Source organism: Liberiplasma polymorphum (assembly GCF_043951795.1).
Lineage (GTDB): Bacteria > Bacillota_I > Bacilli_A > Izemoplasmatales > Izemoplasmataceae > Liberiplasma > Liberiplasma polymorphum.
In genome coordinates this window covers 1-92,933 of the sequence record NZ_JBIOAG010000001.1, presented here as the reverse complement: position 1 = coordinate 92,933, position 92,933 = coordinate 1, and the positions used below count along the sequence as shown (strand labels likewise).

Below are 92,933 nucleotides of genomic sequence, written 5' to 3'. Positions count from 1 at the left end.
AGATTGTACACAATGTACAATCTAATCTTCTTCAAACGTACCTTCAATATAATTGAATATTTGATTAAAACTTTCAGTCCCATCAAAATCAATAATGTTTTGTAAGTTATTTTGGATGGTTTGGAAATTAGGAAACTGTGAAAATGATCCTAAATAATAATAGTTAACACCTTCGTGAATGGTTGAAGCTTTATAAAATGTGTTATTACTTGAAGGGGTAATGTTATTGATTGGATTTGTGGAAACAAAATAATAATTTGAACCTGTTAACGCCCCTTGATTTTGGTTTGTTGCAGTTAAAGTAATATTAACATTGCCTAATACAAAGATATAAACATTGTTAATTTCAAGACCGATTTGATGGGTAGTAATATTAAAATCACCTTTTACGATAATAATCCCTGGGACCCCTACTAATGAACTTCTTATTTCTGAAACATCATTTAAAGTAAAGTCATTATTAATAATCATTGCCGATCCTCTTAAATCGAGGTAACTGGCTTGATTTGGATTGTTTGAAGGATCAATAGAAAGCGACTCTTCTAGTTTGATGACACTACGATCATCTAAAACACCACGATTACGGTTTGCTTCTATAAAATACGTTTCGTAAAAGTGTGTTTGGCAATCCCCTGTACAATCAAGTGGGGTTGCGTTATCAAAATCATCTGTTGCAATAAAGTCAAATAAATCAGTGAAATCTGAAATTGGATTAATGATTACAGGTTCAGAATCTGGATCGTTTTTAAGTTCAACCAACAATTCTTTTGATATCGTACGTCCATTTAAACGGGTATACGTTAATCTATAGGTTCTAGTAAAAGAAGTAGAATCTTCAGTAAACTCTTCATCCCCTATAATAATCCAAACAAGTCTATCTTCAGTTATGACTTCATTAAAGGCACTTAAATAATATTCTACAATTAATTCATTATATAAAGTACTAATACGTTCTAGTTCTTCTTGATCTTCATTAAAAAATGTTGTGTATTCGGTTAACGGCGAATTAATGAACATTTTCAGTTCATGCATCGCACTACGAACAATGGTTCTTGCGAACAAGTCCTCATCATTTTTTTCTACAATTGTACTTGTTCTTTGTGCAACATTTGCAGTATAAACACTCGTTGTTGTAATCGCAAAAGAAAGCACAAAAATAATTACAATGGCAATACTTAAAACACTACCTTTTTCATTTCTCATATGACTATGCCTCCTTAATAGAGTAAAGTCGAATTATATTCTTTTTGTGGTAAAATACCACCTGTACTTAAACGATAACTAACGACTAAGTTAAATTCTAAAAAAGCGCTTGAACAGTTTGATACAAGTTTTTCTATACCATAACCTATTGATAAACGATCTTCTTGATAACCTCTTAAACAATGTTGCCCCGCCTCATCAGTTTTAAAACGAATAACAGATCCTTCATGTAATACTAAATTTGGATTAGAAATTGGATTAGACGGGCTATTAACAAACAAACTAACATAAGAATTTATTTGGTTTAAAAAAGTATCGATTTGCTCATCATAGGTTGGTCCAGTATAAGTTAAGTCTGTTTCATCATAGATATCAACTTCAAACAAAACATCAAAGTAAATTGTATCTGTTTCAACATCCATAAACAAAATGTACACTTTAAAGACATCGCGTTTTAAAGAAATTTGAGTGGTATCTGCAACGGTTTCAAATACGGGTCTAAATTCGTTCGTAAGTAAAAAAACGAATTGTGTTTGTGTTTCTTCATTATTAGTTGATAAATCATATTCCATGATTGATTTATAACCCAAACGTTGAAATCTATAATTTAAGAAATCATTAATATCATAAACTTCATCATCTAATCGGTTGGTATAATCAATTACATTCTTTGTAATTAACGTTGTTGTTAAAATACTGAATAACATAACTAGTACCATACTTCCGATAGATATTGTGATTAACATCTCGAAAATGGTAACCCCTTTATTATTTTGAACTGGCTTCATGATTATTCTACCTCCACTTCAACTTCAGGAGATAAAAGACCGGTTCTTATAACATTACTACCAGAGGTTTCACCATATTGAATCCAAACGATTGTGCGCAAAATTCGTAAAGACGACCCACTTGTAACAGTTAATAGTCTATCACGAACTTCAATAGGGATTTCCCCATCCGTATAAGCTTGATTTACTGAAGCGATATACGCTGTATATTCATCTTCAGGGACTCTAAAAGGATACACGATCACCATAAATTGATCGTCACTGAAACTACGGTTAATGGCTTGCATTTCAAATACATATTCACAAACTCTTTGATTACTATAATATAATGTAAAAGAATTAATAGGGGCTGTTGAATAGTCTCTTAATAAATCGCACCCTTCATTTTCAGTAAACTTCAAAAAGGGTCTATCATGATTATTCAATGCAATTTCAACATCTTGGTAATACATGTTTTGAAAAGAAAGTAACGCCTCTGTTGTAAGCGAAGTCGCAACACTTTTATTAATCATGCGGACGTTTACTTGAAAGTTTCCACTAAGGGAAACTAATAAAGGCACTAGAATACTAGTTGTGATTAGGATAACCGCTAAAATTTCTATTAACGAAAACCCTTTTTCATTATTCATAGTAATCACCCTTTCCCTATTCTTTATTACATTATACCATATTAGCCATATATCGCTACTGATTTTAACTAAGAGAAAATAACATACAAATTTTAACTCTAATATACGTATTATGAAGAAAAAATAGATAAAACTTTCAATTTTACACATGATACCTTTGTTAAATAAAAAAAATATTGTATAATAAAGTAAATATGTGTAAATGTGGTGATAAAATGGCTTCTCAGTTTAGAAATAGTAACTTAGGATATTACCTTTATACTGCAGTGATTATACTCATTGGTGCAGCAAGTGTATTTGCATTTTGGTATATGATTACAGGCTTTAATATAGGGAAATATCCAGAAAACACATTTATTGGAAGTGTCTATGTAGGGGGCTTAACAGAGCAGGAAGCGGAAGAAAAGTTAAGGGATAGAGTCAATGCATGGCTAAATGATGAACGTGTTGTATTTGAAGTGAACTATCAGGGGTTCGTTTATGAACTAGATCGTGAACTTCTCTTTTTTGATATTAATAGAAGTTTAAACAATATTCAAGCAGGAAGGTCGAATGAACTCTTCGTGTCTTTTTCTGATCAAGTAAGGGCAGAAATTCTTTTCGAACTTGAACAACAGCCATTTATGGCGACCCTTCAAGATCAATTTGATTTAGAACAATTACTTGATGATTTTATTGAAGATGGCGCACGTATGAAGACTTTTTCAAGTAAAAATTTGAACCAATATATATTAAATGTAGAAAATCTTTATGAGATATTGGTATTATCTTCAATAGAAGTGCCAAGTAATATTAATCAGGCTAACTTTTATTCCAAATTGACCGATCAATATCCAGATGGTGTTATTCCAATTGGCGCTAGAACTGAATTTAGTATGCTAAGCAATTTTGGGAACGCCTTTACAAATGCCGAGTTAAGTTTTTTAGGGATACTATTCTTAGATACTATTAGTGAAACCCATATGACAATATTTGAAAGAAACTATATTCCTCAAATTGACGGGAATCATACGATTAACGATTTTCCTAATTTTGGTAGAAATGTTTTAGTCCATCGTTCACAAGGACTTGACTTTAGTTTTGAAAATAATAGTCTTAGTGGCTATAATATTGAATTTGAATTAAGCGGTGGGTTCTTAATATTCAGATTAATTGGCGCACCATTCCTTAATGAAGTTGTTGTTACAAAAGCAATTACTTATGTCGATTTCCCAACCCAAACCACATCAAATCCAAGTTTAGTTCAAGATGGTACGCAAGGGGTAATCGTCCAAGTCATTCGTCATATACATAATTTAAACGGGGAAAAAATTAAAGAAGTTGTAATTATTACAGAATATTATCCACCAGTTGCAGAAATTATTCTTTCTTAAAGAGGATGTGAGTCTATGGCTAAGACCATACCAAAACGTTTAGGGGACGTTTTGATACGCGAAAATGTTGTTACAGAAGAAGAAATCAATGAGGCCCTAAGACGCCGTGATAAAGGCGAAAAAATTGGGGAAGCATTAATTAGATTTGGTTACTGTACCGATTCGCAAATTGTTGATGCATTAAGTGATTCCTTAGGAATTAAACGTGTTAACTTAGGGTTAATTTACGTTGATGATGCGGTATTAAAACTTTTAGATGAAGATTTTGTATCTAAATCTAAAATCATGCCGATAAACATTAGTGGGCGTCGTATTGTTATTGCAACAAACGATCCGCTCGATTTTCCAACCCTAGAAAACGTGCGTTTAAAAACAGGAATGAATGTTGAAACAGTTATTGCAACAAAAAATGACATTGATACAGCAATTGCGCGTTATTACGGGTTCTCTAAAACATTAAAATCACTTGGAATTGTGGTTGATTCTGAAAAGAAAACAACTGAAAAATTCTATGATGAACTTGTAAAAGAACCAGAACAAGAAGCGGCAGAAAGCCCAATCATTCAGCTAGTAAACCAAATATTACTGACAGCTGTTAAATCAGAAGCCAGTGATATTCATATTGACCCTACGGATATCGAGTTTAAAATAAGATACCGAATTGACGGGGTTTTAAGTACTGAAAAATCATTACCGAAAGTTATTTTACCAAAACTTGTCTCACGTATTAAAGTTATGTCTCATATGGACATTACCGATAATAGAACACCTCAAGATGGGCGTATTAAAACGGTTATTGAAGGCCGTCCAATTGATTTACGTATTTCAACTTTACCTACTGTACGTGGGGAAAAAGTCGTTATGCGTGTGCTTGACTTATCACGTGATTCACAAGGGATTGATCGTTTAGGGTTATCAGAGGCTGATCGTAAAATCTTTATGCGCATGATTAGCCGACCAAATGGAATTGTACTCGTATCAGGACCAACGGGTTCTGGGAAAACAACCTCACTATATGCTTGTTTAGATCAATTAAATGATCCTGATGTGAATATCATTACGGTAGAAGATCCCGTCGAGATTGAACTTGAAGGGGTTAACCAGGTAAATATTAATCCAGATATTAATTTTACCTTCGCAAGTGCACTGCGTTCTATATTACGACAAGATCCAAACATCATTATGATTGGTGAGATTCGTGACGTTGAAACAGCACAAATCGCAGTTAAAGCAGCATTAACAGGGCATTTAGTACTGTCTACAATCCATACTAATAGTGCGGTTAAAACCATTGGGCGTTTAATTGATATGGGGATTGACCCGTTCTTAGTTGCCTCATCTATGAGTGGGATTGTTGCACAGCGTTTAGTTAGACGTGTATGTAATGTTTGTGCTAAAGCAGAAGCCCCAACCGAAAACGAAAAAGAAATCTTCGCACGTAATGGGTATGATGACATTAAACGTGTAAGAAGAGCTGTTGGTTGCTCAAGTTGTAACAATAAAGGCTATAAAGGCCGTGTTGCTGTATTTGAAATGCTTGATGTTAACGAAAAAATTATCCGCATGATATCAAATCATGAAAAAGAATATGATATTTTAGAACAAGCCCGTAAAGACGGTACGAAATTACTCGTTGAAGCAGGTCTTGAAAAAGTTAAAGAAGGCATTACAACCGTTGAAGAAATCTTGAAACTAGGACTCGATTAGGAGGATAGCCATGAAAATTAATGATTATCGTTATAAAGCGAAACGCATGAAGGACGGGAAAATCGTTAAAGGGATGGCAGAAGGGCCTTCTAAGGCGATTGTAGATCAATTTTTATTTGAAAACGGCATGCGTGCAATTGAGATAGAAATGCATAAAAGTCTTATGGCACAGCTTAACCGTATTACGCTTGGTAAAATTATTAAAGATAAGGATTTAATCTTTTATTTAAAACAATTATCCTCACTCCTTCGTTCTGGGGTGAAGTTAAATGAAGCATGTGAAATCTTAGCGACACAGCAAACCAATAAAGCGGTACGTAGAATTTATTATGGGATTTATTATGAAGTAAACGGCGGACAGTTGTTTTCTGAATCTATGAAAGAATACCCTAAAGAATTCCCTAAGATTTTAGTTTCAATGATTGCTGTTGGAGAAAAAACAGGCGATTTAGAAGATGTACTGACCGAAATTGTCGATTACTTTGAAAAACAATACCGACTCAAATCATCAATTAGATCAACTTTAATGCTTCCAATTATTTATATGACAGTTGCCATCGGTGTTGCCATATTCTTAATGGTAGGGGTACTCCCTCAGTTTGAAGGGATGTATGACCAATTAGGGGGAGAATTACCTGGTGTCACCGTGTTTTTCATGGATATTGGTAAATTCTTACGCGCTAATGGAATCTATCTATTAATAGGCTTTATAGCGTTTATTATATTGTTTAGAACTTTAAAGAAAAAAAGTTATAAATTACAGTATGCATTAAGCTATATTGCAATTAGGATGCCTATATTTGGGGCATTAACAGTCTTAAATAATCTTTCACGTATTGCATCAACCTTAGCACAGCTCATGAAAAACCATGTCCCATTACAAGATTCACTAAAGACTACGTATGACACACTTGATAATAAAGTTTACCGTGCATTACTTGTAGAAGCACAAAAAAATGTTAATGGTGGAGAACTCATGAGTACTGCATTTGAACATCACTTTGCCTCAGAAGTCGTATTCACACGTATGATGAGTGTTGGTGAACGAACAGGTGAACTCGGTAAGATGATGTCAGGACTTGCACAATTTTATGATGAAGACAGTGAAATAAAAGTAGAACGTATGAAAAAAGCATTAGAACCATTACTATTAATCTTCATTTATGTCATGATTGTAATAATGATTTTAGCCGTTATGATGCCATCACTTGCACTATCAGATCAGTTAGGCTAAATAACGCTTAAACATAAAACATATTAAATAATACACAAATTACTATATTTAGTTGACTACGAACTAATATATGTGGTATATTTAAAACAACTTAAGGCTTGTTAGAGGGGTTCTTAATAAGCTTAAATAATAAAAAAATAGGAGGAAATAAAATGATTAAAAATAATAAAGGGGTAACGTTAGTTGAGTTACTAATCGTTATCGTAATTTTAGGAATTATCGCAGCAATCTCTATTCCAGCTGTTGGTGGAATAGTTACAAATGCACAAAAAGATGCAGTTATTGCAGATGCAGTATCAATTAGAAATGCAGCTAACTTATACTGTACTTCTGCTAATGCTACTGAGAGAGCTCAGTACTGTGCCGCTTCATCAACTGAAAATGATAACTTAACTGAAACTCAATTATCAGAGTTTATAAGCGGATTAGCTGCAAATGTAACCTACGTAGTTAATTACTATGATGGTGTCTATCTTGTTGCTGTCGTTACTCCAAGTTATACATTCATTGGAAATCCAAGTACAGCTACAAGAGGTATGGTATTAGACCAACCCGACACATTATTTACTATAGCGGAAGCAGATTTCACTCTAGAACCACCTGCGTTTGTACCTGCTGGTTAATAATTTAACTTAAAGCAATATCTTCGGATATTGCTTTTTTAAAATAACAAGGAGCTAATTTATGATATACATATTTGTATTCTTGTTTTCAAGTCTATTTACATCATTTTATACCGTTGTTGGAACACGATTACCAAAGAAGCAATCTATTCTAGGGCATAGTCAATGCGATAACTGTAACCAACCTATTCCGTGGTATGGTATCATACCACTTTTGGGCTGGTTTTTAGTAAAAGGTAAATGTAGTAATTGTAAAAATAAAGTTAGTATAAAATATCCAATATATGAACTACTAGGTGGTTTATTGATTACTTATGTCTACTATATTTATCAAGATAACTTAGTTGAGTTTGTTATAGCGGCAATATTCATTTCATTAATGATCATTGTTACCGTATCTGATATAGAATATCAAATTGTTCCTGATAAAATACTCATTATATTCTTACCAACCGTTTTTATTTTAAGAATGATTTATCCCATGCATACATGGATTGATGCGCTTTTTGGTGGTATTTTAGCATTTACTTTTATGTACTTTTTGGCTTGGTATGGTAAATATCGCTTTAAACAAGATGCCCTTGGTGGTGGAGATATTAAACTCTATTTTATTATCGGTTTATTTTTAGGATTAAGATTAGTATTTATGAGTTTGTTTTTTGCTTCATTACTTGGTATAATACTAGGTAGAAGCATACTAAGGAAGAATAATCCTATTCCATTTGTACCATTTATATTTTTAGGGGTTCTTATAACGTATTTCTTTGGGGTAAGAATACTAGAGTGGTATGCATCTTTGTTATAGGAAAGGGTTGGTTGTATGGCACGTAGCGTACTGAATGTTTTTTTCACAGATAGAGAAGTATCATTTATTGAAAAGCCAGATGGCTATAACATGAAAAAACTAAAATATAGTTCAGTAGAACTTGAACCCGGTATTATAGAAAACGGGGTTATTTACCGAGAAGAGCGTCTTTTAAAAATATTAAAAGACACTTTTAAAATGTTTAAAATTAGAGCAAGACGTGTAAACTTAATTGTTCATGAAGAACTTTTTACTTTTAGAAAAATAGAAGTGCCTATCATTTATAAACCAAATGAAATTGGTGATTATATTCGCCAACAAATGGAAAAGATGATAATGGTACCATTTAAAGACATGAAAATGGATTATGTGATTCACCGTAAAAATGAAGATCATTATGAAGTTATTATGTTTTACGCACCACAAAATGAACTAAAATCTTATGTCTCTCTTTTTTATAATATGAATATGCAAGTGGTTAGAACTGACATTCCACCACTTAGTTTACATCGCTTATTTTATTATAGAAAAAATGAAGATAGTGATTTAAGATTTGAAAAAGACGTTATGTTTATGGCGGTATTTGATCAAACTTATTCACTTTACATATTTGATGAAGAAATTCCATTATTTTCTTTAGTCCAAAATATTCAAGCTAAAACATTAACTGATAACAAATATTTAGAACTATTAGATAGTGAAATAGGGAAAATAGCTAACTATTATAAATATAATTTAAATGCTGGTGAACGTGAAATTAACCGCGTTATTGTCTTTAACATGACTAGTAGATATACCAATGAATTTCTCACTGAATATTTCCATGATGAAGAAATGATTCGCATATTTGACATGAAAAAAGCAAGTAAAATTGTTGATACGCTTATTGATAGGGAGTGTTATATTCCATTAGCGGCCTCACTAGTAACTCAAAGGGGGCTTTGGTAATATGGCAAATCGTAAATTCCAAGCAAAAGCCCAACAAATGGCTAATGAATTTATCTATATAGATTTACTTCCTGATATGAAACGTCCTAGACAGTTCAATGTTAATATTTTACTGATTGTCTTATTTGCAGTTATACTTAGTTGGATTTTTATATATTTTCCGCTATCAGCTAGGCAAGCGCGTTTAGATAATGCGCTTGAGGTAAATAGTGACTTACAATTTCAATTGTTACTTGTTAGTGAAGAAATGATTGGGTATAATATTGAGCAAAATCGTTTAAACTTCTTAAGAGTTGTTGAAAGAGTTGAGCATCATCAAATCGATTATCAAGATCATTATGCATTGATTGAAGATTTAATCTTGGCTTATGACGGAAGAGTACGTTTTGTTCGTTATAGTGCCGTCAATCAACAGTTTGATATTGTTGTTGAGCTAAATACAGCTATTGAGTTTAGAAGTTTAAACTGGGATTTTATTGATTTACCATTTGTCAGAACATCAAATAACTCCACACCTGCTATAACCTCCAACTTTACCTATACTGCGGTATATACGATTGAGGTGACATTAGATGCTGAATAAACGTTCAAGTGATATTTTATTTATTTTGTTATTATTTATTGTCATCGTAGGTGTTTTTGGCTTTAGATTTTTAATACTTAGTCAAATGGATAGTCGTATTGAATCAACTGAAAGAAATAATCAACAACTTCAAGCCCAAATCAATAGTATAGAGCGATTAGTAAGTGAAAATCGAAATGAGCAATTACCAAGTATGATTGAAATGCATCAAATAGTGCCTGCTAAATATGATAGAGATCAATTACTTCTTTATATTCAAGCACAGCTAGAACTTTCAGGAATACCAAATAATGCGCAAACACAAAGAAATGTTATTATAGGAAATAATCCAACCACATTCCCACAAGGGACACCATTAAGAGAATTATCTGATGATGTGGATTTATATACCGTCTTAATTACATTTAGAGCAGATGATTTAACTGAACTTCAACTGTTTATTGATAATTTATTCAATAGTAATCAAACCTTTTTAATTCAAAGTGTTGAGTATGATTTAACTAGTACAGGTCAAATTCCTGTAACCATTGCAATCGCTGCAGTATACGCTAAATAAATATAAAGCGCCGATTATTAATCGGCGTTTTCTTTTTGAAATAATGTAATTTCTTCAATAAATGCATCAAATAATGCTTCTTGGCTTACTTTTCTTTTAATCTTTCCTTTTACAAAAATTAAGCCTTCATTTTTACCCCCAGCAATACCTATATCAGCTTCTTTAGCCTCACCAGGTCCATTAACTGCACACCCCATCACAGCAACCGTTAAGTTAATCTGATTAGTGTTTAAATAATCTTCCACTTTAGCTAGAAATGGTTTCATATCATAACTTAGTCTTCCGCAGGTTGGACAACTTATAATTTTAGGGGCTGTATATAAATTAAATGATGCAAGTAGGGTTTTACAAGCTTTTAACTCATCTAGTCTATCGGCTGTTAAACTGATGCGAATGGTATCGCCAATCCCGTGATATAAAAGCGACCCAAGCCCTGCACTGCTTGCAATAATGCCTTGATATAAAGGACCAGCTTCAGTAATCCCTATGTGAAGGGGATAATCAAAGGTTTTAGAGGCTAGTAAATAGGCATCTATAGTTAGGGTGACATCACTTGCCTTTAAACTAATGATGGTATCATAAAAGTCTAAATTTTCTAATAAGGCAATATGGCGTTTAGCACTTTCAATCATGGCTTGTGCGGTGCGTCCATAAGTTTCAAGTAAATCTTTTTCTAAACTGCCAGCATTTACTCCGATTCTTATTGGAATCTTTTTTTCTTTACAGGCTTTAACAACGGCTTCAACTTTATCAATTGAACCAATATTACCTGGGTTAATTCTAATTTTATCTATCCCATTTTCAATCGCTTTAAGTGCAAGTCTATAATCAAAATGAATATCTGCAACAAGCAATGCATTGGTCTGTTTTCTAATTTCTTTTAAGGCTTCTGCATCTTCCATATCTAAAATGGCTAAACGAATTAAATCCGCACCATTAGTAGCATAAGTGTTAATCTCATTAACAACTTTTTCTATATTAGAAGTCTTATTTTGCGTCATCGTTTGGATCACGACTTTATTTTGTCCACCGATTTGTAAGTGTTTAACAAATACTTTTTTAGTTTGGGTTCTTTTTATCATATTATCACCGCTATTATTATACCTAAGTAATGATAAAAATACTATGTTTAGTCTTGATTTTTTCAAAAATTAAGTGTATTATAATGTAGAGTTTTTTATGAGGAGGAAAGTATATGAGAGTACAATTTGTTTTAAAGTGTACGGAGTGTAATGATGAAAACTACATTCTTACTAAAAATAAAAAAACGCATCCAAGCCGCATGGAAGTACAAAAGTTCTGTAAAAAATGTAATAAAAAAACATTACATAGAGAAAAAAAATAAAAACTTCTTTTTCATGGAAGTTTTTTTTGGATAGGAGGTTAGTATGGCAGAATTTATATATGGCATCGATATTGGTGGGACCAGTATTAAATTTGGGCTATTCACGTTAAAAGGAACCTTACTCAGAAAATGGGCAATTGATACGAATTTAGAAGATAGTGGCAGCCATATTCTAAAAGAAATCGCTCAAGAAATCAAACAACAACCAGAAGGCATTGATAAAATACATGGTGTAGGATTCGGCGTTCCAGGTCCTGTTAAAGAGGATATAGTCTATAGAGCAGTTAATTTAGGTTGGGAAGTTTTTGATGTGAAAAAAGAGTTCTTATCTTATTTTAAAACTCCATTTATTGTAAAAGTTCATAATGATGCAAACGTAGCCGCACTTGGTGAACAAGCGTTTGGTGCGGGTAAAGCCTATCCTCATATGGTTTTATATACACTTGGAACTGGTGTTGGGGGTGGCGTGATTTATGACGGGACTATCATTGAAGGTGCTTTTGGTGCTGGTGGTGAAGTGGGTCATATGTTTATCAAAGATTTCCCCATTGTTTGTGGGTGTGGCAATACAGGATGTCTTGAAACCTTAGCAAGCGCAACCGCTGTTAAAAATCTTGTAAGCTATTATATAAAAACAACCCCGTTAGAATCTAAACTAAGAAATGAAGATTCATATAGTGCTAAACATATATTTGACTTAGCTAAATCAGGCGATCTGATTGCTTTAAAAGTCGTCGATACAGTCGCAGAAGCCTTAGCTAAAGCTTCTCAAATCATTAGTGTTATTGTTAACCCAAATGCCTTTGTATTTGGGGGAGGAGTATCTTTAGCTGGTGATTTTTTAATCCATAAAATCGAACGTAGATTTAAAGAAATAGCCTTTAAAGCAGTAAAAAATGATACCGTATTTACCCTTGCAAAACTCGGTAATGATGCAGGGATATATGGGTGTTATCAGGCGGTGAAAAACCATGGTTAAAGCGATTTTTAACGATTTCGCAGAAAACTGTTATATCATTCATGAAGCCAATGAAGCCTATATCATCGACCCAGGGTCAAACTACCAAGAAATGAAACGCATTTTAACCGAAGAAAATCTGACATTAAAAGCGGTTTTATTAACCCACGGTCATTATGATCATATTGGTGGATTAAATCACTTACTAGAAGATTTTGACGCACCAATTTATATTCATACTTTGGAGCGAGACTTTTTATTTGATCCTAACTTAAATCTTTCTACTTATATGTCAGATCGTTTTAAAATCTCTAGTAAACATAAAGTGCATACATTTGATGAAGTAGAATCATTCAAATTAGGGGAAGACCACATTACAGTACATCATACACCTGGACATACAAGAGGAAGTGTCAGTTTTCATTACAAAAATCTTTTATTTTCAGGCGATTGTTTGTTTAGAGAAACCATTGGTAGAACCGATCTTCCAACCGGTGATCCTGATACAATAATTGAGACAGTAAACAACTTAGTCAAAGTGTTTGAACCCAATACATTAGTCTATCCAGGGCATGGCCATTTCACAACCATCGCCCATGAAATGAATTTCAATCCATATATTAAATCCGCATAACCTTGCGGATTTTTATTTTTTAGCACTCATCTCTTGACAGTGCTAAAAATATCGTTTATAATACCAATAGCAATCCGGTAATGTGAGTGCTAAAGAGGTGATTTCATGCTTACTGATCGTCAAAAAGTAATCTTAAAACTTATTGTAGAAGAGTTCGTTAAAACCGCAGAACCAGTTGGATCTAGAACCTTATCCAAATTACTTGATTTTAGTTCTGCGACCATCCGTAATGATATGGCAGATTTAGAAGAGTTTGGGTTTATTGAAAAAACACATTCTTCAAGCGGACGTGTCCCATCTGAGACAGGGTATCATTACTATGTAGAAACACTCTTAAAGGATGATGATGATTTTGATCTTGATTTAACCCTCATTGATGATTTATTCAAGAATGAAGAGTTAGCCGGTGATGAAACCATTGAACAAGCGATGAATTTACTAAGCCAATTAACCAATTATACCACCATTGCATTAGGGCCAAACGCTAGAAATTCACGCGTTAAGAAAATCGAACTTGTTCCGATTTACGATCAATTATGTGTCTTACTTGTTATTACAAACTTAGGCCATGTTGAAAGTAAAAATATCACCCTTCCAAAAGGAACCTCACCTGAAGAACTCACAAAAATTATGGAAATATTTAATGACATACTTTATGATGTTCCCATTGGACAAGTGAGTGAAAAAATTCATTATGAAATCAATCACAAACACATTAAAGATTTACTCGTTTATAATCGTAAAATCATTGAAGCTTTTCTTGATGCTTTTACACGATTCACACAAAGTAAATACTATTTATCTGGACAAAGCAATATGTTATATCAACCAGAATTCAGTGATGTAGAACGTGTAAGAGAATTAATGAACTTCTTTGAAAAAAACGATATCTTAAAACTTATTGAACATGGTGAATCTAACGGATTAACCGTCAGAATCGGTAGAGAAAATCAAATCACTGCAATGAATAACTGTAGTGTCGTCATGGTGCCTTACGAAGTGCGTGATGGTGAAAAAGGAACCATAGCAGTAGTTGGCCCAACACGCATGGAATATCAAAAAGTTATTCCACTACTAAAATATTTAGCAGCACACATGTCAAAACTTTACAAAGAATAGGAGGCGCTTATGAGTAAGAAGAAAGCTGAAGATAAAGATCTTCAAAAAGAAGAAATAGTTGAAGAAATAATTGAAGAAACACAAGATGAAACGGTTACTGAAGTTGAAACAACTTCTAATGAGGAAGCCCTTAAAGAAGAAATACAATCACTTAAAGATCAATTGTTAAGAAATCAAGCAGAACTACAAAACTTTAAACGTCGTATGAATGAAGAACGTATTAAAGACAGAATATTTGCAAATGTGGATTTGGTAAAAAAATTAATGACCCCACTAGATAACTTAGAAATTGGTTTAATGAACGAATCAGATAACGGAGAAATAAAACCTTATGCAAAAGGGTTTGAAATGATTCGTAGAGACTTAATGGAAACATTAAAAGAAGAAGGATTAAATGAAATTGATGCATTAAACAAACCATTTGATCCAACCCTCCATCAAGCGGTCGCAAAAGAAAAACGTGATGGGGTAGAAAGCAACTTAGTAATTGAGGTATACCAAAAAGGGTATACATTTAAAGATAGACTCATTAGACCTTCAATGGTCAAAGTAAGCGAATAATAAAAGGAGAGATAAATCATGGGAAAAATTATAGGAATTGACTTAGGAACAACCAACTCTTGCGTTGCCGTTATGGAAGGCGGAGAAGCAAAAGTTATTGCTAACTTAGAAGGTGGCCGCACAACACCAAGTGTTGTTGCATTTAAAGATGGTGAGATTCAAGTAGGGGAAGTTGCAAAACGTCAAGTCGTAACAAACCCTGAAACAGTATCATCAATTAAACGTAAAATGGGTACTAACGAAAAAGTAAAAGTAAACAGTAAAGAATATTCACCACAAGAAATTTCAGCAATGATTTTACAAAACTTAAAAGCAACTGCTGAGAGCTATTTAGGTGAAAAAGTCACAGAAGCAGTTATTACAGTTCCGGCATATTTTAATGATGCAGAACGTCAAGCAACAAAAGATGCAGGTAAAATTGCAGGGTTAGAAGTTAAACGTATCATCAACGAACCAACCGCAGCTGCACTAGCTTATGGAATTGATAAAACAGATAAACATCAAACCATTTTAGTTTACGATTTAGGTGGTGGAACATTCGATGTTTCTATCTTAGATTTAGCTGAAGGTACATTCGAAGTAATCTCAACTGCAGGAGATAACCGTTTAGGTGGGGATGACTTCGACCAAAGAATTATTGACTATCTAGTAAGTGAATTTAGAAAAGAAAACGGTGTAGACCTACGTAATGATAAAATGGCATTACAACGTGTTAAAGACGCGGCTGAAAAAGCTAAAAAAGATCTTTCAGGCGTTTCAAAAACTACGATTTCACTCCCTTATATTACCGTAGGGTCAAGTGGACCACTTCATATGGATATGACTTTATCTCGTGCGAAATTTAACGAGTTAACTGAAGACTTAGTTGAAAAAACTATGGGACCAGTTCGCCGTTCATTAAAAGATGCAGGGATGACTAAAAACGACATTCATCAAGTATTACTTGTTGGGGGTTCAACGAGAATTCCAGCCGTTCAAGACGCTATTCGTAATGAATTAGGAAAAGAACCAAATAAAGGTGTAAACCCAGACGAAGTCGTTGCAATGGGAGCAGCCATTCAAGCAGGTGTATTAGCTGGTGATGTTAAGGATGTCTTATTATTAGATGTTACACCATTATCACTTGGTATTGAAACCTTAGGTGGTGTATTCACTAAATTGATTGAAAGAAATACCACCATTCCAACGAGTAAATCACAAGTATTCTCAACAGCTGCAGATAACCAACCAGCGGTTGATATCCATGTTTTACAAGGTGAACGCCCAATGGCAAACCAAAATAAAACATTAGGACGCTTCCAACTTGCAGATATTCCACCAGCACCACGTGGTGTCCCACAAATTGAAGTATCATTTGATATTGATGCGAACGGGATTGTCAATGTTAATGCTAAAGACTTAGGTACTGGAAAATCACAAAAAATTACCATCAAAAACAATGAAGGTCTAACAGAAGAAGACATTCAACGTATGGTTAAAGAAGCAGAAGAAAATGCTGATAAAGATAAAGCATTAAAAGAAGAAGCTGAACTTAAAAATGAAGCAGATCAACTCATATTTGCAACCACTAAAGCATTAAAAGATTTAAGTGATGTTTCTGAAGAAGAAAAACAAGAAGCTGAAGATAAAATCTCTAAATTACGTAAGGCTTTAGATGACAACAATGTTGATGCAATTAAAAAAGAAAAAGAAAGCTTAGAAGAAATCGCTCAAAAACTATCTGCTAAAGCTTATGAACAAGCTCAAAAAGCACAACAAGCCCAACAAGAAGCTGACACAGATGTAAACGGTAAAGGTAAAGATGCATCAAAAGATGACAACGATGATGTCATGGACGCAGAATTTGAAGAAGTAAACTAATTATTAAAGAGTTTTGAAGCAGCTTTTGCTGCTTCATCCCCTTTTTAAAAGAGGTGAATTATGAGCAAAAGAGATTACTACGAAGTATTAGGTATAGATAAAAACGCGTCTGATGCAGAAATCAAGTCCGCTTACCGTAAACTCGCAAGGAAATACCACCCAGACGTAAGTAAAGAAGACAATGCAGAAGCACAGTTTAAAGAAGTTCAAGAAGCTTACGAAGTATTAAGTGATTCTAATAAACGTGCGCAATACGACCGATTCGGTCACCAAGCAAGCCAAGCTGGCTTTGGTGGTGAAGGATTTGGTGGCTTTGATTTTGATATTAATGACATATTTTCTTCATTCTTTGGCGGAGGCGCACAAAGAAGAGGACAAGCGACCAACGCCCCAAGAAAAGGTCAAGATATTCATAAACGCATGAAAGTTTCATTTAGTGAAGCCGTTCATGGCGGTAAAAAAAATATACGTACGATGGTGTATGAAGAATGTAGTAGCTGTCACGGAAGTGGCGCACATTCTAAAAATGACATTCATACCTGTTCTAAATGTGGCGGATCCGGCTCTGTAATTATGGAACAACAAACATTATTTGGTCGTACACGTACACAAACAACTTGTCCAAGTTGTAACGGTTCAGGTAAAACCATCTCTAAAAAGTGTGAAAGCTGTGCTGGTGATGGGGTTGTCGGTAAAGAAAAAACCGTTAGTGTTAATGTCCCTGAAGGCGTTGATAACAATAACCAACTCCGCATGCCTGGTTTTGGCCATAAAGGCGTAAACGGTGGCCCAGCAGGAGACTTATATATTGTATTTGAAGTTGAAGAAGATCCTTTATACGAACGTCATGGAGATGATTTAGTAGTAGAAATGCCAATTACGTTCACCCAAGCGGCTTTAGGGGATGAAATCATTGTCCCAACCCCTTATGGAGATGTAAAACTAAAAGTACCCGCCGGGACTCAATCCCATAAAACATTCAGACTTAAAGGCAAAGGAATGCCAAACTTAAGAAGTAAACGTAAAGGTGATGAGCATGTAATTATAAAAGTCATCACGCCGACTAAACTTTCTAAGAAGCAGCAACAACTCTTTGAACAACTCTCAAAAACAGATCTAACCCAAGATGAAAACGTCTGGGATAAAATAAAATCTAAAATAAAAGTGTAAAATTTAAACTGTAAAACAGATAATGTTTTACAGTTTTTTATTTACAAAATAGCTTTTTGTAGCATTGACCACTTAATTAGAAATAAAAGGATAATTCTGGCCTTTTAATAAAAATAAATATAGAATAGCCATGATAAAACTTCATCATTTATTCATAATTAACTAATATAATACATAATAATTATAGGAGGAATCTACATGAAAAGAATTTTTGTTTTAAGTTTAATGAGTTTATTTATTTTTGTGATTACAGCATGTAAGGCAACGACCGATTATTCTGGGACTTATACGGGATATTCATGGGCTGGAGAAGCAAATGGTGTTTCGTTTGATGAGGCAACACAATATATTGAGACAACTTTAACACTTGGTGCAGATGGCACCATTTTAGACGCATCAATTGATTTTATGGTTTTTAGAAATGGTACATGGGTATCGCGCTTAAACACTGATGCAACGGTTAGTATTGATTATAGCATTGATCCAACTCAAGCAATTGTAGGAGAAAATGCTGCAAACGGTGAGAGTATGTTTACCATAGAAACCGTTGATTTAATGTCGTTTTATGCTTATGGGGTCGATGCAGATGGCACCATTGCAATTGGCATTGTTTGTCCCGTTACTAGGTACTTATTTGAAATGAAACTTCCTGCAGACTTTGACTTTACAACACCAGTAGAAGCTTTAACCATCGCAAATGGTCATTTAGTGCCAACGATTCTTACTTCAAACTTTGGATTAGCGAAAGTTTCAGATTGGGACCGTTATGAAAACCGTTCAATATTTACCATTCATCATTGGTCACATGTTGTAAACGATTTTGGGGTATTTGAAGGCATTGATAATGATTCTACAACTGCTGAATTACTAGTTGCGTTAGGGATAACCTTTACTAATGACCAAGCGAATCCACTTGAGGCTGAATACGGATTCTTCGGTATTGGAGGATGGGCTGGAAACTATGCCGCAATTGAAAACTTCCTTATTGGTAAAAATGCTACAGAACTTACTTCACTTATTGATTGGAGTATAGAGGAATACGCTTTAAATATAGATGAAAACAACTTCTTCGGTAGAGATACCATTACAGGAGCTACAAGAACTGTACAAAATAGTGTCGATACGATTGCTGGTGCAACCGTACGTATCTCACGTGAGGCGACATCGTTTCAGCGTGCATTAGTTGAGGCCGGTATCATAGATGAAAGTGATGTAATTATTGGAAGATTTTAAAAGGGCATTAGCCCTTTTTTTATCGAGAATGTTTTGAAAAATAAGTGAAATTTTGTTTTTTATAATGAATTTAGTGCATTTTATTCAACTAGTTCTATTCAATAATCACTTTTAACCCCTCTATATAAACGTTTCTTACATATTAAGAACATTTGACATTTTTACTTAATTCATATAATATTAATGAAGAAACTATGAAAGAAGGCTAACCATGAAAAAACTGTTACTACTAACTGTGTTAATGCTTTTAACACTTACTTTGAGCGCTTGCTCTAATTCAGAATTACAATCAACTTTAAGAAAAATTAACCGCGCACAAAATTATAGTGTTGTTACGAACTTAGAAATGCCTGGTGCAACTTACGGTAGTGTTGTTAAAAAAGACAATGACTTTTTAGCATTTAGTAGTGATTTTGAACAATTCATTATGGCTAAACTTGATAATAAATATTATGTTTATACACCCATTACAACAAATGCTTGGACACGCACTCAAATTGATGAAGAAGATTTTATAAATGATACAAATTTTGTCGCACCAATTAATCATTTAAAAGCATCATGGTTCACTGAAGATGATGGTGTATGGCGATTAAAAGAAAATCGTTATGATAATTTCTTAGATCATGAGTTTTTTTCTAATTATCAAGTCGATGAAATCCATTCATTTGTCATTGAAGTTTCAGATAGTGGTATTTACTGGTTCTTAAATTATACTTTAAATAATGAACTCATTTCAATGAGCGCAATATTTTATGATTTTGATCAAACAAGTATATCTGTACCAAATGTTTCATAAAGATGCTTGAAAAAGTGTCTTTTTTCATTCGTTAAAGTAAAAAGGTGGTGTTATAATGCAACGTTATTTTATCAACGAAGTAATTACGGATCAGTTGATTATTAAAGATTCAAATCAAGTCCATCATATGAGACATGTAATGCGCATGAAAAAAGGTGATAGGATTGTTGTTTGTGATCATGAAGGGACTTGTTACTATATGAGTATAGAACAAATTGCTACTGATGAAGTGGCTTTAAATAAAGTCCAAGCACTTCCTAAAATCAAAAAATCATTTCATGTTACTTTAGCTCAATCTTTAATTAGAAAAGATCATTTTGAACTCGTTTTTCAAAAGGCAACTGAACTTGGTGCAGACACCATCATTCCGATTGAAACAGAACGAACGATTATCAAATATAAAGATAAAGCCATTGATCAAAAACAAAAACGATGGGAAACGATTATTCAAGAAGCAAGTGAGCAATCTCATCGAAATAAATTATGCCATTTAGAGACAATAATGCCGCTTAAAACGCTAGATTTTAAGCCGTATGATCATGTGTTTGTGGCTTACGAACAAGAAAAAAATATCTCCTTTAAAAGCATGCTAGCCACTGTTAAATCCGATGCCCATATTATGATTATTATTGGCCCTGAAGGTGGATTTAGCGAAGGAGAAATTAAGTTTTTAAAAGATAAAGGTGTTGTTAGTATTTCACTTGGTCCTAGAATTTTAAGAAGTGAAACTGCTGCAATGTTTGCCTTAAGTGCTATTAGCTTAATGTTAGAAATGAGTGATTAGATGAAAGTTGCATTTTATACACTTGGATGCAAAGTGAACACGTATGAATCAGAAGCCTTACAAAACCTTTTTGAAGCCGATGGATTCAGTATTGTAAACTATAAAGAATATAGTGATGTATATGTTATTAATACATGCACAGTAACCAATCAAAGTGATTCAAAAAGTCGTAAGAGTATTCGTCAAGCCATCAAACGAAATCCAGATGCGATTGTGGCAGTGATTGGGTGTTATAGCCAAGTTGCCAATGAAGAAGTATCTAGAATTGAAGGCGTTGATATTATTATGGGTACTGCGCGAAGAGAAAGGCTTTTAGAACTTGTTAAACAATATATGAGAGAGCGCAGTCAAATAAACTCCGTACAAGATATTAGTAAGTATAAAACATTTGATGAACTTAATGTTACAAGCTTTTCAGAAAACACCCGTGCTTTTATAAAGATTCAAGATGGGTGTAATCAATACTGTAGTTATTGTATTATTCCATTTGCCCGCGGGCCAATAAGAAGTAGAGATAAAGATGAAATTATTCGTGAAGCACGTTCACTCATTGCATCAGGTTATCAAGAAATTGTCTTAACCGGAATTCATACTGGTGGTTATGGTAGTGATTTAAAAGACATTTCATTTTATGATTTATTAAAAGCATTAAGTGAACTTGAAGGGCTTAAACGCTTGAGAATTTCATCAATTGAAATTAATCAACTTACAGAAGAAATCCTTGATTTGTTAGAAAATTACCCAGTTTTTGCAAGTCATCTCCATATTCCGATTCAAAGTGGATCTGATGAGATTTTAAGCAAAATGCGTAGACGTTATGATTTAAATACCTACCTTAGTAAAATTACTGAAATTAAAAGGCGAATGCCAAATATCGCCATTACAACCGATGTAATCGTAGGCTATCCAGAAGAAACCGATGCCCATTTTGAAGAGATTAAAAACACATTAAAAACCATTGGGTTTTCTGAACTACACGTCTTTCCTTATTCAAAAAGAAGTGGCACTAAAGCCGCAATCGTTAAAGATCACGTCCACGGAACCATTAAATCCATGCGCGTTAATGCGTTGATTTTACTTAATGAGCAGCTGGCTAACCAGTATATTGATAAGGTTAAAACCGATGCCCAAAATGTTTTATTTGAACGATGTGATGGCCAATATTGTTATGGGCATACATCAAATTACTTATTTGTCAAGGTCGCAACCAAAGAGAATTTGATAAATACTATGCATAATGTTATAATAAAGACAGCTTCTTATCCAGAATCAATAGCCGAATTCATAAAGCAGTAGGCTGTTAAAGTGGTGTTTTCTTTAAAATAGCTATGTTTAGGAAAACATTTTGTGAAATAACTTTACAACCGCTTTATTATTTGGTATTATAATTACGGTGAAATTTAAGAGTGGAAGGAGGGAAACCTCATGGCAAAAACAGTAGTTAGAGATAACGAAACGTTAGAAGACGCGTTAAGAAGATTTAAACGCGATGTTTCACGTTCAGGTACCCTTGCTGAAGCTCGTAAGAGAGAATATTATGTAAAGCCAAGTGTTTCTAAAAAAATTAAGCAAAGACAGAATAAAGCAAACAAAAAATAATGACTCAAATATAACGGTGAAACCATTTCACCGTTTATTTTTTTCTATCAAGAATTGCCTTATATTATGATATAATATAACTAACTTGAAAAGGGAGATTGATTGCTTGAAATTTAACCAGTTAAAGACCTCATTTAAGAACATTCATACATTTAGTGAGGTGATCGGGGTTAACGATCGCCATTTAAACGTATTAAATAGTTTATTTAACGTTACCATCTTCACAAAAGGCGATGGTATTTTTGTCGATACCGATAAAATCGAAGTTATTACGCGATTAGAAGATACATTTGAAACACTTATAAGGTTAGTTAATGCACAAATAAACATTAATGAACGTGATGTTATTTATGTCGCGAAATTAATAGAAACTATGGATAAAGACACCATTTTAGACCACTACATTAAACGCGTAGAAATTACAAAAACATTTACAGGCAAGCCAATTTATCCAAAAACAATTAACCAACAAGTCTACATAGATGCCATAGAAAAAAATGATTTAGTCTTTGGGGTAGGACCAGCTGGAACAGGAAAAACTTATGTTGCAGTAGTCCATGCTTTAAGTAAACTTAAAAACGGAGATATTAGAAAGATTATTCTTACACGTCCTGCTGTTGAAGCAGGTGAAAAATTAGGATTTTTACCTGGAGATTTAAAAGAAAAAATCGATCCATATTTACGTCCTTTATATGATGCTTTATATGAAGTCTTAGGCAATAAACAAACCGATGAACTGCTAGAAAAAGGTGTAATTGAAATTGCCCCACTTGCTTACATGCGCGGAAGAACTTTAGAAAACGCTTATGTTATTTTAGATGAGGCACAAAACACCACTAAGGGCCAAATGAAGCTTTTCTTAACAAGATTAGGTTTTAATTCTAAAATGGTTGTTACAGGTGATATTACCCAAATAGATTTACCTTCTGATACATTAAGTGGGTTAATTCATGCGACCCAACTATTAAAACAAGTCCCAGGCATACAAGTCGTAAAATTCGAACGTATTGATGTTGTAAGACATCCACTCGTTCAGAAAATATTGGAGCGTTATGATGATCAATACCATTAATCAAGCAAATAGTGAATCTTATGAACTACTCGTAGAACGCGTATTAAAAAAAGCGTATAAAATAACGAAAACCAAACGCAATAAAACAATTAATATTATCTTTGTAAGCAACGATAAAATTAAAGAACTCAATATGTCATACCGTAATAAATCAAGTATTACAGACGTTCTAACTTTTCCAAGTGACATTGAATCTGAACTTGGAGATGTATTTATTGCACTTTATGTAGCGATGGAGCAAGCCAAAGAATATGGCCACTCAATTGATAGAGAAATTGGATTTTTATGTGTTCATGGTTTCTTACATGCCATTGGTTATGATCATGAAACTGAAAGTGAAGCAGACGTTATGTTTGCTTTACAAAATAAAATTTTAGATAAAGTTAAATTATACCGATAGGAGAATTACGATGGATAAAAAATTATTTGAAGCCGCACAAAGTGTATTACCACGTGCTTATGTTAAATATTCTAATTTTAGAGTTGGCGCTGCGCTAAAATTGAAAGATGGGACCATCATTACAGGCGTTAATATTGAAAATGCATCATTTGGTCTTACTAACTGTGCCGAACGTACAGCGATTTATACAGCGTATGCACAAGGTTATAAAAAAGAAGATATTGAAGCGATTTTAATTACAACTGAACAAGACCATTTAGTCAGTCCATGTGGGGCCTGCAGACAAGTCATGAGAGAACTCATCCCTTTAGATGCGCCAGTTTACTTAAGTGATAAGTTCGGTAATACGACAACCATAAAAAATGAAGAACTCTTACCCCTTGGGTTTACTGAGGCAGATTTATAATGCATAAATCTGGATTCGTTACTATTGTCGGAAAGCCCAATGTTGGGAAGTCGACATTTTTAAATCATATGATGGGTCAAAAAATCGCGATCACATCAAATAAGCCACAAACCACAAGAAACACAATTCGTGGGATTTATAACGATAAAGATACTCAAATTATTTTTATTGATACACCTGGTGTTCATAAACCAAAACACGCACTTGGCAAAATGATGACTGATACGGCCTTACGTACACTCAATACCGTTGATTTAATTTTATATATGATTAGCGGCATTGAAAAAATGGATGAAATTGATGCAACGATTTTAGAACATCTAAAAGTGGTTAAAACGCCTGTATTTCTAGTGGTTAATAAAATTGATGTTGCCAAAGACATTAAACGATTAACTGAGTTAATCGAATCATACAAAAGTAAATACAATTTTAAAGGGGTATTCGCTATTAGTGCTTTAGAAGGAAAACATACAGATTTTCTAATGAAAGATATTAAATCGATGTTAGAAGAAGGACCGAAATATTACCCTGAAGATCAAATTACAGACCATCCTGAAAAATTCCTTATTAGCGAACTTATTCGTGAAAAGGTACTTCAATATACACAAGAAGAAGTTCCACATAGTGTAATGGTATTAATTGAATCCATGAAACAAGATGAGGAACTAGAACATTTACTAAATATTCACGCAACAATTATTGTAGAACGCGATAGCCAAAAAGGCATTATTATTGGTAAAGGCGGCTCCATGATTAAACGCATTGGCGTTGCGGCACGTAAAGACATATTAGCTTTACTTGGCGTAAAAATATATTTAGACTTACACTGTAAAGTAGTAAAAGATTGGAGAAACAAAGAACTTCATTTAAGAAACTTTGGGTTTAGGGATGAATATTAATGGAAAATGTTACATTAGCCTATATTTTAAAAACTGTTGATTATCAAGAATATAGTAAATTAGTTTATTTTTATACTGATACCGGGCTTCATAGTGCATTAGCACGTGGTATAAAAAAATTTACAAGTCCATTTAGACACTTGATTCAACCTGGAAATATCGTAAAATTAACACTTACTAAAGGCAAATTGCCGACTTTAAAAGACGCTGAAAAAACAGTGTATTATCCAAAAATTAAAGAAGATTTAGTTAAATCTACGATCACTTCAGTCATAAATGAACTCATCTACTATAATCTTTCTAAAGATGACAATCATCAAAAATTGTTTCCGTTTATTTTAAAAACGATTCCTATAATAAATGAATCAGAATCACCTTTAGAAATATTAATGATATTTGAGATGAAAATGTTACACTTTTTAGGCTATGGAATTGATTTTAATCAATGTCATGTATGTCAAAGTAAAGAAAATTTATTCTTTAACAGCCATACAAGCATGGTTACTTGTCATGCGCATACAACCAATAGCGATCATCACTTAAACGAAAACGACTTTATGCCATTAAAATATTTTTTACATGTTGATATTTCACAGCATAAAAAGTTAGAATTATCTATAGAGGAAACACTTCAATATATGAAGATTATCGATAGTTTATATACGCACCACTTAGGCAATACACTTAAAAGCAAGCAAATACTGTATACATTACTTTAAGAAGGTGAAGACATGAAAATAACGATGGAACAATTAACGAACTATGCAAAAAATTATGGATTTGTGTTTCAAGGAAGCGAGATTTATGGTGGGTTAGCGAACACTTGGGATTACGGACCACTTGGTGTTAGCTTAAAAAACAACATTAAAAAGCTATGGTGGCAACGTTTTGTTCAAGAAGACTTAAATAACGTTGGCCTTGATTCAGGTATTTTACTTAATCCTTTAGTATGGAAAGCAAGCGGTCATATTGACGGCTTTAATGATCCGCTTACAGATTGTAAAGCGTGTCAAACGCGTCACCGTGCAGACCATTTAATTGAATCATTTGATAAAACCATTCATGCAGATGCTTTAAGCATTGCTGAGTTAGAAGCATTTATAAAAGAACATAAAATAAAGTGTCCTAATTGTGGTAAACACGATTTTACCTCGATTCGACAATTTAACTTAATGTTTAAAACAAGTCAAGGCGTTTTAGACGATCAAAGTCAAGCAATATATTTACGTCCTGAAACCGCACAAGGGATATTTTTAAACTTTAAAAACGTTCAACGCGCTTTAAGAAAGAAAATTCCTTTTGGGATTTGTCAAATTGGAAAAAGTTTTAGAAATGAGATTACACCAGGTAACTTTATTTTTAGAACCCGTGAATTTGAACAAATGGAATTAGAGTTTTTCTGTAAACCAGGAGAAGAAATGGGTTGGTTTGCGTATTATAAAGAAGCCAGCAAACAATTTTTACTGGATTTACAGATTGAAGAAACTCATATACGTTTAAGAGATCATGACGCAGAACAATTATCTCATTATTCAAATGCCACAACAGATATTGATTACTTATATCCTTGGGGCTTTGATGAATTATGGGGGATTGCCTCTAGAACAGACTATGACCTTCGTCAACATCAAGATTTTTCAAAACAAAGTTTAGAGTATTTAGACCCAGATACTAACGAGAAATATTTGCCTTACGTCATTGAACCATCGTTAGGGGTTGAACGTTTATTCTTAGCATTATTATTTGAAGCGTATAATGATGAAACACTAGAAGACGGTGAAACCCGTATTAACTTAAAACTTCATCCGGCCTTAGCCCCGTTTAAAATTGCAGTCCTTCCTTTAATTAAAAAATATCATCAAGAAAAGGCAACGAAACTTTATGCCTCATTATCTAAATACTTTGAATGTGTCTATGATGATACAGGAAAAATAGGGAAACGTTATCGTAGACAAGATGCGATTGGAACCCCGTTTGCTGTGACAATTGATGATGAATCATTAAACGAAGGAACTTATACAGTACGTAACCGTGATACGATGGAACAAATTCGCTTAACAGAAAAAGAACTTATAAGATATATCGAAGATAAAATTAGATTTTAGGTGATATTGTGTCTTCAGTCAACGATTCTTCATTGCTTGATGAAATTTTATATAAAACAGATATCATTGAGCTCATAAACGAAGTGACACCACTTGAAAAACGCGGGAAAAACCATTTTGGTTTATGCCCGTTTCATCATGAAAAAACCCCTTCGTTTTCAGTTGATGAAGAAAAAGGGTTGTACCATTGCTTTTCATGTAAAGCAAGCGGAAATGCGTTAACCTTTGTTAAAGAAACAAAAGGGTTAGCTAGCGGTGATGCGATTAAGTTTTTAGCTGAAAGATTAAACATCACAATCGATACCAAACGCTTTGATAAACCCAATCAAAAATATTTCAATATTAACCAAGAAGCTTTAAACTTTTATCAAGTAGTTTTAAATCATACAAAATCTGGTAATGATGCTTTAAATTATTTACTCAACCGTAAACTATCTAAAGCGACCATTGAACAGTTTGAAATTGGGCTTGCCCCTAATCAAAAAGACGCCTTATATCAAGCACTTGTGCAAAAAAATATTTTAACTTCTGATATGATTGATTTAGGTCTTGTGCGTGAGGATGAGACGGTTTATGATTTGTTTAGAAACCGTATTATGTTTCCACTTCATGATGAAGAAGGCCATGTTGTAGGCTTTTCTGGAAGAACCTATGAAGAAAAAGATAATCATTTATCAAAATACATGAATAGTCCTCAAACCATTCTCTTTGAAAAAAGCGAAGTCTTATATAACTTGCATAAAATTAAACAAGTCGTTAAAGAAACAAAACGTGTGGTTATATTTGAAGGGTTTATGGATGTTATTGCGGCCCATCAAGCAGGTATTAAAGAAGGCGTAGCTGTTATGGGGACTGCCCTAACAGATAAACACATCAAAAAGTTAAAAGCCTTAACAAACACCGTTATTTTGTGTTTTGATGGAGATCAAGCTGGTCAAGATGCTACTAAAAAATTCATTTTAGATTTAGAAAAAGCGCATTTTGAAGTTAAAGTCGTTAAACTAGAAGAAAAAATGGATCCAGATGATACCATTAAAAAACACGGCGCAAAACACTTCCAAAAACTAGTTGATGAAGCACTAGATAGCAAGCTTTATATTTACACAAAACTTAAAGAAAATGTCAATGTAAAGCAAATTACTGAGATTGAACAATTTAAAAAGCGTATTTTTGACTTAATTAAAGATTCATCCAGTCTTATTCAAGATTTCTATTTGCGTAAGATGAGTGAAGATTTAGGGATTTCATTTGATATATTAATACAAGACTTTAAAGAAGTGAAAAAACGTGTTATTCCAAAATACAAACAATTGCCACAAATTGAAATCACAGATAAATTTAAAAAAGCCGAACGCGGATTAATCTATTATTTCTTTAAAGACCGCTATTATGAGAAGAAATTTAGAAGTGAGTTCAAAGACATTATGTTTTCGGATAAACACGCAAGAGATATTCAGCTAGAAATATTTGAATATTATAGACTCAATAAACACGGCTTATGCATCGTACCAGCGCTTTTCATGCATTACTTAAATGACGCTCAAAAAGCTTATTTTAAGCGCTACATCGAATTAAAAGATTATCCTCATGATGAACAAGAGTTCGAAGATTATTTGAGTGTAATGCGTGAACAAAACAGAAGAGCCGAAGTTGCTGTATTAAAAGACAAACTAAAAGTAGCACTTACGATTGAAGAGAAAATTCAGTACCGTAAAGAAATTGATGCAATAATTAAGGAGGCCAAGCATGGAAAAAGAAAAAATTATTCAGGAACTCATTGATACAAGTAAAGTAAAAGGCTATATATCGGTTAAGGAAATTAAACGATATGTAGATGAAAACTCTGACGACTTCGATGAAATTATTACTGAATTAGAAAAAAATAATGTGGATGTCGTTAGTGAAGAAGAAATGGTCTCATATAAAATACCTAAATTAAGCTTAGACGATGACGATGATGACGATTTAGATGTAGACGATGTGGATGATGTAGAAGATGAATTTATGTTAGATTTAGATTTCGCTAAAAATATTGAAGAAGAATTATTACACGATAAATCGTTTGAATCAAGCGCAAGCATAAAAGTTGATGACCCAGTACGTATGTACTTAAAAGAAATTGGTCGTGTAGAGCTACTTGATCCTGAATATGAACTTCAACTTGCTCAAGATATTTACTATGCAGCGATTGCAAAAGAACAATATGAAGCCTTACAAGAATCTGGTGATGAAATCACGCAAATTCATAAAGGTGAAGTTGAACAGCTTATTTATAAAGGTGAATTAGCTAAAAACAAATTAGTAGAAGCAAACCTACGTTTAGTAGTTTCTATTGCAAAACGTTATGTAGGACGCGGTATGCAGTTTTTAGATTTAATTCAAGAAGGAAATATGGGATTAATTAAAGCAGTAGGAAAATTTGACCATACAAAAGGCTTTAAGTTTTCAACGTACGCAACTTGGTGGATTCGTCAAGCCATCACCCGTGCGATTGCCGATCAAGCCCGTACGATTCGTATTCCGGTTCACATGGTTGAAACCATTAACAAACTCGTTCGTACTCAACGTCAATTAATTCAAGAGTTAAAGCGCGAACCTCAACCTGAAGAAGTTGCTGAACGCATGGGAATCAGTGTTGAAAAAGTCCAAATTATCCAAAAAGTTGCCCAAGAACCAATCTCACTAGAATCACCTGTAGGTGAAGAAGAAGATTCAAGTTTAGGGGATTTCATTGCTGATCAAGATACATTAACCCCACTCGAATTTACTTCGAAAGAAATGTTAAAACGTGAATTAGACGCTGTGTTAGAAACATTAACAGATCGTGAAGAAAAAGTTTTACGTATGCGTTTTGGACTACTTGATGGCCGCACAAGAACATTAGAAGAAGTTGGCCGTGAATTTGGGGTTACGCGTGAGCGTATCCGTCAAATAGAAGCGAAAGCTTTACGCAAACTTCGTCATCCATCACGCAGTAAAAAACTTAAAGATTTCATGGGTGGACGTTAATGCTCAAAAACCGTTTAAGCACGTGTATGACCTATTTAAAAGGTCATCACGTGCTTTACGATATAGGAACAGATCATGCCTATTTACCCATAGCTGCAGTGAAAGCGAACCTAATTAATAAAGCCTACGCAGTTGATAATAAAATAGGTCCATTAAAACGTGCGGCCTATAACATTAAGTTGAACGACTTAGACCATGTTATAACCCCTGTCTTATCTAGTGGAATTGAGGCATTAACTGAAGATGTAGATGTTATTTTAATGGCTGGTCTTGGCGGTAATTTAATGTATAATGTTTTCCATGATCAATCCATTAAAAATGTTAAAAGACTTGTTTTACAACCAAATAATCATCATGAATCGGTTAGAAAACTCACACTTGAAGGCTATAAAATTATTGATGAAACGGTGGTTACTGAAGAGGGCATTCACTATATTATTATCGTCCTTGAAAAGGGTACTGCAAACTATAGTGAAAAAGAAATGCTTTTTGGCCCTTACTTATTAAAGAAAAAAGAAGCGGCATATAAAGAGTTACTAACAAATGAACAAAACTATCTTAAGACGCTTATTGATATGATTCCTCACGAACAAGCTAAAAAAAGACATATCAAGCGTTTAAAAAGTATAGAGGAGGTACTTTATGAATGGCGTAATAATTAAACAATTTTTTGATGAATTCTATCCAAAGGATTTAGCTTATGAATGGGATAATGTTGGGCTACAAGTAGGGACTTTAAACAAAGAATTAACAGGCATTTTACTCAGTTTAGACCTTACTAAAGAAGTCGTTGAAGAAGCCATTAGTCAAGAAGTTAACTTGATCATTGTTCATCATCCTTTAGTTTTTAAACCTTTATATAATATTCTTACAGATTCTTATAAAGGGAATCTAATAGAAAAATTAATTAAAAACGATATTGCTTTATTTGTTTCCCATACAAACTATGATTTAGGCCATTCGGGCATGAATCAGGTGTTAGCAGATTTGTTAAAATTAACCAATCAAGAACCCCTTGAAATGATGACAGATTCACATGGCATCGGAAAAATTGGGCAAGTGAAAGCAATGAAACTTGATGATGCAATTACTTATATAAAAGACCACTTAGATATAAGTCACGCCCGATTAATTACAAAGAAAAACGGTAAAACAGTTAAAACGATTGCGATTAGTGGTGGCAGTGGCGCTTCACATATGATTGAAGCTAAACGTAAAGGCGCAGACATCTATTTAACTGGTGATATTAGTTATCATCATGCACACGATATGCTGCAAATGGGCTTAACGGCTTTAGATATCGGCCATTATGCTGAAAAACATTTTTCTAAAGCATTAAAAAAAGAGTTAACAAATTATGGTGTTAATGTACCAATTTTTGAAAGTCGTGTTGATTTAGATCCATTTACCTTTGTATAACAAAAAAAGTGTCCATTGGGGACACTTTTTTATATATTTGTTAAATTAAACTTCTATAATTGCTTCTACTGGACAAACAACCTCGCATGCCCCACAATCAATACATACATCTTCGTCAATGACGTAAATATCTCCTTCAGAGATACAATCTACAGGACACTCTGCAACGCATGCTGCACAAGCGATACAATCTTCTGTTATTCTTCTTGGCATTGTTATTCCTCCTTACAATGATTTAATCATATTTTAATAGATTTATCCTTAATTGTAAACCTTTTTCAAGGAAAAAGGCCTTATTTAAAATCTTTATATTATAACGATTTAGCTTATTTAGAAAACATAGGTTTAGAATACAAATAAAGCTTAAAAATTGATATTTTGATTATCGAAATGTTGTGATATACTATAATCGTATAAAATTTAGGAGAATGACAATGAAAAAACGATTTAGACACCGTGTTGTATTTTTTCTATTTCCACCTTTTTTTAGTCTATTTCTAAAAATAAAACTTAATGCAACTGCTAAGAAATTTAAACCACCAAAAGGGATTAAGGGGCCTTATTTAATACTTTCCAACCATGGTTTGGCGCTGGACCCTTTTTTACTTTCCTTAAGTTTTAGGGAACCGATTTATTTTGTGGCTAGTGATATGATTTTTTCAATCAAATATTGGTCTAAACTTATCACATACTTAGTCAGCCCTATTCCTAAAACGAAGTATCGCTCTGACATGGAAACCATTAGAGACATGGTTAAAGTTGCAAAAAGCGGCGGAAGTATTGGAATTTTCCCAGAAGGTAATGCGACTTTTAATGGCGAAACATTGTTTATTAATCCTAGCATCGCAAAATTAGTAAAACTATTAAAGCTTCCTGTTATTTTTTATCATATTGAAGGGGGCTCACTTACAAAACCACGCTGGAGTAAGCATGTACATAAAGGAAAAGTCGTTGGCTATGTCCATGATGTTTGGACTTTAAACCATTATCAAGATTTAAGTGTCGATGATATTTATAAAGGTGTTTTAAAAAATCTTTTTGTAAATGATCACGACTTACAAGCTGTTAAGCAAATTGATTACAAAGGAAAAGATTTGGCTATAGATATCGAAAGTAGTTATTTTTATTGCCCATCATGCCAGGCGTTAAACACTTTATCTTCACATAAAGATACAGTATCATGTACGGTATGCGACTTTTTAGTCAAATACACAACTAAAGGGACATTTGAAGCAATTAATCAAACATTTTATTATAAAACTACCATTCCTTGGTATCACATGCAAAACAAGGTTTTAAGAGAAAAAATAGCGTCATTATCAAACGAAAGTGTTTTATTTAAAGATTCAAATGAGACCATTTTAGACGTGGTTAGAAGTAAACGTAAAACACCGCTTGGTAAAGCAGAGATTAGTTTAACAAAAGAAACATTAAGTTTTAAGTTTAACGATCACACAGAAACATGGCAAGTTAAAAATGTTAATAGTAGTGTCCAACAAAAGAATAAACTAATTTTTTACGATAAAGAAACAAAGAAAACGTATTACGCAATAGCAAATGAAAAACGTAATGCGCTTAAATATGTTATCGCGATTGATGCTATAAATAATAAAGGAGAATATTAATTATGGATTTTAGTCAATATTACGTTTGGGAAGGCATTATTCACTTTTCTGTTTTAGCTGTATTATTATTGTTTGCAAACACATTAAGAAGAAAAATATCATTTTTAAAACATACGCTTTTACCAACCGCCGTTATTGCTGGATTTATAGGCTTAATAATTAAAGAAACGCTTTTTAAAAGTATGGTAACCCCAACCACTTATGAAAACACGGAACTTTATTTACGCATGTTGACTTATCATGCCATCGCATTAGGCTTCATTGCGTTAGGATTAAAAGTCAATGCCGTAATGAGTGTTAATGCTAAAAAAAGTCGTGGGATGTTTAGTGGATTACTTATTGTATCAACCTATTTGATTCAAGGCTTAGTTGCGATTGTGATCACCATTACTTTAGCTTTTACATTCTTTAAAGATTTACTACCCGCTGCTGGGTTATTAGCCCCTATGGGCTTTGGTCAAGGACCCGGTCAAGCACAAAACATCGGGAATGTCTATGAAGTGACGCATGGGTTTGTTGGGGGAACTTCGTTTGGACTTGCTATAGCTTCATTTGGGTTTATATGGGCAAGTATAGCTGGGGTTTATTATCTTAATTTACTCCACAAACAAGGTTACGTCAAACGTGTATTTGATCAAAAATCTGGATTAGTAAGTAGTCAAGAAATTGAATCACCAGATGAAATTCCTGTGGCTGAGGCAATTGATAAGTTTACCATTCAAATCTCTTTGGTTTTAATGGTCTACTTAGTTACTTATGGGTTTATTATGTTAGTTGCAAGAACAATGGATACTGGTGTTTTAGGTGACTTTGGAATCAATACAATTAAACCGTTAGTTATTGGGTTTAACTTTATTATTGGGATGCTTTTGGCTTTATTGTTTAAGAAAATTTTCTTATGGTTACGTAAAAAAAATATTATGACTAGACAATACCCTAATAATTACATGCTTAATCGTATTGCAGGTACGATATTTGATTACATGATTATCGCTTCAATTATAGCCATTCGTGTAGAAGACTTAAAACATTTATGGATTCCATTTATCATTGTTGTTTTCACAGTTGGTTTTGTTACCCTATTCTTTGTTAAGTTTTTAACAAAACGTATTTACCCAGAATATCCAATACCGGCTTTGATGGGGATGTTTGGTATGTTAAGTGGAACAGCAAGTACAGGTATTATATTAATTAGAGAAGTCGATCCTAATTTTAAAACCCCTGCAGCAAATGACTTAGTTGTTGGCTCATCAACAGCCATCGTATTTGGTTTTCCGATCTTATTACTTGTAGGGATTGCCCCAATTAGTATTATCCATACATTTGTCTCTTTAGGCATTATAATTTTGTTGTTTATTGTCTTTGTTTCAATCATTTTAAAATTTAATCCAAAAGTCACCGAATAAATACACACACTACTTGTATTTTAAATAAACGTTGTGTACAATATAGAAGAAGAAAAAGGAGTTGAGATATATGATTATGGAATGGTTTCATTATGTATTTATATTTGTGTCTTTATTAGTCGGCGCTGGGTTAGGATTTTTCTTATCTCAACGTTATTTCAAACGCTATTTAGAGAAAAACCCACCTATTAATGAAAAAATGGTTCGTGCGATGATGACTCAAATGGGTCGCAAACCATCTGAAAAACAAGTCCGTCAAGTAATGCAATCAATGAATCAATATAAATAAAACTTCATAAATTTATGAAGTTTTTTTTATTATTTATAACGATACGTTTTTAAATTTTTATAATGTATGCACTCTATATTGCTATCTTGATCTAATGTGTTAAATACATCACCATCATCAGCATTTCTAGCTTTTAAAAAAGCAATAATTTCAAATTGATTGAGTGGATGATGCTTTAATATACTAATTAAAGCTTCATAATCTTCAGCAATAGTACTTTTATATTCTGGCGAAGCGAGTTGATGGATCGGGATTGCATTTAGTTTATTTGCGAATTTTTGTATGCAATCATCTGTTGGGATTTCTATGTGCTTCTCACTAGGCGGTCTTACAGGGACATTTAGGTATAACTTATCATAATTGATGTTTTCCAGTAGTTTTAGATACCCCTTTAGTGCCTGATCTGAATCGTTAATAGATTTCATTAACATAATCTCAAGCCAAAGTTCGCCTTTAAATTCACGTGAAAAATCGATTAAAGCTTGAGAAACTTTTTTAAAGTCTAGCGCCTTATGCGGTCTATTAATTTTAATGTGAGATAAAGGGTCATACCCATTTATTGAAGGCAAGACAATATCACACTTTAACAGGGCTTTTTTTACGCGTTCTTCATAAAGTAATGCGCCATTTGTAATGATGGCTAATGGTTTTGTTGTTTTGGATTTTATGCCAGCAATCAAAGCTTCTAACGCGTCATATAATGTAGGCTCTCCGTTTCCAGCAATAGAGATGGTGTCAAACTCAATGCCTGTTTTTAATACAGCATCAATTTCTTTTAGTATCACCTCAACATCAACAAAGTGATTAAATCTATTCGTCAGAAAATGCGTATGACCTAATTGACAATAAATACAGTTATAATTACAGGTTTTCTTTAACATTGGACTAATGCCTAAAGATTGTCCTAAACGTCGTGATGAAATTGGTCCATATACATAATGATTATTTTCCATACTATCACTCCAAATCTATCTTCATTTTAACAAAAAAAACAAGAAAAAATAATTAGTTCTTGTTTTTATTTTTCATGGTGTATTTGTATTCATACATTTGGTGATCAGCTTTAGACATAGTTTCCTCAGCTTTTTTTGATTCATTGACTGTAGTGTGATCAATGGCTTCAATTCCATAGGCAATTGAAGTGTCTGGATGAAATTTTTCGAGCGATTTATTTAAAAATTCAATATGGTCATTAAAATTGAATTTGACCGATTGAGGAATCAACATCGCAAACTCATCGCCACCTAATCGGTAAGCATTTCCATTATACTGAAGGGCTAAGTCATGAATATTTTTAGCAAATGCTATCAAAACTTGATCCCCGTAATCATGACCTAAAACATCATTGACTGTCTTAAAATTATTAAAATCAATCATTATTAGCCAATAGGATTCGGTTTTAACATAAGCATAAACATCCGTAAAGAAACTTCGTCTATTAGGTATTTTAGTTAAGTAATCTTTATAGGATAAGTTTTTCAAAGTTGAATTTATTCTTTCTAACTCACTATTTTTTTGTGCAAGATGGCGTTGTGTGTTAATAAGTTCACTATTTAAAGCGCTTAACTCTTCTAAATAAGGTTGTAAACTTGTGTTTGATGATAGTGCGTTTATCTTGTTGGCTAAATCGGTATTAATGCTTAGGAATTCATGGATTAGATCATAGTGTTCATTATCAGGATTTAAACCAAGTACATAAAAAACATTGTTAGTGTAAAATAGCGTTGTTTTAAAAGAATAAGACTTATTGAGTATTTTATAGGTGATTGAATCTATGGTAGATGAAAATCCATTTTTAACATGCTTTAAGTGATTGCTAAATGTTTCATGAAAATCATCTGCTATAAAACTAAATATATTTTCATTCATTAAAAATATAGTCGAGAATAATTCTGTTGTAAATGATTTTCGGATATTTCCTGTTTCACTAATTTCGATTAAAAATGCATTATTTAGCAAGTCTTTCACCTTCTTTTATCGCATCATTTGCATTTAAGGCAAAACCATCTACATTAAATGTATGTATAGGATCAGAATATTTAGATATGGCTTGACCGCCAATAAGAATTTTCATATTATTCAAGTTTTTATTGCTTCTAATCATACTGACACATTGTTTTAATGAAGATAGGTGCACTGAGAGAGTTATACTAATCGCTAATATGTTTGGTTTATGAATGTCGACATAGTTAACAATATCTTGTATTGGAATATTACTGCCTAAGTAATGCGTCTCATACCCTTCATATTCAAATAAATCTGTCACCATACGCATCCCAATTTCGTGTTGTTCACTCCCAAGTGAAACAGAAACAAGACGCATCCCATTTTTTTCTGATTTAAAAATGTAGGGATATAAACTGGTCATTACATATTGTGTGATGACTGTAGCCATATGTTCATCAGCAACCGATAGCTTACGCGCTTGCCATAAGCGCCCAATTTCATACATTGACGGTTGAATGATATCTAAGTAGATTTTTCTAATATCATAATTTGCCTCAATTAGTGAATTAATGTAGTTAACCGCACCCAAACGATCTTTTTTTATTAAATAGGTAAGATAAATCTCAGACGCTGGGTTGTTAATATAGGTTTGATCTTGTACTTCTTTAAGCGCATCTTTAATCACTGTTTCATCTATTTGGGTTAAAAAATGGATTTCATCTACTGATAAGTAGGGCTTTAATACTAAGTTTATCGCATCAAGCATATTAAATAAAGTACGTTGACGTATATTATAATGTTTTAAGGTTTCTATGAGCCAAGTGTAATAGTGAATTAAAATGGATTCGTCTTTTGAATGAACACACTCAAGTGTAAAAAGGATTGTGTATTCAATATCTTTTCTAGATTTTTCAATATAAACGTCATTTTGATTTTGGTAATGAGGATCAACTTTAACCAATACAGCATCAACGAGTTCGTTCATATTGCGTTTAATATACTTTTTATCCATGGTATCACCTACTTTATGTTATTATAACATCATTATTACAGATACTAATGAAAATAAAAGAGTGAAAAATAAAGGGTTTTTGTATAAAGTAATAGTATAAGGGACATATTTTTAAGCTGAACTAATAAAAAAAGCCGTTTTAACGGCTTTACATAAACGTTTATAGCTTTTTCTTTTGTAAGAAATTACTTTTCGGTTCAACTTTATTCATAATATTTTTAAAATTCCCTCGATGTCTGTAAAAAATAAGCAGTAACCCAATAAAAGAAATAATTGGCATAATCAGTTCACCTTGAGGGCCAAATAACACTTCAAGGGTAGAACCAGGTTCTGGACCGAAGAAAAAGACAACGAGTGCAGCTACAAATAAACTAACCGTACCCATACATGACGATATACTTACATATCTTGTGACTTTTAATGTTACAATGTAACCAAGGAGTCCAATAACCCCAAGTAATGGCGCATAAAATAAAAAGATACCTACACCAGTGGCTACGGCTTTTCCACCTTTAAATTTCAAGAATACAGGATAAATATGTCCGATTGCAGAGATAAGACCGTATAATAATGGATGGAAAATAGTGAAATTCTCAAATAGACCAAGTCTAATAAGTAAGATAATAAATCCGCCTTTAAGTACATCAAGTAAAAATACAATCATCCCTATTTTTCTTCCAAGTACCCTTATAGCGTTAGTCGTTCCTGGATTTCCGGAGCCATGTTGTCTGATGTCAATGCCTTTAAATGTTTTTCCAATTATAATGCTCCATGGGATAGAACCCACTAAATACGCTATTAATATTAAGACATACTTCACTGTAAAACCACCTTTTTATGTATAATTACTTTTAGATTATATCATAATAAAAATAAAAAATACACTACAAATACACCAGCAATTTTGATATAATAAAATAATGAGTTAGACAGAAGGACGTGTAATCATGACGCTAAAAACTTTAGATACTTACAGCGCAGACTCTATCACAATATTAGAAGAATTAGAAGCCGTTAGAAAACGCCCGGGAATGTATATTGGTTCTACGGATGCAAGAGGACTTCATCATTTGGTATGGGAAATTGTTGATAACGCGATTGATGAAGCACTTGCTGGGTATGGAACAGAAATTATAGTAACCGTTAAAGAAGATAATAGTGTAATCGTACAAGATTTTGGACGTGGTGTCCCAATTGAAAATCATAAAAGTGGTAAATCAGCAATTGAAATCATTTACACCAAACTACATGCCGGTGGGAAATTTGGCCAAGCTGGTGGGTATAAAGTATCCGGTGGTTTACATGGTGTTGGCGCAAGTGTTGTTAATGCACTTAGCGAATTTATCGAAGTAACTGTTGCAAGAAATGGTAAACTTTATAAAATGCTATTTGAAGAAGGCGGACGCCGTGTTTCAGATTTAGTCGAGGTAGGAGAAAGTAAGAAAAACGGTACAACCGTATGGTTTAAGCCGGATTCGAATATATTTTCAACCACCGTTTTTAACTTTCAAACTTTGTCAGAACGTTTAAGAGAAAGCGCCTTTTTAATTAAAGGATTAAAAGTGGTGCTTATAGATGAGCGCTCAAAACAACAAGAAACCTATATTTATCACGACGGTATTTTGTCCTATATCGATTTTTTAAATCAACAAAAACAAACCATACATGACACCGTCTTTTTTGAAGGTAGTAGTGAAGATATAGAAGTTGAAATTGCTTTTCAGTTTACTAAATCTTATACCGATCAACTTTATTCATTTGTTAATAATGTAAGAACCCGTGATGGCGGAACCCATGAAACGGGCTTTAAAGCTGCTATTACTAAGATATTTAACGAATATGCTTTAAAGAGTGGCTTACTAAAAGATAAGAATAAAAAACTTGAAGGGGCAGACATTCGTGAAGGGATATGTGCAATCATATCGATTCGTATTCCAGAATATTTACTTCAGTTTGAAGGCCAAACTAAAAATAAACTTGGTACAAGTGAAGCCCGAACAGCCGTCGAACAAATTGTTGGCGAAAAAATGATGTACTTTTTCGAAGAAAATCCAACCTTATCGAATACATTAATTGAACGCGCAATAAAAGCGCAAAACGTACGTGATGCTGCACGTAAAGCACGTGAAGAAGCACGTATGGAGAAAAAAAGTAAAAAGAAAGAACCGCTTTTATCAGGAAAATTAGCGCCTGCACAATCAAAAGATAAAAACCGTACAGAACTTTATTTAGTTGAGGGTGATTCAGCCGGTGGTAGTGCTAAACAAGCTAGAGACCGTAAATACCAAGCGATTTTACCTTTAAGAGGAAAAGTAATTAATACCGAAAAAGCTAGAATTGAAGATGTTTTAAAAAACGAAGAGATCAATACCATCATTCATACGATTGGTGCTGGATTAAGTAGTGATTTTGATTTAGAAAAATGTAATTATAATAAAATCATTATAATGACCGATGCCGATACAGATGGAGCCCATATTCAAGTTTTAATTCTTACATTCTTCTTTAGATATATGAGAAAACTTGTAGAAGCAGGTCGTATATATATTGCGTTACCACCTTTATTTAAAGTCACGATTAAAAAACGCAAAGTTGAAGAAATTGCATACGCATGGAATGAAGACGAGTTACAACGCCTAATCGAAGAACATAAAAACGTCAGTATTCAACGTTTTAAAGGGTTAGGGGAAATGAACGCTGATCAATTATTTGATACGACCATGAACCCACAAACACGTACCTTGATTAAAGTAAACATAGACGATTTAGCAGATGCAGAAAAACGCATTAAAATCCTTATGGGTGATCAAGTAGAACCACGACGTGATTGGATTGAATCTAATGTCATATTTACCAATGAAGATAACTTTACGATAAAGGAGTAATCCTATGACAACCAAAATAAAAGAAGAACTTGATACGTATATTGAAGGTCGCATACTCAACGAAAATCTAGAAGATATCGTTGGCGACCGTTTTGGACGTTACTCAAAATATATTATTCAAGACCGTGCCTTACCTGATGTAAGAGACGGTCTTAAACCTGTACAAAGACGTATACTATATGCGATGTATAAACTAGGCATGTTCCATGACAAGCCTTATAAGAAATCGGCCCGTATTGTTGGGGATGTTATTGGTAAATATCATCCACATGGCGATTCTAGTGTTTATGATGCATTAGTACGTTTATCACAGTATTTTAAAATGCGTGTGCCATTAATTGATATGCACGGAAATAATGGATCAATTGATGGTGATTCCGCTGCAGCGATGCGTTATACTGAGGCACGTATGAGTGAAATGGCCAGCCATTTACTCCTTGATTTAGATAAAAGAACCGTTAACTTCATTCCGAACTTTGATGATGAAGAATATGAACCCATAGTACTGCCTTCAAGATTTCCTAATTTACTAGTCAATGGATCTTCTGGAATTAGTGCTGGTTATGCGACGGATATTCCACCTCATAACTTAGAAGAAATTGTAAAAGGGGTTATTAAACGTATTGATAATCCGTTATGTACAGTAGATGATTTATTAAAAATCATTAAAGGACCTGACTTTCCAACTGGCGCAATTGTTCAAGGTAAAGACGGTATTAAAGAAGCTTTTGAAACTGGTAGAGGCCGAATCATTATTAAATCTAAAACCCATTTCGAAGATAATAAAATTATTGTCACTGAAATTCCCTATGAAATTAATAAAGCAGTTCTTGTTAGAAAAATAGATGAAATAAGAGCCGCTAAAAAAGTAGATGGTATTTTAGAAGTCCGCGATGAATCCGATAAAGACGGTTTACGTATTGCTATCGATGTCAAAAAAGATTTTGATTTAGACGCAATTCTAAACTTCTTACATAAAAAAACCGATTTGACAAAATCTTATAACTATAATATGGTTGCCATTAATAATAAACGCCCTGAATTAATGGGCATTTTAGCGATATTTGATAGTTATATTTATCACCAAAAAGAAGTGGTCACCAATCGTAGTAATTACGAACTAAGAAAAGCACAAAAACGCCTTCACATCGTAGAAGGTATTATCCGCATGATGGATGTTATTGATGCGGTTGTTGAAACCATTAGAAAATCAAAAGGAAAACAAGATGCGAAAGATCGTTTAGTTAAGAGCTTTAAGTTTAGTGAAGACCAAGCAGAAGCCATTTTAACTTTACAACTTTATCGCTTATCTAATACAGATTTAACACAACTAGTAAAAGAGCAAAAATCTTTACTCCTTTGGATCGATGAACTTAATGATATTTTACATAATGAAGAAACATTAAAAAAAGTCATTAAAAAAGAGCTTCGTCAAGTCTTAAAAAGTGTTGATACTACAAGATTAAGTGCTATTGAAGAAGAGATCGAACGCATCACATTCCAAGAACAAGAACTCATTAAATCAGAACAAGTCATGGTTGGAATAACCAAAGATGGTTATGTTCGTAGTGCCTCAATTAGAAGTTATAAAGCAACAGAAAATGCAACATTAAAAGAAACTGATGCCTTTATGTTTATTGATGAAGTTTCTACACTTGATACTATGCTTATCTTTACAAATCAAGGTAATTACTTATTCTTACCTGTATACAAAATTTCTGAATCTAAATGGAAAGATGTTGGGACACATTTAAACCAATTATTCCAAATTGACTTAAATGAAGAAATCATCCATGTAACAAGCGTTAAATCATTTGAAGATAAGATGTATTTCTTATTTACGACTAAAGATAATTTAGTTAAGTTAACCGAACTTAGTGAATACTTTGCCTTAAGATATAACAAGCCTTTAAGAGCTATTGGCTTAAATACTAATGATGAAGTCGTACACGTCACTGAAGTAACTGATTTAGATGCTGAAGTCTTAACTGTAAGTGACTTTGGTCATGCACTCCGTTATGATGTCAGTGAAATTCCAGTCACCTCATCAAGTGCAAAAGGCGTTAAAGCAATGACTTTAAGTCCTAAATATAAACTTGCAGCCAGTACTATATTAAAAGATCATCACGATTTACTCGTGTTAACCACACGTGGAACAATTAAACGCATGCTCATCGAAGAAATTCCGAAAAAACGTCGTGCGTTAAAAGGCATTCCAATTATCAAACAAGTTAAATCAAATCCGTATTTCATCACCGATTTAGCTGTTTTAAATAGTACTCAGTATAAAAACCGTGCCCGTGTTCATATCATTACTGATCGCGCACATATCGCTGTTAACACGTTTGATCTTAAAATAAATGCATCAGAAGCTGGTAAAAAGTTTGTTACTGCTAAACAAGGTACGCCAAGACATATGATTATTGAAGAGTTAGTAATCGATGAAACCATTCAACCATTATCAGATTATAAAAAAGAAGTTAAAGTAGCTGAAGAACAAGCTTCCTTATTTGATGCGATTGAATAGAAAGTGGTGAAATAATGCACTGTCTAAAAAATATTCACTACGCAAAAATTCCTAATGATGTCATCAAACTATACTTACAAATATATCCGTTTATTGGACGAAATAAAGACATGCTTGCAAGTGTCTCTAAAGATTTAGATGTCTTAATCGTTCAAACCATACAATCGGATGCTTATTACTTTGGCCAATTACTTAAGTTAAATGTTACTGAATCAAGGTATAAAGCCTTATTAACTAAAGATGTACAGGCTAAAACTAAAGATGAACGTTTACTTAAAAACATCTTTAAAGCGTTTGAAAAAGTTCATAAAGAAACTGAAACATTTACTTTATATGTTGCTGAAATTTATGACTTACTAAAATTTTTATATAAAGATGTTGAACCTGAAGCTAACTTATATTACGCAAAAACTGAAAAAAAGAAAAAGGATTCTATGAACTTACTGAGTAGTTCTTATCCAACTAAACGAGAAGCACTTGAAGAACTATTAAAAGAATATAAAAGTTTAAAATCTAAAGGGGATTATGAAGTATCGTTTATTCTTACTAACTTCTACATTGATTTTATTAACTTAAAACCTTTTACAAAACACAATGAAGTATTAGGGTTAATGCTTTTATATATTTTACTGCTTACTAACGGGTATGAATCTTTACATTTAGCAAGCTTATTTGAACTGTTTTATAAGCAAAACGTTAAACTCGAAAAGCAAATTAAAGATGCTTCTCATAATTGGAGCGAAAACTTAGCCGATACGATGCAGTTGCACCGCTTTATGTTGGAGTTACTATTAGAGTCTTATAAAAGCTTACATGAACTCTTAAGAAACTATACATTTGATCAACAAACCAATAAATCTGACTATATAGAAAATACCATTAATAAACTTGAAGAAGTTTTTACAAAAGAAGAAATTAGAGCACAACATCCTACCATTTCCGAATCAACCATCAATAGAACATTAAAGCGTATGCGTGATGAGAAAAAAATACGCCCACTAGGAAAAGGGAGAAGTGCAAAATGGATGAAGCTCTATCCTAGTCAAAAGAAAAATACCGTGTATGATCAATTGAAATTGAAAGTGTAGTGATAAAATGGATGCACCCATTGAAGCATTTATTTTAAAAGCTATAAATGATTCTAATCTGTTAAAAGAATCCCCAGCAGACACGATACTTGATGGCCATATCGTAGAAGCCCATCTTTTCGCAAAATCATCTGGTGTTATCACCGGTGTTCAAATGATTAAAATGATTTATGAACAAATGGATAAACGTATTTATTTTAAAGCCATTCAATATGACGGGGCTTTAGTAGAAGAAAATGATATGATTGCAATCATTAGTGGGCCACTTAATCGCATAATAAAAGGGGAAACGATGTGTTTAAACTTAATGAAACGTTTAAGCTGTCTAAGTACTACTATTTCAAATTATTTAGAACTATTAACGCCATCAAACATTAAACTTTATGTTGCGTTCAATAGTTTTTCTAATATCAACCCCCTAGAAAAATATGCCGTTCAAGTTGCCGGTGGCAGTTTATTAAATGAAAAAGATTCCGTTAATATCCATCTAAACTTTTTAAACACTATTAAACGGCTAGCTGATGCAAGCAATGAATCAATAAACAGCCTTAATTCAATGAAAACACCGTTTACAGTTGAAGTAAACTCAGTTGATGCATTTAGGCTAGCCCAATTACTTAAACCCGCTCACATAAAACTGATGAGTATGGACTATGAATTCATTGATACATGTAGTAAACTAAATAATACATTCATTCCTTTAGTGGTTTCTGTACCTATACAATATGAAGCCATTAAGACCCTCTCAACATTACCCATCAATGCCCTTATTATTGAGCAAGTACCCATTGATTTGCAGGCATTTGATTTAGCAATAATCTATCAAAATTAAAGGTTGTGATTATATGAACATGAAAACTATCATAGAAACATTGGTGATGCAATCACTAGAAAAACTTAATATTCATGATCAAAACATCGAAATCGAAGTTCCAAATGATGCTTCGAACGGTGATTTTTCTACGAATATAGCGATGAAACTTGCCAAAACATTGAAAAAAAACCCTATGACGATTGCAGAGATGCTTGTGAATGATTTTAAAGATGCCTCAACCTCTTTTAAAGATATCGTCATTGCAAGACCTGGATTTATCAACTTCTATGTTAATAAACAAATCTATACATCTATTATTAAAACCATTAATGACATGGGCGATGCTTATGGAAAACTTGATCTCGGTAAAGATGAACACATTAATATTGAGTTTGTAAGCGCAAACCCAACAGGAAGTCTTCATATTGGGCATGCACGTGGTGCTGCAGCAGGTGATTCTATTGCACGCATCTTAGAAAAAGCAGGTTACCAAATAACAAGAGAATTTTATGTTAATGATGGCGGAAATCAAATCCATAATTTAGCCTTATCAATCGATGCACGTTATAAGCAAGCGCATGGTATTGATGCTAGTTTACCTGAAGATGGGTATTTTGGAAAAGAAATTACTGCCTTAGCTGAATCTATTAAAACAGCCCATCAAGATAGATTTATCCAAGAAGATGGCTACCAATACTTTAGAAAATATGGTGTTGATTTTTTACTTAATCAATTACGTGAGGATTTAGAAAAATTCAATGTTCATTTTGATGTTTGGTTTAGTGAGGCATCTCTTTATGAAGCAAATCAAGTTGAAGAAACGCTTGCCTTCTTAAAGCGCAATAATTTTACCTATGAACTAGAGGGTGCAATTTGGATGAAATCAAGTGAATACGGTGATGAAAAAGATCGTGTATTAGTTAAAACGGATGGATCTTATACTTATATTCTTCCTGACATTGCATACCATAAAAATAAATTATCTCGTGGGTTTACTAAGTTAATCGATATTTTAGGGGGCGACCATCATGGCTATGTTCCCCGTTTAAAAGCAGCCATTCAAATGGTCGGAGGTAGAAGTGATTTACTCGATGTTGAACTCTTACAAATGGTAAAAGTTTTACAAAACGGTGAAGAAGTTAAAATGAGTAAACGTAGTGGTAAAGCCATTACGCTTAGTGATTTAATTGAAGATGTTGGGCCTGAACCAATCAGATATTTCTTTGCCATGCGTTCATTAAATACACACATGGATTTAGACTTAGATTTAGCATTGAAAGAATCAAACGAAAACCCTGTTTTTTACGCACAATATGCCCACGCACGTATCTCAAGTATTTTTAGACAATGCATTGACCGTAATGTTAAGGTTGATTTAACGATTAAAGACTTTAAAACATTAGAAAGCGATAAAGCGCTTGATTTACTCGGTGTTTTAATCGATTATCCTAATGTGATCGAAGAAGCAGCCTCAAAACGTATTCCTCATAAAATTACACAATACATTCAACGTTTATCGACAGCTTTACATAGTTTTTACGCATCTGAAATTGTCATTACACAAGACTTACTCGCAACACAAGAACGTCTTGCGATGTTAAATGCCGTAAAAATTGTATTAAAAGATGCTTTAAGTTTAGTTGGTGTGCATGCGAAAGAGCGCATGTAATAGACTAAATTTGATATAATAAAACAATAAAGGAAGTGTTTTTATGAACTTAAAAGATTATATTGCAAACGTACCTGATTTTCCTAAAAAAGGTATTCAATTTAAAGATATTACCCCACTCATTGCAAACGGCGAAGCATTTCGCTATGCAACTGAACTATTCGCAAACTTTGCAAAAGAAGTAAAAGCAGACGTTATTATCGGACCAGATGCTAGAGGATTTATATTTGGTGCACCGGTTGCGACACTGTTAGGCATTGGCTTTGTTCCCGTTAGAAAACCAGGAAAATTACCAAGAGAAACCTTAACAGAAAGTTACAGCCTAGAATATGGTGAGAATGCCTTATCCATTCATAAAGGTGATATTTTGCCAGGACAAAACGTTTTAATCGTTGATGACTTACTTGCAACTGGCGGAACGATTAATGCTACCATTAAACTCATTGAAAAAAGTGGCGCTAATGTTGCAGGCATTGCATTTTTAATTGAACTGTTAGATTTAAATGGTAAAGAACAGTTTAAAAACTATCAAATCAAATCATTATTACAATATTAACTACATGGAATATACTTAAAAATACATCATAAGGAGGCGTCGTTATGGATACAATCACCATTGAACTATTAATGGAAAACTTAAAAAAATATATCGATTTAGAAGACGATTTAAAGCGTATTCATGACGCGTATTTGTTTGCGCTTAAACATCATGAAGGCCAAAAAAGACAAAGCGGTGAGGCTTATATTAATCACCCTATAAGTGTTGCCTATATTTTAAGCGAATACCAAACTGATCCGATCACGATTATAGCCGGACTTCTTCATGATACGATTGAAGATACACCCGCTACATTTGTAGATGTTAAAAAAATATTCGGCGAAGAAGTTGCCCTACTTACTGAAGGTGTTACAAAATTAGGTCAATATAAATTTAAAGGCATAGAAACGGCTGAAGAAGAAAAACAACACATGCAAGCGAAAAACTATCAAAAAATGTTACTAGCTATGTCAAAAGACATTAGAGTCATTATCGTTAAACTTGCAGACAGACTACATAACGTTAGAACCCTAGCTAGTTTACCTGAAGAAAAACAAAAGCGTATCTCTAAAGAAACTTTAGATATTTATGCGCCACTTGCGCATAGACTCGGGATGTACTTACTAAAAGCTGAACTTGAAGATACAAGTTTTAAGTATTTAAATCCACCACAATATAGACTTATTGCGCAAATGATTAGTGATACAAGACAAAACCGCGAAGAAGACTTAAATCTTATGCGCACAAACTTAGAATATTTACTAAGTGAGAATAAATTTGAATATAATGTTAAAGGCCGTATTAAAAATATTTATTCTGTTTATAAAAAGATGCAATCTAGAAATAAAGATTTCGATGATATATTTGATTTATTGGCATTAAGAATCGTTGTTAAAAATATTGAAGCTTGTTATAGTGCAATCGGTGTTATCCATAGCAAATGGACACCAATTCCCAATCGTTTTAAAGACTATATTGCAATGCCTAAACCTAACCTTTACCAATCCCTGCATACTTCAGTCATCGCAAATGGTAAAGTGTATGAAATTCAAATTAGAACCAATGAAATGGACCGCATTGCTGAATACGGGGTTGCCGCACACTGGTCTTATAAAGATCGTGGTAGTGTCCCAATGACAGAAATGGTATCGAAAAAACTTAAATGGTATGGCGAACTCATCAAATTCACAGAAGAAAGTGAAAATGATGAGGATGTTTTAGATTTATTACGCGATGACATTTTGCATTCAAATGTTTATGTATTTACACCACAAGGTGATATCATCGATTTACCTAAAGGCTCAACACCGCTAGATTTCGCGTTCAGAATCCATACTGAGGTTGGGATTCGCACAGTTGGGGCAATTGTAAATGGGAAAATCGTTCCGCTTGAATATGAACTTCAAACCGGTGATATTGTAAACATGAAAACGAGTGCGAACAGTTTTGGACCCAATGATAACTGGTTAAAAATCGTGAAAACTTCTGCAGCCAAATCAAAAATCAAAAACTACTTAAATAAACAACGTCGTGATGTTTTAGTTGAAATGGGTAAAGAAGAATTTCAAAAAGAACTTGAAACTAGAAGAAAAGACGTTCACATTACAGATAAAATGTGTGCAGAATTATTCCAACATAAAGGGGTTAAAAATTTAGAAGACCTTTATTATGAAATAGGGAAAAATACTCTTACTGCCAATAATGCCATCAATGCGTTAATTGGTGAGGAAAAACAAAAAGATAAAGATTTAATCGAATCAATTAACCGTAAAGGTGCAACACAAATTAAAAACGATGTAAATATTATCATTGAAGGCTTAGATAATCCATCCATTAAACTTTCAAACTGTTGTACGCCGATTCCTGGTGATCATATCACAGGATACATTTCAAAAGGATCAGGCATTGCCATTCATAGAACTCGATGTAATAACTTGCAAAATTTACCTGAAGGGCGCTATATCGATGTTAATTGGGGCAATGACCTAAGTCTAATTTACAGTGTAAACTTAAAAATGCTAGTCCAAAATAGAGATAATATTTTAGCTGAAATTATTAACAAAGTTACCGCAAACGGTTCAAAAGTTATTCAAGTAGCCGCAAGTACAAATAAACGTGGTGAAGGGGTTATTAAATTAAAAGTGGGTGTGCATCATAAATCAGAACTTGAAAATGCCATTGTGAATCTTCAAAAGGTTCGTGATGTATTTAGTATTGAAAGGCTGATGAAATAATGAAAGTCCTTGTTCAAAGAGTAAAAGAAGCCACTTGCATTATAAATCAATCCCCATTTAGTCATATTGATAAAGGCTTATTGTTATTTGTAAGTTTTCACACAACTGATGAGGCTATACTTATTCCGCAAATGGCTAAAAAGATTGCGCACTTAAGAATCTTTGAAGATGAAGAAGGTAAAATGAACTTATCACTTAAAGATTTACAGTTGCAAGTGATGTCTATTTCTCAGTTCACACTTGAGGCTAGTACTAAAAAAGGGCATCGTCCATCTTTTACAGACGCACTTAATCCAACGCTTGCAACCATTTATTATGATCAATTTAATGAAGCATTAAGAAAAGAAGGGTTATTTGTTTCTACGGGGTCTTTTCAAGCACATATGGATATTTCACTCATTAATGATGGCCCAGTAACCATTTTGTTAGAACGAGGGATGAAAAATGATTAGGAAACTAACCAAAAACGATGAGGAAAGTGTACTGAATTTTTTATATGAAGAACCTGAAATCAATCTTTATATCATTGGAGATATAAAAAACTTTGGGTTTGATCAAGAAGATCAGTCCATTTATGCCGAATTTAAAGATGGCGATTATTATGCGGTGATGAGTAGAAATTTATCACATATCGTCTATTATGCTAAATCACCTGAATTTAATGATCAATGGCTTACTATATTTGAACAGTTTGATTATTTGTTCATTAGTGGTAAAGCGCCAATTATGAAAGCCATGGCACCTTATTTACCCCATTTAATGATGGATAAACTAGAATTTATGAAATCAACGACCTTTGTAAAAGATGCGTCTATTTCTTATGAAGGCATTAAAATACTCGAAACTGAAAAAGATGCTAAAGGCGTTTATACGCTTTTAAATGGTATAGAAGAATTAGAATCAGTACGTAAAAAAACAGAAGAAGAATTCGTTCAATTTCTATTAGATAATTCAAATGATAATGGCACAACTGTGTTCATAGAAGAAGATGATATTGTCATAGCAAGCGCTAGTGCTATTGGTGAAACACGTAAAACAGCGATGATTGTTGGGGTTGGAACCCATCCTGATTACCGTGAACGTGGTCTTGGTAAGACAGTATTGTATTATTTAGTAGACTTATACGTTAACAAAAAACATAAAACGTTATGTCTTTATTATGATGATCCTCGTGCTGGCGCACTCTATGAACAACTCGGTTTTGTTAAAATCGACGACTGGATTATGTTAATTCCTAAACATGATTAACCTACCCATTATTATTACAACACGCTTAATGTTGCGCCCATTAAGTAAAAAAGACGCTAAATCAATCTTTCGATATGCTCAACTTCCTAATGTTGGTCCAAGTGCTGGGTGGAATCCCCATCACACCATGCAAGACACTTATGAATTTATAGAGTATGCACTCAATAAACGTAAACTCAATCAACCAGGCGTATGGGTTATCGAAGAAAAAGCATCTAATGAAGTCATTGGAACGATCGAAATTCATTCATTTGAAGGGTATAAAGGTGAGATTGGCTTTGTCCTTCATCCTGATTATTGGAATAAAGGGTATATGACAGAAGCCTCTGAAGCCGTCATGGTTTATGCGTTTGAAGAACTATTGATGTCTCGCTTAGCTTATTGTCACTTTTTAGATAACTACGCCTCACGCAGAGTACGTGAAAAACTAGGGTTTAAAGTTGAAGGCATAAAACGTAGAGGCTTCAAACATGCTAATGGTAAGGTTCTTGATGAAATTGTATCGAGTTTCACTAAAGACGATTATTTTGAAGAAGAAACAAGGTTTAATACCGTTAAAGAAAAAATAACCATTATCAAGTAATAAATTATCCTTATTCATGCTTTTACAAATTGACACACCTGTTAAATGCATGTATAATTACTTTTGTAAACTTATGAGGAAACTGCGTGTATTTAAACGTTATAGAGAGTGGTGGAGGGTGTAATCACCATACGAGTTAAAACACTTGACATTTCCGAGGGCTTTTCTGAATTCATAGGAAAAGACGTTTCTCGCGTTAAGAGTTAAGGGCCGGTTGTAAAACCGGAACTAAGGTGGTACCGCGGAATTTATTCGCCCTTAGAGGTTTTCTAAGGGTGATTTTTTTTATAAAAAGGAGTGTTAATATGATTCAAAAAATGAAAGGCACCTACGATTTGTATGAAGATATGCCTTATATGCAAGAAATTGAAAAGAAAATTATGACTGTGAGCAAATTGTTTCAATATAATGAAATAAGAACACCCCACTTTGAATCAAGTGAGCTTTTTCATCGTGGTGTTGGTGAATCAACCGATATTGTAAGTAAAGAAACTTATGATTTTATAGATCGCGGCAATAGAAGTAATACATTAAGACCTGAAGGGACTGCTGGAATTGTCCGTGCTTATATTGAAAATAAACTTTATGCAGAACGTATTACGCCACATAAATTTTATTATTTAGGGTCAATGTTTCGTTATGAACGTCCTCAAAAGGGACGTTTCAGAGAATTTATTCAATTTGGGGCAGAAGCCTTTGGTAGTGACCGTCCTGAAATGGATGCAGAAATTATCGCTTATGCAGTTACATTACTTAAATCGCTTAAATTAAAGGGAATTACAGTTTATGTTAACTCTTTAGGCGATAAAGACAGTAAACCTGCTTACCATAAAGCATTAAAAGCGCATTTAAAAGATTCTGTAAAATCTCTTTGTGGTGACTGTCAAAAACGTTATGAAGATAATCCACTTCGTATTTTAGATTGTAAAGTTGATCAAGAACACGAAGCCATTAAAACTGCGCCTAAACCAATTGAATATTTAACCAAAGAAGACAAAGAACATTTTGATAAAGTTTGTCAGTATTTAGATGCCATGCAAATCAATTATGAAATCGATAGTAACTTAGTGCGTGGATTAGATTACTATACACATACAGTTTTTGAAATTAAAGTAAGTAAAGAACTCCTTGGAAACCAAAACACCATTTGTGGTGGTGGAAGATATAATCATTTAGTAGAAACACTAGATGGTCCACCTACACCTGCTGTTGGGTTTGGATTTGGCTTAGAACGTGTGATTGTTGCGATGAAAGCAGCCAATTTACTTAAAGTTGAACCCTATTTACACACTTACTTCCTTGTTTTAGGCGATGAAGCCCGCACTGAAGCTATGGCAATAATGCAACGCTTACGTTTAGGTGGCATTACATCTAATATGGATTATTTAAATAAAAGCATGAAAGCCCAGTTTAAACAATCAGATTATCAAAATGCACGTTTCATAGTTATCATAGGTGAAGAAGAAATAAAATCTGAAACAGTTAATTTAAAAGATACCTTAACAAAAGAAAGTTTAAGTATTCCAATTAATGATATTTATGTAACGATTGTAGATCGTTTAACAACTAAAACGACATGTGAAGATTGCGAACACAAAGGAGAGTAATAGGAATGGCAACCCATCATAATAATGAATTAACAATGAAGGATATAGGAAAAACAGTTACCTTAAAAGGTTTTGTGTCAAAAAGACGTGATTTAGGAAATTTAGTGTTTATTGACCTGCGTGACATGGAAGGCATTACGCAACTTGCTTTTGATAGTGAAAACGACTTAAAAAGCATTGCGGCCGCTTTAAAAAACGAATATGTTTTAGAAGTTAGTGGGGTTGTTCAAGAACGTTCAAGTAAAAATCCTCAACTAAAAACAGGGGATATTGAAGTGAATGTCACGAAAATCACTGTTTTAAATACTGCGAAACAGCCACCAATGATGATTCAAGATGATACAGATGCTTTAGAAGAAACCCGCTTAAAATATCGTTATTTAGATTTACGTCGTCCCATTTTGCAAAATATGATGAAATTACGTCATCAAATGATGCAAGCCGTTAGAGGATTTTTAAATAATGAAAATTTTATGGAGTTTGAAACCCCGATTTTAACCAAATCTACCCCAGAAGGTGCGCGTGATTACGTCGTTCCAAGCAGAATCCATAAAGGTGAATTTTATGCTTTGCCTCAGTCACCGCAAATTTTTAAACAATTATTGATGATTTCAGGCTTTGAAAAATATTATCAAATCGCAAAATGTTTTAGAGATGAAGATTTAAGAAGTGACCGCCAACCTGAATTTACTCAAATCGACATCGAAATGAGTTTTGTGAATCAAGAAGACGTTATCGATTTAAGTGAACGTATGATTAAACATGTTATGAAACACGTTAAAGGAATAGAACTACTTGAGCCTTTTAAACGCATTACCTTTCACGAGGCTATGAGCGATTATGGTTCTGACAAACCAGATACGCGTTTTGATATGAAATTGAAAGATTTAAATACTATTTTAGAACATACTGAATTTAATGTCTTTAAAACGATAATTGCGGATGGCGGTTCTATTCAAGCCATTAATGTTAAAGATGGTGCTAAAGATTTTTCACGTAAAGATATTGATAAACTAACTGAAGAAGCTAAAAAGTATGGCGCTAAAGGACTTAGTTTTATTAAGTTTCAAGAAGAAACGACTGGGTCTATTGTAAAATTCTTAAGCGAAGAAGAACTTTTAAAAATAAAACAAAAGACGATGGCGACTGAGGGTGATTTATTACTTATTGTTGCAAGTTCATTAAGTATTACCCGTAGTGCATTAGGTCACCTGCGTAAAGTTGTGGCTAAAAGACTTAATTTAATTGATCCAGATACTTATGATTTTACGTGGGTTGTTGATTGGCCAATGTTTGAGTATGATGAAGAAACTGCGCGTTATTACGCATTACATCATCCGTTTACACGTGTTCAAGATTGCTATAAATCAAGCTTAGCAGATGATCCAGATAATGCATTAGCCTATTGTTATGATTTAGTGGTTCAAGGACAAGAACTTGGTGGCGGATCCATGCGTATTCATGAAGAGATGATGCAAAAAACCGTATTTGATTTATTAAGCATCACCGAAAAAGAACAAGTTGCTAAGTTTGGCTTTTTAACTGAAGCTTTACAATATGGAACACCGCCTCATGGCGGAATTGCCTTTGGATTTGATCGTTTTGTAATGTTACTGGGTAAAACAGAAAATATTCGTGATGTTATTGCATTTCCTAAAACTAGTAGTGCGCAATGTTTACTAACGGATGCACCTAGTGTTATAAGTGAAGAACAGTATAAGGAACTAGCATTAAAAAAATAGGTTTATGGTATAATTATTGCATGAAATGGATGTGAGCAAATGAAAAAAGAATCTCGACTGTTAAGTGATCAAATGTTAAATAGAGCGCTTAAAATATTAGGTATTTTAATTTTAGCAACTTTATTAATTTATATGATGACATTATTCACCCCATTTTGGCGTTCAGTAGGGCTTGCCTTGCGTGCGGTGTTAATTCCTGTAGGATTAGCATGGTTAATTTCGTTAATTATATTTCCAATTGTTAGACTTATTGAAAAAAGAGGGATTGGTCCTCGCGCTTTAAGTGTGGCGATTGTGTATGTTTTTACTGCGGTAGTTTTATATGGATTGCTTAGTTTCTTGATTCCATTTGTAATGGATCAAATAAAGCAATTTTTTGCAACAGACTATCCATTACTTGCTGATTATTTTAGAACCCAGTTTCGTGAAGATTTTATCTTTGGAACAGAAATGTATGATTTCTTTGCAAGAGCGATTCAATCGAGTGATGCAATTAATAATGCCGTTGAAACGTTTTTTGCCTCCCTTACTACTGTAATTCCATCAACGATATTAGGGCTGATTACAGTTATAGCGATTTTACCGATTTTATTGCTCTTTTATTTATTAGATTACGAACGTGTTAACGACACATTAAAAGGATTAATTCCTAAAAAGTATTCACGAACTGCTGGTGATTTAGCAACCCGTTTAAATCATACGGTTGGGGCTTATATCCGTGGACAATTGTTTTTAATGTTTGCAATTGGTACGGTTGCAACGATTACGTATAAACTAATCGGGTTAGAATATTACTTTATTTTTGGTATCATTGTTGGATTAACCAACGTTATTCCTTATTTTGGGGCGTTAATTGCGATGATTCCTGCAGTAACATATGCCTTTATAACAAGAGACTTTGGACCGAATCCGTTTTTGGTTGTTGGCGTAAATATTATGATTCAGTTTATTGAAGGTAATATTTTCCAACCCATTATTATGGGGAAACAATTAGAGATTCATCCGATTATTATTATCATATCAATTTTATTCTTTGGTAGTTTATTTGGGGCACTTGGGGTTATATTTGCTAGTCCAATTGCAGCTACATTGCGTGTATTATATGAGTTCTTCAAGGAACGTCGGGAAATGAGTAAAGAACAAGTTTCCTTAGTTGGGCCTGAAAAAGGATCATGAGAAAGATTTATTCACATTATTTTGTTTCATGGATATTACTCCTTTATGCATTTGTTTGGAGTGTTCCGATATTTTACGCATTTTCTTATACCTTTGAACTCAATCAGTATTTAACCGCAACCATAAAAATGATAGTGAGTCTAATTATTGCTTTAACCATTGCCTTTATAGGCATTACTGTTTTAATTACCAAACGAAAAAAATACCGAAAAAAAGTGAATTCTGTTTACCGTAAAGAATATGCATCGCTTATGATATTAACCGGTTTTGGTATTTTAGGGGTTGCAGTAATGTTTTTAGAGTTTGGTGGCAATAAGGATTATTTGCTTCATTTATTAATTTTGTTATTTTTAGTTAATTATTTTATCGTATTAGAACTTGGTAGTCACATATTCAATGTTAAATTATTTCAAAATCGTTAGGTGAAAAAATGTTTTCCAAATCTATCCCATTATTTAAAGAAGCAGGTCTAAATAAATTAGCATCTTCAACGGTGCTAGTTTTTGGTTGTGGTGGGGTTGGTTCTTTTGCCATTGAAGCACTGGCTAGAAGCGGGATTGGCACTTTGATCATTGTCGATAAAGACCGCGTAGAAATTTCTAATATTAACCGCCAAATTGCAGCACTTCATTCTACTTTAGATCAATTAAAAGTAGACATTTTAGAAGCGAGAATAAAAGATATAAATCCAAATTGTACCGTTATCAAGTATCCTATGTTTTATACACTTGAAAACAAACACGTGATTTGGGATAACCACCAGGCAGATTTTGTTCTTGATGCCATTGATACGGTTACATTCAAATTAGATATTATTAGAGAATCCAAAGCTCGAAACATACGTTTTATCACCGTAGTTGGTCAAGGCAATAGAATGGCACCAGAGAAAGTAACCATAAAAGAACTGAAAGATACAAGTTATGACCCTCTTGCTAAAGTTATTCGTGTTAAACTACAAAAGGAAAGACTATTAAAAAACACACCCTGTGTGTGTTCAGAAGAAATACCTAGAAAATTTCCGCATCAAAGAAGACCCGCATCAAATGCTTTTGTTCCAGCAACGGCAGGTTTAACAGCCGCAGCTTATATTGTCAGAGAACTTATTAAGGAGTGAAATTATGAAAGAAATCGTACTTGCAGGTGGTTGTTTTTGGGGTGTCGAAGCCTATTTTAAATTAGTTAATGGTGTTGTTGATACACGTGTTGGTTATATTGATGGTAAAAAAGAAAACCCTACCTATGAAGAAGTTTGCTCGGGAAGTGGGCATGCTGAGGCTGTTTGGGTTCAATATGATGAAAACACCACATCCATTAAAAAACTATTAGATCATTATTTTAATATCGTAGACCCTACCATGTTTAATAGACAAGGGCCTGATATCGGGGTTCAATACCGCAGTGGTATCTATAATTATAACGAAGCTCAAAAAGAAGAAATTGATGCGTATATTGAATCGATTAAGTCTAATTATAATCGTCCCATTATTATTGCCTTTAAAACTGACTTACCTTTTTACTTAGCTGAAACTTACCATCAAGATTATCTTGATAAAAACAAAAATGGGTATTGTCACGTCAATTTATCAAGTGTTAAAAACGTAAAGTAGGTGAAACGATGAAACGCGAAAACTACATTAGTTGGGATGAATACTTCATGGGTGTTGCCCGTTTAAGCGCAATGCGAAGTAAAGATCCAAATACACAAGTCGGAGCATGTATTGTCAGTAATAAAAATAGAATTGTTGGAATTGGGTATAACGGATTTCCGATTGGAATTGACGATGATCTTTATCCTTGGGAAAACGAAGGGGAATTTTTAAATACAAAATATCCCTATGTTGTGCACGCAGAACCAAACGCAATATTAAATAGTACGGTAAGTCTTGATGAAGCAACATTGTATGTCACATTATTTCCATGTCATGAATGTGCTAAACTTATTATTCAAAGTGGTATAAAAGAAATCGTTTATACCGAAAATAAATATCAAGATGAAGATAGTGCCGTTGCTAGCATGCGCATGTTAAAAGACGCTGGGATTAAAATGCGTCATATGAAACACGTTAAGGTAAAGATTAATCATGATTAAACAACTTTGCAAATGGAAAAAATTTATTATTTTACTGGCGATTCCTTACTTTTTTTTCCTATTTATTTTTACTTACCGCATTGACTATTCACTTACAACACCAGGAGGCTTAACGCTTATTGAAGATCAAGTTGTTTTTGATAATCAGTTTGATAATCAAGGCAGTTTTTATACCATTTATGTGATGGCTATCGATAGACCAACATTTTTTCAATTTGGTTTAGCTTATTTTGATAAAACCATTGAAACGATGAAATTACCTGAATCGCAAAGAGGTATTTCAGATGAAGTAAACTGGCGAAGCGGTCAAATTGCGAAAGACAATGCATGGAATGCGGCTATCATATCTTCTTTTATTGCGCTTGGATATGAAGTAGAGTATGATATTCAAATGCAAGTCACCTTAATCTATGATTATATAAGTAATAAAGATTTAGATCTTGGCGATCAAATCATAGCAGTCAATGGTAATAGCAATATTTTTACAGAAATTAATGCAGTTTCTTGCAATGAAGCTGCAACATTTACTGTAATTACAGTGGATGGTGTTACGGTTGAATATGATATTATCAAACAAAATATAGATGGTAGTTGCCGTTTCGGATTAAGTGTTAGTCAGTATTATAACTTAACTTATGCTGAAATCCCTTATGAAATTAAACCGACATTTACCGGTGGCCCAAGCGGTGGCTTCATGCAGTTTTTACATATTTATAATGTCTTAACAGAAGAAGATATTACCCATGGGTATAAAATTGCCGGAACTGGAACTATTCGATTGGATGGAACCGTTGGACCGATTGGCGGTGTTACACAAAAAGTTATTACCGCACATTATGCTGGTGTTGATATTTTGTTTGTACCTAGATTAAATGATAATAATTATAATGATAACTATCAAGTTGCCCTTCGCGCAATGGAACTTATTGATACTGATATGAAGCTTGTTGGCGTAGAAACATGGCTTGATGCGATTAATTACTTAATAAATTTAGGAGGCGATCCAGATGAACTCTAGTAAGTTAGAGACTTTATTTAAGACGTTTAAATGGCACGAAATCCTAAGAAGTATTGTATTTAGTTTAATCGTAAGTTTTATTATTATATTACCGTTTTTATTATTTACGATAAATATTTTATTGCTATATATTCGCTTTGTTTACCCTGTATTACTATTATTAAGTATGATAATTAGTGTTTATTTTTCACTTGTGACATACATTACATTAAAAACATTGTCTAATTATAATGAATTAGTCTATATAAATACTTTAGATATCACCTTTAAATATGGTGTCCCAACAAGTGTTTTCATATTTGCCTTAAATGCCATATTCATTATTATTTTTACACCATATTTCATCTAGGAGTGATACCATGAAAAAAGATTACAAAATTGCAACACTGATCATGATTGGCTTAATTGCATTAGACCAACTCACCAAATGGATAATTGTATGGACCATTCCATATAATTTTAATAATCCGATGCAAACGCCGTCTTATGCAGTGATTCCAAACTTTATGTATATTACCCATCATCATAATGATGGGGCAGCTTGGGGCATGTTTAGTGGACAAATGGTGTTTTTAATTGCGATTACACTACTTGCTTTAAGTTTATTTGCTTATTTATTTAAAGATGTTGATTTAAAACAAAGAAAGTTTTATTCCTATGCAGTTATTTTACTCATTGCTGGCACGTTGGGTAATTTTATCGATCGCTTATTTTTAGGGTATGTCATCGATTTTATTGATGTTTATATTTTTACTTATAACTTCCCCATATTTAATGTTGCAGATTCTGCACTAACTATAGGGATGATTTTATTTGCGGTTGATGTACTAATATTAGAGCCAAAGAGGGTGAAAGAACGTGAAAAATAAAACGTATATTATAGAAGAGACTGACCATTTAAAACGTCTTGATAAAGTACTTGTTACTTTGGATGAGACGCTAACTAGAACACACATAAAAAACCTTATTGATGAAGGCTATATTTTAGTCAATGACCACGAAACAAAACCAAGTTACAAAGTAAAAACAGGTGATAAGGTTATAGTAAATATTAAAGTAGAAGAACCATTGAATCTTGAACCGGTTGCTTTAAATCTTGATTTTGTTTACGAAGATGATGATGTCATTGTTGTTAATAAACCGACAGGACTAGTAGTGCATCCTGCTGCGACTGTTCAGGATGCAACGCTTGTACATGGCTTGCTTTCACAAGCTAAAAATTTAGAAACTGATGATTCTTTTAGACCTGGAATTGTTCACCGTATTGATAAAGACACGAGCGGACTATTAGTTGTTGCAAAACATAAAGAAGCATTAGTTTTTATTCAAAAAGAGTTAAAAGCTCGCAAAACTGAACGTGAATACGTCGCTTTAGTTGAGGGTGTTATCCAACATAATAAAGGAAAAATTGATGCACCCATTGGTCGTGACCCTAAAAACCGTCAAAATATGACTATTCACGCAAAAGGAAGAGCAAGTGTTACGTATTTTAATGTGTTAGAACGTTTTGAAAACCACACACTTATTGCTTGTCAATTAGAAAGCGGTAGGACCCATCAAATTAGAGTGCACTTAAAATATATCAACCATCCAATTGTTGGAGATCCTAAATATGGCCACAAAAAAACAGATATCCGTTATGGACAATATCTCCATGCAAAATCACTTGGATTTACGCACCCTAAAACAAAAGAATTTATGCGTTTTGAGTCGGATTTACCTGAATATTTTCTTGAGAAGTTAAACGAACTTAGAAACGAGTGATACTGTGCCTGATATTTATATGCATAACCGTTTTGCAAAAGACCTGTTAAAAAATCTAAAAACGCCTTTAAATAATGACTTAGTGCGCATTGGTTCACAAGGACCAGATCCTTATTACTATCTTGTTTTTTCAAACCAGAAAAACCATGCGCGTCATATTGGTGACCGATTACACGATACGAATGTTCAAACCTTGTTAGTCACCATGACAAACTATGTAAAAAAACATTATTCAAAAGACCTTTACAGCTACTATGTAGGGTTTTTAATGCATTTTGCATTAGATGCAAATGTTCATCCTTATGTTTATCATCATGTTGGGATCTATGATGAAAATAATCCTTCAAATCAAGATAATAAAGGCCTTCATTTAAGATTTGAACGTAGTATTGACACGATGTTGATTCAAGAAGATACAAAACGCTGTGCTTACTACTATAAAATCACCGAAGCATTACCGCTTAAAAAATTACCGAAAATCATCAGTGATTTTTATGAGTATTCAGTTTCTGAAGCGCTTAATATTTATGATGCAGGTGAACTCTTTTTACGTTCTTATAAAAAGATGCGCTTTGTATTAAAAAGATTTGTTTATGACCGAACAGGCGTTAAATATAAACTACTTAATTTCTTAGATCGAAAAAAACCAGCTGATGATTTATTTTATAAAGATTTGAGTTTTAGAAATAGAGATCTTAGCTATGATTTTTTAAACCGTGATCATCAAACGTGGTATCACCCAGTAACCAAACAACCCTCTAAAAAAAGTGTTGATGATTTATATGCTGATGCTTTATTTGATGCTGAGCGCTTTATTAAACAAACAGCGCTTTACATTTTTGAAGAACAACCCATTGATTTTAACCATTTATTTAAGAACCGTTCATTTAATTCAGGCGTTTCTTGTGATGATGAAAGACCAATGCAATTTTTTCAAATTTATACTGAAAAATGACCAATTTTCACCTTATAATGATTATAAAGAGCCGTTAATGTAGACGGCTCTTTTATTTCAAATATCACAGGATTTGTCAAGACTAGTAGAATAAAAAAACTGGTGTACAATGAAAGTATCAAAGAAGAAGGGAGACTCTTATTGTGGAAGACTATCGAATCTATCGTGATATTTTGTGTATTGATTTAAAAAGCTTCTTTGCCTCTGTTGAGTGCGCTTTAAGAGGCTTAGATCCTTTCAAAACCCCATTGATTGTTGCAGATGCAGGCCGTGGTGGAGGCAGTATTGTCTTAGCCGTTACGCCTTATTTAAAAGCCAAAGGCATGCCTAGTAGATGTCGTTTATTTGAAATACCTAATAAAGAATCTCTCATCATCGCCAAACCGAGGATGAAAGAATATTTACGTTTTTCTAGAGCAATCATAGAAATATTTTTAGACTATGTTTCTTATGAAGATATGCATATTTATAGTATTGATGAAACGTTTTTAGATGTTACTAATTATTTAAAATATCATAAGAAAACCGTTCATGAACTTGCAGAAACTATTTTAAACGATGTTTTAAAGAAAACAAAAATCCCTGCGACATGTGGAATCGGCGATAATTTACTTTTAAGTAAACTTGCCCTAGATTTATATAGCAAAAAATCTCCCACCTTTATTGCTGAAATTCGTTATGACAATGTAGAAGAAATGCTTTGGCCGATTAAACCATTATCTAATATGTGGGGCATTGGTTCACGCATGGAAAAAAGATTAAATCAATTAAATATTTATTCAATTAAAGATTTAGCGCATGCAGATTTAAAACATTTAAAACGTCTGTTTGGCGTTATCGGAGAAGAACTCTATTATCATGCCCATGGGATTGATATGTCTATCATTAGTGATAAATCAGGTTATAAGCCCCATATGAAAAGTGTTGGATTAGGTCAAACCTTGTTTAGTGATTATAATGGCCAACAAATCATTCAAGTACTTTTAGAGATGACCGATGAAGTCGCAGAAAAACTTCGTTTTGTTAGAAAACGTGCCAAAACGGTTCATTTAGGAATAGGATATAGTAAAACACACGGCGGTGGTTTTTCTAGACAAATCTCTTTAGAAGAAGCCAGCGATGACCCTGATGAATTATTTCATTTTGTCTTAACACTATTTTTAAAACATTACGAAGATTTACCTATAAGAAGCGTGTTTATTCGTGCCACTCAATTAAACGAAGCTCAAAACACTTTACAGGTTTCGTTTTTTGAAGAAGTGTTAAGAAAAGAAAAACGCCTGAAATTATGGCAAACCATTGATCAAGTCCGTGCGCGTTTTGGTAAAACAAGTCTCACGCGATTATCCTCTCGATTAGAATCAGGCACCATGATTCATCGCAGTGATTTAATTGGAGGTCATCATGGGTAATTTATATATGGACCGAAAAATGTTGAAATGGTTACCGTTTCAATCCTTACCTGAACAAGGTGATGAAATAAGTAGTCTTTTAAATGGTAGAGCAGTTGAGGTTAAACCCGAATTGTCAGAAGATCAATATATGCTCATGCAATACCGATTTGAAGAAGCGTTTATCAATAAAGAATTCGTTACAATTTCTTATTTTAAAAATGGTAAAAAGCACACTTTAAATGGCGTGATTATTGGTGCTGATATTCAACAAAAAATCATCATGCTTAATACGGGCAATTTATTTATTGAAGACATTATTGCGATGACTTAGTTTAGTAGGGATTAACTTTCTTGTTTAGTCGTTAGAGACTGCTGATAATCATAAAAAAAGTTCATTTCTTCAAACAGAAATGAACTTTTAGTTTAGTATTCAATCATTACTTCGTCTAAAAAGGCGTAAATAATCGATAATGGAATTGCAAAGTTTCTTACATCACTATCTTGAGCACTCCAAGTGTTGATACCGACTAAATTGCCATTGATATCTACAAGTGCGCCACCACTATTACCCGAATGGATAATTGCACTATGGTATATAACTGGGTAAGTTACATTCGCAATCGTACGCATATCAATATATTCTCCAAAAGTAACCATATGTCTAACGCCTTTTGGATTACCAACGGCGAGTAAAAACTCACCAGATGCTAAGTTTATATCTTTTCTAGCATGGATATCAAGAATATTAAACGCTGTACTTGTACTTTCAAATGAAATTAAAGCTAAATCGTTATCTTTATCATAAGCGACTAATGTTGCTTCATAAACTTCATTACTTAAAGGACTAACACGGATATCAATTTTTATGATATCATAATCAAAAAATAAAACATGATAATTTGTTAACGCATAAAAAGTATTGCCATCTTGATAAAAGATAAATGCAGAACCAGTAGAAGTTCCTACTTTGGTAGTGGAGTTTCCAATGCCTTTTTTATATTGATCAACTTCTACAAATAAATTTGCATATCTAATCGCATCACGGGTTTCAATAAGTTTATCAAAAACACCTTCATCAATATAAACAATTTTTTCTTCATAGACGATGACTTCTTCATAAACGATTTTCTCTTCATAAACAATAACTTCTTCGTATATAATTATTTCTTCATAAATTATTTTTTCTTCGATAATAATTTCATTTTCACACTCTAAATTACAAGTATCATTTTCATCAGTATCATCATTATTTATGATTTCTTGTGTTGGGTTTTGAACCCAGGATAAAAAGTTATCAACTTCTTGACAACCAGATAAAATAAAAACGGTAACCATTAATAAGCCAATACTCAGTATTTTTTTCATCGTATACACCTCAGTTTTATAACAAATAAAAGCCTATTTTTATTGGGATTAATCTATTTATTTAAAATTAATGCTATAATTAGATTACATTTTAAATTAGTAGGTGAGTTTATGGATCAGAATAATTATTTAAATGCTGGATATATGTTATCCTTGGCAAGTTTAGGAATGTTTCTTTTATCAGTTATAACAAACATATTTTTACCTGAATCTGCAACCATTACTGGGTTTCAGTTATTTGTATTGCCTATGGCAATTATCGCTTTATTATTAGCACTAGCCGCTAGAAAAGATCCACATCTTTATGATAATGAAAAAAAGCGATTAAAGCAGACAATCATTATAAGCATACTAATGATTATACTGCCTATTCTCGCTTTGTCTATCGCTATTTTTATTCTACCTTTGTTTAATTAAGTATGGCTGGCCATACTTTTTTTATAGTTTAACATCCTCATACTCTTTATAACGCTCAAATGCCGTTACTACATAAGAACATGTAGGTCTTATTTTCAAGTTGTTTTCTCTGGCATAGTCTGCTAAACGGTCTAATAATTTTTTAGCGATTTGTTGACCACGGAGTGATGGGTCAACAAATGTTGAATTGGCTATGATCACTTTGTCGCTTTCAACTTTATAGTGAATACGTGCAACAGCCTCTGTTTCACTTTCTCCAATATAAAACATTTTATCTCCAGATTTAATTTCATTCATTATAATTCACCTAACATATATTATACTAAATGCAATCGTTATTTATAAAGTTATAAGCATTATTATAAATTTATTCATACAGATTGACTGATTTTAATTATGTTGTTATTATAGATTTGTAATCATTACACTATTGATTTAAAGGAGTGATTAAATGCAAACAGCAGAACTGTTAATGCAACTCGATATCAAACCATCTTACACACGTATGATGATATTTGAATATCTTAAGGATAATATGACTCATCCAACAGTTGATGAAATTTATCAATCTCTTGTTCAAGAACTACCGACTTTATCTAAAACAACGGTATATAATACCTTGAAATTATTTATGGAAAAACATTTAGTTCAAGAACTTGTCATGGAACAACAAAAGCATTATGATCTAATAAGTACACCTCATGCGCATTTCCAATGTGAACGTTGTGATACGATTTTCGATATCGATATGGTTCCACCATATATCGATAAAAAGTATCAAAGTCAGTTTAAAGTTAGTGACACACAACTAACCTATCGTGGAATATGCGAAAAATGTCAAAAAACAGCTTAGTTTTTAATGAATCTTCTCTCGGATTTTTAAAAAGAGATTTCTTTTAAGAAGTCTCTTTTTTCGTGGTTAAAACGTTTAAAATATGCTAAAATAGTTCTAGTAAATGGAAAGTTGGGATAATATGAAACTTGTTTTTAAACAAGCATTTATGAGTTACAAAATGTTATTTAATTTTAAAGATTATAAAAATGGTGAGATAGTATTAAAATTATTACTTTTAATACTTGTATTTCCAATTTTCACCATTGTATTTATATTTACTTGGGTTTGTTACATCATTGAACGTATACTGTCACCAATATATAAATATTTTTTAACCTTTCATATGAAAATGATTCATAAAAGAGCACATGCCACAGACTGGATTAAACGCCTTAACTCTTTACTAACACTCATTTTTACACTTTTACTATTACCATTTGTTTCGTTTTATTACATGGCTATGTTAATTAAGATTTTGCTTAAAAATTTATTACGTGGCTTAATTATAAAATTAGATTTTTCAATCCAATTCTCAATAAGCGACCTCAAAATATTTGATGATTCTGTTATTAATAAAGCATCAATGGAGTTTATGTTTAAAGATGCATCACAAACAGAAGCAATTGGAAAACTCCTTGAAAATTTCATTAACAATTCCCCAGAATTTTTAGAAGATGAAGAATCCGTGTCAACGCCTCCAAAAAATAATAAAAGAAAATTATAAGTGGTCTAGTAATAGATCACTTTATTATTTAGAATGCTTAGTTATATAGTTTTTTAAAGGTCGTTATGTTAAAATGGAACTGTAATTATTTAACCAAGGAAGGTATCCTATATGATTAAACAATATAAAGAATTTTTTCTTTCACAAGATCTTATAGATGTGACACCTTATGCACAAAGCATTATTGACGATGATGTAGAGGGGTTTGTACGAACTTTTGAACCATTTAAAGATACTGAAGTTATGATAGATCCAATAGAAATATGTGCGGCGTATAATAGCGAAGCCATATTTAACTATTTGATTCATGCGTATGATTATTCTGAATTTTTTAACCCTTTCAGATTATCTCTTCCAGTCATATTAATTATTTTTGAACGCGAAAATTTGTTGTTTGATGCTTTAGAACACATTCCTTTTAATCAACAACAGTTTTTAATTATGTATGAATATATGCTTCAAACAAAAGAAGCAGACTATTTTATTCAATTTTATAAAGCGTATGATTTAGAAGCAAAATACCGTGTAGATTTACTAAAATCATCTTTAGAAAGCCCAATCGCATTTGAATATTTAATCAAACAAAAAGGCTTTAAAAAGCACTTAAAACATGAAGATGTCATCTACGAAATAATTTGTTATCATCAAGAATTTTTGCATTATATAGAACAAATCGAAGATCTCTCAAAAGATTTTGATATAGAAGACTTTGTCCCTATATTTAAAATAGATGATCAAGATGATTTTAATCAAGCATTAACATTTATAATTTCTAGACATCTAGATATGAATGCACACAATGAGTTTGGATTAACCTTTTTCCATGAGGGCTTACGTCACGCCGTTAAACCTAGTTACTTATACACATTATTTGAAAAAGGGGCTAATCCATTTTTTAAAACCTCTAGAGGTTATTGTTCAAGTCATCAATTATTATTTAGAGATTCAGAATTTACCCTTGAACTATCACGAATTGTTGATTTTGATGCCCAGGACTTATTCGGTTTATCTTTAAAAGACTATGACGCACTACAAAGAAAATCTCAATTACAACTGCTTGATATTTTACTCGTTGCTAAGTGTGTTTTAAATATGGATGAGTCTGCTATCTATGAACTAGATCATGCAGAATTTTATGATCTATCCAGTATTCACGGTGTTGATCCTTTTATAAATGCCTATGCAGTATTAACGTTTGAAAATACCATGATTAAAGATCGTTTTAGTGAACAATTTAATAACCAATTTCAACTTGAAGATATTGAAATTTTAAAGCATTCTTTACAAGAATCCTTTATCTATGATGAAGATAATTCAGTTGAACTCATGGATGATTTATTACTAATAGAACCAAATGAGTTTGATCAAATAAGTGAATTTGCTAAACTCTATAATACGACCATTAAAGTTCAAACTGATCACGTAGAACTTAATAAAATGGCCCACATTGAGATAATATTCTCAAATGATGGAACCATTTCAAGAAGTGCGATTGTTCATACGAACTATATTGATGTTTATTACATTCATAAATATTACCAAGTTCCACTAGAAAATATCACCTATCAACCCAAAGTCTCAAAACATCAACGATTTTTAAATTAAAGGAGTCCCTAATGGAAGATTTGATTAAGAAAATACGCGCATTTAGAGATGCCAGAAATTGGAAGCCATATCATACACCTGAAAATTTAGCGAAATCTATTGTCATTGAAGCTGCTGAATTATTAGAAAATTATCAATGGACAACTGAGGCAAACTCGATGACAAACGTCAAAGAAGAACTCGCTGACGTCATGATTTATTGCTTAATGTTAGTGGATCATTATCAGTTTGATTTAGAAACGATTATATTAGAAAAAATAGAAAAAAATAGTGTGAAATACCCAACGCCAAAAAATAACGGAGAAAAATAATGAATATAGATAAAACCATTGCCTTATTAATTGATGCTGAAAATATCTCTCCTAAGTACATTGAACTTATTATTGACCAAGCCAACAAGTATGGAAAAATTAACTATCGCAGAGTTTACGGTGATTGGACAACCGATCAACTTGGCGCATGGAAAAATAAAATTAATGAATTTGGGTTAACCCCAGTTCAACAATATGCCTATACTTCAGGGAAAAATGTCTCTGACTTCACGTTAATTATTGACGCAATGGACATTCTTTATTCTGGTAAAGTCGATAGTTTTTGTATTGTTACAAGTGATTCTGACTTTACAAAACTAGTTACCCGTTTGAGAGAAGATAATATGTTTGTTATCGGTATGGGTGAGAGTAAAACGCCTATTTCGTTAGTAAACTCTTGTGAAGCCTTTTCTTATTTAGACATTATGTTTAATGAAACCGAAGAAGACACTAAAGATGTAGTTAAAAAAGAAACGGCCAAACCTAAAAAGAAAGCACCGCCTAAAAACGGAAAATCTGAAACCAGTATTACCCCATTAAAAAAGATAAAAAAAGAGCTTAAACAAATTATTGAAGACAACATTGAAGAAGATGGCTATGCGTATTGGAGTGTTGTTGCACAATTGCTACAAAAAAAGTTTCCTGGATTTCATCCAAGAAACTATGGTCACAAATTAAGACCTTTAAATTTTGTTGAATCATTAAACGAATTTGAAATTAAAAAAGATAAAACAGTTATTTTCATCAAAAACGTTTCAGAATAACGTTAATCAATTAGCTGGTTAATTGATACAAATACTGCGACTAGTGATAAAATGATTGCTGCAAATAACCCATGAGCCATTTGCCAATCAACTGCAGCTGTGTTTGAAGAACCTGCTACAATATAAGTAATATCAATATTTGCAGGTAAACTCATAAATAAAAATGTACTTACAACAAATAATGAAAGACTAGCTAAGGCTAGTTTTTTTGATGCCAACGCTATAATTCCAGCGACTAAAGGTAAAATATAGGCTAATAAAGCTAAAAATGAAAAGCCTAAATGGGCACTAGCAATACTTCCTAATCCAAACGGATTGATATCAATCAGTTCTTTCCCAAAAGTAATTTCATAGCCGACATAGCTTAAGTTATCATATATTAATGCTGGTAACAATAAAGTTAATGTAATCATTAATCCTAAAACGAAAAGGATTTTATTACTGTGTTTTTTAAATGTATTCATTAATTTCATCTCCTTTTACACTATACTAAACAACAAAACCCTTATTTTTATTGGAAAATAAAGCAAATTGGTCAAAATAATTAATAATACTTTCTTTTTGTTACCTCATATATTATAATAAGTGAATAAAAGAAAGTAACTTACTTTGAGTAAATATAGCAAGGAGATGACGATATGTCTGAAATCATTTGTCCTAAGTTTGAAAAAGCAATGAGTATTCTGAGTAAACGTTGGGTTGGACTTATTATTGATCAATTAATGACTGGTCCTAAACGTTTTAATGAATTAGAATCCGTTGTTAAACTAAGTGCAAAGGTTTTATCTGAACGTTTAAAATTTTTAGAAGAAGAAGGCGTTATCAAAAGAGAAGTTATTGCAGATACGCCTGTTAAAATAACTTATGAACTAACTGAAAAAGGCGTTTCATTAAAACCTTTAATGGAAACCACAAAAAACTGGGCAGAAACTTGGTTATAAAAAAGTTCTCAATTGAGAACTTTTTTTATATTTAATCGTTAATGCACTATCATAACCAATAAAAAGATGAGATTTATAGCCATCTCATCTTTTATTATGGATTCAAAAACTGTAAAATTTCATCAACCATTAAATTTGAAGCCTCAATCATAGGTAAATGCCCAGTATCTTCAAGTATTACAAGGGTACTATTTTCTATCATTGTATCTAATGCTTCACCTATAATAGCTGGAGTCCAAGTATCTTGCAAGCCATAAATAAGCAAAGTAGGCACTGTCAATTGCTCGATAATCTCTTGTAGTGAAGTATCTGAAGACGCTTTAGAATACGCTTGAATGGTTTGAGGTGGAATGTCTTTATTGATATAAAACATAGGATGATAATAGTCGCTATTTTTAAAAGAATCTTGATAAAATGTACTATTAAAGGCTAAACGCTGTAATAAATAGTTTTTAAATATAAAGCGGTAAAACACAATGGGTGGCGTACTTGATTCAGCTTGTATTCGAGGTCCTACACTTGCAAAAAGTAGAAGATGCGTCACATGTTCAGGATAAAGCGAAGCGTGGCGCATACTAACTTCTCCGCCCATCGAGTGTCCAGCAATGGCATATTGATTGATCTCAAGTTGGGTTAATACTTCATGAATCATCATGGCTTGATTGGTTTTTGTATAATCAAAATCTGCAGATTTATCACTAAACCCAAAACCAACAAGATCGATTGCGACAATGTAAAAATCATTTTCTAGTGCACTAGATAGTTTTCTAAAATCATAACTACTCCCCATAAAGCCATGAATAAAGACGAGAACATCGTTTTGAGAATCACCATAAGTTCTAACCGCAATCTCCCCATAAGAAGTAGTTACTAAGTCATACGCATTGATTTCGTGATCATCAAAATAGCGATTTACGCGTAAATATTGCACCTGATGGGTTATTTCTAATATCCAAAATATAGTAAAGACTGAAACAATTAGTATTAAAAGTATGCGTTTAATCCATTTTTTCATAATATCACCTACCGTTATTATACAATTTGCACAAAAATTGTCTATATTAAGTGCGTTTCCATATTTTGTTTCCACATTTAAAGCATTTTATTATATAATGTAAATTGTTAGCATAGGAGGATGATTATGTCAAATATTAAAGATGTTGCCAAAAAAGCTGGTGTTGGGATTGCTACTGTATCCCGTGTAATTAACAATTCTGGTTATGTAAAAAAAGAAACGCGTGAAAAAATTGAACAAGTTATTAAAGAAGTGGGTTATATACCAAATGAAATCGCTCGTAGTATGACAAAACAGCGTACTAAGATTGTAGCCTTTGTATTACCTCACTCTAATCATATTTTCTTTTCAGAACTATTATATTTCGTTGAGAAAAAACTCTATGACCACGGTTACAAACTTATGGTTTGTAATAGCGGATCAAATAGAGAAAAAGAAATCGATTTTATTTCAATGCTTAAAAACAACCGCGTTGATGGATTAATCTTCTTAACAAGTAATGATATTGAATCTTACTTAAATCCTAAATGGCCAATCGTATCCTTTGATAGACATTTTGAAGGTATCCCCTATGTCGCTAGTGATAACTATTCTGGTGGGCGTTTAGCTGCAGAATTATTACTTAAAACCAATCCTAAATCTTTACTTTTTATAGGGGATGATGCCCAAGGCGAACTGTCTAAAATCGTTACAGAAGTATCAAAAAGACGTATTGGTTTTAAAACGTATTTAGAAGAAAACAATTTTCATAATTATCGCATCTTAGAATATCCTCAAGGGGATTTGTTTATCCCAACCGATTACATAAACGACATTATTACTGAAAACCAAGATGTTGATGGCATATTTGCCATTTCTGATATGCTTGCACATGTAGTTATAAAGCAGTTACACCAATTAGGAAAACGTGTTCCTGAAGATGTAAAAGTAATTGGATATGATGGGGTTAAAAGTTATTTAAACCTTGGTCAGCATATTACATCCATTGGACAACCAGTAGACGAATTAGCTGAAAGTTTAGTAAGAAATATAATCTTCCAAATTTATGGCCAACCAGCCGAAACTGAAATATTACCAATAACTTATGTCCCTGGTGATACATTATAATTTGAAAAATCTTTTTAATCTAACCATTAAAGAGATTTTTTTATTATCAATGTGAAAACGTTTTTACTTTTCTATTGACAGAGTAAAAAACCTTTGTTAAAATAAAAACATGAAAACCTTTCCACCTTTTAGGAGGCAATCATGTTACAAGACAAAATAAAACGAAATACTCATAAACCGATTGATTTATTGCTTATTGGCGAATGTCTCGTCGATGTTTTTAGCAGTGATAATTCACAAGTCCTTTTTGGTGGAAGCCCTGCTAACATTACGATGAACTTTAAACAACTTGGCTTTAATCCGAGACTTTGTTCATCGATTGGTAATGATTCTGAAGGACTATTTTTATTATCTAAATTTAATGAACGAGAAATTGATACCTCACTGATTGCGCAACACGCAATGAAAACAACCAAAGTCAAAGTGAGTCAATCAGTTGGTTCACCGAATCCAGTTTTCGAACGTGAGAGTGATCATCTAATCTATTTTACAAAAGATTTAGAAGAGGCACTTAAACATACAAAAATCTTACATGTTTCTTATTGGCCACTCACAAAAGAACCTTCTAAAAGCACCGTTTTAAAAGCGATTAATATTGCAAAAGAATATGATGTGTTAATTGCTTTTGACCCAAACACACACGAGTTATTAAAAACAGAAGAAACATTAAGTGATTTTGATCTAATAAGTTTGATGCGAAACGTTGATATTATTAAACCTTCAATGGACGATGCAAAACGATTATTTAAAAAGGAATTATCTAAAGATAAGTACATGGATCTGTTTGAGGAATTAGGGATTATATTAATTATGATGACGCTTGGGGAAAATGGTGTCTATGTTAGTTACAAAAAAAGAAGAATTCACTATTCTACACTTGCAAAAGAAGTTGTTGATGCAACTGGTGCAGGTGATGCTTTCTGGAGTGGGTTTTATGCAGGATTAACAAAAGGTCATAACTTAGAAGATACCATTACACTTGCACAAATGACAAGTGCATATGCTCTAAAACACATTGGAGCAATAACAGAGCTACCACCTATTGAAACACTTGAAAACCAGATTAGAAAGAAGTGATTATGTGCGAATACTATTTTTGAATCCTCAAGGTAATTTTGATCGCAATGATTCATTTTGGACAGAACATCCAGATTTTGGAGGTCAACTCGTTTATGTAAAAGAAATTGCAATGAGTATTGCAAAACTTGGTCATAAAGTTGATATTGTTACTAGAAAGTTTGAAGATGAAACATTCGACTGTTTTAATCAAACGTTTGATTTTTATAAAAATATTGATAATTTACGTATCGTAAGAATTCCATGTGGTCCGAACACATTTGTTCAAAAAGAACACCTATGGGAATACTTAGCTGAATGGGTAGATCATATCAATGATTTTTATAAATCGAATAATGAACCTTTTGATTTTATCACTACCCATTATGGAGATGGTGGCTTAGCTGGTGCCATGCTTAGTAAAAAAACCAATGTTCCATTTTCATTTACGGGGCATTCACTTGGTGCACAGAAAATGGATAAGTTAAATGTTTCTCATGAAAATATTCATGCCCTTAATCAAAAATACCAATTTTCAAAAAGACTATTGGCTGAACGAATAAGTATGATTTATGCAAGTAAAATTTTTGTCTCGACAAAACAAGAACGTGATGAGCAATATAAACATCCTGCTTATGTTAATGCAGGCGATGTTAAAAACCCTGAAAAATTTGTAGTCGCACCACCTGGTGCAAATACTGAGATGTTTTCAAAAAGTAAGCCTAATGATATTGAAGAATCTGTCTATCAATTATTAGATAATCAGTTAAAACGTGATATTTCAAGCGATCGAGTCACTTTACCTTATATTGTTGCTGCAAGTCGTTTAGATCCTAAAAAAAATCATTCAGGCTTATTAAAAGCTTATGCAAGCAGTCCCACACTACAATCTATTGCTAATATTGCAATTAGCTTAAGAGGCATTGAAAATGCGTTTGCTGATATTTCGCCTTTAAAAGAAACAGAGCAGTTAATTATGATAGATCTATTTAAAATTATTGATGATTATCAACTACACGGGAAAGTCGCTTTTATAAATATAACCAGTCAAAAAGCCCTCGCGGCAAGTTATCGTTATTTTGCAAGTAAACATAGTGTGTTTGCACTAACAGCTTTATATGAACCATTTGGTTTAGCACCGATTGAAGCTATGAGTGCTGGATTACCCGCTGCAGTTACAAAATACGGTGGTCCAAGTGAGGTACTAAAGGAAAACGAAGAAACCTTTGGCGTATTACTAGACGTACATGACTTAGATAAAACGGCACATGGGTTAATTCAAGTTTTTAAACATTATGATTATTACCAAAAGCAAGGATTAAAGCGCGTTCAAAGCACTTATACATGGGATGCAACCGCGAATACCTATATTGAAGCCATTAAAGAGTGTCTTTCTAAGCGTGAACATCAATTAATAAATATTCCTGATTATTTTGATAACCCAAATGAAGATAACGATTTTAAACTTGATCCAATTATTAATCATTATTTCCCAAGAAAGAAAACGAGGTGACCTGTATGTTACCAAAGCAAACAGAAAACGTAAAAGATCCTACAATTGCAGATACGAAGATTAACGCAAAAAATTCGGGTAAAACGAAAAAAGTTCTAGGAAAAAAAGCATCAGATCGTTTAGTATTTTGGTTGTTTTTAGCGCCTGCGCTTATACCATTTGTCTTAATGGTTATTTTGCCTTTTATTCTTGGTATTTATTACTCATTCACAGACTGGACGGGCTTAAATACTGGTAATGAAATCTGGATCGGATTAGATAATTACCGTGGATTGTTTACGGACTACCGATTTATTTATTCGTTTATAAGAACGTTCCAATATTCGTTCCTTAACATTTTGCTTATTAATATCGTTGCATTTGCACTGGCCTTATTAGTCACGCAAAAATTAGTCGGTAAAAACGTTTATCGAGCAGGATTTTTTATGCCGAACTTAATTGGTGGATTAGTTTTAGGTTTTATATGGCAGTTTATATATAACCGTGTATTAAGTGCAATCGGACAAACGCAAATCGTATTATATTTAGCTAGAATCCTCGATAGAGACCCTTTCTTTCAAACCTCAGCATTAACATCAGGCAACACAGCATTAATTGCTTTAGTAGTCGTTGTTACATGGCAATATGCTGGATATATTATGATGATTTATATTGCAGCGATCCAAAATATTCCTCAAGATTTAGTAGAAGCAAGTAAAATTGATGGCGCAAATGCGTTTCAGCGATTAAAAACAATTACTTTACCACTTGTGGCACAAGCTTTTACCGTAGCGATGTTTTTAACGCTTGTAACTTCGTTTAAACAATTTGATACCGTTATGAGTTTAACACGCGGAGGTCCAGCACAAGATCTGCCGTTATATGTTAGAAACCTATTAAATTTAACGACTGAACCTACCGTTCAATCAACCTCGTTAATTGCGGTAAATATTTATCAAGAAGCGTTCACGCGATATAACATGGCTATTGGACAAGCTAAAGCCATTGTATTCTTTATAGTTTTACTCGTCATCGCCTTAATCCAAGTCTACTATAACAAGCGTAAAGAGGTGGAATTATAATGATGAAAGAAAAACCAGTTGTTAAATACAAAGCACATAGACATCCTGGATTAATTATCACCGAAGTTTTTGCTGTTGGTTTATTATTACTATTTTTTGCCCCCTTTGTGATTGTCCTAATTAATAGTTCAAAATCTAGTGCAGATATTATTAGTAATCCAATTAATCTTCCTGAAAGTTGGCGTGTCTTATTTACCAATATCAGTGCCATTTTAAGAAGCAGCCAAATTAGATATGGTCAGTCATTCATGAACTCGGTCATTATAACAACGCTTTCTTTATTATTTATTGGAATTAGTAGTGCAATGGCAGCCTGGGTGCTTGTTAGAACAAAAACTAAAGTATCCTTTGCGATATTTATGTTTATCATTTCCGGACTCGTCATTCCATTTCAAGTGGTAATGTTACCCCTTGTAAGATTACTTGAAGTCTTTGATATTTTAACCGGTATTCCATTTAAAGATACTCATCACGGTGTAATTCTTGCCTATATGGGATTTGGTGCACCACTAAGCGTATTTTTATTTCATGGATTCATAAAATCAATCCCTTTAGATATTGAAGAAGCAGCAATCATTGATGGCTGTAGTAAACCTCAAGTATTTTTCAGAATCGTTTTACCTATTTTAAAACCAATTTTTGTTACGTTACTCGTGCTAAACGGCATGTGGATTTGGAATGACTACTTATTACCATTACTAGTTATTGGTGTTGGTGGAAGTACACAAACATTACCACTTGCAGTTGCTAATTTGGCAGGTGCTTTCGTTAGACAGTGGGATTTAATCTTAACCGCCGTTTTAATGGCAGCGATGCCTGTAGTTATCTTATTCTTAATCGCACAAAAATATATTATTAAAGGCATGACATCTGGAGCAATTAAGTAATGAACAATGCAATAAAACTTATTATATTTGACCTAGATGGTGTGTTAACAGAAACGAGTAAGCAACATTTCAAAGCTTGGCAAATGCTTGCTAAAAAGCATGGTATTCACTTACCAAAAGATTTTGAAAAACATCTTAAAGGTGTATCTAGAGAAGATTCGTTAAAACGTATTTTAGACTTTGGTAACAAATCAACATTCTATACTGAAAAAACATTTAATGACATGATGAATGAAAAGAACATTCATTATCAGTCATTAATTGAACATTTTACCGAAAAAAACTTATTTAAAGGCGCGAAAAGCTTGCTCGACCTCCTTAAAGATAAAGGGCTCTTACTCGCACTTGGAAGTGCGAGTAGGAACGGCCCGAGCTTATTGAGATCATTAGGTATTTATCATTATTTTGATTATATCGTAAACCCTGAAGGGTTAAATGGTAAGCCAAGTCCTGATATTTTCTTAAATGCGATGCACCATTTTAAACTAACCCCAGATGAATGTATTGGGATTGAAGATGCAATCGCCGGCATTAAAGCAATTAAAAATGCGAAGATGCTTGCGGTTGGAATCGGCAATAAACAAGAACTTAAGGAAGCAGACTATGTGTTCGATGGGGTGCATCAAATCACAAAAACGGCTTTAAATCAAATACTAAAGGAGCGTGCAACTGATGATCTTAAAACGACATAATCGTTTAGGTTATGATTTAATGTTTGTGGACGAAGCCATTTTCACCACTCAAAATCGTTATTTAGGTGTACGGGGTAATTTTGAGGAACAATCTAAACAAACGCATAACACTATAAGAGGAACCTATATAAATGGCTTATATGATACGCATGAAATTATTTATGGAGAAGAAGCTTTTGGTTTTCCTAAAAAAGCGCAAACAATAGTAAATGTTCCTGATGCACAAACTATTTTAATAAAGGTTCAAGGTGAAACCTTAACGCTTGATTCCTGTAAAGTGCTTGATTTAAAGCGTTATTATCATATTAAGGAAGGGCTTACTGTAAGGGAAATTACTTATCAAACAATTCACCCTTATACGTTTACATTAACCTTTAAGCGCTTAGCACACTTGATTTATAAGGAATTATTCGTCATTGATGTCAGTATCGAATCACATGATTATGAAGGCATAATTACCATTGAATCTACTATAAATGGTGATGTGAAGAACTACGAAAATAAAAAAGATCCTCGTGCAGCTTCTTCACACGCAAAAAAAATCCAAACAACGAAGGTCCAAACGACTAATCAATACGCGTTACTCAGTTCAAAAACGATACATACAGGATTTGATATACATGTTTTAATGTGGCATTCTGAGCTATTTGAGTACAAAAAAACAACGAATGAAGCCATTGGAAAATATAAAACCAAGATAAAACCTAATCATCCTCTTAATATTAAAAAATACGTATTATACGGGAATAGTCTAGATCATAACAATCCTGAGGATTTCTTAAAAAAAACGAAACTTAAAATTGAAAAAATTGATATTTATCAAAAGCAAAAAGATGCCTTAACACCGTTTTTCAATCAAGCCACCATTGAAATTGATACAGACGACCGTAATGAACTAGAAGATATTATTATGTATAACCTTTATCAACTCTTTACAGCCGGAGGTTCAACCCCAAGAACAAATATTCCTGCTAAAGGGTTAACTGGTGAAGGCTATGAAGGCCATACTTTTTGGGATACAGAGATTTATATGTTGCCGTTTTTCATGCAAATAGATCCTAGTATCGCTAAAAATCTATTGCTTAACCGTTATGAACAACTAAGTTTCGCAAAAGAAGAAGCCAAAAAACTAGCGGTCCAAGAAGGTGTTAAGTTTGCTTGGAGAACGATTAACGGTGAAGAAACAAGTGCTTATTACCCAGCAGGTACAGCGCAATATCACATCAACTCTGATATTGCTTATGCATTCATAAAAAATTATCAGTTACATAACGAATTTGATTTTTTCCTTCATCAAGGGTTAAAAGTATTAATCGAAACAGCAAGGTTCTTTAAACACGTTGTTACAGAACATAACGGTAAATATCACCTACACAGCGTCACAGGTCCTGATGAATATACCGCTATTGTTGATGATAATTATTACACAAATGCGCTGTTAAAGTATCAGTTAAGATTTATGCTTGATTTTATTAAAACAAATTCTAAAGCTTGTGAGTTAATTCTTCATGAACTTAATGTAAATGAACAAGAATTAAACCAGTTTGAAGCCATTGAAAAAAATATCGTATTACCTTTTGAACCAAACTTAAAAATCGATTTACAAGATACAAGCTTTATTACTAAGAAAACTTGGGATTTTGAACATACACCAGTAGATCATTATCCATTATTGCTTCATTATCATCCTTTAACTATTTATAGACATAAAGTGTTAAAACAAGCCGATACTGTCTTAGCACACTTTCTATTAAATAATAGACCAATTGAGGTTATGACAAACTCTTATGCCTATTATGAACCGCTCACAACCCATGATTCAAGCCTTTCAAGCTGTATTTATGCATCTCAAGCTGCAAGGCTTGGCCTGTTAGATGAAGCCTATAAACACTTTAAAGAAACACTCGCTCTTGATTTAGATAATACACATAAAAACACACAAATAGGCTTACATATAGCTAATTTAGGTGGGATGTACTTAGCAATCATTTATGGATTTATAGGGTTAAGCATACAAGAAGTCGTTTCAATTAATCCAAGACTACCTAAAGAGTGGACGCGACTTAAACTAAAAATGCGACTCAAAGAAGATATCATTGTTACTTTAGAACTAACTCAATCGCATTTAACCTTATCCGCTTCAGAGTCAATCGAGTTAAATGTTTATGGTAATAAGATTCAAGTTAAAGATACCGCAACAATAAGCACCACAAATAATAGTAATTAATTTTTAGCACCAAGGAAGCGTTATAATCGTCATAAAACGGATAGTGAATTTATTGTAAAAACGTTTCCATGAGTGGTAAAATTTAATAAATAGAATAAATAAGAGGAGGAATTTTTGTGAAGAAATTAGTTTTACTTATTATTGCAGTTGTTGCAGCTTTCACATTAGCAGCATGTGGACGCCGTGATACTGAAACGCTAATCATTTTCCAAAATAAAGTTGAAATTGATAGCGCATTAAGAACTTATGCAGAAGCTTGGGCAGAAGAAAAAGGCTACAAAATCGAAGTTAAAACTTGTGGTGGCGATGCCTGTGCTTACGGAGATCAGCTCTTAGCTGAATTCCAAACAAGAAACCAACCAGACATATTCGTTATTGAAGGAATGGGTGGATTTAATCAATTTAGGGATAAACTATTAGTTTTAGATGGTCAACCTTGGATTAGTGATACCGATTTATCATTAACTGTTGATGGTGAAGTTTATGGATTCCCAGTAAATATTGAAGGTTGGGGATTAGCTTACAACAAAGATATTTTAGATTTAGCAGGTGTAGATCCAGCAACATTAACTAACATTGCTGGTTATCAAGCAGCATTTGAAGCCATCGATGCACAATTAACCGAACTAGGATTAGATGGTGTCGTATCAATGGCTGCAGGATCAGGGATGACTTGGGTTACAGGGTTACATAACTTTAACGGTTACTTATCAAGTGGTTTAGATTATAATGACGATTCAGTAATATCTGATTTATTGAATGGTGTTGCCCACGAAGACCGTTTAGAAGCACTTGCTGATTGGGTTGAATTATTATTTGAATATTCAATTCCAACCATCTTAACTCAAGGTGAGTATGATTCTCAAGTTGGGGCATTTGCCGAGGGTAAAGCTGCGTTTATCCATCAAGGTAACTGGATTGATCCAAACTTACTACAAATTGGCATCGACTTTGAAGTAGGTTATGCGCCACATGCATCTGGTTTAGGTGATGTTGATTCAATCTTTATCGGCGCACCTTCATACTATGTAGTAAATAGAGACGGTAACAATACCGAAAAAGCCCTTGAATTCTTAGCTGATTTAGCTGGAACTCCTGAAGGTCATGACTACATGGTTAACCAATCGAACCAAGTTCCTGCGTTCCAATCCGTAACGCTAGAACCTACTGCACCATTATCTGCAGTCATTGCACAATGGAATGCTGAAGGTAAAGCTTATCGTTGGTGGCAAAATGATATGCCGCCTGGGTTCGGAATGGATACTTTAGGTCCAATTTACCAACAATTCGCAAGTGGTACAATTACTAGAGAACAATTTATTACCCGTATTAAAGACGCAATTGAAGAACTAGGATAGGATTTAATAAAAAAAATGAGGAAACTTTTGGTTTCCTCATTTTATTTTTTCATAATTTTCTTAATGGATTCATATTGTATGTTAAGTGCTCGCTCATATTTTCCTGTATCTGCAGCTTTAAAATACTCGACATCTTTCATGTTATCAGGTAAATAGGATTGTTTTACTATATGATTCGGATAGCTATGTGGATATAAATAACCATCTTTTTCTTCAAAATTATCAATATTGATTAAGTGATTAGGAATTTTCCCCATATTGCCTTGTGCTAAATCATTTAAAGCCGCGTCAATGGCAGTAACAGCGGTATTTGATTTAGGACTTAAGGCCAAATCAATTACCATTGCACTTAAAATAATGCGTGCTTCTGGAAACCCAACCCGTAAACAAGCATTCGCGCATGCATCCATTTTAGTAAAGACACTTGGATTAGCCAAACCAATATCCTCATAAGCAATGACCGTCATTCTTCTTAATATACTGTCTAAATCCTCCATAGCAATCAATCGGGCAAGATAGTGCAAACTTGCATTAACATCGCTTCCGCGTATGGATTTTTGAAATGCAGAGAGGATATTGTAGTAATTATCCTCATTTTTATCTAGATCAAACGATGGCATTTGGAGTATAGTTTTAGCCATTTCTAAAGTAATTTGTTGGTCTTTAAAACTTTGATTCAAAAGTTCTAGTCGGTTAATTGCTGCACGGATTTCTCGGTTACTCGAATCTACAATATAAGTATAAACCGTTTCATCAAACTGTGCTGTAATTTCATCAGAATACAGGGTTTTAAGCCTTTTTAAGTATTCTACAACCGTTTTGGTATCAAGCGGTCTTAATTTATAAACATGCGTTCTAGAGCGAATGGCGGGGTTTACACTGTGATACGGATTGTTAGTAGTTAATCCAATCATTATTATATTGCCTTGTTCTACGTGTGGGAGTAAATAATCTTGGATATCCTTTTTCATGCGGTGAATTTCATCGACAATAAGTAAAGCCCCATAATTTTTTGTGTGGGCAACAACTTCTTTTAATTGGGCTTTTGTATCGGTACTTGCATTGAATGTGTACGTATTTAAGCCAAAAGCTTCGCCTACTACTAGGGCAATCGTTGTTTTACCAATCCCAGGTGGCCCGTAAAGAATCAAACTTGAAAATTGCTTATTTTCAACCATTTTTCTTATAACACCGTGTTTACCTACTAAGTGATCTTGACCGATAATCTCATCTAAAGAAGTAGGTCTAATACGAAATGCTAAAGGTCTTTCTTGCATGATTATCACACCTTTCACATTAATTATACTTTAAACCCACACTAAACTAAACCAACAATACTAGAATTTATCATTTAAATATTTCTGTATAAGGTGTTATAATTATGAAAGCCATTTAATTATTTATTTATACGCTTAAAATAACACTCTAATGGCTGTGATTATGGGAAAAACCTATTTCAAGGGAAAGTTATCCATTCGTCAATCACTAATTAAACTTTCTATAATTAAAGTCTACTTAAGCGCTATAATTAAGCATTTTCAGTATTAAACAAGGTGCTCAAACACCCATTTCCCAGTTTTATTGTGAATCATCGATGCTTTACATAAGAAACCTTTTAAATCCCTTAAATAGTCATTGTTTATATTTTAGAGACGATTTTCATGATAAAATCGGTGATGCAATGCCTATAATTTCTATTAAAACATTAATTATTTCATTAATTAGTGTTAAATTATCAATAAAAATAGTTGCTTTTAAAGGGATTTCCAGTAAACAGCCCATTTTATGACTAACTTCGTGATTAATAGTAACCATCAACCATAGAAACTTTATCATAAGATGATAGCTTTTGAATCCTATCAAGTAAGGTTAAAATCATTTTAATCAACAAAAAATCAAATACAGTTAGGAGTTTTACTTTGTTTAAAGCCAATTATCATACCCATCATAAACTATGTAAACACGCTATTGGTGATGCAAATAATTACGTAAAAGAGGCAGTACGTCTTAATTTTAGCCATTTAGGGTTTTCAGATCATGCGCCAAGTCATACGATTGATGACCAAGATGTTCGAATGAGTTGGAGCGATTTAAGTCTATATATCAATGATATTAAGCATGCACAAGGAAAATATAAGGCGATGATTGACGTTCACATAGGGTTAGAAGTTGAATTTTATGATGAAAATCGTGATTATTATAAAGAATTACTTAATGAAGTGGATTATCTAATCCTTGGACAACATTATATTAATGTAGACCCCATCAAAAATCCTCTACAATCGTGTTTTGCGCTTTCAAAGGGTAAAGACATTATCCAATATGCAAAAACACTTGAGGGCGCATTAAAAACTGGGTACTTTAGTTTGATTGCGCATCCAGATTTATATATGTGTGGCTATAATGATTGGGATCAAACAGCAATAGAAGCTGCCAATATCATTTGTAAAGCCAGTAAAACCTATAATATACCTCTAGAATTCAATGCAAACGGCATTAGAAGAGGCTTAATTACTACAAATGAAGGGCTTAGATATCCCTATCCACATAATAAGTTTTGGGAAATTGCAAAAAGTTATGACTGTGAAGTATTATTAAGTTCCGATTGTCATAAACCTGATTTATTATATGACGATGCGGTTAAAAAAGCAGAATCCATAATTGAATCATTACAGTTACATCAAATAACCTATCTTAACTTTAAACGCTAAAGCGCAAAATTTGCGCTCTAAGCGTTTTTTTATTTAAACTAGTATAATTTGTAATCATGATTTTAAAACGCGATAATATCAAATATTTTATCTTCAAAAATTAACAAAAAGTAGAAGGGTAAATAAATATGTTCATTGTTAATAAATGAATATGTTTACAACGCGTACACCCTTAATTACACCCATTTAAATATAACAATCATATTCATTTATGAATGCTTTCATTGAAAAGAGTGGTTATTATTAGATAACGCATTACTTCCTATAATATATATTATGTTAACATAAGAATAGCCTTTAATAAGGATGTTAAGTATGTGTTATGTGGAAATGTTTAAATCGTTATTTTGCTTTTTCTCGATTTATCAACCTCTTAAATTCATGGTTTTTAAAAACGCGATTTTTACTTAACAGTGCGTTTGTTTTTACAAGTTTTAATAAATGATTTAGATTATAAATATTTTGTGATACAATTCATGTTGAGGTGATTCATTATGAAAAAGGTTGCACTTATATTTACTGGTGGGACGATTGCGATGAAAGTTAATTCTAAACTTCAAGGAGCTGTTCCGAGTGTTACTCCCAGTGAATTGGTTTCATTATTAAGTGAAGTTACTTCATACGATAATTTAGTTCCTTATGAATTTTCTAAAGTTCCAAGCCCTTCTATTACACCTGAAAAAATGTACGAATTAAAAGGTGTTGTTGATCAATTCCTTGAAAACGATGATTTTGCAGGTGCTGTAATCGTACACGGAACTGATACCCTTGAAGAAACTGCATTTTATTTAGATGTTGTTACAACCAGTGAAAAGCCTGTAGTTCTTACTGGATCTATGAAAAACGCCAGTGAGCTAGGTTATGACGGATTAACAAATTTAGTTTCCAGTATAAAAGTTGTTTTAGATGAGAAATCTAAGAATAAAGGCGTTTTAGTCGTTTTGAACTATACGATTAACGCAGCGTGTGAAGTTACAAAAACTCATACATTAAATTTAGATACATTTAAAAGTTTTGAATTTGGCTCTTTAGGTATCATAGATGATGAAGATGTTATCTATTTTAGACAACAAACCCTTAGAAAAGACTATAAATTAACCAATGCTTACAATGATTCAACTTTTTTAATTAAGGCTTATGCGGGTCTAACTGGTGAGATTATTGATCATTTTGCTTCAATTGGTGCAAAAGGAATAGTTATCGAAGCTTTAGGACGAGGAAATGTACCACCAACAATGGTAGATTCTATAAAGAACGCTATAAATAAAGGCATTAAGATTGTAATTGTTTCAAGATGTTATGGTGGTCGAGTTCTAGATACTTATGGCTATATTGGCGGCGGAAAAGATTTAAAGAACTCTGGATGTATCTTGGGTGGAAGCTTAAGTGGCCCTAAAGCGCGCATATTATTAATGATTGCATTAGAAAACAATCTATCCGATAAAGCGCTTAAAGAATTATTTGTTGTATAATATATAATTGCCTATAAACGTTTATGTAGTACCGTTTATAGGCATTTTTTTATAAGTTTTTGATGAAATTATCGTTATTTTCGTTAAAAAAAAGCCAAAAAACCTTTATTTTCCATAGATTTTTAACTTCTATATTTTAAATGACTTAGTTAGTTATGGCTTTAATTAGACGTTTTTATAAATACATGCGCTTGTTTTAATTGTGTTAACTGTTAAAATGTTAATAAAACAGCGTATTTTATATCATAATGTTCTGTTTTTCTTTATGTACTGCCATTTATAAGACTTAATTCACATTATTGATTTTAGATATTCGTTGTAAAATATAATAGACTTACTTCATTTAAACAGTTTCATTATTAAACTTAATCATGTTTCTAAACCAATCCCATTTAAAAATAGGGTTTAAATAAGTTTATCATGAATTTGCATGAAACCTGTTTTAGCCATAAATATTCTTTTTAGTAAATAAGTAAAAAGACCTATAAACGTCTATAAATAGCGCTTTATAAGTCTTTAATTACTTTTTTTTATGAGAAAACAGTACTTTTTTCACTAAATATAAGAAGAAAATCCTCTATTTATCAGCGATTTTTTAAGCTATGAAAAACTCTAAAAATGTCTATATTCTGCGAAAAATCTGTGATAAGTGCTATTTAGCAATCAATCTGAGTGCATCTTTGATTAACAAGGATGTGTCTTTTGCACTGTCAAGTTGCTTTACAACGCGGTCTATTTCTTTAGATTTATAGCCTAAAGCACGTAATGCATCTTCAACTTCACTTAATCGATTTGATTTAGATAAAGTAAGTGGCCCTAAGTTAATTTTGCCTTTTAGATCAAGTATAATTTGTTGAGATGCTTTTGGACCAATACCTGGGAATCTGTTTAGGTATTTTGCATCACTTGTTTCAATGGCTTTAACTATTTCTTCAACGTTTCCGCTAGCGAGTACTGCAAGAGCACTTTTTGGACCGATTCCTTTAACACTTAATAACTGCATAAAAAGTTGCTTTTCTTTTATACTCTTAAATCCGAATAATGTAAGCTCATCTTCTCGAACATACTGAAAAATAAATACTTTTTGTTCAGTTTGAACTTTAAAGTCGTAAGGATTAGGGGTTACGATTTGGAATCCTATTCCTTGGTTATCTAAAGTAATATTTGTTGGTTCAATCTCAACAATCGTTCCTTTTAAATATGAATACATTTTTACACCCTCTTTGTTTGTGTACTAACTAAGGTAATAGCGGTAAAATTATTAATGCTGCAAGGCCAAAATAAACGATTAAAGCGGTTATATCATTTATTGTGGTAATAAATGGTCCACTTGCAACGGCTGGATCAATCTTCATAGCATTTAATAATAGCGGGATTGCACTGCCTATAAATGCTGAAATAGTTAGTGCTGAGAATACAGACAGCCCAACAACTATCGCAACAAGTTTAGGATCTGCAACACCTATTGGTGACAGTGTTAACCTTGCATAGGCAAATCCAAATGCTAAAAGTCCTAAAATTAACCCATTTATAATTCCAACTAAAAATTCTTTTGTTAAATGGGAGATTATATTGATTTTACTATGTAAAGTCTCTCTACTAATCCCTAAAATTGTGACGGCAAGAGATTGAGTCCCTATATTTCCAGCCATTCCTAAGATAAGTGGTTGGAATAATACTAAAGCGACAGCGCGGGAGATTGTGCCTTCATATGAAGCAATGACACCTGTAACCAAAATATTTAGTACTAATAAGAGGGCAAGCCATAAAAAGCGTCTTTTAGCGTTGATAAATGCTGATTGTCGCATATCATAATCTGTTGATATTGCGGCTAATTTAGCATAGTCATCATGAGCTTCTTCCTCAATAATATCTAATGCATCGTACATTGTGATGATACCTTCAATTTGGCCAATATCGTTTAACACAGGCATTGCGTTAGTGTCATATCTTTGAATGTCTTTAACGACTTCTTGAATATCATCATCAACGTGAACACTATAAAACGATTTATCCATTATACTTTTAATTTTTTTAGGGCTTTTGGCGACAATTAATTCCTTTAAATCTACTAATCCAATAAGCGTTTGATCATCATCGATAACAAAGAGTGTATCAATCATTTCAACTTCATCTGCTTCTTGAACAAGTTTTTTCATCGCTTCTTTTACATCCATTTCTGGATTAAGGGCAACAAACATCGAGTTCATTTCACTACCCGCAGTTGAATTTTTATAACGTGCTAAGCGTTTTAAGCGTTCTCTATCTTCATCATCCATTAAAACTAAATACTCTGTAGATTCTTCAATATCTAATTCTTGTAAAATATCGATTGCATCATCTGGTTCCATTTGTTCAAGGATTTGTGTGGCTTCAGCTTTTGGCATTTCTTGTAAGAATAAAGCCGCTTTTTCTTCATCTAGTTGCTCAAAGACTAACGCAATTTTCTCAATCTTGATATTTTCATATAAGCGTTGTCTTTCAACTTCATCCATCATTAAAATAGCTTCAGATATATCATAAGCATGATATTTATCTAACTTAGCCTTTAACATTCTAATACGTGTTTCATGTTGAACTAAAGTTAGGATTTCTTTTGGTTTATTGCGTTTAACTAATTGCATTTTAGCCATGGTAATCCTCCTTAATTCAAGATAATGAGTATCGCTAGGCTAAAATATATTAATAAACCTATGATATCATTTAATGTTGTTATAAATGGACCACTTGCTACGGCTGGATCTATTTTAATTTTATGAAGTAATAAAGGGAAGAATGCTCCAAAAGCACTAGCAAATGTTAATGCCGTAAACGCGCTTAGTGAAACAGTAATCGCCACTAAAAACGGCGTTCCAAATTCCATAACTTGACCTGTAAGGGTTAAAAATAAGAAGGTCGTAAAAAATGAAACAAAGCCAATACCTAACCCATTATAAAATCCAACTCTTAACTCTTTTAAGACATGTTTAAAGGCATTTCCTTTTTGATCAAAATAGTCTTTACTCAATCCACGGACAGTAACGGCAAGGGATTGAGTACCAGTATTTCCTGCCATATCTAAAATTAACGGTAAGAAAAAGACAAGTACTGTTAACTGTTCAAGTGTTGTTTCAAAGCTTCCAATTATTGTTGCGATGATTGAACCTAAAAATAAAAGTACAATTAACCAAGGTAATCGATGAAATGCTGATTTTAAAACAGATTCATTAATATCTTCATCACTAGAAATGGCTGCAAAACGTGCATAATCTTCATCGGTTTCTTCGTCTAAAATATCGGCCGCATCATCCATTGTAATAACCCCTTGTAATTGGTTATTATCATTGACAATAGGTAAAATATAAATCCCGTAGTTTTGAATAAGACGCGCAACTTCTTCTGAATCGTCATGGACATTAGCAGTAATAACTTCTGTTTGAATCAACTCATCTATTGTCATAGGTGATCTGGCTTGAATCAACTTTTTAAGCTCAATTACACCTTCTAAGAAATTATTATCATCAACAACAAACAATCGTTGAATACCTTCGGTAGTATGAGCATTAGCAATTAATGATTTCATTGCATCTTTTACATCTATACCTTTTTTAAGTTCAATGTAATCAGTTGTCATAATCGAACCGGCTGTGTCTGCTTCGTAAAGGGCTAAATTTCTTAAAGAATCTGCAGTTTCATCTTGCATTTTATCTAAGACTTGTTCCATCTCAGATTCATTTAATTCGTTTAAAATATCTACTGCATCATCTGGATCCATTTCTTCAAGTATGTGCGCAGCTTTTTCGTTATCTAACCATTGAACATTTTCTGCAGCATCTTCTTGATCAAGATGCTCAAATATATCCGCAAGAACGTGAACGTTTAGTGATTTTAAAACAAAATGTCTTTTTTCTTCATCAAGTTCTTCAAAAGCTAACGCAATATCCGAAGGATGAAACTTAACTAAAGAATCTTGTAGTTGTTTAGGTGATGAGCTTTCAATAATTTCTATAATCTGATCCTTAATGGAGAGTGTTTGTTCTTCATTAGCCATTTCATCACATCCTTTCACTGCCTAATATTATACAATAAAATGAATATTATTGATAGTCAAAAGGTAGAATCAATCGTTTATAACATTGTAGTTTGGTAACTTATATAGTTTTTATACAAACTATATTACAAGATAATAAAAAAAGATGCAGAAGCATCTTTTTAATCAATAAACTCAAACTCATGACCGAACAATCTAACTGTATCACCATTTTTAACACCATGTTTACGGAGTGCTTCATCTACACCAAGTGTACGCATTTGTCTTGCAAAACGCGCAATAGATTGATCAGTTGAAAAATTGGTCATTTCAAAGATTTTACGCAATGATTCGCCTTTAATTTCATAGACACCATCGCTACCTTGAACGATTTCAAATCTTGGTCCTTCATCTTCAAACTTATATTCAATCATATCGGCGTATTCATCAACATCATATAATGAGAATGAGTCTGTAGCATCAAGTAAATCGGCAGTTTTTAGTAATAATAACTCGATATTATCTTTAGTTGCAGCACTGATTGGTACTATTAGATTGTCCCCTTTATATTTTGATTTAAAGGTTTCTAAGTTCTCTAAGGCATTCGGTAAATCCATTTTATTCGCGACAATAATTTGAGGACGATCAATTAACTTATGTCCATATGATTCAAGTTCCTTTTGAATCACTTCATAGTCTTCAAAAGGGTCTCTACCTTCATAAGCACTCATATCTAGTATATGTAAAATAACACGTGTTCTTTCAATATGTTTTAAGAATTGAAGCCCTAAACCGTGTCCTAAAGAAGCGCCTTCAATTAATCCAGGTAAATCCGCAGCAACAAAACTACGACCATCTTTAGTTCCTACAACACCTAAATTAGGTGATAACGTAGTAAAGTGGTAATCAGCTATCTTTGGTCTGCTTTTTGAGATAATGCTAATAAGTGTACTTTTACCAACACTTGGCATACCGACGAATGCTACATCGGCAAGTAACTTTAATTCTATTATTAAATTTAACTCTTTACTAGGTTCACCTTTTTCAGCGATTTCTGGTGCGGTGTTACGACTAGTAGTAAATTGAACATTTCCACGTCCACCACGTCCACCTTTTAAAATGGTAACTTCTTGTTTATGTTCGGTAATATCAGCAACAACTTTACCTGTATCTTCATTAAAAATACTAGTACCTACTGGTACTCGAACAACTAAGTCGTTTCCTGTTTTACCGTCCATACGCTTATTCATGCCATTTTGTCCGTCTTCAGCGACAAGTAACTTATTGAATCTTAAGTCTAAAAGCGTACTTAGCCCTTCATCTCCAACAAAAACAATATGACCACCACGACCACCATCGCCACCAGATGGCCCACCCATAGGGACATATTTTTCACGTCTGAAAGCGACCATTCCGTCGCCACCTTTTCCGCTTTTTACTTTTACCTTTACTAAATCTACAAACATTTAATTCAACTCCTAAAGTTCATTAAACCATGTCATTAAACTTTTTCTATCTTTAAATATCAATATATTTTTTTCACCGATAAATTGATTAATATGTGCGTTTAATCGGTGCTTTTTATCTTCAAAGTTATAGACATATTCTAAGAATTCCTGATCTATTTTTTCGATACAGCCCTCAGCCATATCACTGCGATATCTATGTTTATACTCTTTTTCACGTTGAACAATCCCTTTAATAGAAGCGCTCGTTGTAAAATCTAGCATAATGATTGTATCGGCTAACTTAATTCTATCTTCAAATGTAATACTATTTGTGTAGTTGCCATCAATAACAAATTTTGGATGTGTTTTTAAAAAATTTCTTACCCTTATCGCAAAAGTCTTTTTATCGAGTGCTTGCCAGTCTTTAAGCCAATAAATGGTATCTAAATGAATGTAAGGGATTTGTAATTTCTCACCCAACATTTTAGACAATGTTGTTTTACCAGTCCCACTAGCACCAAAAATTATGATACGGTTCATCTTATGTTCAATGACGCGTTCAAAAGCGATACGATGCATCACTTTTATGTAATCTAGTTCATGAAATTGATGTTTTTTTAAAAAGTTACGCATACGATAATTTGCGGGATGCGTATCAATTTTAAGAGAGTCGTAGTGGTATTCTTTACAATGTTTAATCGCATAGTAAAATAGTTTACTCGCAACACCAACTTGATGATAATCAGGATCTACGAAGATTCTATGGATTACCATGCTGTGTTGTTTTAACCACTCAATCGTTTGATATGGTGGATCATTTTCTTGATATAAAGCCATCACACCAATTATTTTTTCGTTTTGTACATAAACAAATAAGGCATCTTGTTCGATGTCTTTTTGCAAGTGTTCTTTTCGGGGATAATTAAGTTGCCACTGATTGATTTGGTGGTTCTGCATATCTAAGATTACTTTTACACTAAGTGCGTCGAGAATATCTAAATCCTCGACTTTCGCTTTTCTTATCATAAATCACCTTATGTATTCGTGTTCAACGTCTATTATACAACAAAAAAAAAGAAAATGGCAAACACTCTAAACGGTTTGCCATTATTTTTATTCAGGGTAAACTGAAGCTTGCTTTCTATCTCTACCAAGTTTTTCGAAACGGACGATGCCATCTACTTTACTGAATAAAGTATCGTCGCTCCCAATACCTACATTTGTACCTGGGTGAACTTTCGTTCCTCTTTGGCGATAGATAATAGAACCTGCTTTACAGAATTGACCATCTGATAATTTAGCGCCTAAACGTTTTGATTCAGAGTCGCGGCCATTTTTCGTTGACCCAACACCTTTTTTCGACGCCATACAAACTAACATTTGAATGTCTATTAACATGTTCGTCACCTCCGATATTTCGTTTTATTTTTTATTTTTAGTTGAAAATGTTATTATGCTTTAATGCTAGTGATTTCTAATTTGGTATACGGTTGTCTATGTCCTTGTTTACGACGGTATTTCTTTTTAGGTTTATACTTGAAAACAATGATTTTCTTTTGTTTTCCGTGTTTTACAACTTTAGCTTCTACTGAAGCTCCGCTAACAAAAGGATTTCCGATAGTTAACTTATCGCCACCGATCATAAGAACGTTGTTGAAAGTTAAAGTATCTCCTTCGCTTGCATCGATTAATTCAGTATAAATCTCTAAACCTTCAGTTACACGTTGTTGTTTTCCACCTATTTCGATTACTGCATACATATTGAGCACCTCCTCATATTTTTAAGACTCGCCATTAAGGTGACTATGCTTTAAAACCTTTTCTGTGCGGTATGCTGCTTAAGCGTTAAAATAATATCAAAAACTTTTAAGTTTGTCAATAAAATATAACGTATTTAATTAGCCTTTTTAATTATATCATAAATACAATATTTGTCTACTAAAATTGTTTATGTTCTCTAAATGAGTAATAGCGTCCTTTTCCC

Annotated in this window: 96 protein-coding genes and 2 other annotated features; of the genes, 74 read left to right on the top strand and 22 right to left on the bottom strand. The window is 33.0% G+C overall.

What is annotated here, in order from left to right; genetic code table 11:
* Window positions 1–21 precede the first annotated feature (21 nt).
* Genes ACHAJD_RS00480 through ACHAJD_RS00470 form a run of 3 tightly spaced genes read right to left on the bottom strand, consistent with a single transcriptional unit; the run spans window position 22 to window position 2,620 of the window.
* The gene (locus tag ACHAJD_RS00480) at window positions 22–1,203 is read right to left on the bottom strand and encodes a hypothetical protein (RefSeq protein WP_435583880.1); all 1,182 of its coding nucleotides are present in this window, start codon (window positions 1,201–1,203) and stop codon (window positions 22–24) included.
* A 14-nt stretch (window positions 1,204–1,217) separates the two neighbouring features.
* Complete coding sequence (locus tag ACHAJD_RS00475; protein WP_435583879.1) at window positions 1,218–1,991, bottom strand: prepilin-type N-terminal cleavage/methylation domain-containing protein; 774 nt, start codon at window positions 1,989–1,991, stop codon at window positions 1,218–1,220.
* A 2-nt stretch (window positions 1,992–1,993) separates the two neighbouring features.
* Window positions 1,994–2,620, bottom strand: a complete 627-nt coding sequence (locus tag ACHAJD_RS00470; protein ID WP_435583878.1) for a prepilin-type N-terminal cleavage/methylation domain-containing protein — start codon at window positions 2,618–2,620, stop codon at window positions 1,994–1,996.
* 215 nt (window positions 2,621–2,835) lie between these two features.
* Here ACHAJD_RS00470 and ACHAJD_RS00465 point away from each other — a divergent pair, with 215 nt between their 5' ends.
* The 8 genes from ACHAJD_RS00465 to ACHAJD_RS00430 all read left to right on the top strand — a co-directional run bounded on the left by ACHAJD_RS00465 (window position 2,836) and on the right by ACHAJD_RS00430 (window position 10,449).
* Window positions 2,836–3,993 (top strand): hypothetical protein, encoded by a 1,158-nt coding sequence (locus ACHAJD_RS00465; protein WP_435583877.1) that lies wholly within the window; start codon window positions 2,836–2,838, stop codon window positions 3,991–3,993.
* 15 nt (window positions 3,994–4,008) lie between these two features.
* Window positions 4,009–5,700: a GspE/PulE family protein gene (locus ACHAJD_RS00460; protein ID WP_435583876.1), complete on the top strand. Its 1,692-nt coding sequence runs from the start codon at window positions 4,009–4,011 to the stop codon at window positions 5,698–5,700.
* Window positions 5,701–5,710: 10 nt separating this feature from the next.
* Window positions 5,711–6,934, top strand: a complete 1,224-nt coding sequence (locus ACHAJD_RS00455; RefSeq protein WP_435583875.1) for a type II secretion system F family protein — start codon at window positions 5,711–5,713, stop codon at window positions 6,932–6,934.
* Between the two features lie 152 nt (window positions 6,935–7,086).
* Window positions 7,087–7,557, top strand: coding sequence for a prepilin-type N-terminal cleavage/methylation domain-containing protein (locus ACHAJD_RS00450; protein WP_435583874.1), 471 nt, complete (start codon window positions 7,087–7,089; stop codon window positions 7,555–7,557).
* 61 nt (window positions 7,558–7,618) lie between these two features.
* Window positions 7,619–8,362, top strand: coding sequence for a prepilin peptidase (locus ACHAJD_RS00445; protein ID WP_435583873.1), 744 nt, complete (start codon window positions 7,619–7,621; stop codon window positions 8,360–8,362).
* Between the two features lie 15 nt (window positions 8,363–8,377).
* The gene (pilM, locus tag ACHAJD_RS00440) at window positions 8,378–9,310 is read left to right on the top strand and encodes a type IV pilus biogenesis protein PilM (protein WP_435583872.1); all 933 of its coding nucleotides are present in this window, start codon (window positions 8,378–8,380) and stop codon (window positions 9,308–9,310) included.
* A 1-nt stretch (window position 9,311) separates the two neighbouring features.
* Window positions 9,312–9,893, top strand: a complete 582-nt coding sequence (locus tag ACHAJD_RS00435; RefSeq protein ID WP_435583871.1) for a hypothetical protein — start codon at window positions 9,312–9,314, stop codon at window positions 9,891–9,893.
* Window positions 9,883–10,449, top strand: coding sequence for a hypothetical protein (locus ACHAJD_RS00430; protein WP_435583870.1), 567 nt, complete (start codon window positions 9,883–9,885; stop codon window positions 10,447–10,449). The genes ACHAJD_RS00435 and ACHAJD_RS00430 overlap by 11 nt, the downstream gene beginning before the upstream one ends.
* A gap of 17 nt (window positions 10,450–10,466) precedes the next feature.
* On the opposite strand, the gene ispG is transcribed toward ACHAJD_RS00430, so the two are convergent.
* On the bottom strand, window positions 10,467–11,528 hold the full coding sequence (ispG, locus tag ACHAJD_RS00425; RefSeq protein WP_435583881.1) for a flavodoxin-dependent (E)-4-hydroxy-3-methylbut-2-enyl-diphosphate synthase: 1,062 nt from the start codon (window positions 11,526–11,528) through the stop codon (window positions 10,467–10,469).
* A gap of 116 nt (window positions 11,529–11,644) precedes the next feature.
* On the opposite strand from ispG, the gene rpmG reads away from it, so the two are divergent.
* From rpmG to ACHAJD_RS00315, 22 genes are all read left to right on the top strand, one after another.
* Complete coding sequence (rpmG, locus tag ACHAJD_RS00420) at window positions 11,645–11,794, top strand: 50S ribosomal protein L33 (protein WP_435583869.1); 150 nt, start codon at window positions 11,645–11,647, stop codon at window positions 11,792–11,794.
* A 43-nt stretch (window positions 11,795–11,837) separates the two neighbouring features.
* Window positions 11,838–12,773 (top strand): ROK family glucokinase, encoded by a 936-nt coding sequence (locus tag ACHAJD_RS00415; protein ID WP_435583868.1) that lies wholly within the window; start codon window positions 11,838–11,840, stop codon window positions 12,771–12,773.
* Complete coding sequence (locus ACHAJD_RS00410) at window positions 12,766–13,386, top strand: MBL fold metallo-hydrolase (protein ID WP_435583867.1); 621 nt, start codon at window positions 12,766–12,768, stop codon at window positions 13,384–13,386. Before ACHAJD_RS00415 ends, ACHAJD_RS00410 begins: the two co-directional genes overlap by 8 nt.
* Window positions 13,387–13,491: 105 nt before the next feature.
* Complete coding sequence (hrcA, locus tag ACHAJD_RS00405) at window positions 13,492–14,505, top strand: heat-inducible transcriptional repressor HrcA (RefSeq protein WP_435583866.1); 1,014 nt, start codon at window positions 13,492–13,494, stop codon at window positions 14,503–14,505.
* A gap of 9 nt (window positions 14,506–14,514) precedes the next feature.
* Entirely contained in the window at window positions 14,515–15,066 is a 552-nt protein-coding gene (gene grpE, locus ACHAJD_RS00400; RefSeq protein ID WP_435583865.1) for a nucleotide exchange factor GrpE, read from the top strand.
* 18 nt (window positions 15,067–15,084) lie between these two features.
* Window positions 15,085–16,926: a molecular chaperone DnaK gene (gene dnaK / locus ACHAJD_RS00395; protein ID WP_435583864.1), complete on the top strand. Its 1,842-nt coding sequence runs from the start codon at window positions 15,085–15,087 to the stop codon at window positions 16,924–16,926.
* 60 nt (window positions 16,927–16,986) lie between these two features.
* Complete coding sequence (gene dnaJ, locus ACHAJD_RS00390) at window positions 16,987–18,096, top strand: molecular chaperone DnaJ (protein WP_435583863.1); 1,110 nt, start codon at window positions 16,987–16,989, stop codon at window positions 18,094–18,096.
* Between the two features lie 198 nt (window positions 18,097–18,294).
* A complete protein-coding gene (locus ACHAJD_RS00385; RefSeq protein WP_435583862.1) occupies window positions 18,295–19,329 on the top strand; it encodes a hypothetical protein in 1,035 nt (344 codons plus the stop codon).
* Window positions 19,330–19,540: 211 nt separating this feature from the next.
* A complete protein-coding gene (locus ACHAJD_RS00380; RefSeq protein WP_435583861.1) occupies window positions 19,541–20,128 on the top strand; it encodes a hypothetical protein in 588 nt (195 codons plus the stop codon).
* 55 nt (window positions 20,129–20,183) lie between these two features.
* Window positions 20,184–20,912, top strand: a complete 729-nt coding sequence (locus ACHAJD_RS00375) for an RsmE family RNA methyltransferase (RefSeq protein ID WP_435583860.1) — start codon at window positions 20,184–20,186, stop codon at window positions 20,910–20,912.
* A complete protein-coding gene (mtaB, locus tag ACHAJD_RS00370; RefSeq protein ID WP_435583859.1) occupies window positions 20,913–22,208 on the top strand; it encodes a tRNA (N(6)-L-threonylcarbamoyladenosine(37)-C(2))-methylthiotransferase MtaB in 1,296 nt (431 codons plus the stop codon).
* 129 nt (window positions 22,209–22,337) lie between these two features.
* Window positions 22,338–22,511 carry a 30S ribosomal protein S21 gene (gene rpsU, locus ACHAJD_RS00365; protein WP_435583858.1) on the top strand — a complete coding sequence of 58 codons (174 nt, stop codon included), beginning with the start codon at window positions 22,338–22,340 and terminating at the stop codon, window positions 22,509–22,511.
* Window positions 22,512–22,617: 106 nt separating this feature from the next.
* Window positions 22,618–23,583: a PhoH family protein gene (locus ACHAJD_RS00360; protein WP_435583857.1), complete on the top strand. Its 966-nt coding sequence runs from the start codon at window positions 22,618–22,620 to the stop codon at window positions 23,581–23,583.
* The gene (gene ybeY / locus ACHAJD_RS00355) at window positions 23,567–23,983 is read left to right on the top strand and encodes an rRNA maturation RNase YbeY (RefSeq protein WP_435583856.1); all 417 of its coding nucleotides are present in this window, start codon (window positions 23,567–23,569) and stop codon (window positions 23,981–23,983) included. The genes ACHAJD_RS00360 and ybeY overlap by 17 nt, the downstream gene beginning before the upstream one ends.
* A gap of 10 nt (window positions 23,984–23,993) precedes the next feature.
* Window positions 23,994–24,389 (top strand): cytidine deaminase, encoded by a 396-nt coding sequence (cdd, locus tag ACHAJD_RS00350; RefSeq protein ID WP_435583855.1) that lies wholly within the window; start codon window positions 23,994–23,996, stop codon window positions 24,387–24,389.
* Window positions 24,389–25,288 carry a GTPase Era gene (era, locus tag ACHAJD_RS00345; protein ID WP_435583854.1) on the top strand — a complete coding sequence of 300 codons (900 nt, stop codon included), beginning with the start codon at window positions 24,389–24,391 and terminating at the stop codon, window positions 25,286–25,288. Before cdd ends, era begins: the two co-directional genes overlap by 1 nt.
* Complete coding sequence (gene recO, locus ACHAJD_RS00340; protein WP_435583853.1) at window positions 25,288–26,007, top strand: DNA repair protein RecO; 720 nt, start codon at window positions 25,288–25,290, stop codon at window positions 26,005–26,007. The genes era and recO overlap by 1 nt, the downstream gene beginning before the upstream one ends.
* 12 nt (window positions 26,008–26,019) lie before the next feature.
* Window positions 26,020–27,393: a glycine--tRNA ligase gene (locus ACHAJD_RS00335; RefSeq protein WP_435583852.1), complete on the top strand. Its 1,374-nt coding sequence runs from the start codon at window positions 26,020–26,022 to the stop codon at window positions 27,391–27,393.
* A gap of 8 nt (window positions 27,394–27,401) precedes the next feature.
* Window positions 27,402–29,174: a DNA primase gene (gene dnaG / locus ACHAJD_RS00330; RefSeq protein WP_435583851.1), complete on the top strand. Its 1,773-nt coding sequence runs from the start codon at window positions 27,402–27,404 to the stop codon at window positions 29,172–29,174.
* Window positions 29,140–30,402, top strand: coding sequence for an RNA polymerase sigma factor RpoD (gene rpoD, locus ACHAJD_RS00325; protein ID WP_435583850.1), 1,263 nt, complete (start codon window positions 29,140–29,142; stop codon window positions 30,400–30,402). Before dnaG ends, rpoD begins: the two co-directional genes overlap by 35 nt.
* Entirely contained in the window at window positions 30,402–31,064 is a 663-nt protein-coding gene (locus ACHAJD_RS00320) for a tRNA (adenine(22)-N(1))-methyltransferase (RefSeq protein WP_435583849.1), read from the top strand. Before rpoD ends, ACHAJD_RS00320 begins: the two co-directional genes overlap by 1 nt.
* Window positions 31,045–31,821, top strand: a complete 777-nt coding sequence (locus ACHAJD_RS00315; protein WP_435583848.1) for a Nif3-like dinuclear metal center hexameric protein — start codon at window positions 31,045–31,047, stop codon at window positions 31,819–31,821. Before ACHAJD_RS00320 ends, ACHAJD_RS00315 begins: the two co-directional genes overlap by 20 nt.
* Window positions 31,822–31,866: 45 nt before the next feature.
* Here the strand turns inward: ACHAJD_RS00315 and fdxA are convergent, their stop codons facing one another.
* Window positions 31,867–32,034: a 4Fe-4S ferredoxin gene (fdxA, locus tag ACHAJD_RS00310; protein WP_435583847.1), complete on the bottom strand. Its 168-nt coding sequence runs from the start codon at window positions 32,032–32,034 to the stop codon at window positions 31,867–31,869.
* 221 nt (window positions 32,035–32,255) lie between these two features.
* On the opposite strand from fdxA, the gene ACHAJD_RS00305 reads away from it, so the two are divergent.
* From ACHAJD_RS00305 to ACHAJD_RS00295, 3 genes are all read left to right on the top strand, one after another.
* Entirely contained in the window at window positions 32,256–33,446 is a 1,191-nt protein-coding gene (locus ACHAJD_RS00305) for a lysophospholipid acyltransferase family protein (protein WP_435583846.1), read from the top strand.
* Between the two features lie 2 nt (window positions 33,447–33,448).
* Window positions 33,449–34,852 (top strand): sodium/glutamate symporter family protein, encoded by a 1,404-nt coding sequence (locus ACHAJD_RS00300; protein ID WP_435583845.1) that lies wholly within the window; start codon window positions 33,449–33,451, stop codon window positions 34,850–34,852.
* A 70-nt stretch (window positions 34,853–34,922) separates the two neighbouring features.
* A complete protein-coding gene (locus ACHAJD_RS00295) occupies window positions 34,923–35,141 on the top strand; it encodes a YneF family protein (RefSeq protein WP_435583844.1) in 219 nt (72 codons plus the stop codon).
* Window positions 35,142–35,170: 29 nt separating this feature from the next.
* Here the strand turns inward: ACHAJD_RS00295 and ACHAJD_RS00290 are convergent, their stop codons facing one another.
* The 4 genes from ACHAJD_RS00290 to plsY form a co-directional block, all read right to left on the bottom strand.
* A complete protein-coding gene (locus tag ACHAJD_RS00290) occupies window positions 35,171–36,094 on the bottom strand; it encodes a radical SAM protein (RefSeq protein WP_435583843.1) in 924 nt (307 codons plus the stop codon).
* Window positions 36,095–36,146: 52 nt separating this feature from the next.
* Complete coding sequence (locus tag ACHAJD_RS00285; RefSeq protein WP_435583842.1) at window positions 36,147–37,100, bottom strand: GGDEF domain-containing protein; 954 nt, start codon at window positions 37,098–37,100, stop codon at window positions 36,147–36,149.
* The gene (locus ACHAJD_RS00280) at window positions 37,090–38,100 is read right to left on the bottom strand and encodes a cobalamin B12-binding domain-containing protein (protein ID WP_435583841.1); all 1,011 of its coding nucleotides are present in this window, start codon (window positions 38,098–38,100) and stop codon (window positions 37,090–37,092) included. The genes ACHAJD_RS00285 and ACHAJD_RS00280 overlap by 11 nt, the downstream gene beginning before the upstream one ends.
* Window positions 38,101–38,260: 160 nt before the next feature.
* Window positions 38,261–38,920, bottom strand: a complete 660-nt coding sequence (gene plsY, locus ACHAJD_RS00275; protein WP_435583840.1) for a glycerol-3-phosphate 1-O-acyltransferase PlsY — start codon at window positions 38,918–38,920, stop codon at window positions 38,261–38,263.
* A 127-nt stretch (window positions 38,921–39,047) separates the two neighbouring features.
* On the opposite strand from plsY, the gene parE reads away from it, so the two are divergent.
* The 24 genes from parE to ACHAJD_RS00155 all read left to right on the top strand — a co-directional run bounded on the left by parE (window position 39,048) and on the right by ACHAJD_RS00155 (window position 63,762).
* A complete protein-coding gene (parE, locus tag ACHAJD_RS00270; RefSeq protein ID WP_435583839.1) occupies window positions 39,048–40,985 on the top strand; it encodes a DNA topoisomerase IV subunit B in 1,938 nt (645 codons plus the stop codon).
* A gap of 4 nt (window positions 40,986–40,989) precedes the next feature.
* Window positions 40,990–43,512 carry a DNA topoisomerase IV subunit A gene (gene parC, locus ACHAJD_RS00265; protein ID WP_435583838.1) on the top strand — a complete coding sequence of 841 codons (2,523 nt, stop codon included), beginning with the start codon at window positions 40,990–40,992 and terminating at the stop codon, window positions 43,510–43,512.
* 14 nt (window positions 43,513–43,526) lie between these two features.
* Window positions 43,527–44,600, top strand: a complete 1,074-nt coding sequence (locus ACHAJD_RS00260; RefSeq protein ID WP_435583837.1) for a hypothetical protein — start codon at window positions 43,527–43,529, stop codon at window positions 44,598–44,600.
* A 7-nt stretch (window positions 44,601–44,607) separates the two neighbouring features.
* Window positions 44,608–45,432 carry a beta/alpha barrel domain-containing protein gene (locus tag ACHAJD_RS00255; RefSeq protein ID WP_435583836.1) on the top strand — a complete coding sequence of 275 codons (825 nt, stop codon included), beginning with the start codon at window positions 44,608–44,610 and terminating at the stop codon, window positions 45,430–45,432.
* A 13-nt stretch (window positions 45,433–45,445) separates the two neighbouring features.
* A complete protein-coding gene (gene argS, locus ACHAJD_RS00250; protein WP_435583835.1) occupies window positions 45,446–47,083 on the top strand; it encodes an arginine--tRNA ligase in 1,638 nt (545 codons plus the stop codon).
* 43 nt (window positions 47,084–47,126) lie between these two features.
* Window positions 47,127–47,639, top strand: coding sequence for an adenine phosphoribosyltransferase (locus tag ACHAJD_RS00245; protein WP_435583834.1), 513 nt, complete (start codon window positions 47,127–47,129; stop codon window positions 47,637–47,639).
* 44 nt (window positions 47,640–47,683) lie between these two features.
* On the top strand, window positions 47,684–49,855 hold the full coding sequence (locus ACHAJD_RS00240) for a RelA/SpoT family protein (protein WP_435583833.1): 2,172 nt from the start codon (window positions 47,684–47,686) through the stop codon (window positions 49,853–49,855).
* Complete coding sequence (gene dtd, locus ACHAJD_RS00235) at window positions 49,855–50,307, top strand: D-aminoacyl-tRNA deacylase (RefSeq protein WP_435583832.1); 453 nt, start codon at window positions 49,855–49,857, stop codon at window positions 50,305–50,307. Before ACHAJD_RS00240 ends, dtd begins: the two co-directional genes overlap by 1 nt.
* Window positions 50,300–51,103, top strand: a complete 804-nt coding sequence (locus tag ACHAJD_RS00230) for a GNAT family N-acetyltransferase (RefSeq protein ID WP_435583831.1) — start codon at window positions 50,300–50,302, stop codon at window positions 51,101–51,103. Before dtd ends, ACHAJD_RS00230 begins: the two co-directional genes overlap by 8 nt.
* On the top strand, window positions 51,096–51,686 hold the full coding sequence (locus ACHAJD_RS00225) for a GNAT family N-acetyltransferase (RefSeq protein WP_435583830.1): 591 nt from the start codon (window positions 51,096–51,098) through the stop codon (window positions 51,684–51,686). The genes ACHAJD_RS00230 and ACHAJD_RS00225 overlap by 8 nt, the downstream gene beginning before the upstream one ends.
* 64 nt (window positions 51,687–51,750) lie before the next feature.
* Window positions 51,751–51,949, top strand: a binding site (T-box leader).
* A gap of 42 nt (window positions 51,950–51,991) precedes the next feature.
* Window positions 51,992–53,293 (top strand): histidine--tRNA ligase, encoded by a 1,302-nt coding sequence (hisS, locus tag ACHAJD_RS00220; RefSeq protein WP_435583829.1) that lies wholly within the window; start codon window positions 51,992–51,994, stop codon window positions 53,291–53,293.
* A gap of 5 nt (window positions 53,294–53,298) precedes the next feature.
* Complete coding sequence (gene aspS / locus ACHAJD_RS00215) at window positions 53,299–55,035, top strand: aspartate--tRNA ligase (RefSeq protein WP_435583828.1); 1,737 nt, start codon at window positions 53,299–53,301, stop codon at window positions 55,033–55,035.
* Between the two features lie 39 nt (window positions 55,036–55,074).
* On the top strand, window positions 55,075–56,211 hold the full coding sequence (locus tag ACHAJD_RS00210; protein ID WP_435583827.1) for an AI-2E family transporter: 1,137 nt from the start codon (window positions 55,075–55,077) through the stop codon (window positions 56,209–56,211).
* Window positions 56,208–56,633: a hypothetical protein gene (locus tag ACHAJD_RS00205; RefSeq protein ID WP_435583826.1), complete on the top strand. Its 426-nt coding sequence runs from the start codon at window positions 56,208–56,210 to the stop codon at window positions 56,631–56,633. Before ACHAJD_RS00210 ends, ACHAJD_RS00205 begins: the two co-directional genes overlap by 4 nt.
* Window positions 56,634–56,641: 8 nt before the next feature.
* The gene (locus ACHAJD_RS00200; protein ID WP_435583825.1) at window positions 56,642–57,325 is read left to right on the top strand and encodes a tRNA threonylcarbamoyladenosine dehydratase; all 684 of its coding nucleotides are present in this window, start codon (window positions 56,642–56,644) and stop codon (window positions 57,323–57,325) included.
* Window positions 57,326–57,329: 4 nt separating this feature from the next.
* Window positions 57,330–57,818 (top strand): peptide-methionine (S)-S-oxide reductase MsrA, encoded by a 489-nt coding sequence (gene msrA / locus ACHAJD_RS00195; protein ID WP_435583824.1) that lies wholly within the window; start codon window positions 57,330–57,332, stop codon window positions 57,816–57,818.
* Window positions 57,819–57,826: 8 nt separating this feature from the next.
* Complete coding sequence (locus ACHAJD_RS00190) at window positions 57,827–58,300, top strand: deoxycytidylate deaminase (RefSeq protein ID WP_435583823.1); 474 nt, start codon at window positions 57,827–57,829, stop codon at window positions 58,298–58,300.
* Window positions 58,293–59,318: a S16 family serine protease gene (locus ACHAJD_RS00185; protein ID WP_435583822.1), complete on the top strand. Its 1,026-nt coding sequence runs from the start codon at window positions 58,293–58,295 to the stop codon at window positions 59,316–59,318. The genes ACHAJD_RS00190 and ACHAJD_RS00185 overlap by 8 nt, the downstream gene beginning before the upstream one ends.
* A complete protein-coding gene (locus tag ACHAJD_RS00180; protein WP_435583821.1) occupies window positions 59,308–59,667 on the top strand; it encodes a hypothetical protein in 360 nt (119 codons plus the stop codon). Before ACHAJD_RS00185 ends, ACHAJD_RS00180 begins: the two co-directional genes overlap by 11 nt.
* 10 nt (window positions 59,668–59,677) lie before the next feature.
* Window positions 59,678–60,187, top strand: a complete 510-nt coding sequence (lspA, locus tag ACHAJD_RS00175) for a signal peptidase II (protein ID WP_435583820.1) — start codon at window positions 59,678–59,680, stop codon at window positions 60,185–60,187.
* Window positions 60,177–61,082, top strand: coding sequence for an RluA family pseudouridine synthase (locus ACHAJD_RS00170; RefSeq protein ID WP_435583819.1), 906 nt, complete (start codon window positions 60,177–60,179; stop codon window positions 61,080–61,082). Before lspA ends, ACHAJD_RS00170 begins: the two co-directional genes overlap by 11 nt.
* A 4-nt stretch (window positions 61,083–61,086) precedes the next feature.
* A complete protein-coding gene (locus ACHAJD_RS00165) occupies window positions 61,087–62,037 on the top strand; it encodes a zinc dependent phospholipase C family protein (RefSeq protein ID WP_435583818.1) in 951 nt (316 codons plus the stop codon).
* A gap of 143 nt (window positions 62,038–62,180) precedes the next feature.
* The gene (locus ACHAJD_RS00160; protein ID WP_435583817.1) at window positions 62,181–63,449 is read left to right on the top strand and encodes a Y-family DNA polymerase; all 1,269 of its coding nucleotides are present in this window, start codon (window positions 62,181–62,183) and stop codon (window positions 63,447–63,449) included.
* Window positions 63,442–63,762: a YolD-like family protein gene (locus ACHAJD_RS00155; RefSeq protein WP_435583816.1), complete on the top strand. Its 321-nt coding sequence runs from the start codon at window positions 63,442–63,444 to the stop codon at window positions 63,760–63,762. Before ACHAJD_RS00160 ends, ACHAJD_RS00155 begins: the two co-directional genes overlap by 8 nt.
* A gap of 92 nt (window positions 63,763–63,854) precedes the next feature.
* On the opposite strand, the gene ACHAJD_RS00150 is transcribed toward ACHAJD_RS00155, so the two are convergent.
* Window positions 63,855–64,796 (bottom strand): S1C family serine protease, encoded by a 942-nt coding sequence (locus tag ACHAJD_RS00150; RefSeq protein WP_435583815.1) that lies wholly within the window; start codon window positions 64,794–64,796, stop codon window positions 63,855–63,857.
* A gap of 111 nt (window positions 64,797–64,907) precedes the next feature.
* Between ACHAJD_RS00150 and ACHAJD_RS00145 the strand changes: the two genes are divergently transcribed.
* The gene (locus ACHAJD_RS00145) at window positions 64,908–65,213 is read left to right on the top strand and encodes a hypothetical protein (RefSeq protein WP_435583814.1); all 306 of its coding nucleotides are present in this window, start codon (window positions 64,908–64,910) and stop codon (window positions 65,211–65,213) included.
* A 21-nt stretch (window positions 65,214–65,234) separates the two neighbouring features.
* On the opposite strand, the gene ACHAJD_RS00140 is transcribed toward ACHAJD_RS00145, so the two are convergent.
* Entirely contained in the window at window positions 65,235–65,510 is a 276-nt protein-coding gene (locus tag ACHAJD_RS00140; protein WP_435583813.1) for a GNAT family N-acetyltransferase, read from the bottom strand.
* 154 nt (window positions 65,511–65,664) lie between these two features.
* Here ACHAJD_RS00140 and ACHAJD_RS00135 point away from each other — a divergent pair, with 154 nt between their 5' ends.
* The 5 genes from ACHAJD_RS00135 (at window position 65,665) to ACHAJD_RS00115 (ending at window position 69,452) form a co-directional block, all read left to right on the top strand.
* Complete coding sequence (locus ACHAJD_RS00135; protein ID WP_435583812.1) at window positions 65,665–66,066, top strand: Fur family transcriptional regulator; 402 nt, start codon at window positions 65,665–65,667, stop codon at window positions 66,064–66,066.
* Window positions 66,067–66,187: 121 nt separating this feature from the next.
* Window positions 66,188–66,772, top strand: a complete 585-nt coding sequence (locus ACHAJD_RS00130; protein ID WP_435583811.1) for a hypothetical protein — start codon at window positions 66,188–66,190, stop codon at window positions 66,770–66,772.
* Window positions 66,773–66,883: 111 nt separating this feature from the next.
* Window positions 66,884–68,377 (top strand): hypothetical protein, encoded by a 1,494-nt coding sequence (locus ACHAJD_RS00125; RefSeq protein WP_435583810.1) that lies wholly within the window; start codon window positions 66,884–66,886, stop codon window positions 68,375–68,377.
* Between the two features lie 11 nt (window positions 68,378–68,388).
* Window positions 68,389–68,688: a nucleotide pyrophosphohydrolase gene (locus ACHAJD_RS00120; RefSeq protein ID WP_435583809.1), complete on the top strand. Its 300-nt coding sequence runs from the start codon at window positions 68,389–68,391 to the stop codon at window positions 68,686–68,688.
* The gene (locus ACHAJD_RS00115) at window positions 68,688–69,452 is read left to right on the top strand and encodes an NYN domain-containing protein (RefSeq protein ID WP_435583808.1); all 765 of its coding nucleotides are present in this window, start codon (window positions 68,688–68,690) and stop codon (window positions 69,450–69,452) included. The genes ACHAJD_RS00120 and ACHAJD_RS00115 overlap by 1 nt, the downstream gene beginning before the upstream one ends.
* Window positions 69,453–69,454: 2 nt before the next feature.
* Here ACHAJD_RS00115 and ACHAJD_RS00110 read toward each other — a convergent pair whose 3' ends face one another.
* Complete coding sequence (locus ACHAJD_RS00110) at window positions 69,455–69,916, bottom strand: hypothetical protein (RefSeq protein ID WP_435583807.1); 462 nt, start codon at window positions 69,914–69,916, stop codon at window positions 69,455–69,457.
* A gap of 174 nt (window positions 69,917–70,090) precedes the next feature.
* Between ACHAJD_RS00110 and ACHAJD_RS00105 the strand changes: the two genes are divergently transcribed.
* The gene (locus ACHAJD_RS00105) at window positions 70,091–70,393 is read left to right on the top strand and encodes a winged helix-turn-helix transcriptional regulator (protein WP_435583806.1); all 303 of its coding nucleotides are present in this window, start codon (window positions 70,091–70,093) and stop codon (window positions 70,391–70,393) included.
* A gap of 94 nt (window positions 70,394–70,487) precedes the next feature.
* On the opposite strand, the gene ACHAJD_RS00100 is transcribed toward ACHAJD_RS00105, so the two are convergent.
* Window positions 70,488–71,408, bottom strand: a complete 921-nt coding sequence (locus ACHAJD_RS00100) for an alpha/beta fold hydrolase (protein WP_435583805.1) — start codon at window positions 71,406–71,408, stop codon at window positions 70,488–70,490.
* A 126-nt stretch (window positions 71,409–71,534) separates the two neighbouring features.
* Here ACHAJD_RS00100 and ACHAJD_RS00095 point away from each other — a divergent pair, with 126 nt between their 5' ends.
* From ACHAJD_RS00095 to ACHAJD_RS00060, 8 genes are all read left to right on the top strand, one after another.
* Window positions 71,535–72,515, top strand: a complete 981-nt coding sequence (locus ACHAJD_RS00095; RefSeq protein WP_435583804.1) for a LacI family DNA-binding transcriptional regulator — start codon at window positions 71,535–71,537, stop codon at window positions 72,513–72,515.
* A gap of 141 nt (window positions 72,516–72,656) precedes the next feature.
* Complete coding sequence (locus ACHAJD_RS00090) at window positions 72,657–73,592, top strand: carbohydrate kinase family protein (RefSeq protein WP_435583803.1); 936 nt, start codon at window positions 72,657–72,659, stop codon at window positions 73,590–73,592.
* Between the two features lie 4 nt (window positions 73,593–73,596).
* Entirely contained in the window at window positions 73,597–75,084 is a 1,488-nt protein-coding gene (locus ACHAJD_RS00085) for a glycosyltransferase (protein WP_435583802.1), read from the top strand.
* 5 nt (window positions 75,085–75,089) lie between these two features.
* Entirely contained in the window at window positions 75,090–76,145 is a 1,056-nt protein-coding gene (locus ACHAJD_RS00080; protein WP_435583801.1) for a carbohydrate ABC transporter permease, read from the top strand.
* A complete protein-coding gene (locus ACHAJD_RS00075; RefSeq protein ID WP_435583800.1) occupies window positions 76,145–77,032 on the top strand; it encodes a carbohydrate ABC transporter permease in 888 nt (295 codons plus the stop codon). Before ACHAJD_RS00080 ends, ACHAJD_RS00075 begins: the two co-directional genes overlap by 1 nt.
* Window positions 77,032–77,724: a beta-phosphoglucomutase gene (gene pgmB, locus ACHAJD_RS00070; RefSeq protein ID WP_435583799.1), complete on the top strand. Its 693-nt coding sequence runs from the start codon at window positions 77,032–77,034 to the stop codon at window positions 77,722–77,724. Before ACHAJD_RS00075 ends, pgmB begins: the two co-directional genes overlap by 1 nt.
* On the top strand, window positions 77,705–79,951 hold the full coding sequence (locus ACHAJD_RS00065; protein WP_435583798.1) for a glycoside hydrolase family 65 protein: 2,247 nt from the start codon (window positions 77,705–77,707) through the stop codon (window positions 79,949–79,951). The genes pgmB and ACHAJD_RS00065 overlap by 20 nt, the downstream gene beginning before the upstream one ends.
* Before the next feature lie 116 nt (window positions 79,952–80,067).
* On the top strand, window positions 80,068–81,309 hold the full coding sequence (locus ACHAJD_RS00060; RefSeq protein WP_435583797.1) for an ABC transporter substrate-binding protein: 1,242 nt from the start codon (window positions 80,068–80,070) through the stop codon (window positions 81,307–81,309).
* A gap of 41 nt (window positions 81,310–81,350) precedes the next feature.
* Here ACHAJD_RS00060 and ACHAJD_RS00055 read toward each other — a convergent pair whose 3' ends face one another.
* Window positions 81,351–82,586 (bottom strand): replication-associated recombination protein A, encoded by a 1,236-nt coding sequence (locus tag ACHAJD_RS00055; protein ID WP_435583796.1) that lies wholly within the window; start codon window positions 82,584–82,586, stop codon window positions 81,351–81,353.
* A gap of 382 nt (window positions 82,587–82,968) precedes the next feature.
* A complete protein-coding gene (locus tag ACHAJD_RS00050; RefSeq protein WP_435583795.1) occupies window positions 82,969–83,124 on the bottom strand; it encodes a hypothetical protein in 156 nt (51 codons plus the stop codon).
* A 104-nt stretch (window positions 83,125–83,228) separates the two neighbouring features.
* Between ACHAJD_RS00050 and ACHAJD_RS00045 the strand changes: the two genes are divergently transcribed.
* Window positions 83,229–84,020 (top strand): histidinol-phosphatase, encoded by a 792-nt coding sequence (locus tag ACHAJD_RS00045; RefSeq protein WP_435583794.1) that lies wholly within the window; start codon window positions 83,229–83,231, stop codon window positions 84,018–84,020.
* 494 nt (window positions 84,021–84,514) lie between these two features.
* Window positions 84,515–85,492 carry an asparaginase gene (locus ACHAJD_RS00040; RefSeq protein WP_435583793.1) on the top strand — a complete coding sequence of 326 codons (978 nt, stop codon included), beginning with the start codon at window positions 84,515–84,517 and terminating at the stop codon, window positions 85,490–85,492.
* 652 nt (window positions 85,493–86,144) lie between these two features.
* On the opposite strand, the gene ruvA is transcribed toward ACHAJD_RS00040, so the two are convergent.
* The 7 genes from ruvA to rplU form a co-directional block, all read right to left on the bottom strand.
* Window positions 86,145–86,702, bottom strand: coding sequence for a Holliday junction branch migration protein RuvA (gene ruvA / locus ACHAJD_RS00035; protein ID WP_435583792.1), 558 nt, complete (start codon window positions 86,700–86,702; stop codon window positions 86,145–86,147).
* A 28-nt stretch (window positions 86,703–86,730) separates the two neighbouring features.
* The gene (gene mgtE, locus ACHAJD_RS00030; protein ID WP_435583791.1) at window positions 86,731–88,125 is read right to left on the bottom strand and encodes a magnesium transporter; all 1,395 of its coding nucleotides are present in this window, start codon (window positions 88,123–88,125) and stop codon (window positions 86,731–86,733) included.
* A gap of 11 nt (window positions 88,126–88,136) precedes the next feature.
* On the bottom strand, window positions 88,137–89,522 hold the full coding sequence (mgtE, locus tag ACHAJD_RS00025; RefSeq protein WP_435583790.1) for a magnesium transporter: 1,386 nt from the start codon (window positions 89,520–89,522) through the stop codon (window positions 88,137–88,139).
* A 161-nt stretch (window positions 89,523–89,683) separates the two neighbouring features.
* The gene (obgE, locus tag ACHAJD_RS00020) at window positions 89,684–90,967 is read right to left on the bottom strand and encodes a GTPase ObgE (protein ID WP_435583789.1); all 1,284 of its coding nucleotides are present in this window, start codon (window positions 90,965–90,967) and stop codon (window positions 89,684–89,686) included.
* Window positions 90,968–90,979: 12 nt separating this feature from the next.
* Window positions 90,980–91,975 carry a GNAT family N-acetyltransferase gene (locus tag ACHAJD_RS00015; protein WP_435583788.1) on the bottom strand — a complete coding sequence of 332 codons (996 nt, stop codon included), beginning with the start codon at window positions 91,973–91,975 and terminating at the stop codon, window positions 90,980–90,982.
* 87 nt (window positions 91,976–92,062) lie between these two features.
* Window positions 92,063–92,347, bottom strand: coding sequence for a 50S ribosomal protein L27 (rpmA, locus tag ACHAJD_RS00010; protein WP_435583787.1), 285 nt, complete (start codon window positions 92,345–92,347; stop codon window positions 92,063–92,065).
* A 53-nt stretch (window positions 92,348–92,400) separates the two neighbouring features.
* Window positions 92,401–92,709, bottom strand: coding sequence for a 50S ribosomal protein L21 (gene rplU / locus ACHAJD_RS00005; protein WP_435583786.1), 309 nt, complete (start codon window positions 92,707–92,709; stop codon window positions 92,401–92,403).
* Window positions 92,710–92,723: 14 nt separating this feature from the next.
* Window positions 92,724–92,792, bottom strand: a sequence feature (ribosomal protein L21 leader region).
* Window positions 92,793–92,933: the final 141 nt, after the last annotated feature.

Bases quoted from the DNA above. Each gene is read 5' to 3' on its own strand.
- ACHAJD_RS00480 (WP_435583880.1), bottom strand. From the start codon at position 1,203: ATGAGAAATGAAAAAGGTAGTGTTTTAAGTATTGCCATTGTAATTATT.
- ACHAJD_RS00475 (WP_435583879.1), bottom strand. From the start codon at position 1,991: ATGAAGCCAGTTCAAAATAATAAAGGGGTTACCATTTTCGAGATGTTA.
- ACHAJD_RS00470 (WP_435583878.1), bottom strand. From the start codon at position 2,620: ATGAATAATGAAAAAGGGTTTTCGTTAATAGAAATTTTAGCGGTTATC.
- ACHAJD_RS00465 (WP_435583877.1), top strand. From the start codon at position 2,836: ATGGCTTCTCAGTTTAGAAATAGTAACTTAGGATATTACCTTTATACT.
- ACHAJD_RS00460 (WP_435583876.1), top strand. From the start codon at position 4,009: ATGGCTAAGACCATACCAAAACGTTTAGGGGACGTTTTGATACGCGAA.
- ACHAJD_RS00455 (WP_435583875.1), top strand. From the start codon at position 5,711: ATGAAAATTAATGATTATCGTTATAAAGCGAAACGCATGAAGGACGGG.
- ACHAJD_RS00450 (WP_435583874.1), top strand. From the start codon at position 7,087: ATGATTAAAAATAATAAAGGGGTAACGTTAGTTGAGTTACTAATCGTT.
- ACHAJD_RS00445 (WP_435583873.1), top strand. From the start codon at position 7,619: ATGATATACATATTTGTATTCTTGTTTTCAAGTCTATTTACATCATTT.
- pilM (WP_435583872.1), top strand. From the start codon at position 8,378: ATGGCACGTAGCGTACTGAATGTTTTTTTCACAGATAGAGAAGTATCA.
- ACHAJD_RS00435 (WP_435583871.1), top strand. From the start codon at position 9,312: ATGGCAAATCGTAAATTCCAAGCAAAAGCCCAACAAATGGCTAATGAA.
- ACHAJD_RS00430 (WP_435583870.1), top strand. From the start codon at position 9,883: ATGCTGAATAAACGTTCAAGTGATATTTTATTTATTTTGTTATTATTT.
- rpmG (WP_435583869.1), top strand. From the start codon at position 11,645: ATGAGAGTACAATTTGTTTTAAAGTGTACGGAGTGTAATGATGAAAAC.
- ACHAJD_RS00415 (WP_435583868.1), top strand. From the start codon at position 11,838: ATGGCAGAATTTATATATGGCATCGATATTGGTGGGACCAGTATTAAA.
- ACHAJD_RS00410 (WP_435583867.1), top strand. From the start codon at position 12,766: ATGGTTAAAGCGATTTTTAACGATTTCGCAGAAAACTGTTATATCATT.
- hrcA (WP_435583866.1), top strand. From the start codon at position 13,492: ATGCTTACTGATCGTCAAAAAGTAATCTTAAAACTTATTGTAGAAGAG.
- grpE (WP_435583865.1), top strand. From the start codon at position 14,515: ATGAGTAAGAAGAAAGCTGAAGATAAAGATCTTCAAAAAGAAGAAATA.
- dnaK (WP_435583864.1), top strand. From the start codon at position 15,085: ATGGGAAAAATTATAGGAATTGACTTAGGAACAACCAACTCTTGCGTT.
- dnaJ (WP_435583863.1), top strand. From the start codon at position 16,987: ATGAGCAAAAGAGATTACTACGAAGTATTAGGTATAGATAAAAACGCG.
- ACHAJD_RS00385 (WP_435583862.1), top strand. From the start codon at position 18,295: ATGAAAAGAATTTTTGTTTTAAGTTTAATGAGTTTATTTATTTTTGTG.
- ACHAJD_RS00380 (WP_435583861.1), top strand. From the start codon at position 19,541: ATGAAAAAACTGTTACTACTAACTGTGTTAATGCTTTTAACACTTACT.
- ACHAJD_RS00375 (WP_435583860.1), top strand. From the start codon at position 20,184: ATGCAACGTTATTTTATCAACGAAGTAATTACGGATCAGTTGATTATT.
- mtaB (WP_435583859.1), top strand. From the start codon at position 20,913: ATGAAAGTTGCATTTTATACACTTGGATGCAAAGTGAACACGTATGAA.
- rpsU (WP_435583858.1), top strand. From the start codon at position 22,338: ATGGCAAAAACAGTAGTTAGAGATAACGAAACGTTAGAAGACGCGTTA.
- ybeY (WP_435583856.1), top strand. From the start codon at position 23,567: ATGATCAATACCATTAATCAAGCAAATAGTGAATCTTATGAACTACTC.
- cdd (WP_435583855.1), top strand. From the start codon at position 23,994: ATGGATAAAAAATTATTTGAAGCCGCACAAAGTGTATTACCACGTGCT.
- era (WP_435583854.1), top strand. From the start codon at position 24,389: ATGCATAAATCTGGATTCGTTACTATTGTCGGAAAGCCCAATGTTGGG.
- recO (WP_435583853.1), top strand. From the start codon at position 25,288: ATGGAAAATGTTACATTAGCCTATATTTTAAAAACTGTTGATTATCAA.
- ACHAJD_RS00335 (WP_435583852.1), top strand. From the start codon at position 26,020: ATGAAAATAACGATGGAACAATTAACGAACTATGCAAAAAATTATGGA.
- rpoD (WP_435583850.1), top strand. From the start codon at position 29,140: ATGGAAAAAGAAAAAATTATTCAGGAACTCATTGATACAAGTAAAGTA.
- ACHAJD_RS00320 (WP_435583849.1), top strand. From the start codon at position 30,402: ATGCTCAAAAACCGTTTAAGCACGTGTATGACCTATTTAAAAGGTCAT.
- ACHAJD_RS00315 (WP_435583848.1), top strand. From the start codon at position 31,045: ATGAATGGCGTAATAATTAAACAATTTTTTGATGAATTCTATCCAAAG.
- fdxA (WP_435583847.1), bottom strand. From the start codon at position 32,034: ATGCCAAGAAGAATAACAGAAGATTGTATCGCTTGTGCAGCATGCGTT.
- ACHAJD_RS00305 (WP_435583846.1), top strand. From the start codon at position 32,256: ATGAAAAAACGATTTAGACACCGTGTTGTATTTTTTCTATTTCCACCT.
- ACHAJD_RS00300 (WP_435583845.1), top strand. From the start codon at position 33,449: ATGGATTTTAGTCAATATTACGTTTGGGAAGGCATTATTCACTTTTCT.
- ACHAJD_RS00295 (WP_435583844.1), top strand. From the start codon at position 34,923: ATGATTATGGAATGGTTTCATTATGTATTTATATTTGTGTCTTTATTA.
- ACHAJD_RS00290 (WP_435583843.1), bottom strand. From the start codon at position 36,094: ATGGAAAATAATCATTATGTATATGGACCAATTTCATCACGACGTTTA.
- ACHAJD_RS00280 (WP_435583841.1), bottom strand. From the start codon at position 38,100: ATGGATAAAAAGTATATTAAACGCAATATGAACGAACTCGTTGATGCT.
- parE (WP_435583839.1), top strand. From the start codon at position 39,048: ATGACGCTAAAAACTTTAGATACTTACAGCGCAGACTCTATCACAATA.
- parC (WP_435583838.1), top strand. From the start codon at position 40,990: ATGACAACCAAAATAAAAGAAGAACTTGATACGTATATTGAAGGTCGC.
- ACHAJD_RS00260 (WP_435583837.1), top strand. From the start codon at position 43,527: ATGCACTGTCTAAAAAATATTCACTACGCAAAAATTCCTAATGATGTC.
- ACHAJD_RS00255 (WP_435583836.1), top strand. From the start codon at position 44,608: ATGGATGCACCCATTGAAGCATTTATTTTAAAAGCTATAAATGATTCT.
- argS (WP_435583835.1), top strand. From the start codon at position 45,446: ATGAACATGAAAACTATCATAGAAACATTGGTGATGCAATCACTAGAA.
- ACHAJD_RS00245 (WP_435583834.1), top strand. From the start codon at position 47,127: ATGAACTTAAAAGATTATATTGCAAACGTACCTGATTTTCCTAAAAAA.
- ACHAJD_RS00240 (WP_435583833.1), top strand. From the start codon at position 47,684: ATGGATACAATCACCATTGAACTATTAATGGAAAACTTAAAAAAATAT.
- dtd (WP_435583832.1), top strand. From the start codon at position 49,855: ATGAAAGTCCTTGTTCAAAGAGTAAAAGAAGCCACTTGCATTATAAAT.
- ACHAJD_RS00230 (WP_435583831.1), top strand. From the start codon at position 50,300: ATGATTAGGAAACTAACCAAAAACGATGAGGAAAGTGTACTGAATTTT.
- ACHAJD_RS00225 (WP_435583830.1), top strand. From the start codon at position 51,096: ATGATTAACCTACCCATTATTATTACAACACGCTTAATGTTGCGCCCA.
- hisS (WP_435583829.1), top strand. From the start codon at position 51,992: ATGATTCAAAAAATGAAAGGCACCTACGATTTGTATGAAGATATGCCT.
- aspS (WP_435583828.1), top strand. From the start codon at position 53,299: ATGGCAACCCATCATAATAATGAATTAACAATGAAGGATATAGGAAAA.
- ACHAJD_RS00210 (WP_435583827.1), top strand. From the start codon at position 55,075: ATGAAAAAAGAATCTCGACTGTTAAGTGATCAAATGTTAAATAGAGCG.
- ACHAJD_RS00205 (WP_435583826.1), top strand. From the start codon at position 56,208: ATGAGAAAGATTTATTCACATTATTTTGTTTCATGGATATTACTCCTT.
- ACHAJD_RS00200 (WP_435583825.1), top strand. From the start codon at position 56,642: ATGTTTTCCAAATCTATCCCATTATTTAAAGAAGCAGGTCTAAATAAA.
- msrA (WP_435583824.1), top strand. From the start codon at position 57,330: ATGAAAGAAATCGTACTTGCAGGTGGTTGTTTTTGGGGTGTCGAAGCC.
- ACHAJD_RS00190 (WP_435583823.1), top strand. From the start codon at position 57,827: ATGAAACGCGAAAACTACATTAGTTGGGATGAATACTTCATGGGTGTT.
- ACHAJD_RS00185 (WP_435583822.1), top strand. From the start codon at position 58,293: ATGATTAAACAACTTTGCAAATGGAAAAAATTTATTATTTTACTGGCG.
- ACHAJD_RS00180 (WP_435583821.1), top strand. From the start codon at position 59,308: ATGAACTCTAGTAAGTTAGAGACTTTATTTAAGACGTTTAAATGGCAC.
- lspA (WP_435583820.1), top strand. From the start codon at position 59,678: ATGAAAAAAGATTACAAAATTGCAACACTGATCATGATTGGCTTAATT.
- ACHAJD_RS00155 (WP_435583816.1), top strand. From the start codon at position 63,442: ATGGGTAATTTATATATGGACCGAAAAATGTTGAAATGGTTACCGTTT.
- ACHAJD_RS00150 (WP_435583815.1), bottom strand. From the start codon at position 64,796: ATGAAAAAAATACTGAGTATTGGCTTATTAATGGTTACCGTTTTTATT.
- ACHAJD_RS00145 (WP_435583814.1), top strand. From the start codon at position 64,908: ATGGATCAGAATAATTATTTAAATGCTGGATATATGTTATCCTTGGCA.
- ACHAJD_RS00140 (WP_435583813.1), bottom strand. From the start codon at position 65,510: ATGAATGAAATTAAATCTGGAGATAAAATGTTTTATATTGGAGAAAGT.
- ACHAJD_RS00135 (WP_435583812.1), top strand. From the start codon at position 65,665: ATGCAAACAGCAGAACTGTTAATGCAACTCGATATCAAACCATCTTAC.
- ACHAJD_RS00130 (WP_435583811.1), top strand. From the start codon at position 66,188: ATGAAACTTGTTTTTAAACAAGCATTTATGAGTTACAAAATGTTATTT.
- ACHAJD_RS00125 (WP_435583810.1), top strand. From the start codon at position 66,884: ATGATTAAACAATATAAAGAATTTTTTCTTTCACAAGATCTTATAGAT.
- ACHAJD_RS00120 (WP_435583809.1), top strand. From the start codon at position 68,389: ATGGAAGATTTGATTAAGAAAATACGCGCATTTAGAGATGCCAGAAAT.
- ACHAJD_RS00115 (WP_435583808.1), top strand. From the start codon at position 68,688: ATGAATATAGATAAAACCATTGCCTTATTAATTGATGCTGAAAATATC.
- ACHAJD_RS00110 (WP_435583807.1), bottom strand. From the start codon at position 69,916: ATGAATACATTTAAAAAACACAGTAATAAAATCCTTTTCGTTTTAGGA.
- ACHAJD_RS00105 (WP_435583806.1), top strand. From the start codon at position 70,091: ATGTCTGAAATCATTTGTCCTAAGTTTGAAAAAGCAATGAGTATTCTG.
- ACHAJD_RS00100 (WP_435583805.1), bottom strand. From the start codon at position 71,408: ATGAAAAAATGGATTAAACGCATACTTTTAATACTAATTGTTTCAGTC.
- ACHAJD_RS00095 (WP_435583804.1), top strand. From the start codon at position 71,535: ATGTCAAATATTAAAGATGTTGCCAAAAAAGCTGGTGTTGGGATTGCT.
- ACHAJD_RS00090 (WP_435583803.1), top strand. From the start codon at position 72,657: ATGTTACAAGACAAAATAAAACGAAATACTCATAAACCGATTGATTTA.
- ACHAJD_RS00080 (WP_435583801.1), top strand. From the start codon at position 75,090: ATGTTACCAAAGCAAACAGAAAACGTAAAAGATCCTACAATTGCAGAT.
- ACHAJD_RS00075 (WP_435583800.1), top strand. From the start codon at position 76,145: ATGATGAAAGAAAAACCAGTTGTTAAATACAAAGCACATAGACATCCT.
- pgmB (WP_435583799.1), top strand. From the start codon at position 77,032: ATGAACAATGCAATAAAACTTATTATATTTGACCTAGATGGTGTGTTA.
- ACHAJD_RS00065 (WP_435583798.1), top strand. From the start codon at position 77,705: ATGATCTTAAAACGACATAATCGTTTAGGTTATGATTTAATGTTTGTG.
- ACHAJD_RS00055 (WP_435583796.1), bottom strand. From the start codon at position 82,586: ATGCAAGAAAGACCTTTAGCATTTCGTATTAGACCTACTTCTTTAGAT.
- ACHAJD_RS00050 (WP_435583795.1), bottom strand. From the start codon at position 83,124: ATGGTTACTATTAATCACGAAGTTAGTCATAAAATGGGCTGTTTACTG.
- ACHAJD_RS00040 (WP_435583793.1), top strand. From the start codon at position 84,515: ATGAAAAAGGTTGCACTTATATTTACTGGTGGGACGATTGCGATGAAA.
- ruvA (WP_435583792.1), bottom strand. From the start codon at position 86,702: ATGTATTCATATTTAAAAGGAACGATTGTTGAGATTGAACCAACAAAT.
- mgtE (WP_435583791.1), bottom strand. From the start codon at position 88,125: ATGGCTAAAATGCAATTAGTTAAACGCAATAAACCAAAAGAAATCCTA.
- mgtE (WP_435583790.1), bottom strand. From the start codon at position 89,522: ATGGCTAATGAAGAACAAACACTCTCCATTAAGGATCAGATTATAGAA.
- obgE (WP_435583789.1), bottom strand. From the start codon at position 90,967: ATGTTTGTAGATTTAGTAAAGGTAAAAGTAAAAAGCGGAAAAGGTGGC.
- ACHAJD_RS00015 (WP_435583788.1), bottom strand. From the start codon at position 91,975: ATGATAAGAAAAGCGAAAGTCGAGGATTTAGATATTCTCGACGCACTT.
- rpmA (WP_435583787.1), bottom strand. From the start codon at position 92,347: ATGTTAATAGACATTCAAATGTTAGTTTGTATGGCGTCGAAAAAAGGT.
- rplU (WP_435583786.1), bottom strand. From the start codon at position 92,709: ATGTATGCAGTAATCGAAATAGGTGGAAAACAACAACGTGTAACTGAA.